Below are 115,343 nucleotides of genomic sequence, written 5' to 3'. Positions count from 1 at the left end.
AGCATCACCATGGGTCGCCAGTTCCTTTGCAGCCAGCTTTCACCCTGAGCTTCGGCTTTAACAACGCCAGCCTTTTGCTCCAGTTCATTCAGCTCACCGTTGAGCAGCATCTTGCTCAATTCCGCTCTGGCTTCCCTGGCTTTGTTCGCATCAGGAAAAAGCTTATCGATGACCTTTCCTATCACCGGGATGGCAGCCATCAGACTCACCGTTTGCCCCCCAGCAGTCCTTCCTGTCTGAGCCACTGGTGCACATCAAAGTTAGGACAGGTCTTCACCTTGCTAAAGTGATGATGACCATGAACGACAGCGTTTGGATAAATAGCTTGATGGCCAGCCACCAGAAGCTTCAGCATTCGCTTCTGATCCGGAGTGAAGTTATCTTCTGCCTCATTGTGTTCATTCAGGCCACCCACCAGACAGATGCCCACACTTTCATGGTTGTGGTATTTGACATGAGCACCCCAGTCTTCAATAGGACGACCCTGCTTTACGGAACCGTCCCGCTCAATCACCCAATGGTAACCAACATCCAGAAAGGCCCGTTCCATGGTGTGCCAGCGTTTTATGTCGTCAAAGGTAACGTGTTGGTTGGCTCGGGTGTCCGAGCAATGAACGACGATGTAATTGGTTTCCTTACGCTTGCCCATCACTCATCCCCTGAGTTTATGTTTTAAGAAAGTAAGCCAACAGGCCAATAGCAGCGGTCAGCACGATCCAACCGAAGCGCTCGATATAGCCCAACATCACACCCCGGCGACTGGCCTGAAACTCCAGTTTTCGGATGCGTTTCTCCTGCTCGTCCAGGCGTTCATCCTGACGGGAAAGATTGCTGGTCTGGTGAGTAATCCGCTCTTCGATCATGGCCAGGCGAGACACTGCGTCGCTCAGCTTGTCGAGCTTGGAATCAATCTGATCCAGTCGCCTTGAGAGTTCGTCCATCACGGTCTTCCTTGACCTGGGCAAAGGTCAGATTATTGGATTCAAGATAGGCTTCCTTGCCTGTGTACTCCTCCCATCGGCGCACAATGACATCCACGTATTTGGGGTCCAGTTCGGTGAGCCGGGCACTGCGGTGTGACTTTTCGCAGGCAATCAGTGTGGAGCCCGAACCGCCAAACAGATCCAGCACGATGTCGTGGGTCTTGGAAGAGTTGCGAACAGCACGCTCTACCAGCTCCACGGGTTTCATAGTGGGATGAAGGTCATTCCTGGCAGGCTTGCTGAAGAACCAGACGTCGCCCTGATCCCGAGCGCCACACCAGAAATGTTCATTGCCTTCCTTCCAGCCGTAGAGGATTGGCTCGTACTGCCGTTGATAATCCGAACGACCCAGGGTGAAAGTATTCTTGGCCCAGATGATAAACGTGGACCACTTGCCACCGGCTTCCCGGAAAGCTTTCTGGAGCGTATCCAGCTCAGACGACGACATGCAGATATAAATCGCCCCCTTGCAGACCCCTATCAGGTTGGTCATGGCTGCCAGCAGGAAAGCGTGGAACTCAGAGCCGAGATTGTCGTTTTTGATACGGCGATCTTTTTTGGCTTGGGTGTTTTTCCCAGGGTTAGCGTAGTCAACGTTGTAAGGTGGATCGGTGAACACCATATCCGCCAGCTGGCCTGCCATCAGGGTTTCCACATCGGCCTGTTCGGTAGCACTGCCGCACAGCACCCGATGGCTTCCCAAAATCCAGACATCACCCAGCTGGCTGACGGGATGCTCCTCCGGTTCAGGAATTTCATCATCATCGGTCTGCCCTTCTGGTTCGTCCACCAGCAGCAGACCTTCCAACTCCTCATCGGAAAAGCCCATCAGGTCCAAGTCAAAATCCAGGGCATCCAGTTCTGCCAGTTCCTGCTTGAGCAGTTCTTCGTCCCAGCCTGAGTTGGCCGTGATCTGGTTGTCAGCAATGATCAGCGCCCGGCGCTGGGTTTCACTCAAGTGCCCCAACACAATCACCGGCACGGTTTCCATGCCCAGCTGCTTCGCCGCCATCAAACGACCATGACCGGCTACGATGACATCGTCACTGCCCACCAGCACCGGATTCACAAACCCGAACTCCTCGATGGACCGGGCAATCTGGTCCACCTGCTCATCGGAGTGAGTCCGGGCATTGTTGGCGTAGGGCACCAGGGTGGCGACGGGGCGATGTTCTATGGCTTCGACAAGGATTCTGGACATGACTCTTCCGTGATTTCCAGATGTAAAAAAACCTCAGACCGGGGAGGTGTGAGGTTCAGGTGCACTTCGCTTCGAGCTTAGCGTTAATTCTTGTCAAATTTGGCGAAAGTGTCCAACCCTTGAAGAGGCCTCTATTTTGGATATACCCAGACAAAACCGGACACCACGAGTTACTTCGGGTTACTCCGGGTTACGTCCTCCGGCCAAATGGATGGCAATCCTGCTCATGGCTTTACACCAATGTGCGTATGGGGTTTTCCGGTTCACACCCAAATCTTCAGCAATCACTCGCCAGGGCAAACCCGATGCACGAAGCCAGATCAGCTTGCGCTCCTCCTCGCTGACCCATCGCAACCAACGCATGCACTTCACCATGCGATCCACTTCGTCTTCCGAGGGCTTGGGCAATCTCAGGATTTTGTTTTCCCCTTGATAAACTTCCCAGCGGTTGGGAATGATCTCTGGCCAGTAGGCTGAGTACCTGAGATTTATACCTGACGACACTCGTCGTTCCACCAGCCAGGCTTCCCGATAGCGATTGGCCAGTTCATTGATGTCCATTCGAGCTTCCTCCCTGAGTCGATTTCCAGCCGGAAATATCACGCATCAGTAAGGTTGGAAATTTAAGTTCCAACCTTACTTATATAAGTAAGGGGTTCTGGAAATTGGAAACGGTATATTTTTCAATGTGTTACACGTTTCCAGAGTCACACCATTTCCTGGAAATTGGAAATGCGACAAATGTCATTTAAATTTACATATTTCTTTATACTTTCAGACTGTTAGAGTATTTTTTTAAACCTTTCTCTATTTCCAAAACTCTGGAAATGTTCTGGAAATGCTGGAAATTGGAAACGCTCTGGAAACGCTCAATCAGTCATTTTTCAACCGATCTGCACCCTCTTCAATCCGGCCTTTTCCATCAGCAAATAGTCCCCAGGGAGAATCCAGCCACTTTTGTTCTTTTGATCCCAGAAGTGTGCCTTTAACTACTCTTGGCGGACGCTCATTCAACAATTCCTGAACCATATTTTCGAGCTTGTGTCGCGGCATATGATGGAAGGCTTCAGGAAGACGATGCCGGTGCTTGAAGACCCCATTCACTCCAGTATGAGTAAAAGGATGCCCACGACTGGCTGCCATTCTGATGCCGCCAGCGAGCACTCCCAGCAAATCATAGGTAGAAGGCTGTTGACCTTTTATCCTTGCCGTCAGGTCCTCCAACAATCCGATACTGTTGCGTTTATAAGTACGAATTGTCCGATCCGCCGGGCCATTGGATTTCACCACCGCTCCCTGGTAAAAACTTCTCGGCTCGGGGATCAGGTTCAGAGTCTGACAAGTTTGCTGCACGATCTGGTCCTGTGCAGGCCAGAGGGCATAAGCCATACGAACACCATCCACCAGCGCACTGCTGCCTCTAATGGCATCCCTGGCCTGCTCTGCGCTGTCGATGGGTTTCTGTCCTGGTGGTTTGCGCATATGGTGAACCACAATCACAGTGGCACCCGTTTCACTGGCCAGGTTCGCCAACAGCCCCGTCAGGTAACTACCCACTGCAGGGTCAGCGTTCACATCGGCATGAACAAAAGAGGATAAGGGATCGAAGACCACCAGCTTGAGATCTTCAATGGCCTGAAGCTGGCGGACTACCTGTGTAAACTCTGATGTCGTTCTTGGCCCTTCCGGAGTTTCCCTGACCATGGGGAATGGGCCACCTGCATTAGGTAATGGAATGATGAAGAGTTTCTCAGGAGATTTCAGTCGCAAGTCTGTCGGGTCTAGTTTTTGCAGACGACGATGTACTTCTGCCTGATCATCCTCAGAGGTGAAAACAACAGCTGTTCCATGTTGTAAGACCTTGCCACCAAACACCTCGACCGTCAGGTCTTCACCACAGGCAATTTCCAGTGCGAGCTTGAGTGTGAGCATTCCCTTACCTGTGTCTCCCATAGCCGCAAGGATTGAGACAACACCTAATGGAAAAGAGCCTTCAATCAGGTAGTGCTGCTCAGGGGCTACACCTTTGTAACGGAGCGCACTCCAGTCTGACAGTTGCAGGCCTGCCGATTTGATTGTCTTCCGCTCGGTTGTGGCCATCCAGTGATCAATATCAAAGCCTTCCTGAACGGCATCTGCGGAATCCCATTTCTCAGGTTTATCTGCCGGTGGTTTCAGAATCACCACAGACAAAGCTCCGACATCATCGATAGCTTTAGCCGCACTGAAAGCATATTCCAGCCCGGCGTCGTCATTATCAGGCCAGAGTATGACACGCTTGCCTGTGAGAGGTGACCAGTCCGTCTTATCCGTCGGGGCCTTGGCACCGTTCATTGCAGTGGTGGCACAATAGCCACTTTCAATCAAAGCCTGTGCTGCTTTCTCGCCTTCCACCAGCAGTACTTCGTCCGCTACCTTGATACCTGGCTGGTTGTAGAGTGGCCTGGGGTTGGGGGCTTTGGTTTTACGGGTCTTTACATCCCAAGGCCGAAACTCTTTACCCTCTGGCGTATCGTACCGGTAAACACAGGCGATCAGGTTGCCTTCAAGGTCATGGTAGTCCCACTTGCCTGTGTGATGACCCAAGTCTTCATATTCTTCCTGGTGACTAACCGTAGCTGGTGGCGTGAATGACGGCATACCCAGCCACTCCGCCATGAGTTCTATGATTTCTGGAAAGTCCCTTTGAGGATCAAGAGACTGATGCGCTGCGGTCAGACTGATAATGTCGCCACCTTCACCGCTTTCAAAGTCGTGCCAAAGTCCACTGCCCAGCTCCACTTCCAGACTCTTGCCTTTCTTGCCCTGGACATTGCCCAGCACAAACTTCTGACCTCGTTTTTTGCCATTGGGAAACAACCAGGTCAGGTACTCTGGCATTCGTTCCTGAATACGACGCTTAACGTCTTCTGCATCCAGTTTCTGTGTCGTGCCCTGCTCTTGGGCATCGTTAAAATCAAGCCATTTGTTTGTCATTGTCACAGTCCCTGTAGGGAAAAGCCCACCCGCAGGTGGGCGTTAGAGCCTTAATCCCACTGGTTGTTATAGCTTTCAGCCGGGTGAGGTGCTGAGTCCGGAGGACTGTAGAGCTGGGATTGCAGCTGAGCCTGGGGGTGGCCACCCTGCTGATTAGCGGGTGAACTTCCCTGAGGAGCAACCTGACCAAACATCAGCTGAGCATATTGCTTGTGCTCCGGTGTGATGGCCTGTTTGATGACATTTTTCGGTTCATCGTACTGATCCTTTTCAGTACTGATTTTGGCGACGAACTCAATACCATCCAGCTCTGACAACGATTTCAACTGTCGGGCTTTATAAGCCGGTGGACTGTTATCTTCGGCCTTGATATTACGAGCAGATTGCAAAACACCCCGGACAAAGGAACGGCCCATGTTTTCCCACTCCGGGCCTTTGGGGCTGTGCATACCGATCAGGGACCAAATCTTGCGCCTGGCGTACTGGCCTTCCAGCACCGTGAACTCGGCATTGAGGTAGATGGCTCCGGTATCGCCACAAGTGGCGTAACCACCGGTCCAGCCCATTTCGGGCTTGTCGTAGCCTCCCGGCTTAAGGGTCATACGTACCTTGACCAGAGTGCCTGAGGGAATAACATCGTAGCTGCCCTGATCGGTAGCATCGTTAAAGTCGTTCCAGCGTGTCATAGGTTTTTGCTGATTCATTGCTGTTGCTCCGTTCCTTGAGGTTGAGTTTCAAACTGGACAGGTTGCCTTGATCCACTGCGGATCTTGGTAAACAGCTGCCCGAGGTGAGGCGGTTCGTATACATCCAGACGACCGCTGCGATCCTTGGCCGGGTAGCCATAAGGGTTGAGGGTTTGGCAAACAAAGGTACGACGCAGGTTGCCCTCTTCATCGGGCAGACTACCCAGGGTGATCACTTGGTCAACGATGCCGGGAAGCTCCAGACCGGTTTTACTGCCTTCAATCTGCGGCTGGTGGAGCTTGCGGTTAAAGTCGTCCACCCGCTCCTCGAGGATGGCGACAAAGACCACATTCTTACCCCTTGCATGTTGCAGGTGAGTCAGTGCCGCTATCATCTCCTGACCGTGGAGGCCATAAGCGCCCCGAGTATCCGGCTTACCGGTTTTCTCGGAGAACGCCTGGGGCTGGCCTTTGCACCACTGGAAGCAGAGTCGGCCCAGCACTGTGATGGAATCTATGAAGTAGGTGTCGTACTTCTCCAGGGATTGAGGATCACCATACTTACGACATACCGCTTCATAGTGGGCTTTCGAGTACACCTGATCATCCCGAAGCGCAGGGTTGGGACCTGCCAGATAGACGGCAAAGTTTCGGAATTCTGGCCAGGTGGCTGGACGCAGTGTGTCGCCGGACCACTCTTGCACTGCGAGATCGCCTGCTTCCAGATCCACAAATAAAGTGGTGTCCGGATTGAGACTCAGCAGCTGGGTGGTTTTACCCACCCCACTGTTGCCCAGCAGCACGCACTTGATGCCCTTATGCTCCTCGCTGCGCTGGTCTGCATTGAGAATGGGTAGGCTCATTTCACACCTCCCACCAGCCGGTAAGTGCAACGACCCGGCTTCACTTGCAAGGCTGGCTCGAAGGATCGACGAATCTCTTGGGGCCAGAGATCAAACTTCCCCTGAGGCACTGAGTAATGAACATCCAGGAACTCAGATGGGTCTTCACCCTGTTCCTGAATGCGCTGGGCGATGGTCTTTAGTTTCTGCTGATCCCAGCTGACTTCCCTGGGCAAATCCACCAGCACTCCCACACCCTCATCTTCAAAGCTGATTTCACCAAATTCCTGCTGCAGCTTTGCCCGGATCTGGGAAGCCTTGAAAACGTACTTGTAGGCAATGACCGATTCCAACCAATCCTTTTGCACCTGGAGTTGTGCCAAGGCTTTATCAGTGTTTTTGACCAAAGTTGCTAACTCTTCTCCGGAACGGGCGGCCAGTTCAGCGACGCTCATACTCTGGATGTTTTCCTGCTCGCTGCTCATACCTCACCTCCCCGACAAGAGACTGGCTGCGATGTACCCGCATGGGTATGCGAAGCCTCGTGAGCTTCAATATCTAACAACCGGTAAACGACACGATTACCCAGCTTGATATAGCAGGGACCCAACCCACGCATACGCCATTTCTCGAGGGTATAGGGGCTGATCCGCCAGCGGTCGGCCAGTTCTTTCTGGCTCAGGTGTTGCACTTCCATTTCATGCTCCTTCTTGTTTTTTCCAAAGGCAGGATCAATCATGGGACAGTCGGAGTAGCTGGGAGGTAGCTGAGACGTAGCTGGGAAGTAGCTGGCGCATATTTATGAAAAAAATTAAAAAAGTGGCTTAAAAAACAGCATCAAAGCCCCACCTCATCACTTAGCGAGGATGTGCTCAGAAAGAATAAGTAAGTTTTGCGACAGGAAAAGCGTCAGAGTGGCGGGCAGGAAGCCCGCCACTAACAAAGGAGTTTACTTATCTCCCTTCTGTTGGTTAGGGTTCAGCTGCTTCCCCCTATTACCTTGATTTTTGGAATGAGTCTTATTTTGACCTGGAGTACCTTTATTTGCATTACCCATATCAGCAGGGTGGTTTGACTTCTTGGACATAAAAACCTCTCTGTAGACCGAGATAATCGGTCATAAATGGAAGAACACTGGGACTTTAATTTTCCCAGCGAAATTAGGATAGCCTAGAATCAAGCTGAAAGTTTCCGCCGAGTTAATCTTACCGCCCTGATACTCCAGAGTTTGTTTTCGTAGCAAATATAATCTTTCCACCGGTCATCATTGTAACAGTTGCCCGGATGAGTGACCCGAAAGCCCTCTTCATTCAATTGCTCTGTCGTAACGCCCCTGCTTCCCGCCAACCAGGCATCATAAATCAGTGTGGTCACCGTACAGCGTTTTTCACCACGAATATCCCAGGGTTCTCTATCATCCGCTTCAAACCGACCAACAAGACCTTGTACCGACCACTGTACCTCCAGTGATCCAGGGTCAAGCTCAAAGGTTTCTCGCAATACGTCTTTCAACTTTCGGACATTTATCTCACAAGGACCTTCAGAAGACAGCAACGACATAATCGACACAATCGGATACCCACCCGGCAAAGGAAGCAGATGATCAAACCGTTCGGATACCGTCAGAACCACACCGGGTGCTTTACCCTTCCAGCTTTCCAAGCTCTGATAAATGCTTTTAAAACCATTCATACTGGTCAGGTGTCTGGCAAGCAGAACCTGATAAGGCTGTCCATCGACCTGTATATTTCCCAGCCACTCGAGCAGTTCAGGAATCACCGTGACCTGTTCGCCTGACAACTTAAGGTGGCTATTAAGCACTTTGATTAGCCAATCTCTGTCGTACTTGTATTGCCGCTGCTGCTCTTCCGTAACCTCAACGAAGCCCTCGGAGACACAGTAACAGGTGTAGACACCCGGCTCGCGCTCCGGGTTTCTCTCAATCACCTCCAGCCAGAGCTCTCCGTCGTCGGTATCAATGGGGATGACGGAAGCCAAACCTCCTGGGGTCAAGGCTCCAGAGCTGACAATGTCAGAAGCTTCATTGGGTCTGTCCTTTTCCAGGCAAGCTTTCAGAACCGTTTCAGAATCGGTTTCATACAGTCCGGCCAGGTAGCGAAATGAACGCTGTTTCTTCGGTAATTCCAGTGTATCAGTCATGAGTCAGTCCCCACTCCTTGAGTTTTTTCCAGCTGAGATAACGTTCCCGTTCCGTCAAATCCTGTAAATTGGAAGTGCAGGGATCTTTCAGAATGATGATGGTGCTGTTGGCACGACTCTGTCCTTCCCTTTTCCTGAACTTCACAGCGATGGAAGCTTCAGCAATAGAGTAATGGTCATAATTCAGAAAGTGTTCCACCTCATCTTCTTTCATCACCTGGTAGACATCTTTCTCGTGGGCTTTATGGGCAGGGGATCGAGCGGTGTAAGTAGCATTGGTTCGGGTTGATTTGAATTTCAGATAGGAGACAGAGACCTTTTCAATCCCTTCTTCACGGGTAAATGGCAGGACTGGATTTGACTTCAGTACATCCAGCGTAAGTTGTCTTCTCTCCAGCTTTTCCGGGGCTTGTTCTATTCTCAGTGCTTTGCTGGTGAACAGCTGGGCCAGCTGCTCGCGCTCCTGTTTCTTACGAGTCACGACTTCCAGCTCACCCTTCTTCGGGTTCCAGAGGAAAGCATACTCCCTTGCTGGCCTGACCATGGTTTCCCGGAGTGCTTTCTTTTCCTTGGAAACTTCCTTGAGCAGGCTGGGCAGACCTTCCCGGTAAACCATCACCTGTTGCAAGGTTTCTGTGGTGCCATCGATGCTTGGGCGTTCACGTTTAAACAGCTCCACCAGCACTTCATCATCTCCGCCAAAGTGCTGGGTGAGATACTCTTTTAATCCTTTCAGATCCGGGAGCTGATTGACGTTGGATAATACCCTGAAGCTATCCCACTTTGCTGTGAGCCTTGCCTCATCCGCAAAGCGCTCATTTTCGGCCTGTTCAAAGAGGGTCTGTTCATGAAGAAGGGTCCAGGCGGCCTTATTATAAGGATCACATTGGGCAGTGTACCCGGCTTTATTTTTGACCAGCCTGGCCAGGAACTCCTGACCAACTTCATCCGTCATTTGGTCAATGCGCCGAGTCAGGTCTTCAAAAGTCTTCCGGTGTCTTTTATCGAGGTTGGCGTAGGTGTCTATCAGATTGACTGTGGTACTGATTTCAGGCTCTTGAGCAATAATCCTTTGCGCTTTCGTCACTCCGGTTAACTGCAGCAACTTACGACAATAATCATCCCGAACATATTTCAGGACTCGCTTTACATAGGGCATCCCGTCCTCCGTTTTTTTGATTTATTTACTGCTACATCCTGACCTCTACGAACTACTGTTTTTTTATACAGTGTCATCTTGTACCCGATTGCACGTCTTGTCAATCCTCTGGAAAGCACTAGATAGAACCAGTTACCTCGGTATGGATTCCAAACGCTGAAATGACAACACTGTCTATAAGAATTCGAAAAAACAATCCGGTTAATGTCATGGAAGAACTTTTATCAAAACTACAGGTGTCAACTAGAGAAGAGATAACTCAATTACTGGCCGCCGCCATTCTGAGAAGTTATTACCGACAACGCTCTCAATCAAACCCAAGTCTTGAAAAAGAACTGGTGCGACTGGATAAACCGGCTACCTCATGCCTGACTGTCAACACTGCTGAGAAAAACGACGGAGACTGATTATGACAGACAGGCAGGAAGAGCAGACGCTGGCAGCCAGGGTATTGGCGCTACAGAACATGAATGCTGAGCAACTACGACAAAAGTGGCTACAGCTCTACGGCAAACCCGCCCCGGAACTGGACAAGCGTATTCTGCGCCAGCGCCTTGCGGTCAGAATACAGGAGCTGGTATTGGGTGGTATGACGGATAAAGCCAAAGAGCGCCTTAAGGATGCGAACCGCCATAAGGAACATGAACAGAAAACTTTGAAAAGACGCATCGTTAAACCTCCCCCTGGAACAGTTCTTACCAAGGAGTACAACGGCGAGTCACACCGGGTTGTCGTAACGCCCGAAGGCTTTGAATACAGGGGGGAGACTTATTCCAGTCTATCGAAGATTGCCAACCTGATCACAGGATCTTACTGGTCTGGACCTCTGTTTTTTGGTTTGAGAGGGGATAAAAATGGCAAAGGATAAGCCCACTTCGGTTAAACAGCGCTGTGCTGTCTATACCCGAAAGTCTTCAGAAGAAGGACTGGAACAGGAATTCAACTCCCTTCATGCCCAGAGGGATGCGGCAGAAGCCTACATCCTCTCTCAAAAACACGAAGGCTGGGTTTTGATGCCGGACGATTACGATGATGGCGGTTATTCCGGAGGCAATGTCGAACGCCCCGCTCTTCAGCGGCTGCTGCGTGATGTAAAAGCCGGACTGCTGGATATCATCGTTGTCTATAAAGTGGATCGCCTCAGTCGATCACTGGCGGACTTTGCTCAGCTGGTGGATCTGTTTGACCAACATAAGGTTTCCTTCGTCTCTGTCACACAACAATTCAATACCACCAGCAGTATGGGCCGTCTGACCCTGAACATTCTGCTCTCTTTCGCTCAGTTTGAGCGCGAGGTAACCAGTGAACGTATTCGTGACAAATTCCTGCTCTCCAAAAAGAAAGGTATGTGGATGGGAGGAAACCCTCCTCTGGGCTATGAGGTTGTAAATCGAAAGCTGGTGGTTAACAGAAAAGAGTCCACTGTCGTTCGATTGATTTTCGAGCATTTTGCTGCCACCCGCTCGATCATAGCAACCTGTGAGATGCTCAATGCCAAGGGCTATACAACCAAACAGATTCTTTTAAAAAATGGAGGTATCCGTGGCGGCATTGCTTTTGCCAAAAACGCTGTGTACCGCATTCTAAGAAACCGGATCTACATCGGCGAAATTGGCAACAAGGGTGAATGGTTTCCAGGGGAACATACTTCGATCATTTCAAAGGACCTCTGGGCCAGAGTAGTGGCAGCCTTTGATATTGAGTCCATCCAGCGCTCGCGCCAGTCCCGATTGAGAAAGAACCCCTCCTTCCTGAAAGGCCTGCTATATGGACCCGATGGTCACTCCCTCTCAGCCACCAGCACACGAAAGAAAAATGGCAAATTGTTTCGTTATTACGTCAGTTACTCTGCCCAGTCCAAAGGCTACTCAAACAGCCCACTGCCGCCCCTGTCGGCCTCTGTGTTGGAAAAGCTGGTGCTGGAGAGCACCCAACGACAGCTGGCCAGCCCAGAGCTGTTGTTGCAGGTATGGCAAAAAGTGGAAAGGATCGAACCACAGATCAACATTGACAGGGTTCGCCAGGCCCTTAGTGACCTGTCAACTATCTGGGAGGAACTCTTTACCCAAGAAAAACGTCGTTTGATTGAGCTATTGATACACCGTATTGATCTGACAACAACGACACTGACCATTCTTTTCAAACCCGATGGGATTGATTCAGTCGTATCGGAACTATCCCCTCAATCACCGGAGATCCGAGACCATGGCTTACCTATTTAAAAATGGCGAAGAAAGCGTTGAGTTTCTGGAACAGGAAAACCTGATCAAAGTCACTCTGCTAATTCGGATGAATCAAAGGGGAGGCAAGACCACCATCGAAACCCCGGCTGGAGCTATCGACCCACCAGAAGTGAAGCAAATACAAATAGCTCTGATCCAGGGACACCGCTGGCTAAAGATGCTTACGCGGAGAAAGTTCACCAGTATTAAACAGCTGGCCAATGAGGAGAAAGTGGACAAGGCCAGAGTCTCAAAGTGCATCCGCCTGACCTGCCTGGCCCCGGATATCCAGGAAGATATTCTGTGTTATCAGGGCAAGTGGCAGTTATCGATGAAGGATTGCATGAAACCCTTCCCGATGCTCTGGTCTGAGCAGCGGGAACATTTCAATAAGTGCCCAGTCTAAACATAGTGGACAAGCAGCTTTCTATAGCCTCTACTTGTTTCATAACAATAATCTACTGAGGATGCAGTAAGGGGTAGAACACAATGAAAGATGATCATACATTGCTCATGGAAGCCATTCTTGGAAGCAATATTCCTCTTATTCAAAAACGTCTGGATTCCGGATGCGACATCAATTCAAGGGACGAGTATGGTGAGTCCGTTCTGCAGTCAGCTGTTTCTGCGCTGTATGACTACAAGCATAAAATTGCCATTCTTGAATTCCTTCTGGATCAAGGTGCCGATTTTACACTACTCGATAAAGACCGCACTGGCCCTCTTTCCGAAGCAGTCCTTAACATGGATACTGAATCTCTTAAGCTCCTGCTTGATCGGGGAGCTGATCCTAATGCAGAAGCCGGATTTACAAATAGAGAAACACTTTATGACGAAGCTGTAGATTGGTACACATACAAGCATTTCCGTCGTTTTTGCTTAGATGACGTTATTGAAGCCGATATTGATGACGAGCATGAACTCTACCTTGAAGGTCTGCAGAAGTATGCAAAAGACACTAACAATCCCACTCCTGATCATATTTGTCTGCTCAGGGCCTATGGAGCCAAGTTTTCATATGAAATTGAGGCATTAGAAAGAAAGCAGTTTCTTGACGAGCTCAATCCTGAGCTGGATGTGTTTACTATTCATGCCGATGAAGGTATCGGCGATTTTTTATGGCAGAAAGACGATGGGGATACATCTTCGCTTGTAGGCGGAGCTTTAATTTCTATAGGAGAAAAAGGCACATTCTGCCGTGAGATGTCTGATGAGCTGCTCAGTGATTGCTGTAATTGGATAGAAGGCTACATGAACGCTTGCATGCAAGATGAGTTGAAAGATTTCAATTGGAACCATTTTAATGAAGCTGGATTGAGTCTGGCACAACGTCTGAAAAATGAACTGGGAGACAGAGCCCGGGTCTTTTATTCAAAAGCATTTGAGGACCCCACTGATGATGGGGCATCCATTGAAATAGGCTCAGCTCGTTCGTGAACAGTTCCTTGTCCCTGCCGTAAAACCGTCCACAAACCCGCCAACGACCTCCAGCCCAAAAAAGAAACCAAAGTACTGTTTTAAAAAGGAAAACTAAAGTGGAGGGAGTGACACCCCAATTCCTCCAAAAAAACCGAGAAGAGAGAAAAACAGAGAGGAACAGGAGGAAAAACAGTGAAAAAGCCCGTTTTGCAAAACCGGCAAAAGTTGCAAAAACCCTTTAAACGTAGGGCTAAAACAGAAAAAACCTGTAGACGACAGCCTAGAGGTTTTTTGATATATGGCGGACCGGACGGGACTCGAACCCGCGACCTCCGGCGTGACAGGCCGGCATTCTAACCAACTGAACTACCGGTCCGCTGAACCCTACACATACCGCCCAAAGTAGCCAGTATGCGGTCACGCAACCCCTTTAGAGAAACTGGTGGGTGATGACGGGATCGAACCGCCGACCCTCTGCTTGTAAGGCAGATGCTCTCCCAGCTGAGCTAATCACCCGACTTCTCTCTCTGCGCGGTGCAGTGCGCTGAAGTGGAGCGAATGTTATGCAGATCAGATGAAAGTGTCAAGGAAAAAAACACGTAAAAAGAAGAACTTTTGTGTTCTAGCTGAGAGTTTTTCTGTGTTTTCAATATCAGCGATATGCTATCAATGAGTTTACAAAAACATGAGTCTATTTTTGACAACTCAAACTCTCCTTTAAAACCAAGAAGAAAGCACCAAAATTCAATCTTAAAGCTGTCGTTTATTCAGAGATACGAAAGCTTTTGATGGAGCCCCCGTATCTGCCAGAATCAATTTGCAAGATGCATATAGACTTTCACTCGACCCTCTTCTTTACCTCGATCGATTTTTATCTGCTGAATAGTCACTTCATAACGGGTATCCAATGCAACCATCCAAGCCAGAAGCTTCTGATAGGCCGCATCTTCTATCCAGACTCCCAAACCTTTACGATCAGGTTGAACACGACTTAATGTCAGTTCTGATTGTCTGGCACTGCCCGATACAATAGTAGAAAGGTCTTTTTTTGCACCTGCAGCCCTTTGTTTCCTTTGAGCTTGTTTTGCTTGATCAACATTATCTGCCATCCATTCATAAATGGATTGTTGGTGAGTGAACTCTTCCTGCTGCTTTTCACTCCATTCGGTTATAGGCTTCCAAACGAACAGATAGACTGAAGCCAACAAAAGGAGTGCTGTCAGAAGATGCAATGCTCTTCGATCTTTCTCCGGCATCAGCTCGTACTTAGCCCGAAGCTGGAGCCAGAGCGGACTTCTCTCGAGTAGATGAGTCAGTTTCATCAGCTTCACCTGCCTATCGTCATTCGAGCATTGACGCCCGTTTTTTCCTGGTTGGCACTATCCAGGCGTGCGCTTAGCCCGGATGATTTTACTGCCGCCAACAGCTTATCAACCCCTTCAAGATTGTCTGCTTTCAACTCCAGCACCAGTGCTCCTGTCGCTTCATTGAAATCCATGCTGACCGGCTTCAGCTTAAAATCTGACAAAGAAGATGACACAGCAGAAACCTGTTGCAGCAAAGGTAAAAAGGCTTCTCCAGTGGCACTTTGACCAACATTTTTCAATCGACTTTCCATACGCCCCTTCAGGTTAATGCTTCCAACTGAATGTGTCTGGGCCTCAAGCACCTGCTGATCCTGTGGAAAGACTTCCAAGTAGAGCTCTGCGCTATCCTGCCAGTACTCTTGGGCTTTCTGTTGATACAAAACTCCTTCCCCGACTTTTAAACCCAGCTCAAGCAGCAACCAGATGGAAGCCACCAGGGCCAGAGGCTTCCAGCGGCGCATCTTGCGGGTAGCTCTTTTAGGGCATTGATAAGGGCCATAACGAAGGTCAACTAAGTCGGCAGATCTTTTGGATGAAAAATACAACGCCGCCAGATACTCAAAAACAGTGCCAGTCAATGGTTCTTCTTCCACCAGCCAGCCGTTTTCTTCCAGCCATTGTTTCACCTGATCTCTCTTCTCAGTAGCCAATGACACCAGACCATCAGCAAATCTTATTCTGGCACTAACAAGAGCCTCAGCATCTTCAGCTATCAGCTCCTCATCCGTGTGAATAATATCTTCACTGACCTTTTCCCCCCAATGACCCAAAACAAACTTGAGAGCTTCGTAGTCGAGACAAACACTGGCTTGGTCGGGTGCAGAAAGAATAGAGGAATCATTTTCAAGAAGGAGGTTTAATTCTCGCGGAACGCCCTGCAAAAACTGTAGCTCAGCCATAACTTGCTGGGCGGAAACCCCCTGCTCGTCAAGACAGGCTAATAGAGATTGCATCTGCTCATGGGGAACAGCCGACACGTAAACTTGTTCACTTTTCCTGTTTAGATAACTGGCCAGGTGCATAGACTCGATGTCATCGGCTAGTTCCTCTTCAATCATAAAGGGCAGCGCGGTTGAAAGATGCTTTCGCTGACCACTGTTAATAGGTAGCCGCTTGTGCATGACCAGAGTCCCTGGCAAAAGCACTAACACCTGGTCCGGCATTTCATCTTCCAGAGTGGTCTCGTCCAGCTCTTTGTTATCAGGCTTATGGATAACAAACTGGACCCAGTCATTTTTGACTTGACCCAGCTCCGAGATATGGACATCTCCCAAGAGCTGTCCGTTACTGGCAAAAGCCCCCCACTGAACTCGAGTGTTCGTCTCAATCCGGGAAACCGGCGGTGGTATCCGAATCAACAGGATGTTTTTCATTATTAGACCTCAGGATTCCTTCTTGGCACTTACCCAGTAGTCGTTGGGTCCAATCTCACGACCGGCGATTTGAACCTGTCCCTCTGTATTACGATACATAAGGGTTTTTAAATAGAATGACGTATCTCGATACGTTGCCTTGATGTAAGCAGTAAAATATTGGCTGGCAACATCCAGAGGCACTTCTTTAAGAGCGGCAGTTTTATCTTTCAGGGCCGGCAGCCTGGCCAGATCTTCCAGTCTGACGAACCCTTCTGCACTCTGAGCATCAATAATAGTCTCTACATCACTTTCTGTGAGTTTATCAGACAGTGAACGCATTACTTCAGGCAGCACCGTATTGACGTTGATACTGGTAGTGTCTGGCAAAGCGGTTACCAGAGGAGCTAACAATTCAAACTCATCAATACCAACGCCCTTAATCAGTCTTAACTCGGATAATGAAACAAACGGAGCATCAGAAGTTCTTCTCGGCGGATCCATGGACAGATAATTATTATCTTCTCCACCGTCTTCTGAGGGTTCCTGGTCATGATCAATCCAGTCCTTGATGGCTGAGGCAATCTGTACATTCAGGCCCAGATTTTGCAGTATGATCTCGAACATTCCACGAAACTTTTGTCCGTCCAGTGCATCTGCGGCGAGCCAGTTCAGGTTAAACCGACTGGTTTCATCAACAATGACCAACTCGATATCCCCCTGATCAACGGCATAGCCTACTTCTTGTATATTCCAGCGTTCACTTTCGTGATCCATGATTTTTTTCTTTTTCTTGTCTTCTTCCGCATCCTGCTCTAGCAATAAAGCAACATAGTTTTCAGCCCCCAGAGCCAGATGTCTGGCCTGTATACGCTCCAGATAATGGGTATTTTTTTCAGTGTGGAGCCAGAGACTGGTCATCATCTGGGAAGCCATCAAGGTAATCATCGCGAAGATCAAGAGCACATAGATCAGGGCAATGCCACGCTGCCGGTTAACTGGCCTCATCGTTCTTCCTCTTTCTCATCACCTTCTTCATAGTCACTCTCATACAGCTCTGGTATGAAAGACATTCGCCCTGCTCTATTCTGATCTTTACCCTGTTCCTGATCCGGTTTTGTATGAGCATTCGGGGACTTGTAGTCTAGAGCAGGCAAAATCGTTACCAGTTTTCCAAAATTCCCGTGCTGCATCGTCAGCTCTATTGCGTGGGGCATCACCGGATCTTCTGTTTTCTTTGCTCCAGTTGCCGGTTTCGGTCTCCGGGATTTTTTTTCCGGTGGCCAGCTGTTCTTCCAGCGCTTCTTTTCGTCCATAAAACGGACTTTCAATGCCTGCACATTGTCGAGAATAACCTGCCTTATCAGAACCGGATCAGGAGCCCTGTCCAACATTAACCAGTAGTAACGAACCAGCTCATCGTCTTCCAGGTTATAAGCAACTCGTTGCAGGTTGCTCCTCAGCTCCATCAGCGGGTTACGCCAGCCAGCACGGGTAAATTCCAGAACAAAGCCATCAAGACTGGGAGACTTGACGGCTGGTAGAATCTCACCAAATTCATCCCGTACCGGTCTTGCCGCCAACTGGAACAGATCTTTCTCCAGAATCAGCTTCGCCCGCTGAATTTCATCCAAACTGTCCAGAATGCCATCGGTCACCTGCTGAGCCCGACTCACTGAATCGAACAACTTGTAGGCCGCCGTGCTGATCATGGCAAAGAGCATTATGGCTATCATCAGCTCAAGCAGTGTAAACCCCTTGCTTCCGTTCATTTTCTGGGCTTCCTCAGATAGGACTCCAGAGAGAATATCGGAATATCGTCACCATCAGGCTTCTGAACACCCACAAAGACATCCACAACAATTTTTCTGAAGTCTCTCTTGGTGGTATCCCTGACGGTTTGACGAACGTACCAGTCATACCCAACATAGTTTTCAACCTTTCCTCTGACCCCTTTATCAGGCCAGTTTTTTTCTGCCTGGATACGGCTCAGATACTGGTCAGCCAGCTGTGCAGCCAAAACCTTTTCCTGCATATAGCGGGTTTGGCGGATACTGTTACCGTCTGCCAGCATCAACATGGAAGCGGCTAAAGCAAAAATGACCACAGCCACCATCACCTCAATAAGGGTGAAACCAAAAATACTAGCGGACGACTTCGACATCGGACAAGCCATCGGTTATCAGCACCACCCTCTGCTTTTTGTTTTCACTGGGGATCACGAATAGAGAAAAAGGGGTCACCTGATAGTCTGAATAAAAAACAACATCAGGGCCGACATCTGTGGGTTCGAGAAAGGGTAGATCGTCCTCATCTGTATACAGATAAACATCCAGACTTTCCGGCATCCTGTAGGGCTGAAAAGGTGTCTCTGTAATCACAATCCATTCATTACTTTCCAGCGGCAATACCCACCAGTAGTAACGCCCATTCTCATCAATGGAAAAGCCGTATTCGGCATTATCCAGGAGCGCTTTGTCCCTGACCTGAGAGAACAAAATCTGTAATCTTGCCGCCTGCTCCTGAACTGTTTTTTGAACATTCCCAGTCATTGGGCTCAATAGAGTAATACCCAGCAATATACCTATAATCAGAATGACAACGAGCAATTCAACCAGAGTAAAACCCTGATTTTTGTTAATCACTGTCCTGCTTCCTTCCGATACCATACTGTTCATTGAGCCCCTTTAACTTTGGAAGTTTTAATCCGATATCAGAATTGAGTTCAAGACTCTTCCCAGTTGGTAATATCTGCATTAAGACCTTCACCACCCTCACGGCCATCAGCCCCCTGAGAATAGAGATCGTATTTTCCATGATTACCAGGCTGCAGATAAATGTAGGCATTCCCCCAAGGGTCAACCGGAGCTTTTTTCAAATAGCCCTCCGGATTCCAGTTTCTAGGCTCAGGAGCGATGGTAGGCTTCTTGATCAGGGCATCCAGACCCTGATCCGTCGAAGGATAAAAACCATTGTCCAGTCTGTATAATTCAAGCGCCTGGGAGAGCGTTTCAATATCCGACCTGGCCACTGTAATCTTGGCCTGATCAGGACGGCTGAGAATTTTTGGCGCCACCATGGCAGCCAGTATTCCCAGGATCACGACAACCACCATGATCTCTATGAGGGTAAAACCTCTTTGTACCTGTCTTGTCATCATTTTCACGACCTCATCAATGGATTCCGTACCGAGGAAATGGGATTGCTGCCCCCACTTCCAGAAATCTGTCAGTCAAGCGGCAGATTCTGTCGTGTACGTCCTGTTTCAACCTTTACGAACATTGCTTTAAAAGCCATGCTCACTGCATTCAGTTTAAAAGCTGGTTCATGTTAAGAATGGGCAGCAATATGGCTAACACAATCACCATGACTACACCGCCCATAACCACCAACATTAAGGGTTCAAAAAGCCCCAGCAAGAGGGATATCCTCCCATCCAGCTCCATCTGCTGATTCTGAGCCGTTCTGTCCAGCATTTCGTCCAGCTCACCAGTCGATTCACCACTGCCAATCATGTGAAGCATCAAAGGTGGGAAATAACCGGTTTCAGCCAAGGCTCGGTTCAGACTGGAACCTTCACTGACCCTTCTGGCAACATCTTTAACCGCATCACAAATTGCCCGGTTATCAATAACCTGTGCGGCAATAATCAGGGCTTCCACCAGCGAAACACCACTTCGGGTGAGTATGCTCAGGGTGCTGGCAAATCTTGCGGCACTTAATGTTCTACTAAAGCGGCCAAGAATGGGTAAGCGTAAAAAGAAACGATCCCATGACATCCGGAATGTCGGCTTCTTCAGCGCCTGCCTGAATGCGACAATTCCAAAGAAAATAATACCGAAAATAACGGGCCAGTAGGTCTGGAATCCTTCACTGGCAGCGATCAGTGCAACGGTAATGCCTGGCAAATCCTGACCCGTGTCGACGAAGACCTTTACGACATCGGGCACCACATAGCCCAGAAGAAAACTAACGATCCCCAGAGCCGCCATCAGCAGTATGATGGGGTACAAAAGAGCCTGTTGAATTTTCTGGGTGGATTTCATTCTGGCTTCTGTGTAGTCCGCCAACCGGTTCAGTACTTTGTCCAAATATCCGGCATGTTCACCGGCTGCCACCGTGGCCCGGAACATCTGGGGGAAAATATGAGGAAAATCTTCAAGGCTCTGGGCCAATGTGAAACCTTCAAGTACCTTGGAACGAATCGCCAGCAGTATATTTTTGAGCCTGCGCTTTTCCTGCTGGGAAGCGACACCATAAAGCGCTTCCTCTACAGGCATGGCCGCCTGAATGAGAGTGGCTAACTGACGAGTCAGAGTAGCGAGCTCAACAGCAGAAACACCACGTTGAAAGAGCGTGGACAAACCACCGGAGGCATTCTGTTTCTGCTCTGAGACCTGATTGACCGATAGGGGGGTCAACTCTTTATCACGAAGCATCTGCCGGACATGCCGGTTACTGTCGGCTTCCAGTGTTCCCTTATGCTGTTTGCCCTGCTGGTCGAGGGCGACGTATTCATATGCAGCCATGTCGTGCGGTGATCCGCCTCCGATACGGATTAATCTTTCTGGGTCACTCTGAGCACTTCTTCCAGTGTTGTCAGACCAGCCAATACTTTCTTGGCACCATCTTCCCTTATGCCAGGAGAGCTCTTTCTGACATAGTCAGTAATCACCTGCTCTCCCTCTCCTGCATGAATCATTCTTCTGACCTGCTCGTCGACCATGACCACTTCGTAGATGCCGGTCCGGCCCCGGTATCCACTGTGATTGCAATCTTTACAGCCTTTTGCGTGGTACAGTTCAGGCGCATTGGCTAACTCAACACCCAACTCCCTGCATTCAGCCTCATCAGGTTGGTAGGGCTGTTTACATTGATTACAGAGAACTCTGACCAGACGCTGAGCCATCACACCCAGCAAGCTGGAAGAGAGTAGAAAAGGTTCAATTCCCATATCCTGCAAGCGGGTCAATGCACCAATGGCAGTATTGGTATGAAGTGTCGATAACACGAGGTGACCGGTCAAACTGGCCTGCACGGCAATTTCAGCTGTTTCGGTATCGCGTATTTCCCCCACCATGACCACATCCGGGTCCTGACGTAGGATGGCTCTCAGCCCCCTTGCAAACGTCATATCAACCTTGGTATTCACCTGAGTCTGGCCAATACCTTCGAGGTTGTATTCGATGGGATCTTCTACGGTGAGAATATTTCGACATTTATCATTCAATGAGGTCAAGCAACCATAGAGAGAGGTGGTTTTACCAGAACCGGTAGGCCCCGTGACTAGAATAATGCCATAGGGTTTGGCCAGCAGGCTTGATACGCATTGGAGATCCTGATTTTCCATACCCAGATGCTTCAGTTCAAGACGACCGGCTGCCTTATCAAGAAGACGCAGTACCACTCTCTCACCATTACTGGAAGGTAGTGTTGAGACCCTGACATCCACCTCTTTACCCGCAACTTTCAGAGAGATACGGCCATCCTGGGGAATGCGTTTTTCAGCAATATCCAGACGAGCCATAACCTTGATCCTCGAAACAAGGAGTGCAGCCAGTGTTCGTTGCAGACTTAGAATCTCTCTCAGAACACCATCTACCCGCACCCTGACAACCAGAATATTTTCGAAAGTTTCGATATGGACATCCGATGCGCCTTCCTTGATCGCTTCCGTCAATAAAGCATTGATCAGGCGAATCACCGGGGCATCGTCACTCTGCTCAAGCAGGTCTTCTGTTACCGGTACTGCTTCAGCAAGACTACTCAGATCCAGATCATCACTAATACCGGCAGCATTCTGCAGAGCTTCGGAACTGTCATTGTGATAACACTCGGACAAGACTTCGGAGAGCCGGTCTGCTCCCACCTTGCGATAAACAGGAGACTGGCAGGAAATTCGTGTGACCTCAGAGAAGATATCAGCTGAAGGCACCGAGCGAAAATAGAGCACCGGCTGTTCCTGCTCCCAGACCAGCACCACCCCATGCCTTTTGGCAAAAGTAAATGGCAGACGATGCAAAATCAGTCCCTGATTTTGGGATGCCTGATCTTCTGGAAGGCTGGCTGTGTCAGTCAAGGCTAACTCCTTGGATAATTAATAATTCCAGAACTTCTATTGGGTTGATCGAGGACAACCAGAAACAATCCGATATTTTTTGCTCTGAACCCTGGAAATTGAATTATTCTTCAAGCACGTCACAGGAAGTGTGATCCAATATCCAAATTTTACAACTGAATTTTAAAAATGATTCAAACACAAACCCAACTTTTTTGATCCAGAAGATATTACTGATCAAAAATGATTAATTAAAAACTGTTTTTAGTGAAAGCATCAGCTTTTAAAAACAGCACTCTTATGCTTTATTTAGGTTAAGAATAGCCCATGACCCATAACGCTTTCCTTAATCAAGTACACATCAAATAGAGAAATTAGAGAACAGTATGAATTCAGAGGTCATAGCCACCTACTTAAAATGGGGCCATCGAAAAAATTGCATAGCACTGACCTGCCTTCTGGCGATCACCATGATTGTTTCATTAGGCGCTCAGTCATTTTTCTTTTATGAATCACTGGCGAAGGAAGATGCTTTTGATAATTATGAACAAGTGTACCAAAATCAACCAAAAGAAAAAATTCTTACTCCTAAAGACTTCGAATTACTCTTTGGTGCCAATCATCAGCCTGAAGTCGCGAAACAGTCCGCCGATATTCCTAAAACAAAGTTAAATCTGGTACTCAGAGGTACTCTTGGAGAACGTGACCAGAAGAATAAGTATTCAAGTGCTATTATCCAAGGCAACAATCAGGACAAGCTTTATGGCATCGAAGACAGACTGCCCGGTGGTGCCATACTCAGGGAAGTGCATTCAGATCATGTGGTTTTAAGTCGCAATGGCCAGCTTGAAATCCTTTATTTTCCGGATGCAGGTAAAGATGACAGGGCTTTGCAGGAATTCAAGAGCCCCTCAGACACTACGGATAAGAATACAGAACGCCCCGGCTTCACTCAGGAGCCGGATGGAAAATCACTTGAACAGCGCATGCAGGAGTTGAGAGATAAACTTCAGCAGGCTAATCAAGGGATTTGATACAAGAATTAAAACTTTTTCATATGGTTAAGTGATGAAAACTAAAGACTGTCCATTTGTATGCATGGCCTTCAGACCTCTGTTTGCTGCATTGCTTGCCCTTAGCCTTCAGAGCAATGTATCGGCGGCCCCTTCTGCTGAAACTGCTGTAGTCAATCTGGCTGCACCCCCTCCCACAAAAGCCCTCAAGGCTGAAACGGCCAGGGACAAAAAGTGGACTCTGAATCATCAGAACGCTGACATTCGTGAATTCATTGGCCAAATCGCCAAGATCACTGGTGAGACCTTTGTCATAGACCCCAGAATCAAGGGGGGTAACACTGTAACGGTTATTTCTTCCAAACCGTTGAGCAGCGACGAAGTTTACGATGTTTTCCTCGAAGTACTGTCAGCTAATGGCTACGCCGTAATACCCAAGGGCAATATCATCAATATAGTGCCCAGTACTACAGCAAAAACCAGCTCTCCCAGTGGAAATCAGAAGCCACGTAATGCTGTCATGACCACACGGGTTCTGGAACTTCACAGTGTATCGGCCATTGAACTGATACCCATTATTCGCCCTCTGATCGCCCAGTATGGGCACGCAGCCGCTTCCGCATCCAGTAACGCTGTTATAGTCAGTGACCTTGCAGACAACGTTGAGCGAATCACCAAGCTGGTGAGGGAGCTGGACAAGACAGGTAATAATGATTACGAAGTGCTTCAGTTGAAGCATGCCTGGGTGGGTGATGTTTCCAAAATCATTCAGGACACACTGATAGCTGCCAAGGGGCAAATGCCAAGCGGACTGCAAGTCATTGCTGATGAGCGCAGCAACCGACTGGTCATCAAAGGTAACTCCAGTAAGCGCCAGAGAGTCAGGAAACTGGTAGAAACGCTGGACAAGGAAGGTATTCGCAAGTCCACTACCAAGGTGATCTTCCTCAGCTATGGCGATGCCAAGAATATTTCAGAAATCCTTGCAGAAGCATCTACCACGATTCAGGAGAGTCAGGAAAAGAAATCCAATTCTTCGGCTTCATCACAACAGCCTGTTCCACCGCACCCCTCTGTTCCCAAGGTTCAGACCAAAGGTCAGCCTTCCGGAAAAAGCAGGGGTTCCGGAGCAGCACCGAACGTGTTCGTTAAAGCCGACGAATCCCAGAACGCCCTCATCATGATTGCTGATCCGGACACTCTGGCAGAGATGGAGCATATCGTTCGGCAGCTTGATGTACCAAGATCACAGGTACTTTTGGAAGCCGTCATCGTAGAAGTCTCTGGCGGTATAGATGATGCTCTGGGTGTCCAGTGGGGTATTGATGGCAAGGAAACCATTCGCGGCTCAACCGAGACAGACCCTTCTGGTAAATCAACCAAAACCGTTGTCGGCAGCAAGAGCAGCATAACAGGACACATTCTCGATAACGCGGCAATCACCCTGGGCTCTCTGGCTTTGAGAGCGGATAATTTTGGTGTGCTGGTATCTGCCTTGAGTTCAAAGTCTAACAACGACATTCTATCTACACCCAGTATGCTGACGCTGGACAACCAGGAAGCTGAATTCCTTGTAGGTCAGAATATTCCTATCAAGACAGGCTCTTATCAAACCTCAGCCGGTGGTGGTAGCAACAACCCGTTCACTACGACGGACCGGAAGGATGTCGGCATTAAGCTAAAGATCACCCCTCACCTCAGTGAAGGTAACGGCATCAGGCTAGAGCTGGAGCAGGAGGTTTCTTCTCTGGACACTCGTACTTCAGAATCCCTTTTAAAGAATGATGACCTGATCTTCAATAACAGAACTCTGAAAACCACCGTTCTGGTAGATGATGGCCAGACCATTGTCATTGGTGGCCTGATTGAAAACGTCAAGAGTCAGACCAAGAAGAAAGTCCCGCTTCTGGGTGATATTCCTATCATCGGAAACCTGTTCCGCTTCGAACAGGATAAGAACCAGAAGCGAAATCTCATGTTGTTTATAAGACCGACCATCATGAGAAACTCTGAAACACTGGCCAAAGCCACCAAAGATCGTTACACCAAGTTGAAAGTGATTCAGCACAACAAAAAGGCACCTGACATGCTACCGGAAGAGCCATCTACCCTGTTCGAACCAGAAGCCTTTGATCTGCGCAAGAAAGATAAAAAAGCCTGGCAAAGTAGTGACTGATACTGGATTCAAGTAATAGTTTCCAGTTAGAAAAAGCCAGATTATGAAGTCTGGCTTTTTCTGTTTTTCATAAAAGGCTTACTGCCTTAAAATTATTTGCAAACTTTTGACTTATAATTTTCACAAAACTGACAATAAAAAAGAAAAAAGTCGTCTATTTTGAAATCTATCCGTCGAAACTAAATTAATTCACCATTCTGATTTTTTTTTAACAAAGAGCCCTTCATCAGACGTTCATTCCCAAGAAGGTCTAAACACACTCAATATGAAGCAGATACCGAACACCAGAAAAAAACGTCCAGACAAAGGCGGCAATTTGTTTAGCTCGTAATCACCCGGCGAACATCTTAACAATTTAATCGGCTGCAAGATGAGTAATAACGAAAATATCAGGTAAACAGGTTTTATCAGCAAGTTGTTCAGGTAGAGGTAATAGCTGATCGGGTATACCGACAGCAACAATATAGCGTATAGTTTCTTACTTGTATCAAACCCTATTCTGACAGTCAGGGTTCTGATGTTGGAAGACTGATCTTCCAGATAATCTCGGATTTCATTCGACACCAGTAGAGCAGCTGTTAAAAGACTCACGGGTATAGAAACCCAAAGTAGCTTATTATTCCAGACACCAGAAACCGCATAGTAAGACCCGCTTACCATCAGTACCCCAGTCAGAATAAAAACGGCCGGAACTCCCAAACCGAGATGTTTATAGACGATAGGCTCTCCTGTATAGAAGTAACCAGCAGTTACACCGAAAAGCCCCATTAGAAACAAAGGCCAGCCCGTTTTCCAGACAAGCCAGAGTCCTATGACAGTTGCTACCAGAGCAAAAAGACCGGCAAAAGCAAAGTTCCTGCGAATCTGCTGAATCACCTGCTCTGCCAATTGGCCTGTCTTGCTGTTCCAGAAATGTAAGTCAGCATGATCATTGGCCAGATTACTGGCTGCCTGTAATAAAATACCCGCAATCATTACAGCCACGGCTCTGGCAATATCTCCCTCTCCCTTTGAGAAAGCTACGGCGACCCCTAATCCGCAAGTGATCAGTGCAACAGAGAAGGAAAAAGGCCTAAGCGCCCTCGCAAAACGGTATTTATCAGGATTGAGATTCGGTGTATCCACTAGAGGATTCCCTGAGGATGGAGATAAATACGGGACTATGTGCCATTAAGCGTCTTAAGCCTATAGCGATATTCCGAAACCCGGATAGCAATTAGGTAAACAGGAGAGAGATTAGCCACTCAGGAACTCAATAAAAAATCGACCCATCTCCTCTGAGATGAGCCGTATAATGAGTCAAAACTGATCAGATCGGACTCTTACCAGCCTGTTTTCTCTTTCAGAGCCTGACCGATTTCTGCCAGAGAGCGAACGGTTTTTACACCGGCTTCTTCCAGTGCAGCAAACTTCTCGTCAGCAGTCCCTTTACCACCAGAAATAATTGCACCCGCATGACCCATGCGCTTACCCGGAGGTGCAGTAACACCGGCAATATAGGAAACAACTGGCTTGGTTACGTTTTCTTTGATGTAAGCAGCCGCCTCTTCTTCAGCTGTACCACCGATTTCGCCGATCATAACGATCGCTTCAGTCTGTGGATCTTCTTGAAACAGCTTCAGGATGTCGATGAAGTTGGAGCCAGGAATCGGGTCACCACCGATACCAACACAGGTGGACTGACCAAAACCAAAATCAGTGGTCTGCTTAACCGCTTCATAAGTCAGGGTCCCGGAACGGGAAACAATTCCAACTTTGCCTGGTTTATGAATGTGGCCAGGCATAATGCCGATCTTACACTCGCCCGGAGTGATAACACCCGGGCAGTTGGGACCAATCAGAGTAACACCCAGCTCGTCGCAGCGGACCTTGCAGTCCAACATATCCAGAGTTGGAATACCTTCGGTAATGCAGACAATCAACTTTATACCGGCATTGGCAGCTTCGAGGATAGAATCCTTACAAAAAGCGGCAGGCACGTAAATTACAGAAGCATCAGCGCCGGTTGTAGCGACTGCCTCGGCAACCGTGTTGAATACAGGTAGACCCAGATGTTCCTGACCCCCCTTGCCCGGAGTAACACCACCAACCATACGAGTACCGTAAGCAATCGCCTGTTCGGAGTGGAAAGTTCCCTGAGAGCCAGTAAAGCCCTGGCAGATCACCTTGGTCTCTTTATTAATCAGGACACTCATTCTTATTTACCCTCCGCTGCTTTTACTACCTGGTCTGCAGCGTCGGAGAGACTGCTTGCAGCGATAATATCGAGTCCACTTTCAGCCAGTTTCTGAGCACCAAGCTCAGCGTTGTTGCCTTCCAGACGCACAACAACAGGTACTTCAACACCGACTTCTTTCACTGCACCGATGATGCCGTCAGCAATCAGGTCACAGCGAACGATGCCGCCGAAGATGTTAACCAGTACCGCTTTAACACTATCGTCAGACAGAATAATCTTGAAAGCTTCACTGACACGTTCTTTGGTAGCACCGCCACCCACGTCCAGGAAGTTTGCGGGAGCACCACCGGACAGCTTAACGATGTCCATGGTACCCATAGCCAGACCAGCGCCGTTTACCATGCAGCCGATGTTACCATCCAGGGCTACGTAGTTGAGTTCCCACTGAGCCGCGTGGGCTTCGCGTGCGTCTTCCTGAGAAGGATCGTGCATGGTCTTCAGACGAGGCTGACGGTAAAGGGCGTTGCTATCAATGTTCAGCTTGGCATCCAGACAGTGCAGATCGCCGGCTTCAGTGATAACCAATGGATTGATTTCCAGCAGAGCCAAATCCAGATCCTGGAACAGTTTCGCCAGACCCAGGAAGATCTTGGTAAACTGCTTAACCTGAGTAGCGTTCAGACCCAGTTTGAAAGCCAGTTCACGGCCCTGATAGGGTTGAGCACCGACCAGAGGGTCAATAGTTGCCTTCAGAATCTTTTCTGGCGTTTCTTCTGCCACCTTCTCGATTTCAACGCCACCCTCAGTGGAGGCCATGAAAACGATCCGACGGGTAGAACGGTCTACAACAGCACCCAGGTAAAGTTCCTGAGCGATGTCGGTGCAATTTTCTACCAGAATCTTGCTAACTGGCTGACCATTTTCGTCTGTCTGGTAAGTGACCAGATTCTTACCCAGCCACTTCTCGGCAAATTCACGAATTTGGTCCTTGGAGCTGACCAGCTTTACGCCCCCAGCCTTACCGCGTCCACCTGCATGAACCTGTGCTTTAACAACCCACTGATTTCCGCCAATTTGGTCTGCGGCTGCAGCTGCTTCTTCCGGTGTATCGCAGGCAATACCCTTGGATACCGGCAGGCCATACTCAGCAAATAGCTGCTTACCCTGATATTCATGGAGATTCATACTGACAATACCATTGTTGTTTTAATCAAATTCCTATCCACATCCGTGGATAAAAAGGTTTCTTTGTTTCGACCCCAACTCTTCAGGCATCGAAATTAAACTTTGGGTCCTGACGCCTGTCTAACTTGTACTTTCGATATGAAATTGTCTCAAGTCCTACAGGCTAAGATTCCCTCTGACACTTCTTCGAATCAGTTTATCCATTGAGAAAGCTTACTGATACAAGTAGGTCTTACACACATCAGTAAATGATTCCCGTAAGCTCAGCTAGCGACGTTTACGATTAGGAATATGAATCGCATGACCGTCTACAGCCAGAACTGCTTCGTGCAAAGCTTCACTCAATGTTGGGTGAGAGAATATAGTCAGAGCCAGGTCTTCAGTGCTGGCCGCAAACTCCATGGCAATAACTGCCTGCTGAACCAGTTCAGCAGCGCTTGGGCCTACTACGTGCACACCCAAGACACGGTCAGTTACCTTGTCAGCAATAACCTTAACCATTCCTTCCGTATCGTTAGCAGCCAGAGCACGACCACTGGCAACAAATGGGAAAGTACCTAATTTGTAATCAACACCTTCGGCTTTCAGTTCCTGCTCGGTCTTGCCTACCCATGCAATTTCAGGATGGGTATAGATCACAGAAGGAATCAAATCATAGTTCACATGACCTTTCTGGCCAGCGATGATTTCAGCAACCATGATGCCTTCTTCACTGCCCTTGTGCGCCAACATTGGACCACGAACCACATCACCAACAGCGTATACACCGGGCACGTCAGTAGCACAGTGATCATCAACAAAAATAAAGCCACGCTCATCCAGGTTCACACCACAATCTGCAGCCAGCAGGCTCTCTGTGTATGGACGACGGCCTACAGCAACAATCAGTTTGTCGAATACAACAACCTGTTCATTGCCATCAGAATCCGCATAGGTAACGTGTACTTCTTTATCCTTGATTTCAGATCCAGTGACACGGGCACCCAAGCAGATATCCAGTCCTTGCTTCTTGAAGATTTTCATGGATTCTTTGGAGATCTGCTCGTCGGCAGCTGCCAGGAAACGATCCATGGCTTCCAGAACAATGACTTCAGAGCCAAGACGACCCCAAACGCTACCCAGCTCGAGGCCGATAACACCAGCACCAATGACCCCCAGACGTTTGGGTATTTCCTGGAATTCAAGGGCTCCGGTGGAATCAACAATCAAATCACCATCAGTCGGTGCAGGGGGAATTTCTACCGGACGGGAGCCAGTAGCAATAACAACATTACCCGCTTCATAAACTTCAACAGTGCCATCAGCCTTGGTCAGCTCAACCTGCTTGTTCGCCAGAACTTTACCAGCACCTTCCAGCAGAGTTACACCATTTGCTTTAAACAGACCACCGACGCCGGTAGTGAGGGTTTTAACGATCTTGCTCTTGCGGGCGATCATTTGCGGCACGTCCATTTCCACACCAGAGTGATTGATACCGTGCAGCTTGAAGTCTTTTTGAGCTTCAACAAATTTGTGAGAACTGTCCAGCAGCGCCTTGGAGGGAATGCAACCTACGTTCAGACAGGTTCCGCCCAGAGCTGTTTTTCCTTTGTCATCAGTCCACTTTTCAATACAAGCAGTCTTAAGGCCCAGCTGCGCTGCACGAATTGCACAAACGTAACCTGCAGGACCTGCTCCGATGACAACAACGTCAAACTGATTCGCCATATCTTCTATTCCAAGAAAATGAGAATGGCGGCCTTGTGAGCCGCCGCATAACCCATGAAAACTTACAATTCCAACAGGATTCTGGCTGGATCTTCCAACAGCTCCTTGATGGTAACGAGGAAAGTGACTGCTTCCTTGCCATCTAGCAACCTGTGGTCATAGGACAAAGCCAGATTCATCATGGGCAGAATCTCCACCTGACCGTTGACGGCCATGGGGCGCTCCTGAATTTTGTGCATACCCAGAATAGCGGACTGAGGTGGATTCAGAATCGGTGTAGACAAGAGCGAACCAAACACACCGCCGTTGGAAATAGTAAAGGTTCCACCGGTCATGTCCTCAATATCCAGTTTGCCACCCTGGGCTTTTTTACCGTATTCACGGATTTTGGCCTCAACGTCGGCGAGGCTCATGTTTTCAGCGTTACGCAGAATAGGTACTACCAGACCACGATCGCTGGAGACAGCAACGCCAATATCCTGATAGCCGTGGTAAACGATATCATTACCATCAATGGAGGCATTAACTGCAGGATAACGACGCAGGGCTTCAGCACAGGCTTTGACAAAGAAGGACATGAACCCGAGACGAACACCGTGCCGCTTCTCGAACTGATCTTTATAACGGGCTCTCAGTTCCATAACCGGCTTCATATTGACCTCATTGAAGGTGGTCAGCATGGCGGCTGTCTGCTGTGCTTCTACCAGACGCTGGGCAACTCTAGCACGCAGACGTGTCATTGGTACACGTTTTTCCGTGCGCTCGCCAGCAAATACCGGAGTTGTAGCTTCTACCACAGGCGCAGAAGAAGCATGGACTGTTGGAGCAGGAGCAGCTACCTGAGCTGGCCGCTGCTCTGCATGACGAACGACATCTTCCTTGGTGACACGACCGCCCCTGCCAGTGCCAGAAATAGTCGTTGGGTCAATGCCTTTTTCATTAGCGATCTTACGAGCAGCGGGGCTCAATACTGGCTCTTCCGTACTAGGTGACACTTCACTGGTTGCCGACGCTGATTCAGCTGCTGGAACGGAGGCTGTGGATGCTGCACCGGCTTCAAAAACGGCAATAACCTCTTCGCTCAGGACCGTCTCGTCTTCATTCTTGAGAATCTCTTTCAGCACGCCATCCGCTGGAGCAACAACTTCCAGTACTACCTTATCGGTCTCTATATCGACCAGCAGCTCATCACGAGAGCAAGCTTCTCCGGGCTTCTTGTGCCAAGTGGCAACCACACCGTCAGCGACAGATTCCGGAAACGTTGGTGCTTTTATTTCAGTGGCCATTATGGATCCTTTCGGGGTTGCGACCGATCGCCCCGGAGCAACCGGGGCATCATCAATTAAACGTTAAAAGCGTCTTCTACCAGCTTTTCTTGCTCTTCTACATGCTTGGACATATAACCACATGCTGGTGCCGCTGAAGCATCACGACCTGAATAGGCCAGACGCAGGTTGTTAGAGTGATTATCGAGAGCACGGCGCATATGATGCTGGCTGCAGTACCAGGCGCCCTGGTTCATCGGCTCTTCCTGGCACCAGACAACATCCTTCAGGTTTGGATAGTGCGCAATCACCTCATCAAGGTCATCCTGAGGAAAAGGATACAGCTGCTCGATACGAATGATGGCTGAATTTTTCAGTTCATTTGCACGCTTATACTCAAGCAGATCGTAATAGACCTTACCGCTGCACATGACAAGACGGGTAATTTCCGCTGCTTCATGCACATCAACCTCTGGAATGATGGTCTGGAAGCTGCCTTCAGCCAGCTCTTCCAACGTGGAAACTGCCAGCTTGTGCCTAAGCAGGCTCTTGGGAGTAAAAGCGATTAATGGCTTTCGCAGCGGACGCAACACCTGACGACGCAGCATGTGAAACACCTGAGCCGGAGTGGTTGGCACACACACCTGGATATTGTGCTCTGCACACAGTTGCAGATAACGCTCAAGACGGGCTGAAGAGTGCTCCGGGCCCTGACCTTCATAACCATGAGGCAACAGCATGGTCAGGCCACAGAGACGCCCCCACTTGTGCTCACCACTGGTAATAAACTGGTCAATAACTACCTGACAGCCGTTAGCAAAGTCACCAAACTGGGCTTCCCAGATAACCAGTGCGCCCGGTGTCGTAGTCGCATAACCATATTCGAAAGCCAGCACAGCCTCTTCCGAGAGCAAAGAGTCCCAGATCTGGAAGTCAGGCTGTTTTTCGGAAATATTGGCCAGTGGTACATAGGTAGAACCGTCTTTCTGATTGTGCAGCACCGCATGACGGTGAGAGAAAGTGCCTCGACCAACATCCTGACCGGTAATACGTACCGGATGACCTTCCATAATCAGGGTACCGTATGCCAATGTTTCAGCGGCACCCCAGTTGATGGATTGTGCTCCCGCAGCCATTTTCAGTCGATCATCAATAATCTTGCTGACCTGACGCTGAACAACAAAACCTTCAGGTACCTTGCACAGTTTCTGCCCCAGGCCCTGCAGAGTAGCCAGGGCTACGCGGGTATCGTGACGCGCAGTCCATTCATGTCCTAGGTGAGGAGTCCAATCAACAAACAGTTCTTTGTTGGGTTCTTTTACCAGCGACTTAACAACATGACCGCCGTTGTCCAATGCATTACGGTAGCTGTCTACCAGCGCCTTGTCCTTCTCTGCATCCATGACGCCTGCTTCCATCAGTCTCTCTGCATAGAGATCACGGGTCGTCTTGTGACTCTTGATAATCTGGTACATCAGAGGCTGTGTACCGGAAGGTTCATCGGCTTCATTGTGACCACGGCGACGGTAGCAGACCATGTCAATAACAACATCGCGCTTGAATTCCATTCGGTAATCCAGCGCCATTTTGGTCGCAAAGTGGACGGCTTCAGGATCATCACCATTCACATGAAGGATAGGAGCACCGACAATCTTGGCTACATCCGTACAGTACTCTGTAGAACGGGCATCTTCCTGTTTACTGGTTGTAAAACCCACCTGGTTGTTGACGATAATATGCAGAGTACCACCGGTCTTATAAGCACGGGTCTGGGACATCTGCAGGGTTTCCATGACTACCCCCTGACCAGCAAATGCTGCATCACCGTGAATGGCAATCGGTATAACCTGACCACGGGCAGAATCGTTACGACGATCCTGACGAGCACGCACAGAGCCCTCTACTACAGGAGACACTATTTCCAGATGAGAAGGGTTGAATGCCAGTGCCAGGTGAACTTCACCACCCGGTGTCATGACGTTGGAGGAAAAGCCCTGGTGATACTTCACGTCACCAGAGCCGGTATCGGCCATTTTCTTACCCTCGAACTCGTCAAACAGTTCAGAAGGGTTCTTTCCGAGAATATTAACCAATACGTTGAGTCGACCACGGTGAGCCATGCCGATCACGATTTCCTTGGCGCCGTAAGAACCGGAGCGCTGGATAATTTCGTCCAGCATGGGAATCAATGATTCCCCTCCTTCCAAACCAAAACGTTTGGTGCCCGGGTACTTGGTTCCCAGGTATTTTTCCAGACCTTCTGCCGCAGTCAGGCGTTCCAGCAGATGCTGCCGACCTTCAAGGCCCAAATCCGGACGACCTCGAACACTTTCCATGCGGCTTTGGAACCAGCGACGTTCTTCAGTGTTGACAATGTGCATGTATTCAACACCAATGGAGCCGCAGTAGGTGGCCATGAGAGAGTCGATAATCTCGCGCAGCGTTGCCCGCTCTTTACCGATAAAAATGGTACTGGTCTGAAATTCAGTATCCAGATCTGCTTCGCTCAGCCCGTGATACTCAAGGCTCAGATCGGGAAACTGTTCACGCTGCATACAACCCAATGGGTCTATTCTGGCCTGCTGATGCCCGCGGATTCGGAAGGCACTGATCAAACGCAACACCTGAATCTGCTTGCGCTCATGATCGCTGGAAATGGTGCCGGCTTGGATTGGGCGGGTGCTCTGACGCTGACGCGCCATCAGGACAAAATTTTCCTGGATGGTGGAGTGAGGTACATCCGGACCACCACCATTGACCTGAGGAAGTTTTTCAAAATAATCACGCCACTCCTCAGAGACCGAATTCGGATCGCGAAGGAATTGTTCGTAAAGTTCTTCGACGTATGCAGCATTCCCCCCGGATATATGTGAGGTATCCCACATTTGCTGCATCACACCTTCTTGCATCATCACTACCCCGTGAATGAAGGGCTGTCTAATCATGAGAGTCGCACTGTGGTCTGCCTGTCTGTTGTCCTGACAGGCAGAGCGCTGAAAACCGGGGCTTTCGCCTCCCCCGCTTATTCAAACTCCACAGATAGACCGGTGATTGACCGGCCGTCCCGCTGATAAAACCTGCCTGACCTGCCCTTCATTGGTTTGGAGAGTCAGTAGTCAGTCAGGCTTAGAATAAACTACAGTTCCACTTAATTCGTGCGACAGTGGGACCATAGCCAGAAATTCTCTTTGGATCGTCAGCTCCTCCAGAATTCTGGCGTCAGCCTCAGACCCTTTATGTTGAAAATTAGTTTTGAAAACCAGTGTAGATACTGCTGATAGAAAAAACGTACGCTCACATAACATTCGCACATTTCATGTAATCGGACCACCCTCAAATTGATCTAAAATCGAGTTCTCCGACAACTTCCTCTTCCAGGGAGTCTCTTGTGCAGCAATAAAAGAGCCCCCCTGTTGTCTGCTTAATCGCTTAAGGCCGCCTTTTAGAGTAACCGATCAGGATGCACTATCAAACAGCATCTGTTTAATATGACCAATTGCCTTGGTTGGATTCAGGCCTTTTGGACACACAGCCACACAGTTCATGATACCACGGCAACGGAAAACGCTGAACGGATCATCCAGTTCCGCGAGTCGTTCCTGAGTCGCAGTATCACGGCTGTCAGCCAGAAAACGATAGGCCTGCAGCAGGCCGGATGGACCAACAAACTTGTCGGGATTCCACCAGAAAGATGGACAGGCTGTGGAGCAGCATGCACAGAGAATACACTCATACAGGCCATCCAGCTTCTCACGATCTTCAGGACTCTGCAGACGCTCTATGGCCGGTGCAGGCTCTTCATTGATCAAGAAGGGCTTGATCTTTTCGTACTGCTTATAGAAAAGACTCATGTCCACGATCAAGTCACGGATGACCGGCAGTCCAGGCAAGGGACGCAAAATCAACTTCTTCTTGCTACCCATGGCTTCCGACAAAGATGTTACGCAAGCCAGACCATTAGTACCATTAATGCTCATACCATCGGAACCGCAAACACCTTCACGACAGGAGCGACGATACACTAAGGTTTCGTCTTTTTCCTTGATCAGGTTTAAGACATCGAGCACCATCAGGTCTTTGCCTTCAGGAATATCCACCTCAATGTCTTTCATGTAAGGTTTGGAGTCAGTCTCCGGATTGTAGCGATAGACACTGACACTTAATGAACTACCCAACATATTCCTGCCTCCTCCTCAGTAGGTTCTGGCTTTCGGTGGAAAAGCGTCCATGGTTTTAGGAGCAAAGTTGACCTGACGCTTGCCGACCCGTTTTTCAGCCGGAAAATACACGGAATGTGCCAACCAGTTTTCATCATCACGCTCGGTAAAGTCGTTCCGGGCGTGAGCACCACGAGACTCCTTACGCTCTTCGGCAGAAACCGCAGTAGCATAAGCTACTTCATAGAGATTCTCGAGTTCAAGAGCTTCAATGCGGGCTGTATTAAATGCCTGACTCTTGTCTTCGAGGTGAGTATTTTTCAGACGCTCACCCAACTCATTCAGCTTCTTCAGACCTTCCTGCATACTATCGCCTTCACGGAATACACCGAAGTAGAGCTGCATAGTGTTTTGCAAATCCTTACGGACGTCGGCAACCTTTTCACCGCTACCGGACTTGTTCAGCCGATCCAGACGGGACATGGCCGCTTCAACATCACTGTCAGAAGCATCAACACCATCGAAACCCTCTCTCAGGTTTTTCTCGATCTGGATACCTGCTGCACGACCAAACACGACCAGATCCAGGAGAGAGTTACCACCCAGACGGTTAGCACCGTGAACAGATACACATGCAGCTTCACCGCAGGCATAGAGACCTTCTACAACTTTATCGTTACCTTCAGCATCCGGAAACAGAGCCTGCCCACCCACATTGGTAGGAATACCACCCATCATATAGTGACAGGTTGGAACGACCGGAACAGGCACTTTAACCGGATCAGCATGAGCGAAGGTCTTGGACAGTTCACAGATACCTGGCAGACGCAGATTCAGAGTTTCTTCACCCAGATGATCAAGCTTCAGCAGCACGTGGTCCTTATCCGGTCCACAGCCACGTCCTTCCAGAATTTCGAGAATCATGGAGCGAGCTACTACGTCACGGCCAGCCAGATCTTTGGCATTGGGCGCATAACGCTCCATAAAACGCTCACCTTCACTGTTGATCAGGTAACCACCTTCACCACGACAACCCTCAGTCACCAGAACCCCCGCACCGTGAATACCGGTTGGGTGGAACTGCCACATTTCCATATCCTGCATTGGGTAGCCAGCACGCAGAGCCATACCAATACCGTCACCGGTATTGATCAGGGCGTTAGTGGTGGAAGCATAGATACGTCCAGCACCGCCGGTAGCCATAACAGTTGCTTTGGATTTAACATAAACGGTTTCGCCTGTTTCCATGCAAATCGCAATAACACCGGCCACCTGACCATTCTGATTCTTCACCAGATCTACGGCGTACCATTCGTTCAGAAATGTAGTACCACCTTTCAGGTTGGCCTGATACAGAGTATGTAGAAGAGCGTGCCCTGTGCGGTCAGCAGCCGCACAGGTTCGAGCAGCCTGACCACCCTTACCGAATTCTTTGGATTGACCACCGAATGGTCGCTGGTAGATACGCCCTTCTTCAGTACGAGAAAAAGGCAACCCCATATGCTCCAGTTCAAACACAGCCTGGGGACCTACTGAACACATATACTCGATTGCATCCTGGTCACCGATATAGTCCGAACCTTTTACGGTATCGAACATATGCCAGCGCCAGTCATCCTGAGGATCTGCACTGGCAATAGCACAGGTAATACCACCCTGGGCAGATACAGTATGAGAGCGAGTTGGAAACACTTTGGTCACACAGGCCGTTTTAATACCGGCCTGAGTCAGTTGCAGTGCAGCGCGCATGCCAGCGCCACCGCCGCCGATTACGATGGCGTCGTAAGTCAGTGTGCGAAGAGCTGTCATAGATCAATTCCCCCAGAGAATTTGAATGCCCCAGACAATGTAACTGAATACTGCTACAAAACAGATCAGCTGGAAGGGGAAACGAATCAGAACAGACTTGTTCCCAAGTGCACGAGCATTCAGGTAGTCAGTGGCAATGGTCCACATACCCACCCAGGCGTGGGCAGCAATGGAAAGAATGGCGAGCAAGGTAAATACCTTCATCCAGGTCTGCTCGAACAGTCCGTTCCATTGCTGAAAATCCAGACCAGGATTTATAAGAACATAGCCGCCTAAAAACAACGTGTAAGCAGCCAGAATGATGGCAGACAACCTCTGCAGCATCCAGTCGTAGAGTCCACTTCGGGACAAGTTGGTAATATTTGTTACCACAACCACACCCCCGCGAGCACAATCAGTACAGCTGATAAAACAATGGTGACGATCGCACCAGCCTTACCTGACTCCTTACCTTCACCAATACCGATATCCATTAACAAATGCTTGACACCGGCAACAAAGTGGTAGATCAGCCCGGAAAGCAACACCCAGACAATAAATTTGACCAGGCCACCCGACATGAGCGCTTTCAGTTCGGCAAAGGACTGCTCTGAAGACAGCGACAGATCCAGTGCATAGAGCAGGAAACCCACCCCAACAAACAGCAATATTCCCGAAATCCTGTGCAGGATCGAGGTATACGCTGGCAGAGGTAGTTTAATTGTGGTTATGTCTAGATTGACAGGTCTTTTGCTATTCACGTTTTTTGTCCCAACGCCCGAGGCGTGCACAGCTGAATCAGCAACAATATCCAGAGACTACGACCCACTCGGGTTCATACCCTCTTTTTATCAGGCTTGCCTGAACAGGCTACCCTGAATGCAGGTTAAGAAGCCGCGTTAATTCATGTTAACGTTCTTTTCTCACCCCCCTCATGAAGTCCTCCACGACTTCGGCTGAGGAGTATAAACAGTTCGGTTTTCAATTACAATTGATTAACACTCTAGGCAAATTTACTATAGACCTCTGAACTTATTGCGCAGACTTTTTCACAGATACACAGGTTTGACAAACAAATTTCTGGCCCTATAGTGGTCGAACCGTAAAGGGCCCCAACCAAAAAAACTTATTCTGTACGCATAATAATTATGGGTCCGAGAAGACGATAACGACAGAATAAACGGCAAGACAGGAGCCTATGATGGCTGAAAAGAAAGCAACCCTCTCGATTGACGGCAAACAACTGGAACTTCCTGTACATACGGGGTCCCTGGGCCCAGATGTTGTTGATGTTCGCAGCCTGACTGCCAATGGTCTGTTCACATACGACCCTGGTTTTGTATCTACCGCTTCCTGCGAGTCAAAGATCACTTACATAGATGGTGAGAAGGGTGTGCTACTGCACCGTGGCTACCCGATTGAGCAGCTTGCTGAGCACTCTGACTACCTGGAAACCTGCTACCTGCTGATTTATGGCGAACTTCCTAACAGCAAAGAGAAGAAGCATTTTGAAGACACCATCATGCGTCATACCATGATACATGAACAAATGGTGGATCTATTCTCCGGTTTCCGTCGTGACGCTCACCCCATGGCCGTGATGTGCGGTGTAGTAGGCGCTCTCTCTGCCTTCTATCACGATTCACTGGACATCACCAACGAACGTCACCGTGAAATCTGCGCCTATCGCCTGATTTCCAAAATGCCTACGCTGGCAGCCATGACCTACAAATACTCCATCGGCCAGCCATTCGTTTACCCGCGCAATGACCTGGGTTACGGCGGCAATTTCCTGCACATGATGTTTGCTACTCCCTGTGAAGAGTACGAGGTTAATCCTGTACTGGCACGCGCCATGGACCGCATCTTCCTGCTGCATGCTGATCACGAACAGAACGCATCAACTTCGACTGTTCGTCTGGCAGGCTCCAGTGGTGCCAACCCATTCGCCTGTATTGCTGCTGGTATCGCAGCTCTCTGGGGACCGGCTCACGGTGGTGCCAACGAAGCAGTGCTGGTGATGCTGAACCAAATTGGTGATGAGAAACACATCGATGAATTCATTGATCGCGCCAAGGACAAGAATGATCCCTTCCGCCTGATGGGCTTTGGCCATCGAGTCTACAAAAACTTTGACCCACGTGCCAAGGTTATGAAGCAGACCTGTGACGAAGTTCTGAGTGAACTAGGCCTGGAAGACGATCCACTGTTCAAGATCGCCAAGCGCCTGGAAAAGATAGCCCTGGAAGACGAATACTTCGTCGAGAAAAAGTTGTACCCGAACGTAGACTTTTACTCCGGCATTATCCTGAAAGCCCTGGGCATTCCAACAGAGATGTTCACAGTAATCTTCGCAACCGGTCGTACTCCGGGCTGGATCGCTCACTGGCATGAAATGATCAGTGGTGAATACCGCATTGGTCGTCCGCGTCAGCTCTACACCGGCGAGACTTCCAGAGACTTTATCCCGGTTTCCGATCGCTAATCACTGCTATACCCGTTACCTGCTGAAAGCCGAAGTCTTATTGGCTTTCAGCCCTCCCTTCTGCCTCAGACTTTTTTGCCCACTTTCATCATCTTCGCAACGTGACCTGCATTTTCTCGAAAGCGGCCAAAAACAACGCCTCGAGCTGATTGCTTACAACACCGACAGAACAACCTTTCAGACTTCCGGGGGTCAAAACATTCTTCACAGCTATCAGCCTCGTCTATTTTTAACCGATATTATTAACGAGTAGCTCAGGGAAGAGCATCCCGGCAAGAACGGCTAATACGATAGAGCGAATACGATAGAAACAATGACTGAACTTTTTCTGACCCCGGAGCCCTGGATAGCTCTGGCAACACTGACCCTTCTGGAGATTATTCTGGGCATCGACAACATCATTTTTATTACGATCGTTGTCGACAAAATGCCTGCACACCAACGCAACAGCGCCCGCAGACTCGGGCTGTTACTGGCCATGTTCACAAGGATCGCCCTGCTGCTCTCCATTACCTGGATCATGAGTCTCACTGCCCCTCTATTCCATCTGTTCAATCATGCCCTATCCGGCCGCGACCTGATTCTTCTCGGAGGCGGGCTCTTCCTGCTGATTAAAGCCACTCACGAGATTCACGATTCTATTGAGCCCGGCGAAGATGAAGGATCTCACCTTAAACCACGAGGGTATGTTATAACCCTGATCCAGATTGCTCTCATCGATATTGTTTTCTCCCTGGATTCAGTCATTACAGCAGTGGGACTGGCAGAACACCTCTGGGTCATGATCACCGCCATTGTTATTTCGGTAGGCATCATGATGTTTGCTGCAGCCCCTATCGGAGAGTTTGTCAGCAATCATCCTACCTTCAAAATGCTGGCGCTCTCCTTTTTGATTCTGGTGGGAGTCTCCCTTATGGGAGAAGGTCTCGACTTTCATATTCCAAAAGGCTACATCTACTTTGCCATGGCCTTTTCTATGGCCGTCGAGATGCTCAACACCCGTTTGCGATCGAGACAGTCTGCGACAAACAAGTAGCATTGGAGTATTCTCAAACAATTGAGCAACACCCTCTTATCACCGGAGCTGTTATGTCCTGTCCGATTCTGTTTGATATGGGTGGCGTGATTGCCGACTCCTGGCAACCCTTCTTCTCTTTCTGGTCAGAAGTTCTGATCAAACTGGACGCAGAAGACCTGGCCACAGAAGAGCAAGTTCTCGCCCTTTTTGAAGGCAATTTTTTTAAAAAGCTAAGCCAGCAAGTCGCCGGAGACAAAGTGCAACACGCTCTTATGAATCATGCACGACTTGCCCACCTGGAGTTCATGAAAAACTGCCGCTCTATTCCTGATGTCAGTGAGAGCTTGCAGCACCTTGGCCAACACTTCCCTCTGTACCTGATCACCTCCAATTTTACCCAAGCTGCAGAGCATTTCCTGAATAATCAGAATATCCGGTGTTTCAGGGGAATAATGGGTATGGAACAGAGCTTTATCAAAACGGACAAAATCCGAACAGTGATGAAACAGCACCCGGATCAGCCCTGTTATTTCGTTAGCGACACCTCAGGAGACCTGCATGAAGCTCGAGAAGCTGGCGCTGTTCCCGTTGCAGTCAGCTGGGGGTGGCATAACCGTAAAACTCTTGAAGACGCGAAGCCCGCTTTCATACTTGACAATCCGTCTGAGCTGCTAGACTTCAGCTTTCACATTTAAAGCCCGGACAGACCCCTATGAGGCTCAACTGTTTCAGATATGGCTTCCCTGGCCACTTCTCACGGAATTTATTCGGGATTAAAAGCAGCCAGTCTCCGGGACCCTTGTGCCTGTTGGCCTGCCCCGGAGATTCTTCTACCCAGATACCTCAAAGGGCATCAATGACTAAAACGGGTGATATTAATGAATAGCGTGAAAGCAGAATTCATTAAGCTCAGATCCCATCTACTCACAGGCACCAGCCACATGATTCCCTTCGTGGTAGCTGGCGGAGTGCTCCTATCGGTGTCTGTCATGTTTCATGGCAAGGGAGCCCCGCCCGAATCCGGTTTTCTCAAAGATGTGTGGGAGATGGGAGTCGCTGGTTTTACCCTCTTCATCCCGGTTCTGGGAGGCTACATAGCCTGGTCTATTGCCAACCGCCCCGGCCTGGCACCTGGCATGATCGGAGCATGGCTGGCAGCTCAGTTTGGATGCGGTTTTCTGGGGGCTATGATTGTCGGGCTTATCGCGGGCTATATCGTCAATGCCCTCAAGAGAATCCCCTTCTCATCGAACATACAACCTGTTGCTACCATCTTTGTCTACCCTCTGGCAGGTACTTTTCTGACCTCCGCTCTGGTGATTTGGGTGATTGGACAACCCATCGCCAATATGATGAGTCACCTCAACGATTGGTTGCATAGTCTTCAGGGATTATCGAAGGTTTCATTGGGGGTCATTCTTGGAGGAATGACCGCTTTTGACATGGGCGGCCCAATTAATAAAGTCGCTACCCTGTTTGCTCAGACTCAGGTAAAGAACCACCCCTACCTTATGGGCGGTGTCGGCGTCGCCATATGCACCCCGCCACTGGGTATGTGGCTGGCCACTCTGCTGTCACCCGGCAAATACACTGCTGAAGAGCGAGAGGCTGGCAAGGCCGCTCTGGCCATGGGTATGATAGGTATATCAGAAGGGGCAATCCCCTTCGCTGTTGCTGACCCGATACGGGTCATACCCGCCATTGTTCTGGGAGGTATTACAGGCAATGTTATAGGTTTCATGGCCGAAGTTATCAACTACGCTCCCTGGGGAGGCTGGATCGTTCTACCGGTTGTCGACGGTCGCTCCTGGTACATTCTGGCCACTATCGCAGGCGCACTGGTAACAGCTCTGGCTGTCAACCTGTTAAAACCTGTAAAACCAGAACTTTAAGAACCTGTCGACGATAATTACCTTTACCCTGAATTAAAAATGCCTGAAGGTTAGATCAACATATGAAGAACTCGCATCCATTGGTTGAAGTCACGCCGCAAAGTCACGACCTTGTTCTCGAGATAGTCTACGCCACCGAGAACAACTTCACCGGTAAGCAGGTTTATAAAAAACCTCTCTGCCTGATGCACGAAGAAGCCGCCAACAAATTGCAAAACGTCATTGAAGTTCTTCAACCCATGGGGCTCAAATTAAAAATATGGGATGCCTTTCGCCCCCTGGAAGCCCAGCAAGAACTCTTTAACTGTGTACCAGACCCTGAATATGTATCTCACCCGAAAACCGGTTTGCGAACCCACTGCAGAGGAATAGCTATCGATCTCACGCTGGTTGATCGGTTTGGGCGGACACTGGAAATGGGTACCGAGTTTGACGACTTTCGTCCTCTGGCTCACCATGGCAATGACCAGATTTCCGAGCTCGCACAGAAAAACCGGTTAATACTGGCAGGTGCCATGAATGTCGCTGGATTCGACTCTTTACAAAACGAATGGTGGCATTATCAATTGCCTGATGCCGACCTGTATCCGATATTAGAAGAAAGTGAAATCGGCTCAGGTATTATTTAGTTCAGCTAAGGGTTCTACTTCACACTGTTCACGCTGAGCTTGTCGAAGTGCGGGTCGCTCTTCGACGAAAACTCAGAATGAATGAAGTGTGTGTCTATGCCAGTGCTGCCGCACTGGTGATCAATTTGCGAATCTCAGGAATACAGGAGCCACAGTTTGTTCCGGCTTTCAGAGACAGGCCCACCTGAGCAGGATCACTGAAGCCTTCCTCTTCAATCACACGACAAATGGTTTTCTCCCCCACACCAAAACAGGCACACACTACTTTGCCGGTATCTTCTCCCTGAGGTGGCATACCTGCCAGTAAACGCCAGCGCTCCGAAAAAGGAATATCCTCTTTTTCAAAGGCAGCCTGTAGCCATGCACGATCACAGTCTGACAATGACTCACCGATAATAAGAAGAGCCTGTAGCTGGCCGAGAGCAAACCAGGCGCTACGGGCGCTGCCTGTCTTCGGATCGGTGTAATCAATTCTTTCCCTCTCAGGGCCGATAGATTCCAGCATGGAAGAATCAATGCCCTGATCTGCCAGCTCATATCGGAATCCCTGCTGGAATTTCACCTCTGTCGCATAATCAAATGGCTCAAAATCCTGTTTTTTGCGACTCAGTAACACAGCCTGTTGTTTCAGAGATACAGCCTCAATCCTTGCAGGAGTGTGTTTACAGCCCGGTTGTTTTGACCAGGGGTCTACCGCAGGTTTCACCAGCACACCACAATGCCCGGTCTTGCTGTTCTGACGTGTCCAGTGCATGGGCATAAAAACATTACCCTTACCTACTGTAGATGTCACAACCACTCTGATCAAAATGGAATCAAAGGCTGTGGACAATCGGCACAATGCCTGATCAACCAGCCCATATTTTTGAGCATCTGCAGGATGAACTTCCAGGAAAGGCTCATCAATATGCTGACTCAACCTGGGAGAGAGTGCGGTGCGTGTCATAGTGTGCCAATGATCACGAACCCTGCCGGTATTCAGCAACAGCGGGTAATCAGCATTGGGCTGATGGTAGGAGACCTCAAACTTCGTCGAAACAATAGTTGCACGACCTGTTTCAGTGAAGAAACCACCCTCAGCAAACAATCTTGTATGTGGATGAGACGTCTGCCCTGAAACCAGTGGCCACTGAAATGGCTCAAGCGCTTCGTATTCTGCATCTGAGATAGCTGCCAGAGCACCAATATTAAAATCTCTTCTACGACCCTCAGAATTATTTTCAAAAGCTGAAAGAGCCGCATGCTCGCGGAAAATATCAGCAGCCCTCTGATAATCAAAGGCGTCACCAAAACCCATTTTCTCTGCCACTTTTGAAATAATCCACCAGTCAGGTTTAGAGTCTCCGGAAAGATCAAAAAGGGCCCTTTGTCTGGAAATTCTTCGCTCCGAGTTTGTGACCGTACCATCCTTTTCACTCCAGCCGGCCGCTGGCAGACGAATATGGGCAAACTCAGAGGTGTCTGTTTTCCCAATACAATCAGACACGACAACCGTCGGACACTTTTTCAGCGCACTGATAACCTTATTGGCATCAGGCATACTGACTACAGGATTGGTGCCCATAATCCAGACAAACTTAATGTCGCCCTTATCCATGGCATTAAACAAATCGACAGCTGTTTTACCCGGCACAGTGGCAATATTCGGCGCCTTCCAAAACCGTCTGACCCGATCTACATCGTCTGTGTTTGAAAAATCCATGTGGGCAGCCAGCTGATTGGCCAGACCTCCAACCTCTCGCCCTCCCATTGCGTTAGGCTGACCTGTAAGCGACAAGGGTCCAGATCCCGGCTTACCAATACGACCCGTAATCAGGTGACAGTTGATAATGGCATTGACTTTATCGGTGCCAGCAACCGACTGGTTCACACCCTGAGACCAGGCCGTGACAACTTTATCGGTCCCGGCAAACCACTCACAAAATTGCTTGAGTGCAGGTTTTTCAATCCCGCAAAGTTCAGCGACCTCTGAAAAGCTTCCTATTTTTCTGGCGGCTTTCAGAGCCTCATTAAAACCTTGGGTGTGCTGATCAATGTACGACTGATCCAGCTTATCGTGCTTATCGAGATAACTGAATAACTTATTAAAGAGAGCGGTGTCCGTGCCTGATTTCAGCGGAAGATGCAGGTCTGCAATATCACAGGTGTCAGTGGCACGGGGGTCAATAACAACCACCTTCATGTCCGGACGCTGCTCTTTTGCAGCTCTTATTCTCTGGAATAATACCGGGTGACACCAGGCCGTATTGGCTCCGACCAGAACAATCATATCGGCCAATTCAAGATCTTCGTAGCTGCCGGGAACCGTATCGGAACCCAGTGATCTCTTCTGACCTGCTACCGTAGAAGCCATGCAGAGGCGTGAGTTGGTGTCCATATTGCTGGAACCAATAAAACCCTTCATTAGTTTGTTGGCCACATAGTAATCTTCTGTCAGTAATTGACCAGAGCCGTATAAAGCCACCGCTTCAGGGCCGTACTCTTCTATTGTGGCTTTCAGTCGCTCAGCGACTTCATCCAGAGCAGAATCCCAGCTGACTCTCTGTTCACCTATAAAAGGCGTTAGCAGTCTATTTTCCAGAGAAACCGTTTCCCCAAGAGCGCTGCCTTTTGAACAAAGGCGCCCGAAATTAGCGGGGTGATCTTTGCGGCCTTCTATATCTACAAGATGCAAATCTTTATTGGTGACCGTCGCCTTGATACCACAGCCAACACCGCAATAGGCACACGTCGTATGGATGACTTGTTGCTGGTTATTGCAGATATCGATGCTGCCAGACATAGACATACTTCCTTTATTAATAGTTTCCTAGGAATTCAGATAACGTTTGCCGAAAACAAGTCGGTCGCGAATATCTGAAATATCCCGTCCTGTTTCCATCAATTCCTGATACCAGAGACCATCGGAAGCATCTCCAAAGAGCAAAGCACCCATCAACTTATTATCACGGATCACCAGTTTTCGGTAGATGCCAACCCCTGCAGCATCAATGATGATCTCTTCATCACTCTCTTGCGCAACAAACTGTCCACTGGAAAACAGATCAATACCGTCAACTTTCAGACTGGTAGGAATCGGAACCGGCTCAAACCGCTCTCCCGAGGTACCCAACAGGCGATGCACAGCCACTTGAGCGTGCCCATAAACCGGCGCCACAAGCCCAAACAGGTCACTATTCAACTGAACACACTCACCAATTGCCGTTACTGAAGGGTCAGAAGTTTGCATTCTGTCATTCACCAGAATACCTCTGTCACACTCCAGCCCGGTTTCCCTGATCAGTTCTATATTGGGCCGAACCCCTGCAGTGACGACCACCAGCGAAGCCTGCAACCACTCGCCATCTTTCAGCTGCACGCCAGTCACTTTACCATTTTTGCCCGTGTAGGAATCGAGCATGGCACTGCAACGAAACTCAATGCCCTTTTCTTCCAGTGCTCCTTGCAAAAGCTTACCGGCCTTTTCATCCAGTTGTCGGGCCATGGGAATGGACATGGTATCCACCACGGTGACTTTCATGCCCCGTCTGGCAAGACCACTGGCACATTCAAGCCCCAGAAGTCCGCCACCAATCACCACAGCCTTTGCCTCAGGACCGGATGAAGCGGTCAGCATCTGCTCAACATCATCGAGATTCCTGAAAGCCATAACGCCTTCCAGATCGGCCCCGGGTACGGGAATACGATTGGGTAGAGATCCCGTCGCCAGGACCAGATGATCGTAATCAAAACATTGACCACCCTCTGTCTCGACTCGCTTCAACTCAAGATTGAGATCACTAACCCGATAGTCACAGCCCGATAACAGATTGATATCCTGATCCTGATACCAGGACTCAGGCTGCAGCTGAATCCCCTGGAGATCGACGCTGCCTGCCAACAGTTTGGATAACTGGATTCGGTTATAGCCCGGGCAGGGTTCTTCAGATAGGACGGTGACCTGATATTGATGACCGCTCTGCTCAACCAGCTTTTCCAGAAAACGGACTGAGCCCATGCCATTTCCCACCACCAGCAGCTTCCGCTGCAATGGCGGCTGACGACTAACGTCAGCCGCCTTGAATACCGCTGTCATATCAGGCTGCCTCAATGGAAACCGATACCAGTGAGACCTGAACCCTCTGGTCCACCACTTCTACGGGATAAGCATTCAGCGCCACGCTCTCATCTTCCAGACACTGACCCGTAGTCAAATCAAAGTGCTGCTTGTAAATGGGCGATGCCACTACCAGACGCCCTTCCAGATCACCTACCAGACCACGAGAGATAACATTGGCCTGACTGAATGGATCATAATTATCCAATGCATATACTTGGTCGTCTACTTTAAACAACGCAACCTGCACACCATCCACCAGAGCACAAACACCCAGGTTAGGAATAAGATCACTTTCACTGCAAACGGTTGTCCAACCTTTATTGGCTGTACTGGCTGTGAGCACTTGAGTCATGATTAAAGTCTCCTGTTTTTCAGCGCTATAGGCACTTCGTTTACAGCTGTTTAAGGGCAATTTTTTCGTCACGGGTAGCCGGACGAATCTGATCTCGCTCGTTCACAAACACCACATTAGTGTCGCTTTCATCACTGTTAATAAAGTGATTGAAACGTTTGAGTTTCTCAGGATCTGAGAGGGTGGTTTTCCATTCACATTGATAGGTACCCACCAGGTAGGTCATCTCATCTTCAAGCTCCTGACAGATACCCAGGCTGTCCTCAATAATCACTTCGCGCAGGTAATCGAGACCACCCTCCAGATTTTCCATCCAGACAGAAGTACGCTGCAGACGATCTGCAGTGCGAATGTAGAACATCAGGAAACGATCGATGTATTTGACCAGCGTTTCATCATCCAGCTCGGTGGCAAACAGGTCGGCATGACGAGGCTTCATGCCACCATTACCGCAGAGGTAAAGGTTCCAGCCTTTTTCCGTGGCAATAACACCCACATCTTTACTCTGGGCTTCAGCACATTCACGGGTACATCCGGACACAGCCATTTTGATTTTGTGAGGAGAACGTACGCCCCTGTAACGATTTTCAACTGCAATCGCCATACTGACACTGTCCAGCACCCCATAACGACACCAGGTACTGCCGACGCAGGATTTCACGGTGCGCAGTGATTTACCGTAGGCATGACCGGTTTCAAAACCGGCATCGACAAGACGTTTCCAGATCTCTGGCAACTGTTCCACACGGGCACCAAAGAGATCGATACGCTGGCCACCGGTGATTTTTGTGTAGAGGTTAAAGTCCCGTCCTACTTCACCAATGGTGATCAGTTTATCGGGCGTAATTTCACCGCCCGGAACCCTTGGCACAATGGAATAAGTGCCGTCTTTTTGCATGTTTCCAAGAAAATAATCGTTGGTATCCTGCAGCTGAGCATGCTGATCTTTCAACACATATTCGTTCCAGCAGGAAGCCAGAACAGAGCCAATGGTAGGCTTACAGATATCGCAGCCACGCCCCTTGCCATGCTTTGCCAGAACTTCGTCGAAAGACTTTAATTCACCGACACGAACCAGGTGATAGAGTTCCTGCCTGGAGTGTGGAAAGTGCTCACAGATATCTTTTTTGACCTCAACACCCAACTCCGTCAGCTCATGATCCAGAACCTGTTTGACCAGAGCCGTACAGCCACCACAGCCGGTTCCGGCACTGGTTTCGGCTTTCAGTGACCCCATATCCATGCAGCCACCGGCTACCGCGTTGACCAGATCACCTTTACTGACGTCATAGCAGGAACAGATTTGAGCCGTTTCTGGCAGAGCAGCCACGCCCAAACCTGTCGCTGCAGAACCATCGGTCTGAGGCAGAATGAGTTCAGCAGGATTTTCCGGGGGACGCATGTCATTCAGCATCATCTGCAACAGGCTGCCGTACTCTTCAGCATCGCCTATCAATACAGCTCCCAGAACCTTTTTCTTATTTCTGGAAACCACCAGTTTTTTATAAACTTCTTTCTCTTCATCAATCAGCTGGTAGCTCAGGGAACCTTCGGTATTGCCATGGGCATCACCAATACTGGCAACATCAACACCCATCAGTTTCAGCTTGGTGCTCATATCGGCACCAGTAAACTGATTACCGTTCTTACCCGTCAACTGATCTACAACCACCTGCCCCATCTGGTAGCCCGGTGCCACCAGACCAAAGATACGGCCACTCCAGAGTGCACACTCACCAATGGCAAATATACGTTCATCAGATGTACGGCAGTCGTTATCTATAACGATACCGCCTCGCTCACCCAACTCCAGTCCGGAAGCTTTCGCCAGCTCATCTCTTGGGCGAATACCGGCTGAAAACAGTACGATATCGGTATTCAGTTGTTCGCCGTCAGCGAACTGCATCTGGTGAACAGCGCCTTCACCATCAACAATCTGTCGGGTATTTTTGGAGGTATGAATCGTGACCCCCAGACCCTCGATCTTGCGTCTGAGCATGGCACCACCGCTATCATCCACCTGAACAGCCATCAGACGGGGAGCAAATTCGACCACGTGGGTTTCCAGCCCAAGATCTTTCAGAGCTTTTGCTGCTTCAAGCCCCAACAGACCGCCACCCACAACGGCACCGATCTTACTGTTACGGGCAGCTTCTTTAATCGCTTCCAGATCTTCGATGGTACGATAGACAAAACAGTTTTCACGGTCATGCCCGGGTACGGGAGGAACAAATGGATAGGAGCCTGTAGCCAGTACCAGCTGATCGTACTTTTGAGTCATGCCACTGGCTGTCACTACTTCACAGGACTCACGATTTATTGATGTAATGGCTTCATTAAGAACAAGATTAATGCCTTCCTGCTCATAAAAGCCTTCAGAAACCATAGACAGGTCATCCGCTGAGCGACCTGTGAAAAATTCACTGAGATGAACCCGGTCATAGGCAGGACGGATCTCTTCTCCAAATACCACCACATCGAAGCGTTTCAGGCCGCCAGCATCTACCAGTTTCTCCAGAAAGCGGTGACCTACCATGCCGTTACCGACAACCACCAGGGTTTCTTTTCCGATCATCCCAGACATCCTCTTTAGTATCTAGCATTGGGCCGGAACAACTGCATCCTTTAGAGCCAGCCTCTTTTCTAATTCTTGTGCCTATGCAACTGCCGTGCCCACTTTCAAAACACGATAAAAACAGGAAATTCTTTCCTGAGACTTTAGCTACTCGCACAAAAATAATGCACGCAGAAATAATCAAACAGCTAAAGAGCACCATTTTGGTGAGCAGAATAAAAATACTCAGAAACTTCCCGCACTCAAATAAAGAACTTTCTTGCATAGAAGAGAAAATTCATTAAATACGCATAAAAATGCAAGTCAAATCGGTGCATTTATCATATTGGCCTGATGTTTGCTTTTGCTTGGGGAATTTCTTAAACAAGGAGGATGTATGAGCAACCCCGATTCATTTAACCTGTTTTCTTTTAGCGGGAAGACCAAGATTCTGCACCTTAGCTGGATTGCCTTCTTTATTAGCTTTGTGGTCTGGTTTAACCATGCGCCTCTGGCCCTGGCTATTTCCGAGTCTCTGGGCCTGACTCGTGAAGAACTGAAAACCCTGCTGATTCTGAACGTAGCCCTCACTATTCCGGCTCGAGTCATCATCGGTATGCTCACTGATGTTTATGGTCCCAGAAAAGTCTATTCCGGACTCCTGGCCATCTGCAGTATTCCTTGTTTTATGTATGCCATGGCAGATGACTTTACCCAGGCCGCCATAGCCCGCTTTATGCTGGGTACTATTGGTGCAGGCTTTGTGGTCGGCATTCGTCTGGTATCTGAGTGGTTCCCCGCTCGCCAATTGGGTACCGCAGAAGGTATTTACGGTGGCTGGGGCAACTTTGGCTCTGCTGCTGCTGCCATGTCTCTGCCCACCATTGCACTGCTCTTTGGTGGAGAAGATGGCTGGCGTTACGCCATTGGCCTGACCGGATTAATCTCCTTGCTGTTCAGTGTCGTCTTCTACATAAACGTCACAGATACCCCTAAAGGTGCTACCTACTTCCGCCCCAAGAACATTGGCGCCATGGAAGTCACCAGCAAAGGCGACTTTGCCTTGCTGCTGATCATGAAGATTCCCATGTATGCGGCATTGGCTCTGCTGACCTGGAAGCTTTCACCTAAGGGTGTTGCCATGCTGAGTGCCGGGATTTCAACGGCTATTTATGTCGGTCTGACTGCTATCTACCTGTTTGATGTCTGGAAAGTCTGGCAGGTCAACAAGCACATTTTCTCCGAGCCTGTGCCAGCTATTCACCAGTATCAGTTCAAGCAGGTGGCCGTTCTGAACGTTCTTTACTTCGCTACCTTCGGTTCTGAACTGGCCGTGGTGTCCATGCTACCTCTGTTTTTTGCAGATACCTTTGAACTGGATCCGGTCATGGCGGGTCTGGTCGCTTCCGCTTATGCCTTCATGAACCTGATGTCCCGTCCGGGCGGAGGATTACTCAGTGACAAGTTTGGCCGCAAGATCACTCTGCTGTTTCTCACTGCAGGCCTGGCCGGTGGTTACTACATGATGAGTATCATTGATTCCAGCTGGCCACTGGTTCTTGCTGTTGTTGCTGCCATGGCCTGCTCCTTCTTTGTGCAGGCCGGTGAAGGTGCGGTATTTGCGGCTGTACCCCTGATCAAGCGTCGACTCACAGGTCAAATTGCCGGTATGACAGGAGCCTATGGTAACGTGGGCGCTGTCTTCTACCTGACAGTATTGTCTCTGGTGGACTACTCCACCTTCTTCATGGTTATCGCAGGCACTGCAGTGTTGGGTTTCTTTACCCTCTTCCTGATGGAAGAACCCAAGGGTCAGATGGCCGAAGTGATGCCTGACGGCAGTGTCACCATGATTGATGTGACCTGATCATTCTGTTTCAGTGGTCCACAATGGGCCACTGAAACAAAACACAGTCACCGGATACTCTTCAGCCTGATCCTCTATTTCACAACCAACACGGCAGCGATACCCGCCAGAACATAGAGCCCCCCTGTAGAACGCTCAAATAACAACATACTTTTTTTTGTACTCAGCATAGGTTTCACAGATTTTGACAGTAGCCCATAGAGAAGCTTGCAAACCAAATCCACTACAACCCAAGTCATTACAATGATCAATATTTGTTGCACAAGATCCTGATCTCTATTAATAAACTGAGGCAAGAAAGCCATAAAGAAAATAATATCTTTTGGATTACTGGCTCCCAATAGAAAAGCTTTTTTAAACAGATTACTGAAGCCGGGAAACTGCAAAGAACAATCATTGAGACGTTTACTGGTAGTGTCAGCCATCGACTTCCTGATGGTATTAACCCCCAGATAAACCAGATAAAGAGCTCCCATCAGTTTCAGTATCAGAAACATGTTTTCCGAAGCCGTAAGAATGGCCCCAAGACCAGTGGCCGAAATAACCAGGTAAAGTGATGAAGCCAGCGTACCACCCAAAAATGCCGGATAGGATCTGATAACCCCATAGTTAATAGAATTGGACACCATGTACAGAGATAGAGGACCAGGAATGAGTATGACTACAAAGATTGAAACAACATACAGAAACCAAACTTCAATACTCATTATTCACTCCAAAAGCAGCGACTGTACCCTATAGCACTCCCTATAGCACTACCAGTTGCTATTTTTACCTCTCCTACAAAACACTTCCTTAAGATACATGGCCCGCACACATGCCTGCAAAAAACCGCTTTGATTCTGAATCCTCCTGACAGAGCAGGAGGCCATAGCGTCGATCTCTGGACGCTCCCGCCGCTTTGGTTTGAGTAGTTGTGCAATAAACGACATTGAACGCAAATAGAATATCAGGAAATTCAAACGCTGTCCCTCCCCCCCCCTACCCCTTTCATCAGTTCTTGATAGATCGAATCATTGAACAGAGGATATGAATCAAGCTATTGAGCTATACCGGAGAATTGTTTGCAGATTTCATGAGGAACCTGACGGAGTTCCGTACTAAACTGCATCTTGCGCTTTTTTCCCATTCTGAGCCTTTTGATCACGTCAGTGAAAGGGCAAGTATCGCCCCCCCTCTGGAGATCGTGTGGGTCAATCCTTCAGGTGTTGTCATGCCAAATCACGAAGTACCCAAATTAATTCATGTTAGTATTGTCAGCCCTATTGAAGGTTTGGAGTTTGCTTTTCTAAAAATATGGGCCGAGGTTAACCCGGATTATAAAATCAATGTCTGGGCCCCCGAACGTTTGATATACCAAAAAATTCTATATTCGCTGCTGTTTTCCGAGATAAGCAATAACGCTATCGAAAAAGATGACCCCGGTGATATTGCTCGGCTGAAAGAAAGCATCTGGCAAAAAATTGATAACTTTATGGGAGAAAGCAGTGAAATAGAAGAATTAAATATAATGGAATCTGATCTTCCAGACAGTGTAAAGAAGGAATTTGTCATCCAATGGAATAAAATCAATAATTCTTTAGATAAAATTAAAAATTTAATCAGCAACGCTACTGTTCATAAAAAGCTGAAAAACCTAGATCAAGGATATAAAAATTTTATCAGATACAGTTTAGGCTTTACTAACAGTTTAATCATCGAAAGATTTATCGGGCTGAGTCAAAAATTCGTACTAGGAGGGGTATATATTGATAAAGGACTACTACCGGAAATGGACAGTCACCCCTTTCTAAAAAGAAGCAGTTCCCTTGATCCTATATCGGGGACGGCAGTGACTTCTGAGAAGGAAAAGCAGCTCGAAAGTGCCAAGCTACATGCTCTTTTTAAAAAAATGTTTTCAGATGGAACTATTTCAGATCCCAGCCCTTATTTTGAGAGATACGGTACAACCCTGTCGAGAGAAGAAATCACTCGAATTCAAGGTATCGTAGCAGAAAGCAGTATTAGTGATTTATTCCATAGTCTGCCGAAATATGACTTAAAGGTGTATAGCCGTAATAAATTATTCTTCAGTAAGAAAGTAAATTTTGAATATGATACTCCCACTATAGCTCTTGATGATTCAATCCAGCCCCTGATGGTGGCCTCTCGCCAAGGACACCCAACAATCAAACTACTACTTGATGAAATCTGTTTACTTCATGAGACTGTAGAAAATTTAAAAAAATCATCACTAAGAAAAAAAGAAATCACATTAAAGATAAGGAAGGCTATTCATAAATTCTATATGGAAAGAAAAGTTATTATCTCTGATAATGACATCGATAAAATTGCAACCATATCAACTGATCTTCGGCATGATATCGACAAATTTAACTGCATCATTACTGCAAAATTAGGTTATGATGCTTTTGAAAGATTAATAAATCTTGAAAAACCAAAAGATATCAAAATCATTCCAATTAACTACTTCATAGCGAATAATCTCTTTTATAACAGAAGTTTTAGAAACCTTGGTTTTAACTCGTCACCAACAAGTGGTCAGAAATCATATGAAAGATTAATAATCGTTCATTATTCAGATAAAAACATAGAAGGCATAAGCGATTCTTTAATACATTGCTTTAAACTTTATAATAAGTACCGCACTGAAAAAAACAGCGTCTTATACAATGCTGTTGATTCAAATCAAATAGAAACAATAACACTTCAAAAAGTGTCAGGAGTAACGCTCAAAAATATTGGCGAAGACACTAAAGTCATCATGACTGGAAGCCTTCATTTCTATAATAGCGACTTGAATCTATATGATACTTTCTATTACAAGCGCTTAATGTTAAAGCTATCAGCGGTTTTGGGAACGTTGATCCCAAAAAATACCAGAGTACAAACCATAAAATTCTTTTTTGATAACTCTGCACAAGGCATTGAAGATTCTGAGGGTGTACTAAATACCAGCCAGAAAAATTATATTGTACCTGAAGTTTTAAGGAACTTGGCCAAACAAGGTATCTATGCAAACTCAGCTGTTGCGATTCGAGGATTCTTGTCAGCAGGTGATCCTCACGGGCCGTCAACCTCGAAAAATGCCCCCTATCCAGATCTCAACCGCATTGTTTTTACCCTTGACCGTAGCGGCGCCGTGACATACCGAGCCAAGTTCGGGTTGGCCTCCTTTGACCTCGAAAATGAGTTTATCGATAAGACAAGCAAAGAGGATCCGAACGATGACAAACTCACAAAAGAATTTACCGAAGCTCTACTCAAAGGAGAGTTTGCTGATGCCAAACTCAACGATGATTTGGTCAAAGTCGTAATCGAAGACAGGCCTACCTTTGCCGGACTCGAAGATGAGTTGTCTAAAGCCATAGGCGAAGATGAGCCTGGGGATCGAAGAAAAAATGCTGAAAATTACACATTTCACTTTGAGTTCAAAACCGCGATCTTTCATGGATTAAAGGAACACCCACAAACTGAAAAAGCCACTTTCGCCACTTTGGTTGCAGGAGAAACTATTCGTTTGGCAGACACACTTAGCCTTGCACTAAGTTCTCACACATACACTCAGTGGCTTGAGCGCTACGCACTGCGTTTCAGCGCGCCTGATCAGATAGATCAGCTTGAGCAGGCAATGGCCAATTTCCATAGCAACGAAGAAAAGACCAGAGCCTTCGAAACCCTCAAACGTCGGATACAGGTCAAGGCATTCGATATCTACACTCTCGATCCTAAATCGATACTGGGTGCCGCCGAACTTAACAAGGAATACAAAAATGATTTCGCCAACATCAAGCTTCTCACAGGCCGGCTACAGATGCCTTGTGACAGGCCTCGAAGATCAGCCGGTGCCGACAGCTGCAATGCTCAACGCAAAAATCTGGCGTATGCCCTCCGGTTACTTTCCGGCTTCAAAACCCAGCTCCATCTTAAAGCCGGCAGAGACAAAACGGATATCGCCCTGATCAAACCCGCCAACGAATTTGAGCGCTGGCTGCAAAATTTTTTCACCCGGTTTCGTCGCCTGGAAGGCAAGGACGCATTGGCTCACGCCCGGGGCATGCACTCGGTTATTGCCCTGAACGAAGACTCGTTTACCCGCGCTCAACAGCAGATAAAAGACGGCACCCTGAGTGGTCAGCCCCTGTTGCTGAAAGCTACCCCCGCTGCCGGTTATGTGCTGCTCACACCCGATGGCCGGGTTCAGTCGGCCATCGCCGGGGGAGACGGCAACCGCGTCACCGTTCTCGGTCGGCCAGCCAGACTGATTGCCCATGCTTTGACGACACTGGTCGACTTTACCCCGGACCGCTACATCGCCACCCTGACCGTCAGCGATCTTGCCAGCAGCAACCAGTCCCGCGGAATCACAGCCCTGAACGCCCTGAAAACCTTTATGACCCGCTCGCCCACCCATGGCAAACCCCTGGTCGGCAAGCTGATTGTCGAACCCAGAAGTGGCAGCCCCCAGGTTTTCAAACGACTGGTGAAAGATATCCAGCATCTGATGCCGAAGGACCGCCCGGCGATTGAAAGCCTTGTGCTGCGCTCCCCGGGCACCGGACAACCGGAGTACCGGTTGCTTCCCGGCGAAAAGACTGTGCTGAGGTCGCCCCGGCCATCGGATTCAAATCCCCCGCTCCGCTATTTGCCGCCCAGCCACCTTTCGGTTCCGGTGCCGCCCCGGACTGAAGACAGCCTCTCAGGTGTGGCCTCTGAACGAGCCGAATTCAGGCAGCGGCTGCTGGAGTTTGATACCGCCCTGGGGGACATTAAAGCCCGGCACTCACTCGCCGACAGCATGGCTCCCCAACTGGATACCCTTCGTCGGGATGGCCGTGGCTGGCGCATGGACTTTATGGAACCCGATACCCTGATCCGTAAGAACATCCGGTTTACCTCCGGTGCCTTTGATCGCTTCCGGGGCTTTCTCCAGGGGACGGGTCGTCAGGGATTCCGGGTCAAAGGAAAAAAATCTTCCACCAACGGACTGGAAAAGCTCAGGTCTTTTATAGGCCTTTACGACCTGATAGCAGGGCTTTCCCCTGTGGGACACCATTACAAAAATCCCCCGTCTCAGAATATGACGGACACCCAGCAGCAGATTTATACCGGGCGCCAGACGCTTTTTTATACGGCTGTGGCATTGCAAGGGATTGAGATCATCAATCTCGGGCGACAGGGGATCAAGACAATCATCCCGGCCATCCGGTCGTCATTGCCCCCCGGTCAGAAACCACCAAAGCTACCCGATATTTCCGGGTCGGGCAAGTTGCCCGGCGGTCTGAAAAAAGTCGGCAGGCTGGGTAAAAAAGTCGGTCGTTTTGTGCCCATACTGGGTCTCGCCGTGCCGGGAGCCAGTCTCACCCTGACCCTCATTGAGTACGAGAACGAAGAGGACCCGGAAGTCAAGAAACTCATGGAATCCATGGTGACCTTTGAGTGGGTGGATACCTATGTCTCCGTCATTTCAGAGTTCCTCGGGCCAGTCGGGGCATTTATTGACGGGATCATGCACTACGTCAGGGGTATTTTTCAGGAGAACTATAAAAGGAAGTTAAAAAAGCTGGCCTACAAAAAGTTGCAGGATGCTTCGGGTGAGGCTGCCAAATTCTTTGACCTGATCCACGCCCAGCTGGACCCCAAAAGCTTCCTGGCCAACAAGCAGACCCTCAATGCCTTGATGAGCGGGGATGGCAAAAGTCTCCTGCCCCTGAACATCCGGTCTATCAACCTGGTGAGACAGACCCTGACCTACGGTGGCGTCTATTCATTCAAGCCAACCTTAATCGCCGGGAAAAAAGACGACTGGAAACAGAAAAACTGTGAGAAGATACCCTATGTACCCAAGGCTCCTTTACGGCACTGCGCCAGCGACATCAACCGGATCGAATACTCCCCTGACACCTTTAACCTGATCGACGATGCCCTGGCGACATTGTGCCGGACGGAGTCGCGTTTAACCGGGTATCAATGCTCAGACGGGGTATTCCGCAACCTGGGGCAGATGAGCGATAAAAAGGTCATTTTAATGCCTTCTGTACCCCCGTGGGAGGTCAAGCTCCTCTACAGTCCCTTGGACCAGACCTCTCTGGGGAGTGCGCCAGACAGCAGTTCCCCCGGTGCGAAACTTCTGGATGCTGTCAGCGACAGCAAGCTGAAACGGTTATACCAGAAAAAAGTGAAAGACACCCGGTATACCGAGTGCGACGGGCATGGCTCATGTGATGACATCAGCTACGACTATAAATACCTTGGCCAGATGTTCACCCATACCGACAGTTTGAAATACCGTCGGTCAACCAGCAGACTGTATCTCGATAACAAGGATCACGTCGTCGTCTTTCGCGAGGTCTCATCGACATTCTCCCGACTTCTGAAGTATGACGTGTATAGTCCTGAAGGGGCCAACAAAACCTACGCCCTGATATCCAACGGTGAACACACTATCCACCTTCACCCCCAGGGGCAGACGGCCTCTACCTGGGTGTTGAACTACGACGGCAAGCTCCCCTATGCCTGCATTACTGAGCGGGATGACCAGGTACAAAACTGTCGGTCCTGGGTGAGCCTGTCCTATGAAGATAACCGGGACTTCAAGCTGGGTGAGACCCTTTTCCGATTTCCTGAACCAAGACCACACTCCTGGTATGAACAGGCTCCCTCGTATAAAGTCGTGGCCCGGGATCCCAACGCACAGTTTGAGTGGCGGCTGCTGGATCACAAAGTGATTCAACGCTTGTACGACAATGGAGGACTGAATGACGGGCCATCAAGGGCGTCGAAACTGAACAGAATCATGAGCCGTTACACTGCGGCCAGCCGGTTCCTGCCGCTGGAGCTGAAAGACTGCGACTTCTCACCTCAGATCCGTGCACGCTGTATGGCCGGAGCGCCGGACCGGTGGACCACAACCACATCCGGGTGGTCACCCAAAATACCGAACCGGTGGGCGATGAACGGTGCCCTTGACCCACTACCCAAGAGCAATAATCGGCAGAACCCAGCCTGGTTACAGCACCAGCGGGACTGTGACCGACAGGTTAATGAGTATCTCAAGAAACCCTACCGCTGCTTCCCTGGCAAGCTGGGACTGGCCGAAGCAGACTGGGATCAGTTGGGCCGGGTCCTGCTTTGGTACGATACCCTTAACCATCAGGAAATCCGGCTCATTGCTGCCAGCGCCGAGCTGCAACCGGTCCAGCTGCAACCGGTCCAGGGAAACCCGGCTACCGGCTACTATTTTTTTGACTCCGCCAACGGCCAGGTGTTATTTCAGAATAAAGAGGCACTGACCCGGGAAATCAGGCACTTCGATGAGTTGAGTGCCCGCTCGTTTGGCCACCATGTCTCAAAGATAGTGCCGAACAAAGATGAGTCACAATTGCTGGTATTTGATGCCCCCTATTATTACCTGTTGACGGCCAGCCCGTCCGGTCAGCTGGCTCACCAGGTGATTGCGGCAGAAACCCTGGATGGCCAGCTCAGTGTACCCCCTACCCCACCTGCAGTGGCATCTGACACAACGACATCCGACCATGGGCTGATTCCCTTGCAGGATGTCGATAGCTACGGCAGCCGCCGTCTTCTTAGAACCGGTTTTTATGACGACGCCACCCGAAACTATATTACCTTCCTGAGCAGCCTGCTGGATGGCGACATGCCAAACAATAGAAACGACGGAAGCCGTTTACGGACGATCAATGAGCGTGTCCGCAGGGCATTGCGTGAAGAGCACCTGCCGGTCCACAAGGTGGTGGTTCGGGGCCAGACTGTTTACTACATTTTGTTCAGTCGGCACTCCGGCAAACTGTATTACTTCAGCACCGACGTGAATCGCCCCGGTGGTATCCAGCGGCTGAACTCCGGTTTCCATTTGATCCGCCCTGCAGGCGAGAAGCGAGCGCTGGAAAAGGCAGAAGTAAAGGCAAAGATAGCCAGAGTCGGCGTCTTCAGGCATGTGCAGGCGCACTCCGGCAGCCTCCTGGCCGATACCAACGGTGGCTACCGGCTGTGGATACCGGACAAGGCCTGGGATAACACCCGGGTGGTCAGCGAAAACCTGTCGGTGGAGTCAGGACCTTTTAAGAACTGGCAGGTGGAAGCCACCGGGCAGATCGTCGCCAAGTCGAACGATACCCTGAGTGTGCACCAGTTCACCCCCCAGTCTGGCCTGATGGTGGACAGCCTGAACCTGGGCAAGGTAGTCAACCTGATCTTCGCCAAACTGACCATAGAACACCCCGGTACAACCTGGACCACCGCCAGTGCCCGTTTTTTCATCCGTGAGCTCAAGAGTCTGCTGCGAGACCGGCTGAAAGGGGCCCGGGAGGGGTTCTCGGCCAAGGTGGGGCTGGTGCCGCTGAGACCCATCACCGCAATCATCGACCACCCCCTGTTCAGCGCGATCAGGCAACTGGACGTCTGGTACTACCCGGACAGCGACACCCTGCTGGCAGCCAACACCGGTGACCAGTTTGAAGTCATGGTGAACGACGACGGCCAACTGCTCGCCCTGTCGGACACTCGCAAAGAGGAGGCTTTCGAGTTTTTCCGACAGCCTGATCAGGGCGCCAAAGGCCATCCCTTTTGTGGTGAGGCCGCCGCCGCTTCGCTGACCGGGATGCCCAGTGAGTTCGATGACCAAATCTCCGTTCCCTGCCGTTACATGGCTAAGCGTATCGACTTGAGGGGTAGCCACCACTGGGAACACGGTGCCCGGGCGTGGCGCATCCAGACACCGACGGCCCAATACCTGGCTAACCGGGAGCATCTGGCCCTGGTGGCGCTGGACCTCAGCCTGATGGGACCCAGAAACACCACCGGCAGCCTGGTCTACTGGACCCGGCAAGATTTTAACCAGGCCATGGGATCTCTGCCAGCGGGCATACGCCAGAAGGCTGACACCGAACTGATCGCCCTCACGCTGCGCCCTGGCTATTCCCCAACCCAGGTAGCCTGGATGGATTACCGGGGCCGGAGTCCCCGTAAACAAAGACTGTTGTTCGGTTTGCCTGGCAAGGAGCACGGCGTTCAGCAAGTGATTGGCAGCGTCCGGAAGTTCTCGCTCCCTCCGTCAACGAGCACGGTCGTTTATAACCGGAACAACCAGACGCTGTACCGGGTCACCCAAAAGGGTTACCAATCACTGGGCACCTTTGGCAGGGTCGCCGTGATGGCCGAGGGTCTGCTGCTGTCAGGAACCCCCGGAGCCGACAAGATCAAACTGGAAACGTTGCGGCTGGACACTTACTACCAAGAGCAAGAGCATCAGGTGGCCTTTGTCCGGAACGGTACCCGACAGCGGTTCGGGATCATGGTGGAGAGCCAGGGTGGGTCCGACGTGATTAAACTGGATGAGACAGACTTGTCATTTTTTGCCCGAATCCTCATCCATCCCGGCCTGGCTGAAGAAAGCATCACCAAGCACGACAGGGCACAAACCCGCATTGAACTGAATGTATCGGCCTTCCTCTTCCTTGCCTGGCGCCGGGGTCAGAACCTGGTGCTGTCCAACCGGTTTACCACCGGCGATGCCGAGATCGAGATTCAGCAGGTCTGGGCCAGACAGCACGACCAGTTCCTGCAACCCACAACGCTGGTGTTCAATGACCTTGAGCTGTCATTATCCGACCTTGCAGCACGGGTGACGGACTCAGGTCAGGGGGTCGTCCTGCCACTCACGGTGAGCAGCCTCGTCAGGAAGGAACGCCTCCGATTCATCAACGCCACAGCCAGCAACCCCCTGTACATCCAGCAGGACCAACCGGTAAAAATCGTCACCTACCAGGCGATGGACGGGATTAAACTGACACTGGAACCCCTGAACGCCACATACGTCAGACGTCAGGTGTTTATTACCGGCACAGGACAGTGGGGCTGGGAGCCGGGCAGTGTTCAGGTGAGCGGGCCGAAACCCGACAGCGGTTACCAGTCATGGCCGTTTCTGCCCTCCGTGATCAGCTCGTCCGCCGTCGGTAACAGGACAGCGAGACTCTGGGGCAATAGCCGCAGTAATATTCTGTACCTTGGCGCCGACGCCCGACAGTGGTCACTCCGTGGATGGGGCGGTCATGACCTGCTGCTGCTGGGAACCTCAGGCAACATCGCAGCACGGCCAGAAGTGCTGGCAAACCGGGGCGACCAGTGTGACAACCGGAGGCTGGATACGCCCGGCAACAGCAGCCTTTGGCAGGCCATTCTCGACTGGACCCGCCCGCTGGTCGGCGGTGTTGGCAATGACGTCTATGACCTGCGGGCGTGCAGGCCAGCCCGCACAATCGACAGCCGTGGCAAGCATTATGTTCTACTGTCGTCCGGGTCTAAGGCGGATTTACGACGTTTGTCGGGTGATAACAGCACCGCACTGTTCTTTACCGACCTGACCCCGGGACAGGTGGCGTTCAGCCAGTGTAACCCGCAGGTGCAGAGCAATCTCACCCGCAGCAGCAACTTTACCCGCAGCAGCGCTTCCCTGCCATTGGAGAGCCAAACCTTCAGGATCATCAATACCGGCACTAACCAGACACTGGCACTGGTGAAACCGGACGTGCTGGCCAGCCTGCACTTTAAAGGTGGACAAGTCAGCCTGAACCCTATGGCTATGATCAACAGAAATGACAGTACGTCAGCCGTGGACGACAGTGACGGGGGAGAGAATGAAGCCGTGACCTTTCTGAACAAAATCATTCGCAGAGGGCAACGGCTGGTGAATTACCTGTGCAGCCTGGCCGGAGGTGAGAAAAACAACATTGGATCGGAAAGTGAGCGGCCAGTAGGAACAAGCCTGAATAATACGGAACTTTACCAGCACTACCAGCGACTGGTTCAGGACCTCAGCGCCCTGTCAGGCAATTACAGTAGCGGGAGCCCATCGTTTGTGTCATCGGCAAGCCAGGGAATGAAACAAAATCTGACGACTCCGCAACCTTTAACTAGGATAGACGGGGGCTGAACAACCTGTTAGTTACGGAGAGCTTCCCGTATGCCTGCCAATCTGACCGATACCAATCCTCTCAATCCTTCTCCCAAAAGACAGTGGCTCAAGACCAGCAATGGCTGGTTCTACTCGGCCAGTGTTAATACTGATACTTTTGCCATCAAGCTGTCGACGGACCGGGCCCGACCGATGTCGGGCTTTGCCACGCCAGCACATATCAGTACTGTCAGGACAGCCATTGACCGAGCTTTCTGGCTAATCGAGCAGTCCGGTCTTTTTCCTCACTATATACATCGGAATATCAGTATTATCCTGTCTGACCGTGATTTGCCGGGGCAGAATATCTATTATGATGACGATGGCGTGACATTTTTAATCGGGCAATCGATCATCAATCCGTCATCATTGCCCCAGGCTTCAGGCCAACCCTCCAGTCTGGCCGATGCTCCCGGAACTGACCGGCTCGTTGCCAGGTTGCTAAACAATATGGCAATGGTCGTTTATGAGGCCTGTGATCCCAATAACTTCTGGTCAGAATTTCAGGCACGTCAGAATGGTTCCACAGAAAATGGTGGCGGTTTAATCCCGTCTCCCATCAGCCAGACTGATGACGTGGTTTCCGCTATAGCCACTCAAACACAGCTCGACTTTATCTCTGAAACCCTGGCTGCCAAATGGTTGAATCAGAAAGTATCACCGGTTTCACTCTATTGGCTGGAGTCTTTGCTTCCTGATCTGTTCAATGCCCCAAAAAATCCTGGGAAGCCGCCAACTCCTCTAAGTGCCCAACTGCAAGCCAGACACTGGCATTCTAAAAACGATCTTGGTCAAACACTTGCCTGGCTCAAAAGTGAGGAGATCCGTCCAACAGGCAATGTTACCAGACCAGTGCCTGACAGTTTTTCTCCTTTCACACCCGTCGCGCCTCTTTTGCGCATCGACGAGACAATAGCCTGTCCTGCTTTTGGCGATGGTTACCGCACCCGGGTTAACGGAACAGAAATAGGCATCAGGGTATACCCCCAGGGCGACGCCGCTCCGCCACTGCGACTGGCCGACATCACCCTTGATGTGGAAAGCTACCATTCACTCGGTTACAAGGATCCGGCACAAACGCTCCGGCGGCTGGTTTTTGACCTCAAGAAATTGGCAGGACTGTTTCTATACGGTGGTTTTAACCGGCAGTTGCTGACCTTTCTTCACGGACTGCAGATTGCCAGTGATCCGGGTGGCACGGATAACAAAGTCCCTCTTATCAAGGCAGAGTCCGACCGATTATTTATTGACAGTGACGCAACCTTCACAAACGACAGTCGGCCACTGATTCGTCTGGGAGCCGCCGATCTTTCCCGGCACTCTGACGAAGCTCTTGGGCACGGACTGTCGGCCCTGCTGATACCAACATGGAGAGAAACCCTGACCGACAATGCCCTGGCTGTGGCCGGTATTGAACAGCTGTGGGGGATCACTGGCAGCAGGCTGGAAGCACTAAAACCACATTATGGGCTTGATGAACGTTACCAGGCCCGGCAATGGCCACAAGAGTCCGGTGATCTCTACCGGCAACTGGTGTCAGGCCAACGCCATGATCTCAGGAAACGGGGTGGCACAGCGGAAGACTTTGTTGATGCCGTCCGGGAACTTTACCAGGCTGACGGGCTGGCGCCAGCACTTGCCAGCGTTATGGAAGACTGGCAGGCGTTGGAGACTAATCGCACAGCCGGAGAAATGGCGGATTTGCTCACTGCCATCGAAACCGTTTACAACGAACAACCGTTGCGCAGTGAACAATGGTTTTTCCGCAGGGCGCTTGATGGCAGTCTGGACTGGCTGACTGCCAGAGACCCCGACAGCCCAGTTTTGGCAAACCTTCAGCGACTGAAAAAAAATGATGAGGCACAACAAAGTGAATACGATGGCCTGTTGGAGCCGGAGCAGGCGCCGCTCTTAAACAATACCACCAGCAGCGTTCGGGGCAGATTCCTTACCCTCAAGGCTCTGGGTGACTGGATTGGGGTTTATCTGACACCGGACTATCTGGCCAGTTCCAGTCATCAGACCCTTGCCAGTGACCTGCGGCAACTGGTGGATGCCAGCGAGCTGTTCAGACACCGGTTGAACAATACTGACAAGTTACGGATGCTGTCGGGCAATGTAACGACCCCGATAAGACCTGATACCCTTGGTGACATACACGACCAAGGTTTAATGAAAGTCTCCCCCGATGACCACAACAGGACGATCCCCGGAGAGTATGCCAGTCTGATTATCCCCGGTCGCAATGGTGCATTTCCCGGCAGAGAGCCCGGCCCGCTGACCTACCTGCCCATGCGTCATAGTGCGGAAAATGACACCGTTCATGACCTTGCCCCGAATAACGGGACAGACCTTGCACCCATTAACCAGACAGTCAATAACGGCACCTTCACACTGATCCCTTTTGATCCGGATGAGGGGGATTTACCCTACGGTTCCGGGTGGCTTGCAGGCCATCTTTCGTTCTTTTACCAGCTGGGAGAAGCATTGCGACTGGCGCTCGGGCTGGCGCCAGAAGAAGATACCAATGCGGCCAAAAACCGGATTCGTACTGAACTTGGTTTGCCTCGACACTACTCTGGACAGGGCAACCCCGGACAGGACAGACTGCCGTTACCGGTAGTAAACCCCCGTCAGTTGATGCTCAAAGAGACCCTGCCCATACAGGTAAGGTTTAATCAAACGACAGCGAAAGACAGTAGGAAATCCGTACCTCTGGCCGTGACCGGATATGGCTCCCTGGGGCGTCATCTGGAACTGACAGCAGAGCCTTACGGGAATGGCAGCTATCGTCTGCAACTGGCTGCCGTTGGCACAATGACCGCCGATGACGGTCTTCTGTCTCCTTCCCTGTGGCGCCGCTATCCCGCACTTACCAGACCGGCGGCAGGGCAAAGGGTTCGCCGTTCCGATACTGAGCCTGTTGCAGGTTCAGACTTTGAATTAATGAATAAACTGATTCCTGACTCTGAGACGTTCCGTAAGGAGTTTGCACCGTTATTACACTATCAACGTTCTGTGAACGCAGACTTAAACACACGTTTTGAAAATCTGCTGAAGGCTTTTACTGAGCTTGATGGCTATCGTCGTGAGAGTTCTCCATCAACCTTTGCTTCAGTGACGGGAGTTTACGAAAAACTTACCGACCTGGTCGGGAATCCCCTGATCGAAATGGAAACCGCCAAAAAACTTATGAAACTGGCGACAAACTTCCATCGCTGGTTGGATGCCACCATTAAGCCAGTCCCTGAAAAACTGCATTTTGTCAGCATTGGCCCAACCGTCGGGGAGCTGAACCGTATCCGGTTATGGATTGCAGCCAATGCAAACTCTGGTTTGCAGATAACCCTCTGGTATGACCAACACGCAATGCTCACCAGTCTGCTTTCTGAAGCCCTCAAAAAAGCAGTGACCAGTCAATTAACCAGTGAATCTGGCGCCGGTGATCCGGCTAATTTTGAATCGGATTTAATAAAAGCATTCCTGAAGTTGCAAGATCAGGCCTGGAAATCCATAGAGTCAGATATGAAGCAGGGCCGGGGATTTGATCTGGCGGTGAAGAATTTTCTGGTAGGCCACCTCAACCATAAATCATCGACTATTGATGCGAAAAAAGCCCAAATGATGAAAGCCTACCGGCGATTCAAAAAGAAGATAGAGTCTTCTTATCCCGGGGTGAAGTTTTCCTATGGGGATATTAATAAGGTCTGGACCCCTGCTTATGGAAAAGACGGAGAGAAGGCTAAAAATTACTATCGCAGGGAACTGGGATTGCGCGGCCATCTGTCTGCAGCCTGTGCACTGGCGAAAACCAGAGTGATTGGCGCTCTCGGTGGCGTTTATTCTGATACGTCCCTTCCGCCTGCCATTAACGAGAATCTTTTCAAGGATATTGATTATTCAGACGTTAGCAGAACAGATCGGAACAGGGTGAACAGAGTACAAATTCAGCTTGTCATTCAAAAGTTCGGCAGGGAATTCCTTCCTGATGATCAGGATCCTGCCATAGAACAGAAGATTTCAGACGATCTCGCCTGGTTCGCTGAAAAATACCCCAGGTTGAAAAGCGATATTGAGCAGCTTCTGGCGAGTTCTGATTCCTCGCAACTATTTGAGCCCCTGGGAGAAGTTAAAGTCATTCCCAGTGAGATCTACCTGCCATCGAAACAAGTCCCCAGTGTCTTCTTTGCGGCATTAAAGGGCAGCCCGACCATGCAGATGGTCCAAAACAGTCTTTTATCCGCTTATCAGACGATTGATCAGTATCAGTTGTCCGGCGTGACAGATTGGAAAACGACCCAGGATAAAAAAACGTTTATCAGCACAAAAAAGACAGGTTCCCCGTTTTTGGCCTTTTATCGACTCGGGGCTATATCAAATTTTGCACAAAGCTATCCAATACTGAGTGGTGATGAAGCACTGGTAACAAGCAATAGTGAAATGGGATGGACTGGCAGCCATAGAGATTCGCTGGATGTTCTTCGATTGTCTGCCAGAGAACACTACATGGTTTCCAGCGAATCACTGGCTGTCTGGGACCACAAAATCGATCTCGCAATCAATACCAACACCGATCCAAAGAGCAGAAGTCAATACCGCCAGCAATGGGTTATCCAGATGGAGTCTGGCGATGATAGCCCCATTGCCAGGGCCTGCCGTTATCTGTTTCGCAAATACAACAATCTTCAACCGGCAGAAGGCAGTTATCGTTCAGTCCGTTGGCTGGTGATTGATAACGATGATTGGTCAGATGGAGAGACGGGCGCAAAGGTTAACAAGGTCGATATTGGCAAATTTCTGGACAGTGAAAGCGAAATTCATGCAGTAGGTCTGGGTGACTCCGGGAGCGGGAAATTTACCCTGAGCGGCCAAACCGCCTCAGAACTGGCAAAAAAAATCAATGAATTGACCGGCAATACGGCGGTTAAAACCATTAACCTGGTTGGCTCAGGCATTGACGACAACGGGCTTGTAAGCGACTACCTGAAAGAAACCCTGAGAGCCACAAAAGCCTCGGCAGTGACTGCCCGTGACGGTCTTTTGAGAGTCGATATCTGGGGGCGCCTGTGGGTTGGCCTGGTCTCTGACACAGATTCGGTCACCTGGTCACTGGCCGACAACTCTGACATGCTGAAAGCGCTTCGTAAGAGTGACGGTGAAATTACCGTCGAACGCTGGTCTGAAAAAGAAACATTGGCTGAAGGTGCCATTGGACTCCGGAAGCTGTCCTCTGTGTTATCACAGGAGAGCGGGTTGCTGAGTCCCGTCAATCCTGATGATGTAGTGCCGACTCTGGCGATGTTCAAGCGCCGTTTGAAGCCGGGTTTGCTGAGGGTTCTCGAATCGAATGATTTGGAATCGCTGGAGAATAAAATCGTACAATTTGACCGACTTCGCCCAGCAGGAAGTGCTCTTGAAAAATACATGCTTGTCTATCGCATGCAGAACAACCTGCCCAAAATTCTGAGTGGGGAACCAGCAGCCTCCCATCTGGCTGCGGCAATAAACCAGTACCTGCTGGATGCTTTGGTGGAGGTTCCTAAACAGCTTAACTTTATCTGGATTGGTCGTCTCAAAGAAGGGGTTAAAACCTATCTCAAGGTTTGGGCCAAGATGGTTCCCTCCTGGTCGCAAACGCTCTGGTACGATCCACAAGCGTTTCTGGCGCCTGTGCTTAGCCGGGAAATACGTAAGACTGTTGCGGCTGAGAAAATACCTGAATTATTGAAACATGAACAAGCCAGAGATGATTTTTTGACACGCTTGTATCATCTACAAGACCACGCCTACAGCACTATAAAAGAAGGCATCGCCCAGGGTAAAACCTTTGACGACATGGCCAAGACATTTTTAGTCAGGCACTTGGGTATGGATCAAGGAGAATTAGAACAAATTCAAAGGCAAACTCTGAATGAATTCACGGATCTCGCCAAAGAGCTAACCGGGCTCCGGGGCAACGCCGGATCCGGGGGATTCACGCTGGCAGATATCAATCAACTCTGGCAGTCAGGCAAAGAAGCCAGCCTGAAAAAATGGTACGAGAAAGAAGGTGGGCTGAGGGGGGTTTTAGCGGCAGCAGCTGATTTGGCAAGAGTGGGTATTCTTACTGAAAAAAAGGGAGGTGTCTATTTGGATGTCGACACACTGCCTCCTTTCAATGAGAAACTGTTTAAACACATTGAATTCCCGGATGAGATTTCATCGTCAGAAAGACAGGGTTATGTGATTAACTATATGATTATGGAATATTTGGGGGAGCCAGGGGAGGAACAACTGTTTTTTGACAGAATGGTTGAGACAGAAATACAGGAAGAATGTAGAAAACTAAAGGAAAAATACCCGGTTTTTTTTAAGCAGGTTAGAGAAGCCATCGTTAATCATAACAAAGAGCCTCTTTTTATTTTTCCAGACTCAATCAAGGCTATTCCCGGTTCGATGGAAATAACGTTGGAATTTGGAGATAAAATCCATCCCAATAATAACTTTATTGTTGCGCCGCCAGACAGTGAAGTTCTCAAGGCAGTTAAGCAAGAAATGATAAGGCGTCAGCAGTTGGTTGAGCGTCTGAATATAGACGACCCGGTAAAATTTGCTGATTCCGATAGCGAGCAACTGAGACAATCCATTGCAGATCAATTGGGAATCAGTGATAAAGCTACCGATTTTTTAGTTAACTATCGAAGCGATGGAATACTTTTTGGGTCTGTATCCACGTTGCAGCTATCCGGGCCGAGTTTGATGGCTAAAGTCATCAGGAAGCATCTCGCTTATTTTCTTGCAGAAGATAAACATTTGGATCACAAATCAAATTCCTATTTCACGCAAATTAACCCACTGGCAAGGATTGATTTAGTGAGTTTTTATACGGGTGAAAGGTCCAGTAGCTGGGTTGCCGGTGCTGATAAAACCCAGCGTTATACCCTGATTGCTGGGCAAGACAGCCGTTATATAAACCAGATCATTCTCCAGCTGGGTAACAGCATTAATGAAGCCAGTGCCAGCTTATACCTGGGCGATAAATACCGGCCTGATTTCAGCCAGCTTATACGACTGAAGTCTGATGGCACCCTGATTGATTCGAAGACAGGTGGTGCTATTGAACCCGGGATATTGCAAGCCAGTTTTCTTACAGACGACACACGTATTATTGTTGTTGGTCATGGTACTAAGGTTCAGGACAAAAAGACCGGTTTCAGCAAGTTTCTTCTGGGCGGAAAGACAGCCAGGGAACTGGCCGAAGTGCTTGGGCGCATAACCGGCAGGCGGTCTGTCAAGACTGTCAGTCTGGTGGGTTGTGGCGCTGATGCCAGCGGGGAACATTACCCTGTGGAACAATTCGCCAGGCAACTGATTGCTGAAATCAGGACAGAACGCATCACCGTCCGCAACGCTCTGGTGGCGGTGGATGATCTTGGGCGCAAATGGACCGGCGCTCTACCTGCTGAGGGTGATGTGCTGTGGTCACAGTCAGACCCTCGGGTCAAACTGGTGCTCGAGAAGGATAAACAGGGCCAGTTAATAACCCGTCAGCTCCGGGTTGCAGAAGGGCTGGTGAAAAAACTCCGGAATTTGCCCGCGTTGCCCCCCGGCAGGGATTATGCCTATCTGGGCAAGAATGACCGTCACTTCAACCAGGCCAGAGACCTACTGCTTACTACGATTATCGAAAACAATCGAGAACAGCCACAAAACAATCGAGGACAGCCACAAAACAATCGAGGACAGCCACTCTCCCGCCTGATTGAGGATTACAACCTTCGGCTGCAACAAGTCACCCGTGATAACTTTTCCCCTTACCGGTTGATGCCATTACCGGCTGCCGATGTCGAACTGCCTTTTGCGCAGGCAGGGGCACCAAGAGAGCTGCACCTGAGCGCCTTTGTCCGTGCAGACTCAATCGGTGACCCGTTTTCGGGGGTTGGCATGCTGGCCTATGGTAATCCTTTTGCGCAGGAGAATTTTTTCCGGACCCAACAAGCGGGATATCAGCTGGCCCGGCAAGTCGCAAGCCCACCATCCGAAGCCATGGCAGCACTGTTTACCCGCCTGCTGCTTGGGTCTTTGCAGGACATTGTCACACCCGCTGGCCATGACATAGATCCGTTCCGGGTCTCCAGCCCTGATCTGCTGGTTTCGGTATTGGGAAAAGATGACCTGTTTGCCCTGTATGCCCACAAGGAACGAAATGACTTTTCCGAATTGGCCAGGCAGTACGTCAAGGCTCTGAGAGAGTTATCGGGTGACTTTCTGGCCGACAAACGGGCGGAACAAAAAGTGCCGAGACTGAACGCCTGGAAAAGACGTGAACAGAGAAAGTCGTTCCAAAGCACCCTTTCGCTTGGGGTTAAAAAAAGGCTGATGCGCCAACCGGATGGTACGGTCAGTTTCACTGATCCTGTGTCTCTGCCTGATAGAGAGACTTTTGCTGGCAACAAACACGGCAAATACCTGCCCGTTGTCACCAACCTTTCGGGCGAAACTTATGTTCTGGTGAGCGTGCCAGAGATTAACAGCGCAGTTTTTCCGGATAATCTGCGCGATATCCTGTTTATGCTTCAGTCCTCAGGTCCGCTGGAGCAGCGTAATGCCCAGACGCTGATCAAGACCATTGAGTCTGCCTATTCCCATCGCTCACCCTCCCTGGCAGAACAGCGGCTCGATGAAAAAATGGCCCGACTGCCGCTGGCTGATGTGATCACACTGGCCAATGAAATCGATAACTTCGACACCGAGCACAGGGCTGCCCAGAGCCTGATGCGAAAGCTGTTGTTGCGGCTGGTGGACAGCGTAGTGAAGTCTCTGGAAAACGGTGACAAACCGAATCGCCAGCAGAAGCTTCTTATTGCTGAGTTGTCCAACCGGCTTCCCGAAGACAGCCGCAGTTTCAGGATCCCGCTGTCAGAAAACCGCGAACGCCTGGTTTACCTGGACCCTTTCCTGCCTTACAACGAAGATTACCATTCTTCCTCGAAGATTTTTCTGGGAGTGCGTTCGCCATTTTTCCTCTCGGCAATTGATCATAATGTTTATCGCTACCAGCTGCGTGAGCTGGCACAACTGAATGGATTGCCAAAAGAGCTGGACGCTGTGCTTCGCCATTTCAACAAACCGAATAAATTTATCGATAGCCTTCTAACCTGGCATAAATGGCAGACAGAGAATGGTTTGCAGACGATCACGCCACCCGTTGATATCCGGCTGGAACCCTACCTTTTGATCTCGGACAGTCAGGTGATTATCCGGCGGTGGCAAAAAAATCAGCCTGCTATCATCCAGGTCGGACTGTCGAGTAAACGACCAGAATCGTCTGACCTTCCCCTCGCCCGGATAATGACTCAATCCTATGGACTGGCTCTGCTCTTGCAACTGCAAGCAGAGCAGGCACCCGATTCTGTGATCACCAGGGCTATGGAAATTTGGGAAACGGATGATTCTCGCTCTCCTGCTGGCCGTTACGGTTTTACCAACGGTTTGAAACTGCGGCGACTGCCCGCCGACAGTGATCCCGTTTATCAGGTGCTGGTCGCTAACAGCGATGACCATGATCTTAAGTTTGCCCGTGGCACTGTGGATGATTGCCATAGGGCATTGGCGGTATTGTTCAGGGAAGAACGTCTTGCCCGTTCGGTCAGAGCCGTTATTAACTTCCTCAAAATCAAGCCGGAGAGCTCTGTCGATGCGTTTGTGCAAGGACTGGTAAATATCTACACAGATTACTGGCAACAGATGCAGGGTTCGCGGCTGCGTTCTGCGCTGGAGTTGCAGAACACGGATTACCGGATGTTGAAAGCACGAATTTCCAGCTCCGGTTTGTCCGCTGAAGACAAGAGCAGGTTATTGTCAGATATGGGTTTTATGCAAAACCCTCCAGACACAGGTCCGGACACTGACAGAACGTCTTCTTACTTCCATGGTCAGGAAATCAAAGCGGGCAGTCCCGGAATCCTCAGAGAACTTCCACTGGCTTTCTATGGCGACCAAGGCTCGCAGCCGCAAATCGCAATCTTGTTCTCTGCCCAATATATCAGGGATATTCTGAAAAACGATGCGCCTTCCAATGAGATGCATTCAGTACAGGATGCAATTATCAGAACGCTTCGAATATTCAAAAGAACCTTCAAATACGAGAATTTTTCCAAAACACTCAAGAAAACACGGAGCCAGAGCTTTGGCAACCTCAAGACTCTGGTGAATCAGGGGGTTATTGATGGTTCTGTCGGCAGAGGCTTCGAGCGGGTCAAAATACCTGACTCTGTCCGACTATTACTGGTCATCACGCCTCCCGGTTCATTGGCTACAACTCAGCCGGAACCGGTTCTGGTTGGTAATGCCGGTTGTGTCCTGAAAATTGATCCGAGCCAGTATGTCACCGAAGGCAAAATGCGGGTTGAACAATATCACATTTTATCAAGCCTGGTAGCCCGCTATATTGGTGCCGCAAATCGGTTGGAAGGTATCGACAGCAATTCTGAAACCCTTCGAAAAAACATTCTGCATGAAATTGGCATTGACGACATTGCGACATTACAAAGGGATGCAAAAGATCCAAAGATCCCTAGAGACAAGAAAAATGGACGAATCGGTCTTGAAATAGAGTTTGATGGCACAACCGTAGCTCTTGAATCGAGACAACCGCTTGCGTTTACTGAATATGTCTCCAGCAAGCTTTTGAACCCTGTCTACCCTGATCTGGTTGTATCCAGCGAAGAGAGTGAAGGTCGCTCTATCATTGAAATCATTACCGGACCCAAACCTCTCTCGGATTACATGGATGCATCCTCTGTTGTATTTCGTGCCACCAAAACCTTGGCCGATATTTTAGCCAATTTACCTGAGAGTGGTTATACCGTAGACGACATCACTCAAAAGTATAATGACAAGCTACTGGGCAATAATCCCACTGATGATTTAGAAAAATACCGGTTAGGCACTAATCGAAAGATGAATCCTGAAGTCTCATTGCCCGCCGAGCTAAAAGGAAAGCCATTATCTTATCATGTTCAGGTCAATATCGGGGTCGATCTCAGGGGGATTGGGGATATAACATCCTATGTTGCCACTCTTATTGTCCCAAGGAGAAGTGATTTATTAAGGCAAGTTTTTGAGTTGAGCCAATATCAGGCCTCTGTCATTTCAGAAAGACTGGGGCTGAATTCTGACTTGCTGAACTCCATGTTTACCGCTCATTTATTCAAGCAGGCATTAGACAGTTCGACCCAAAAATTTCACAGAAATAAAGGGGGTATTAAAGACTCACCGGTCACTCAACTTGAGGGATTATTAAGGCTGGGTACCGCCGATTTTTTAATGACGGTTATCTCTGATCTGGATGCAGAGCAACTTAAGTCAGCCATCGGGGATTACAGCTGGCAAGCCTTTGCTTCGTTGATGCAGGCAACGGTCGATAACCTGGCCGAAGTGGGATCTCTGGCTGAAGGAACTGGCAGGCAGTGGACAGCGCCCGAAAAACTACTGCAAGCCCGATTAGAATCGCTGTTTATCGACACCCTGGATTACCGTATCAAATATGGAAGGATGCCCTTACCCCCTTCTAAAGCAGATGCTATCGAATTACCGCAAGGCGAAGGCAAAGAATCGACGATTGTTTATATTGGTGCCACAGGCGCCTCAAGACAACACGTCACTCGTTATGACAATGGCAAGGGTGAAACCCATTACCTTGGTATAATCGAGGTGCGCGAACCCTGGCCTGCACTTAAAAAAATGGCTTTTTCCCCTCCCGGGACGGCCACGACTACGGTAATAAAGTCCGTTCAAAATCCAGAGTTACTGGGAGCGGACCCGGATGTTGACGGGATCTTTTTCAGAAGAGCCCAATCCCTGCTCACCACTGACATCATCTCGAGGCATTACCGGGACTGGATCAAGCAATCCATCCTCAACCGGCTGGGTCAACTCGATCAGGCAAGGCTTGAGCATGTAACCCGCTCCTTCTTCGACTATCAGCAGGCAGTAACGGACACATTCGGGCAGGACACACTGGGCCGGTTGCTGCTGACGGCCAATCTCAGGTCAATGACCGGTGGACGAACGGGATCATCCTGGGACACCCTGGCGCAGTTGCAAAAAATAGTGTCTGTGGATTTTAACCTTCAGCGGGTAACCAGCTGGGATCACCAGCTGCCTGCCACGACCACTGACAGCGAAGCCCTGCTTGTCGCCCGCTGGCAGCAGCTGGCAAGGTTCAATCTGCCTGCCACTGTCTACAGGCTTCTGGACTTGTTTTCCGGGCACGAAGATTTTATTAAAGCGGTTCTTGAATCGGGAAAGGCAGTTTCCGGGAACGGCATGTCACTGGGTCGTTTGTGTCGGGAAATAAACATTACCCTCAACCCTGAAAGGTACCTGTATCAGAGTTACCTCGATAGCAATCCACTGACCCTGACGGTGGGAATAAAAGACACCACTTTTGATAACCGTGAGGCTATCGCTGCAGGAAAGCTACTCGCAACAGCCCTGCTAAACCATCCCGACGTGGCGGCTATCGGCCAGACTCAAACGGAGTTGCGGGCAATCTGGGGATTATCAGCAATCACCACTGGCCGTAGCTATGGCCTGACCACAGAACTGGCGCTGGCTATTGTGCCAAACCAGAAAGACGACCTGTACACACAGTTTGTCGATGGCATCAGCCGCACCGATCACAACTGGCAGTTTGCTTCCGGGTCGGTCAGGGATTTCGCCCGGGTTCTGTACTGGTTTTCCGCCCAGCATGATGAGGACAGCCTTAAAAAGGCTTTTGAACGGGTGCGGAACTATCATCGTCAGCATCCCAAAGTATCCCTGGACACTTTTGCCTCGGCTCTGGTGAATACACACAGAAATCTGCCCGATGAACGGGCGGGTCTGGTTCTGCGTGAGGCTATCGGGAAAGAGGGATGCACTTATCTGCAACAGGCCCTGACGAAGAAAAAAGCCTCCGTAGTTGCCGGTCTGAAAACAATGATATTGGTCGGGACTATTGACCAGTTTTATGATGACCGTGATTCGTTCAATGGCATAACTGAGTTTGAGGTTTACAGGCACATATCGGTAAAAGTGAGCCGTGCTTACTTTCGTTATGGCGGAACGGAGTATCTTTCATTAGTCGATAGTCTTCAGGATTTCCTGGCAACGCCTCTGGGCGAAGATTACCTGAAGAGAACCAAGGTCGAAACCACACTTAAATATCAGACCCTGGTCGTTGATGCCCCTAAAGCTGTTGCTGGAAAGCAGCAAATTGTCGTCTGGTTACCACATACTGGCAAGCAAGTGGTGATTAATCCCGATGCCACAGCCAGTCAAAAAAACCGTTTTTCCAGCTTGATCCCGGTGTTTACTGCCCTGGTTAAATCTGGCTATGAACTAAACGGTGGCCGTCAGTCTGACCTCCCTGATGCGAAAAACATTGAACGAATGGTTCGCCAGCAAATGGGATTTGCCCCCCTGGTGAAGCTTGCCGACACAGGGACTGTAGAAAAGGACACCGCATCTGGACGGATAGTCCTTGAAAAAACCTATAGCATCCGCGAACTTGCCAAGTCAGAAAACCTGCAGGTCAAAAGCCCGAAAGAAATCAATGGTTTCCCTTTGATCACTCTGAAATGGCTTGATGCCGGAAACCCGCCGGGGTTGCAACTAATCACGGCCCCGCTTTCTCCCGATGAGCTGAACCAGCACCGGCCTTTCCTGGATGCCGCTTTTCAGGCTTTGGATAAAACGGTTTCGGCATTGTCTGGCCAGGTTAAAAACTGGGATTTAGTCCGAGCTTTTCACAGACAGCTTGCCAACACCGGGACGGTAAAAAAAGAGAGCAAACTGGGCCGGTTAATCTTTGAAAACGTAGCCTACGGAGTCCCCTACCTTGAGCCTGATGCTCTGCTCGAAAGCCCGACCATTATGATGAAATGGCTCACCGGAAAACAGCCGGGATTGCAACTCATAACAGTCCCGCTTTCCCCGAATGAGCTGGACGAGAAAAGGCTTAGGGTGGAACCAAATTTTTACGCGCTGGGTAAAGTGATCTCGGAACTGCCGCACCCGGCCACCCACTATGACTTAGCCACAAACTTTAATAATTATGCTGGTGACCTGTCAGATTTTATTGTTGTAAAACAGCCTTTTGACCAGACCACAATTTGGCAGACAGAAACGACCGGCGAGGCAGGCACCGGGATCACCCTGAAGTTTCCCTTTGAGGATCTGGGTAAGCCGTTGGTGGTGGCACTGTTTGCTGGCAGCCAAAGCCCCGGGGGTGAGCGGTTGATGGCCAGCTTCTGGGCCGCCAACCGTTTGGTAAAGGCTGTTACCCCGGCTTCAGGCCGCGATGGGGTAGCCACTGCCCAGTTAAGGTCGATGTTTACCCTGTTGTTGTTCCGACTGTCGGGGGACAACCCACAGGAGAGAGCCCTGTTTCCGGGGCTAAGGTTGGCAGACTGTATCCATACCTACCTTTCCGACACTGCCGTAACCAAACTCAGTCACTATATCAACCGCGATGGCCTGAAATCGGTGACTGATGAACTGAAAGCGATAATCGCTGACCTCCAACAGGTAACCGATGTTGCGGATGCGCAAGTGGATAAAAGGATTAAAGACCTGTTGGGGATAGCTCTGGATTACCGCCTTGCCAACGGAGCCGGGTTGTTGCCTGCGGTACTGTCGGATGCCTACTCGTTGCCCCTGGCCGATGACCAAAAATATCGGGAACTCTGGACTGGTATGGTGTCAGAGGGCGGCACACCGCAGCCTGTCTCCAGAAATGCTGATGGTCATTATCTTTTGAACCTGGTCCTGCCGGGTCAAAGCGGCAATGTGGAGCGCCTGTTTAGCCGCAAAGCAGCTGAGCCCGATAATCTTGCGGGCCATCTCAAGCTGGTGTTGAAACCGCAATGGCTGGGACGTGATCAGGAAGTTACCCGTGCGTTTATCAAGTTGGCGATGTCCAGGGTGGATAAAGCCGACTGGCCGTGGTTTTCAGAACACTTTTCCTCATTACCGGAATTGCAGCGTTTCAAGGTGGTGGAAGCGCTTGATCAATATCGCGTGCAGTATCCGGAGGCTGATAGCAAGCGGCTGGCCCTTGCCCTTACCGACCTCCAGCTCGCCGAAGTGAACAGCCAGATCAGTCAGGATGATCAGTCCGGGACACCCTCGGTGTTTCGCATCAGGAGTCTGGAATCGCTTAAAGACGGAAGCCATGGCTTGAAACTGGAGACCTACGGGGGAAGCCAGTTCGATCTGCAGGCAGGCTCTCTGGTGCCAGTGCTGACGGGTCAGGCCAAGGCACCACCGGTCAGGCCAGATCCACACCCGATGCTGCTGAGCGGGTCACACAGTAACCGGTTTCCCCCGTCGTTTCTTGATACGCGCCACAGCGAGAGACTGTACCGGCAATCCATGTTGGATGGTCAGCTGCTACCCAACAGTTACCGGAATGATGTCGAGCATTTTATTAAAATTTTCACTGACTTGAAGCCGGAAAGCCATCGCCAGCAACTCCAGAAGCAGGACTCACTTGACCTGAGTGCGGGTCGGCCTGTCCACTGGCGGTTAAACCCTCAGATTCTTTTGCGGGAGTCCCTGCTGCGGGTCCGGGATACGGCGGTCACGATTGAGCTTGGGATGAAGTACAACCTGTTACTGAAGCACAGGTTCCTGGACATAATGATCGGCCAGTTTTATGCCCTGGCTCTGGCCAAAAGTGTCGAGGCGGTGGATACCGCCCTGTTTCGGTCTGTCTGGTCAGAGGATGCTGAACAACTGGCGCGACTGGGCAACGCCGTTGGTTTTGACTCTGCCTACTACTGGGTTTCGACAACCGAGGCGCAGAATCGGGCCAGTCCTCTTTATAGCCTTCTGGCAGGCAACAACCGGGACACCCTTGCACATCATTTTGGCCCCATTGGGTCACCCGCCAGTCAGGAAGACTTTAAACAGGCGATGATATGGCTGTTCTCCAGGGAGCCTGAATTACTCTCATTGAGCCTGAACAAGGTTTCTGACTACATTCAGGCCCATCAGGATGACCCGGATATTGAAACCTTTGCCAAAGCCTTGCGCGAGTTTGACCAGAACCTCCCGGATGATGCCAGAACGCGGTTCAGGGGAGGGATTAGCCATCAACAAGTGGAATTACTGAAGAAGGTTCTGACCCGTCAGGTGCCTGATCAATGGGAACTGGTCAGCTATATAGGTGCACTTAAAAAAACACTCACCTCGCCAGCCCGGGTAACCGCTGCAACCGGGTTTGTAACATCGACGTACCAGCTGGTTGAGTCCGACAGCGGGGTGCAGGCTGGGCTGAAGGATCCGGATGCTTCAGACAAGGGACGTTGTCGGCGTGGGGTTGGCGGCTGTGGGACCCGGCTGTTACTGACGGGAGATTTGGCGGATCGCCCCTTTTTGAACATTGACAGTGCGGATATCAGTGACACCGGCAAACCTTATTACAAAGTTGAGTTCCTGACATACCAGGGGGAGTGGCAACGGGTGCTCAGTCGCTCAGGCACCGATATCACCGTCACCCCCCTGGGCGAAACTTCGGTTTATGACAGTATCCACGATACCGGCGGCTCCCGTTTTGAGCGTGTCATTCAGGCCGGGACGGAGACGGGTACGTTGGTAGCGGTCAAGCGTGCCAGCGGCCAGGTTTACCAGCTGATTTCGAAAGATGGCGGTCAATACCGCGCCGTCAGTCTGCAACCCGGCGACCGGCTGTTAGCGTTTTACGACAGCAGCGGGGAAACCCTGGTTCCGGTGCTGGAAAAAAACGACCATGGCCGAACGGTTTATGGCCTGAGGCTCGACAACGCAGCGTCAGATGCCAACCGGCTGTTTAAACTCAACCCGGTAGCATCGCTGGGGGATCAGCTGGCCGCTGCCCGCCGGGAAGATCACCTGCTGTTAGATGACAGTGCCGAGCTAAGAACCCTGGCGGGTACCGATGACCGGATAGCGGTGATCCTTCCTGGCGACTACCGCCCCGGCCAGCGACTGGCGAATCAGGCCCGGGGGCTCCTGTCCGAGCTGAGGGTCTTTATTGCCACCCCCGCCGGTCAGCGGCTGGTCAATGCCCTGGGATTCTCTGACCGTTTTAGCAGACCCATCAGTATGACTGAGCTGGACAGTCAGCTGTTGCCCGATATGGCGCCCCCCGCCCAGCTCAGGCTGGTGGTCAGGCTTGACAGTCAGGCTACTGCTGACCGGGTGATACCTTATCGTTCCAGGAGCATCGGGGACGTCAGTGGTCACCGGCTTGTGGTGCTGCAGGTTGACCCGGCGGTACTGGACGGGCAGCGCCACTCCACCAGTAATTACCTGGGGGCAGTGGCCTCTGTGCTGAAGGATTTATGTCGGGCAGCACTGGCCAGTACCGACCAGGCGGGCTCACCGGCCATCGCCATGACCTGGTTGCAGGGGAAAAAAATCACCGGGGACCGGACGCTGCTGCAACTGGAAAATCAACTTCGGAAGCAGTTCGGCCTGCTGCCTGTCCAGAGCACGGCTGCCGCCCGGGCTCCGGTTCAGGTAGTTACTGCAGCGGGCGGGATAACCACCGTGACAACAGGCCAGCGGGTCCGGATTGCCTATCAAGCCATGGCTGATCCTCTGTCCGGCTTTAGTCAGCTGGTGGGGGATCTGGAAACCCGTTTACTGTTCGAGCGGGTTCAGTATCGTTGCAACCAATGGGTTGACCGGTTATCCGGGGCTGACCGTTCGCAGGGCAACCTTCGCTCACTGTTGACACAGGTGGTCTGGAGTGAGCTGGTCAGCCGGGGCATGGTGACCGCGCAGCCCGGGCTGCTGGCTGACCCGGTGGATGTGGTGGTGTCCATGCTCAATGACACCGAGCTTAAGACTCTGGCCGATATCAATCATCTGGCCAGGCACCTTGGGGATGTGCTTACTGATGCCCTGAAAGACCGACAGGGCAGCGTCTTCACAGAGACAGAACGACAGGCGTTGTTGACCCGGTTCCGCCATGCCGAGGAGGCTCTGACGAAGGCACGGGCCCTGCGCAACGAATGGGGCGAACCCGGACAGCTCCCCCTTGGTGTGGATTCCCGCAGCAATGTGCCGGTCACCACTGGCAGCCGGAAAAACCTTGCCTTGATGACCCGCACCGAGCGGCAAAAGGTCACCCTGCTGGGTGACCGGCATCTTATTACCATTGAAAGCCAGAATGGCCCCCTGTCCGCTCCGGCAGGGGATGAACTGACCGGTTTGCTGGCGCTGTTAAGGCAGGAGTCTCCTGTTAGCCCGCAGGCTGCGGCTGCTTTGCGGACTCAGCTTCAGTGGCTCCCTGCGGCGGCTGACCCGGACTATTACCGGACTGCGATCGAGGGAATACTGTCACCTTTGTCCCAACAGCAGGCTGGCCAACTGGATAACACCCTTATTGGGTTGTTCGGGCAGCAAACCCCGTCCGGCGCTGAGCCGCTACTGGTGGAGTATTTTTTCCACAGGCGGCTTAAGAATCTGGAAACAACAGACCCCGCAGAGTTGCGGATGAATGCCCTGAAGGCGAATAAATGGCTTGATCTCCTGCAAAAAAATCAGCCAATACCGCCAGGAGCTGGCAGGAAGGCTCCGGTTTTCATCCCCGATATCGGGCTGGGCCGTCACCAGGCCGGGGTTCAGACCACCGATGGGCAAAAGATCTTCACGCTGGGTCGCCGCGATGACCTGGCTTTTTCCGGGCAGGGCCCTGGTTACTCCCTGATCCGCAGCGAAGGTGGCCGCAGGCAGGTCTTTAGCGTCGAGCTTCCCGATAACTGGCCAGACCGTCTTTTGTCGATCAGGCTGGTGGTCGATATGGAGCCTTATCGCGAGATGCAACGCGGGGGCAGTATTGGCAAACATCAGTTACAAAATGACATTCAATACATTGCCCGGGGGCTGGGGGAGTCCCGTTTATCGGAGCTTCTTCAGGCGTTTGTGAAGCCCGTCAGGGATGCAGGCATTCCCGATGGCAGCACTTATGAAGTGAGCATCAGCCCCAAACCTGTCTGGTCGTTTGTGGACAGCCGTGTCGAGGTGAGTGGAGAAAACAGCCGCCGTGCTCTGTTACTGCTGGGCACGAAGGACAGGAACCAGCCGTTTATTTTTCGGGAAACCCTGACCAGCCTGGTCGGTGCCGGTCTGTTAAAGGCCCTTGAGGGCGGTGGTGGGTCGCTGTCAGCATTGCGCCAGCAGGTGCGGGAGCTGTTCGGGATCAACAGCGAGACAGTGCCTGACGCTGAGTCGCGCCCCCTGGGACTGACCCGGCAATACGAACTCACTCTGGCTGCCACCCCTTCTGAAACAAGCCTCTATCGGCAACTGGTCGAAGGCTATCATAACCTGCTACTGGCTGAAGGTACGAAAGCTGATTACCTTAGGGCGCTGGAGTATTTAGAGATCCATAACATCGACAGGATTCTGGCAACAGCGGAACTCCTTGCAAAGGATGATGAAGGTAAGATCAGTGACAGCGATCTGTTCAACAGGGCCATCAACCAAAAACGCTCCCCGGTTGCCATAAAGTTAAGTCGGCCATTCGATCATTCAATCACCCAATACACCACCCTGCCCTCCGGCTCAGAGCAAGTCGACGTGGATTACCGGGCATTCTGGAGTGTCGGTTCCGGCATGGAATCTCTGCTCGACTCGAAACTGCTGGGGTTAAGTCGGGCGGCGGCGGAAAAGCTTCTGTCACAACGGAAAAAGGCCATTAACAAACACTTCGGGCTAAGGCCCGTTATCAGCGATTACCTGAAGTCGCTGGTGGTTCATTTTATCTACGGGAAGATGGAACAGGTACTGGGGAGCAACGGGCAGCCAACCAGCCAGATACACCTGGGGTTGACCGATGCGGTCACGGCCATACTGCCTGACAGCGATATCAATGCCATCAGAAATCTGACGTTGCTTCCGCGCAGAGGGGTGGTATCGGAGCCATCCATGGCCGCCTCATTGGCAAAAGCCTGTACTTATGTTGCCCGGGGGCTGGGCTGGGAGAGTTTTGACACTGGCCTGATGGCCAATATGAATGAGGATGTGCGCACCCTGTTCGAAGAGGCGGTAAGACTGCGAAAGAGCGTCAAAAAGCCCTTCCAGTTGCCTGTTAACCGGCAGCAGGACGCCCAAGGTAGAGAGCCACTGTTTGTGCAGAGTTTACCGGGACAGGATAAGACCATTAAAACCATCGCCAGCAGCCTTCGTCATGTGGTTATGGCAGACGGTGCCCGGCGTTATATAAAAATAACCCCGGCAGGCCCGGGCAATCCTTTCCCGCTTATGTCATCCCAGTCACAGGGAGCTCTGAAGAAGCTGTTACGCCAGCCTCTTGAGCCAGCTGAAAACGCTTCGGTCACAAAGGCTTATCTGTCACAGCTGGCGCGTCATTATAAGGCTTTTATTGAACTGGGGGACATTGATGTTAGCGACCAGGTCAAGGCGGTTATTGAAAATATGGACTCTGCTAACCGGCAGCGGTTTGCTGATGATTTCCTGAAATATGTCCGGCAGTCAGCCATCCCGGCAGGCCTGGCCGAAACCGTCGCCGGGAAGTTACTAGTGGCAGAGGTTAGCGCCTTGGGTTCCCTGCCTGAAAAGATTTCTTCCAGGTTTTACCAGCGGCTCAACGGGCTGCTGAACCTGGCCGGGAAAAAGGAATTTTCACTGACCTCTGGCAACCTGACGATTCGGGTGCTGACCGACCCCTCAATCACCGCCGATGCCTCCTACCTGATGCCTGGGCAACGGACTCTGGTGGTGGGCAACGGCGGTGATGCCAGTCCGCTGACCGCTGCCGCAGCAGTGGCTCTGCTGCAAGCCGCCCAGGCACAAAAACCGGAGGATCAGGCAAAAACATTCCTGGCCCTGCAACAGAAGCGGATCAGGCTGCCAAAGGACATAGACAGCCTGTCGCCAGAGTCACTGGTCAGTGAGTTCATTGTCAAGGAAGGCAAGCTGACGCTTTCCGGACTGGTGGACCGTCTGACCAGCTTTATCGGGCTGGCGAACAGGCTGAACCGCAAGGGCTCTTCCGAAGCCCGTCTTCTGGCCAGGGAGATTCACCAGAATATCGCCGACAGCGTTGTCGCACTCAGGGGCGGTATCGAGTTTGGCCAGCTGGCTGACATCGTTGATATGACCGACTCTGATTTCCGCAAGGCCCTGAAGAGACTGGACAAGGCGGGTTTGCCAGCCGGTCAGGCAACAAGGCTGCCCGCCCCAGACTGTGTGCTGTGCGACGGCTCCGGACCGGTCAAGACGGTGATGGCTCTGATGGACCGGGTCAGCGGGCACCTGGATGCTATTGAGTTCAGTGATCGCTTTAAAACTGTCAGGCAGGCTGCCGGAGACAAAGGGTTGCTGGCAGACGCCTTCCTGCTGATGCAACAGGAGCGTTTTGCCGCAGTGGCCACCGAGGACATTCTGGACAATCCGGAGTTCCGCAGGAAGCTGCTTGATCTATTCCGGAAAGCGCTGGCGGAACGGCAGGGACTGACGCCAGAGCAAATCATTGACCGGGTGGTCATTTTACTTAACGACTCGGGCTACAGTGCTGACGACACCCGCTATGTAAAAGATCAGCTGCTTGGCAACCCGGAATTCATGGAGCAGCTCAAGACCCACAAGAACAATCCCGGTAGTGCTGATCCCCAGAGTCCGGACGACACAGCGCCGGGAGGCAGGTCGAAGAAGTGGCTCAGGAAATTTAGCAAGGGTCTCGGGAAACTGGAGAGAAGTAAAACATACGGACGTACCAAAGCTGCTATCGGCGCAGGGCAATCCATAGCAGGCCTCGTCGGTGCTGTTCAGACCATTGGGAACCTGCAGAAATACGGCGACGCACTGTCTGATGAAGCCCGGGATCTGGCCTATGCCGGGGCCGGCCTGACGATCGGCAGTTCAGTTTATGGTCTGGCGATGACCAGCCACTGGCTGCTGAGTAAAAACAGCAAGCAAGTGGGCAAACAAGTGAGCAAAGGGGGAAGCCGTGCAGCGGGCTCTTCTGTCGAGGCTTTAGAAAACACCACCAAGGTTGCAAAAACCTCAAGGTTTGCGACCAGACTGGCGCCGGTAGCTGGCAATGTGCTTTCCATTACTACTGCCGCTACGTCCATAGCCGCTAATAAAATGGCCAGAGATGAGGCAAAAGCAGCTGGCAACGATGAACAGGTCACTTATTACGAAGTAATGATCGCCCTGGATGCGATTTCGATTGCCCTTGATGTTGTGGGCGCCGTTATGGACGTTTTATGTGGCAAGTGCGGAATTATTATCGACCTGATCGGCTACCTGCTCACTATCATACAGACCGCTATCGCGGCATCTATGCCGCCAAACAATGCCCGGCAGGAGTTCGATGCAGTGTTGAAAAGTGATGGCTTCGCTGAACACATTAACAACATGGCGGAGGACTTTGAAGAAAAAGGATTTTCAAGGTTTGAGTACCATGCCGATGCCGAGGCGTTCCTTCACCAGAGGATGTATGAGGATGACCTGGAGGAATTATGGGTATCCCGAACGAGATCACTGTCTGGTACCGAAAAAGGCCTTTCCTTTATCGACAGGATCAACCGGCGCCTCACAAAGGTGGGGACGAACCTGGAAGACTACATGCTTGGCAAGAAAGGCTACAAGATATTTTATGGTTTGGGTGGCAATGACACCCTGATCATCGACGAGGGGGAGCTGTACGGCGGATCAGACCATGACCGGTTGAAGCTTGAGAAAGGCATAGCGAAAGGGGGCAGCGGCAACGATATTATCCAGATCAGCCAGTCAGGGGAGGCTCATGGGGGCAGTGGTAACGATTTGCTCCATCTGCCCTATAGCGGTGGTGTTGGCTACGGCGGTCCGGGTAGAGACACCATTATTAACGGCAGGGTTCAGTACGGTGGCCCCGGTGATGATCATCTTATAGACGACCTTGGTTATATAAGGCAGTTTGGTGGTAAAGGAAATGACCGGCTTGAACCGGGTTTGGGCAAGGGGATTCTTTATGGAGGACCTGGCAATGATACCCTGATCTTGCCACGCAACGAGATCAATATTCCTTATTTTAGCTACTCTGGAGCCTTCTATGAACACAAGAGAAAGAATTACGATCGTCTTAATTGGACGAAATCTGACACATTATTTGAGGTTAACCTGGAAACCTGGCGCTGGGATAACCTTTTTCCCGAATATCTTAAAGACCATAGAATTGATCGCGATGCGCCGGATGGCGATGAAGGATGGAGTTCATCATACCTTTTAAGGCGCTTTGGCATGCGTGGGTCGCCATCAGGTTTTTATAGGAATCCAGTCAGACCAAGGCTCGACAAAAATGTGCGCCCATACAGAATGTACATTGCCACCCTGTCACAGATAAGAGCTGATTACGGACGTGCTGGGCGTGATAAAAAATTAATGCCCGAATATTATCTGATGGGGTATGACGCAAAGCATACGAAAGTAGAACGGATTTCTGATCATTACGGCCCTCAGGAATACTTTTACGTTGGGGAAGTCAGGTTCAGGGACGCCGAGCATGGTGATGGATCTTCAATAAAGGGCCATATGTATATTTCGAGACAGGGCGCTTACCTGTTGGATTCCAGCAGGCTTCTGTATTATTTCAGCAGGACTGGACTGAGAGAGCGCAGCGAAAGGCCCAGGCCCGATCAGGCCACTGTATTTTACGCAACGGTCATACAGCTACTGGATACCGGAGGGTCGATTGCCAATGTCGAAAATGTAGTAGGGTCGACGATGGGTGTGAATGTGATCGGGACTGCCCAGCCCAACAATATTTACTTATGGGGCAGTGGCAATGAGGTTCATACCGGAGACGGGAATGATTTTGTCGATGCCAGCAATGGCAACGGGATTAACTGGATAGCCCTGGGTTCGGGCGATGACCAGGCGTTGTTGGGGGATGGTGAGAACGGGGTCGATGGCGGTCCTGGCACGGACACCGTTTCTTACCTTGGCCGGAAAAAGGGTCTTAAGCTGGACCTTACCAGCGAGTATCGGTCCGGGTCACAGGAAGAATATCTGAAACAGGTGGAGATCATTCAGGGTTCCCCGGGCAATGACAGCCTCTGGGGAGACCACGGTAATAATGTTTTCATTGTCACCAATGGCACCAATACCGTCGATGTCCGGGGCGGCAATGACACGGTGGTTGCCATTGGCGGAAGCACTGCTATCCGGTTGCGCAGCGGTTTTAATACAGTGGTACTGGGTGAGGGCAAGGGTGAGGGTGAGAGTAGCCACGAGGTTTTCACGGGTACTCACGCGGACACCATTCTGTTGCGCCCCGGCAGCCATCTTGGTAACCACCGAATTCACGTCCATAAACGGCAGGAGCCTTCGACAGGAAAATGGCCACTGTTGGTTATCCAATGGGGATATTTTGGTGAAGTGTGCGGTGACGTTTTCTTCAAGTTAGCCAGCTTGACGATCAATACCTTTGACGAGAGCCTGAATCTGGTTTTTGACGATTTTGAACCCCATAAGAAGACAACCCTTGACTTTCACACTCCTGGTTTATCCAGTTTCGATACGCCATATGCCAATAGAAGTTTTTACTGGGAGGACGTGGCGGGCGAAAACTCTACCCTGTCAATGACCGAAGCCCTGACCAACCTGAGGAACACCACCCTCTCGACTTATCTTAATGCAGGCACAGAGCCTTGCCGGATCATAAAGAGAACAGACGACTATAGCTTTTCCACAGAGGAGATGTTGGCATTCTTGAATCGTTATCCTGAAAAACCCTTAAGTGAATTCCCCCGGGATCAATGGCGTAAAAAGACTGAGCTGAAGAGCCTTGCCAAAGAGGGAAAGACCCTGGGCGCTGGCCTGCACCGGATTGGCAGTCAGGGAAGTAGTCATACCAATCTGGTGATTGAGTTTGGTTTCGTCTCTGACCGTTGCTATCCACGTAGAGGTATTCTGCGCAAACTGACCTTGCAGCTTGGCCAGCAGCAGGTGCTTTTTGAAGGTGAAATCCCCCCCATTAAGAAGCACGGTGTTGTCTTTTTAAGACCATGGCACTCACTGGATTTAAAATTGGTTAAAACCGATGCGGACGGTGGCAGAAAACAACAAGGCCCCAAGGCATTATTTGCCATACCAACAAGTGTCATTAGACAAAAAATCAATAGACAAAATACGGCGAAATGGGCCAGCTCGAAACCATGGATCAAACTGTTCCACGGTCAGCTAATGGCGAAGACCCTGACCATGCTGGAGCTGGATTATAGATTTAATACTTATTTTCGTGACCAATGCAGCGCCTCTCCCTCATACCACAGTTCTGTGATTTTGCCGACGGTTCACCTTGACTTGTCTTCAGACTCTTACTCTGGCATCCCCATCATTTTCGGCGGCCCGGGTAATGATCAGCTGACGGGCAACCCGTCTACGGATAACGTATTAATTGGCATGGGAGGTCATGATCGTTTAAAGGATATGGGAGGCAATAACCAGTTTATTGTCGGCATGGGCAATACCAACGTTACTGCTGGCGGGGAAGGGTATAATCAGTTAATACACGACCAAAGTCGTTATGTTGTTTATGATACCCGGCTTCTGAACAAACACTCCAGGAGTCTTGGCGTCAAGGTCATCAGTTCAACCTATCAACTGGATGGGATAACCGTCAATGTGACGGAAGGGACCGTTCAGACCCGATGGCAGAATACGAATGGAACAGGCAGCTGGCGTTATCATCAGACGGTATTCAGTGGGATCAACCAGATTGCCGGGACTCCGGGTGATGATAGCTATTTTGGCAGCAATGGTACGGATATTTTCAACACCGGGGGTGGCCTGGACACAATAAGAATGGGGGACGGAGACGACCGGGTCATCATTGACGCCCCCTGGCAGAAGGGTACCTTGCTGGACGGCGGTAGCGGTGCCAATACACTGGTCTTTGATTTGCCTGTTCGTCGTGATGTGACTGTCGACCTGAAGGATGGTTTAACGGTCGAAAACTTTATCCTGGAAGACACCGGGAAGGGCAACATAAGATTTTCCGGCGATGATAAAGATAACGTTTATGTATCCAGAGGTTCCCTGCGCAGTTTTAATGGCCGGGGGGGAAATGACTACCTTTTTCTTCTGAAGCTGCCGCCCTATATCCATTTTAACGGTGGTCCGGGCAGGGACACACTGGACTTAAGCCAGGCAGCCCTTACCCCGGAATTTGTCCGGCTCGAACTGTCTGTGCAAACAAAACCAGTGAGTCTCTCCTGTGTAACCGATTCGCAACCCTGCTCTGCGGAAACAAACATCGAAAGTCGTCTGTTCCTTACGTTGAGGCTACCCGGATCTCAGGTCACCTATCAAACATGGGATTCTACTGTCAGAAATTTTGAGATTTTCAAGGGCCCGCGCAGCGACGATATTTTCGAAATCCCGGCCCTCACCGGCCTCGTTGTCGATGGAAACGCTGGTGATGACACTTTCAATATTTTCTCTACCCACATCAAGGGCAACAGTTCAATCACCACCACCATAGGGGGAACCGGATACAACCGGCATTATGGCAGCCCGAAAGCTGACCGGATGGTGGCAAACCTGGGGCCTGACCTGCTTTCCGGCGACCTGGGCCCGGATATTTACGTTATTTACCCACAGGCCAATGGTACCCGAATCATAGACCGGGACAACGGGAATACCCTGGTATTGCACGGGGTACAACCTGAAAATCTTGACTGGAAACTGACCGGAAATTATAGCCGTCTGGAAGTGAACAACGATGGACAAATATTTTTCAGCATCGATTTACGGCACGTTCCCCATTGTGCGCGCGAGGATGGCAGCCTGGCCACCGGGCACTTTATCAACAACCTGGAATGGCATTTCTGGCGCCTGACAACGATTGATCCGGCCAACAACGGAAGCAGGCTGCTTAGCGGCAAAAACCTTCGGGACTACTATCACTCCAGGCTGACAGTTGATAAACGGCTGGACAACACTTATCAGCTTGACAATGTTACGGCACCGGTACATGGCGGGCCAGGTGATGACGAGTTCTTCGTCTCGGGTGCTGTCAAGCCGGAGGCCGGACTGTTCGGCGATTCGGGAAATGATATTTTCCATCTCAAAAGCAGGGGTGTCAGTGTTCACCCCGGTTCCGGCAATAATCTTGTCAGTCTGGAGCTGGAGAATGCAGAAGAAAATGGTGTAGTAAAGCTATTCTTTGCTCCCTCTTCGTTTAACCGTGTTCGAATGACTGGCGTCAGCCTTGCGGATTTGCAGGCAGCAAGCTGGCGTTCGCTGGATCAACGCAATGCCACTGACAGCGGTGACCGGGCTGCTTGTCCAGCCGGTTTGTCACACCTGATGCCGCCTCCGGTCACCGGTGGCCGCTTTATGCTGGCGGCCTGGATCCGTAGACAAACAGGGGTCGACAAACTGATTCATTTTGCCGGGGCTGACGGCTCTGATGCCATCAGCCTGAGCCTGAAATCCGGGAGACTGGAGATCAGGCTAACGGATGGTTTCAGGGTCTTTCGTAGCAGAGTCAGGCAATTTTTTACCTCCTCCCGTCAGCACCTGGCCATGACAATAAATGACAGTGGTTTTCTAACCCTCTATCGGGATGGCCAGATGGTTTTGGCCAGGCAAGCCCTCAAGCCAGCCAGGAAAGTTCGGAAGCTGAACTGTTATGCCGCTGATAAACTCATCATCAACCAACGTCTGCCGTCGTCTGAAGGCATAAAAATGATGGTGTCTGGTGTCGACCCGCTGGTGAGAATAGGCACTCGGCAGGATCCTGACCGTATCTTCGCCAATGGCTGGCCAGACAGCCTGGAACTGGATGACGGCATTCTGGATAACAAGGAAATGATCGGTCAACGACTCGAGTCGGGTTATTCACTTTCAGAGCAAACCATCCCCGGACATCAGTATTTAATCGATGAAAAAAGCGCTACTTACCGTTTCTCTGGCGATGACACGGATAACAGCCAATGGCTTCTGGCAAACGCCACGGGCACGGCTGACCAGCTCGAAATTAATACCCATGACTGCCGGACATTGGACTATAAAAAGTCGGGCGGGGATCTTATCCTGACTATCTTGCCGAATGATAGCCTGCTGAAAAACAGTGAAACTAGCACAAAGCCGATCAATGCCACCCGAAGCCTTCGGGTGCAAAATTTTTTCAGCGAGGAAGCCGAGACCATTGAGCGCCTGATCGTCAATAACAGGGTGCTCAGCAGGAACGAGGTGCTTGCGAAAGTAGACACCCCACAGTCACGTGGCAGGCGCTCGCTGAGTGACAGCAGCGCAGAAGGTGCATTGGCCGCTGAGAGTGCAGGCAACGGAACCCTGACCTTTCTGAACAGGATCATTCGCAGTGGGCAACGGTTGTTGAATTACCTGAGCAGTCTGGCCGGAGGTGAGAAAGACGACGTTAATGCGGGTGAAGCCCTGAGTGAGCGCCCCCTGGTGGCGAGCCTGAATGACACAGAACTGAACCAAAACTACCAGCGCCTGGTTCAGGAACTCAACGCCCAGTCAGGCAATCGCAGTGGTGAGAACCCGTCGTTTATCCCATCGACAAGCCAGAGAATGGTACAGAATCTGACGACTCCGCAACCTTTAACTAGGATAGGGATGGGCTGAACAACCTGTTAGTTACGGAGAGGTTCCCGTATGCCTGCCAATCCGACTGATAATAATCCTCGCAATCCTGTTCCTAAAAGACAGTGGCTGAATACCAGCGATGGCTGGTTTTACTTCGCCATGGTTAATACCGGTACTTTTACCATCAGACTGTCAACGGATCAGGCCAGCCCGGGATCGGCCTTTGCCACGCCAGCGCACATTAGTACTGTTAGGACAGCTATTGACAGAGCCTTCTGGCTAATTGAGCAGTCAGGTTTTTTTCCCCACTATATACATCGGAATATCAGTATTATCCTGTCTGATTCTGACTTGCCGGGTCAGAATATCTATTATGACGACGATGGAGTTACATTTTTAATCGGACAATCAATCGGATCTGACCGGCTCGTCGCCACCTTGCTAAAGAATATGGCAATGGTCGTTTATGAGGCCTGTGACCCCAATAACTTCTGGTCAGAATTTCAGGTGCGCCAATATGGTTCTACAGCCACTCGAACACAGCTCGACTTTATCTCTGAAACCCTGGCCGCCAAGTGGTTGCATCAGAAAGTATCACCGGTTTCACTCTATTGGCTGGAGTCCTTGCTTCCTGATCTGTTCAATGCCCCACAGAACCTTGAGAAGCCGCCAACCCCTCTGAGTGCCGAATTGCAAGCCAGGCACTGGCATTCTAAAAACGACCTTGGTCAAACACTTGCCTGGCTCAAAAGCGAGGAGATCCCTTCATCAGGCAATGTTACCAGACCCGTGCCTGACAGTTATTCTACTTTCACGCCCGTCGCGCCGCTTTTGCGCATCGACGAGACAATAGCCTGTCCTGCCTTTGGCAAAGGTTATCGCACCCAGGTTAACGGAACGGAAATAGCGGTCAGGGTATATCCCCAGGGCGACGGTGCTCCGCCGCTGGAGCTGGTGGACATCACCCTTGATGCCCAAGACTACCGTTCCCTCGGTTACAAAGACCCGGCACAAACACTCCAGCGACTGGTTTTTGACCTTGAGAAACTGGCAGGACTGTTTCTATACGGTGGTTTTAACCGGCAGTTGCTGACCTTTCTTCACGGACTTCAGATTGCCAGTGATCCGGGTGGCACGGATAACAAAGTCCCTCTTATCAAGGCAGAGTCCGACCGATTATTTATTGACAGTGACGCAACCTTCACAAACGACAGTCGGCCACTGATTCGTCTGGGAGCCGCCGATCTTTCCCGGCACTCTGACGAAGCTCTTGGGCACGGACTGTCGGCCCTGCTGATACCAACATGGAGAGAAACCCTGACCGACAATGCCCTGGCTGTGGCCGGTATTGAACAGCTGTGGGGGATCACTGGCAGCAGGCTGGAAGCACTAAAACCACATTATGGGCTTGATGAACGTTACCAGGCCCGGCAATGGCCACAAGAGTCCGGTGATCTCTACCGGCAACTGGTGTCAGGCCAACGCCATGATCTCAGGAAACGGGGTGGCACAGCGGAAGACTTTGTTGATGCCGTCCGGGAACTTTACCAGGCTGACGGGCTGGCGCCAGCACTTGCCAGCGTTATGGAAGACTGGCAGGCGTTGGAGACTAATCGCACAGCCGGAGAAATGGCGGATTTGCTCACTGCCATCGAAACCGTTTACAACGAACAACCGTTGCGCAGTGAACAATGGTTTTTCCGCAGGGCGCTTGATGGCAGTCTGGACTGGCTGACTGCCAGAGACCCCGACAGCCCAGTTTTGGCAAACCTTCAGCGACTGAAAAAAAATGATGAGGCACAACAAAGTGAATACGATGGCCTGTTGGAGCCGGAGCAGGCGCCGCTCTTAAACAATACCACCAGCAGCGTTCGGGGCAGATTCCTTACCCTCAAGGCTCTGGGTGACTGGATTGGGGTTTACCTGACACCGGACTATCTGGCCAGTTCCGGTAATCAGACCCTCGCCAGTGACCTGCGGCAACTGGTGGATGCCAGCGACCTGTTCAGACACCGGTTGAACAATACCGAAGGGTTACGGATGCTGTCGGGCAACGTAACAACCCCGATAAGACCTGACACCCTTGGCGATATACACGACCAAGGTTTACTGAAAATACCCCCCGATGAGCGCAACAGGACGATCCCCGGAGAGTATGTCAGTTTAATTATCCCCGGTCGCAATGGTGCATTCCCCGACAGTCAGTCCGGCCCGCTGACCTACCTGCCAATCGAGCATGGTAGGAAAAATGACACGGCTTATGATCTTGTACCGGTTAACCAGACAGTTAATAACGGCACCTTCACGCTGATCCCTTTTGATCCGGATGAAGGGGATTTGCCCTATGGTTCCGGGTGGCTTGCAGGCCATCTTTCGTTCTTTTACCAGCTGGGAGAGGCATTGCAGCTGGCGCTCGGGCTGGCGCCAGAAGCAGATACCAATGCGGCCAAAAACCGGATTCGTACTGAACTGGGTTTGCCACGGCAGGACAACCCCGGACAGGACGAACTGTCGTTACCGGTAGTAAACCCCCGTCAGGTGATGATCAAAGAAACCCTGCCCGTACAGGTAAGGTTTAATCAAACGACAGCGACAGACAGTAAAAAATCCATAACTCTGGCAGTGACCGGATACGGGTCTCTGGGGCGTCATCTGCAACTGACAGCAGAGCCTGACGGGAAGGGTACCTATCGTCTGCAACTGGCTGCCATTGGCACAATAACTGCGCTTGACGACTCACCGCCTCTCCCCCTGTGGCGCTATAACGCAGTGACCAGACCAGTGGCAAAGCGCAGAGTTCGCCGTTCCGATACCGATCCTGATTCTGCTGAAGTTCAGGACCTGAAATTAATTGACAAACTGATTCCTGATTCCGATGCGTTCCTGGAAAAATTCGCACCGTTATTAGACTATCAGCGCGCCGCAAACGACCACTTGAACGCACGTGTTGAAGACCTGCTAGAAGCTTTTGTCAAGCTTGATGGCTCTCGCCATGAGCAGACTCCATCTACCTTCGCTTTGGTATTAGGGGTCTACGACCAACTCATTGAGCTGACCGAGAACCACCCGCTGGAAACCGGTGAAACATTTGCGAAACTGGCTACAGACATCCAGAGCTGGATTGAATCCAGCATGGTGCCAGTCCCTGAAAAGCTGCATTTTGTCAGCATTAGCCCAACAGCCGGGGAGCTAAACCGGGTCTGGTTATGGATTGCAGCCAATTCAAAGTCCGATTTACAAATAACCCTCTGGTACGACCCGGACGCAATGCTCACTACTCTGCTTACCAATGCCCTCAAAAAAGCAGTGATCAGTCAATTAACCAGTCAATCCGGTTCCAGTGATCCGTCTAATTTTGACTCGGATTTAATGGAAGGATTCATGAAGCTGCAAGATCAGGCCTGGAAATTCATAGAGTCAGACATGAAACAGGGACGGGGATTTGATCTGGCAGTGAAGAATTTTCTGGTACGCCACCTCAACCATAAATCATCGGATATTGATGAGCATAAAAACCAAATGGTGAAAGCCTACCAGCTATTTAAACAGAAGGTAGAGTCTTCTTATCCCGGCGCGAAGTTTTCCCGCGAGGATATTAAAACGGTCTGGACCGATGCTTACGGGGAAGACGGTGAGAAGGCCAGAAGTTACTATTTAAGAGAGCTGGGGTTGCGTGGTAATAAGCCAGCGGCCACTGCACTGGTGAAAAGCAGGGTGCTTGGCACTCTCGGTGGTGTTTATTCTGATACGTTCCTTTCGCCGTTCATTAATAAGGATCTTTTCAAGGGTATTGATTACTCCGGCGTCAGCATGACAGATTGGAGCTGGGTAAAGAGGGTACAGGTACAGCTTGTCATCCAACAGTTCAGCAAAGAATTCCTTCCTGGTGACCAGGACCCTGCCATTGCCCAGAAGGTTGCAGACGATCTCGCCTGGTTCGGTAAAAAATACCCCCGGTTAAAGAATGACCTCGAGCAGCGTTTGGCGAGTTCTGATCCCTCGCAACTGTTTGAACCTCTGGGAGAAGTTAAAATCATTCCCGGTACGATCGACCTGTCACTAAAAAACGCACAAAGTCGTTTTTTTTCAGTATCACAGGGCGACCCGACCATGAAGGAGGTCGAAAACCGCCTTTTATTAAATTACCAGACGATTGACCAATATAAATTGTCCAGCGTAACAGCTTGGAAATCTATCCAGGATACAAAAACGTTTTTCACCAAAAAAGAAAAGGGTCAACCGAAATTGGCTTATTATCGATTCGGGGGGGTGTGGGAATTTTCGGAAGGCTACCCATTACTTAACGGCGATGACGCGCTGACAGAAAGCAATAGTGCAGTAGGTTGGACAGAAAGCGATAAAGCTTTGCTTGATTCTCTGCTATTGCTTTCCGGGGAACGCTATACCATTTCCAGCGAAACAGAAGCTTTCTGGTACCACGAAAACGAGATCGCAAACTATATTAAGACGGATCCCCAGAGCACAAGCCAATACAGCCAACAACTGATTATCCAGATGGAACCTGCTGATAATAACCCGATTAGCAGGGCGAGCCGTTACCTGTATCGCAAATATAAAAATCACCAGAAAACTTATAACTCAATCCGTTTGCTGGTCATTGATAATGATGATTGGTCAGATGGAGAGACAGGTGCAAGAGTCAACAAGGCCGATATTAGCAGATTTCTCGACGGTAACAGTCGAATTCATGTAGTTGGACTTGGTAAGTCCGAGAACGGGAAATTTACCCTGAGCGGTCAAACCGCGTCAGAACTCTCAAAAAAAATCAATGAACTGACCGGTGGTACCCCGGTTAAAACCATTAACCTGATTGGCTCAGGCATTGACGACAACGGGCTTGTCAGCCAATGCCTGAAAGAAACCCTGCAAGCAACAAAAACCTCAGCAGTGACTGCCCGTGATGGTCTTTTGATCGTCGATATCTGGGGGCGTCTGTGGGTTGGCCTGCTCTCTGACTCGGGTCTGGTGACCTGGTCACTGGCCGACAGCTCTGACAAGCTGAAAGCGCTTCGCATGAGTAACGGTGAAATCACCGTCAAGCGCTTGTCGGCAAAAGAAACATTGGCTGAAGGTGCCATCAGAATACGTCAGCTGCCCTCTGTTTTGTCAGAGCACAGCGGGTTGCTGGGGCCCGCTAATCCCGATGATCTGGTGCCGACCCCGGCAATGTTCGAGCACAACCTGAAGCCGCATCTGCAGGGTGTTTTCGAGCCGAATGATTTAGCAGCGCTGGAGGAGAAAATTACCCAATTTGACCAACTTCGTCAGGAAGGAGCGGCTCTTGAAAAATACATGCTTGTCTATCGGATGCAGAAAAAACTGCCCAGAATTCTTCCTGGTGGCGCTGTGACCTCCCACCTGGCCGCGACAATAAACCAGTACCTGCTGGATGCTTTGGTGGAGGTCCCTGAAAAGCTTAACTTTATCTGGATTGGTCGTCTCAACGAAGGTGTTAAAGCTCATCTCAAGGTCTGGGCCAAGATGGTTTCCTCCTGGCCAATAACGCTCTGGTACGACCCGCAAGCGCTTCTGGCACCCGTGCTTGCCCGGGAAATACGTAACGCTGTTGCCGCTGAGAAAATACCCGCAACATTCCTGGCAGAAGAAAGGAGTAAACATGATTTTTTGGCACGTATTTTTCAGCTACAAGATTTGGCCTACAGCACTATAAAAAATGGCATTGCCCAGGGCAAAACCTTCGACGACATGGCAAAGGTTTTTTTAGTCAACCACTTGGGTATGGATCGAGCAGAATTAGCACAAATACAAAGGCAAAGCCTGAAGGAATTCACGGATTTTGCCAACGAACTGACCAGGCTTCGGGGCAACCCCGGATCCGGGGGATTCACACTGGCCGATATCAACCAGCTCTGGCAGGCAGGCAGTGACGCAAGCATAAAAAAGTGGTACGAGAAAGAGCTTATGCTGAGAGGGCTTTTAGCAGCAGCATCGGATCTGATACGAGTGGATCTGCTTATTAAAGATAAGAGTGAGGGAGGTGTCTATTTGGATGTCGACTCACTACCTCATTATAATCAACGCTTGTTTAAATATATTAACCCTCCGGAAAATATTTTAATTGAAGGCCAACTGAATAATTTAATTAATCATCTGATTATGGAGTATTTAAGTGAGCCAGGGCCGGAACAACTTTTCCCTAAAAGAAATCCTGATCCGGAAATACAGGAGAAATATAATCAATTAAAGGAAAAATACCCTGATTTTACCCAGGCTGTTAGAGAGGTCATAGCCAATCACAAAGAAGAGCCTCTTTTCGTTTTTCCAGAATCCATCAGGGCTATTCCTGGTTCAGCAGAAATAACCTTGGTTTTTTCAAAAATGGTTCAGCCCAGAAATAGTTTAATTATTGCGCCACGAGACAGCCAGATTCTCAAGGCGGTTAAGCAAGAAATGATAAAGCGGCAACAGTTGATTGAACGTTTAGATATAGACAATCCATCAAAACTTTATAGTTACGATCTCGCTGAAGTCAAGGCAGCCGTTATCAATGAATTGGGAATCGATCGAGTAGCCGCCGGTTTTTTTATTTCATATCGGACTGATGGAATAATGTATGGATCCGGCTCGATCTTGCAGCTATCAGGGCCAAGTGTGTTTCGTGATGTCATGAAGCAATATTTCAATGCTTATCTTTCAGGAGAGGATCTTCTTGATTACGAAAAAAAATCCTATTTCACGCAAATTAATCCATTGGCAAAGATTGATTTAGTGAGTTTGGAAACTGATGAACAGGCCAGTAGCTGGGTCACCACTGTTGATAAAACCGTGCGTTATGCCCTGAACGATGAGCAAGACAGCCATTATGGCAACCAGATTATTCTCCAGCTGGGTAACAGCGACAATGAAGTCAAAGCCAGCGTTTACCTGAGGAAAAAATACCAGCCCTATTTTAGCTGGCATATACGACTGGAGCCTGATGGTACCTTGATTAATCCAGTGACAGGCCGTGACATTGAGCTCAGGATATTGCGAGCCGGTTTTATTAAAGACGACACACGTATTATTGTTGTGGGTCATGGTAGTGAGGGTAACAAGGCTGGCTTGGGCCTGTTTCGCAAAAAGGCCGATTCCAGAGAGTTTCTCCTGGGCGGGAAGACGGTTAGCCAATTGGCCGAGGTGCTCAAGCGCATAACTGGCGGGCAATTTGTCAGCACCGTCAGTTTGGTGGGTTGTGGCGCTGCTGCCAGCGGGGAGCACTACCCTGTGGAAAAGTTCGCCAGGAAACTGTTTGGTAAAATCAGGACAAAACGAATCACTGTCCGTAATGCCCTGGTGGCGGTGGATATGCTCGGGCGCAAATGGACCGGCATTCTCCCTGCCGATGGCAATGTGCTGTGGTCACAATCAGACCCTCGCGTCAAGCTGGTGCTTGAAGAAGACGAACGGGGACAGTTAATGCCCCGCCAGCTCCCGGTTGCAGAAGGGCTGGTGAAAAAACTCCGGAATTTACCCGCTTTGCCCCTCGGCAGGAATTATGCCTATCTGGGCAAGAATGCCCCTCATTTCGATCAGGCCAGACGCTTACTGCTTGATACGATTATCGACAACAATCACCAAAACAATGGCAGGCAGAAACTCTCCGACCTGGTTGACCATTACAACCTTCGGCTGCAACAAGTCACCCGTGATAACTTTTCCCCTTACCGGTTGATGCCGTTGCCGACTGTCGACGCTGAACTGCCTTTTGTGCAGACAGGGGCACCAAGAAAGCTGCACCTCAGCGCCTTTGTTCGTGCAGACTCAATCGGTGACCCGTTTTCGGGTATTGGCTTGCTGGCCTATGGTAATCCTTTTGCGCAGGAGAACTTTTTCCAGACCCAGCAGGCGGGATATCAGCTGGCCCGGCAAGTCGCAAGCCCGCCATCTGACGCCATGGCAACACTGTTTACCCGCCTGCTGCTTGGGTCTTTACAGGACATTATTGCACCCGGTGGCCACGACATAGATCCGTTCCGGGTTTCTAGTCCTGATCTACTGGTTTCGGTATTGGGAAAAGATGACCTGCTTGCCCTGAATGCCCAAAAGCTACGAAATGACTTTTCTGAATTGGCCCAGCAGTACGTCAAGACTCTGAGAAGGTTATTGGGTGACTTTCTGGCCGACAAACGGGCGGAACAAAAAGCACCGAGACTGAACGCCTGGAAAAGGCATGAACAAAGAAAGTCGTTTCAAAATACCCTTTCGCGTGAGGTTAAAAAAAGGCTGAAGCACCAACCGGATGGTAAGGTCAGTTTCACGGATCCTGTGCCTCTGCCTGACAGAGAGTCTTTTGCTGGCGACAAACCTGGCAAATACCTGCCTGTTGTCGCCAACCCTGCGGGCGAAACTTATGTTCTGGTGAGCGTGCCAGAGTTTAACGGCGGGATTTTTCCGGACAATCTGCGCAATATCCTGTTTATGCTCCAGTCCTCAGGTCCGCTGGAGAAGCGTAATGCCCAAACGCTGATCAAGACCATTGAGTCAGCCTATTCCCATCGCTCATCCTCCCTGCCAGAACAGCGGCTCGATGAAAAAATAGCCCGACTGCCGCTGGCTGATGTGGTCACACTGGCCAATGAAGTTGATCACTTCGACACCGGGCACCGGGCAGTCCAGAGCCTGATGCAAAAACTCTTGTCGCGTCTGGTGGCCAGCGTAGTCACCACGCTGGAAAACGGTGACAAGCCCAATCGCCAGCAGAAGCTGCTGATCGCGGAGTTGTCCAGCCGACTTCCCGACGACAACAGCGGCTTCAGGGTTCCGCTTCCGGAAAACCCTGAACACCGGGCTTATCTGGACTTTTCTCTGCCCTACGACGAAGATCGCTATTCTTCCTCACAGACCGTTCTGGGGGCTCGTTCGCCCTTTTCTATCTCTGCCATTGATCATAATGCTTATCACTCCCAGCTGCGTGAGCTGGCGCAATGGGATGAACCACCAAAAGGACTGGAGGATGTGATTGGCTATTTCAATAAACCGAATAAATTCATCGATAGCCTTCTGCTCTGGCGCAAATGGCAGAAAGATAATGGTTTGGAGACGATCAGTCCGCTCGTTGATATCCGGCTGGAATCAGACCGCCTGACCTGGGACAGTCGGGTGATTATCCGGCAGTGGGAAAAAAATGAGCCTGTTATGATTCGGGTCGGACTTGCTGATGTACGGCCAGGTTTGTCTAACACCCGCCTTGCCCGGGTGATGACTCAATCCTACGGACTGGCTCTGCTCCTGCAACTGCAAGCAAAGCAGGTACCCCTCTCTGTTATCGTCAGGGCTATGGAAATATGGGAAACGGATTACCCTCTTTTTCTTGTTGGCCATTACGGTTATGACAATGGTCTGAAACTGCGGCGACTGCCCAATGACAGTGATCCGGTTTATCAGGTGCTGGTCACTCACAGTAAAGATCATGATCTTAAGTTTGCCCGGGGCACTGTGGATGATTTCCATTTGGCATTGGAGGGATTGTTCAGGGAAGAGCGTCTTGCCCATTCGGTCAGAACCGTTATTAATCACCTCGAAAAAAACCCGGAGACCTCTGTCGATACTTTTGTGCAGGGTCTGGTTGATATACACACAGATTATTGGAAAAAGATGCAGGTTTCGCGCCTGCGTTCTGCACTGGAGTTGCAGAACGCGGACTACCGGATGTTGGAAAAACGAATAACCAGCTCCGGTTTACCCCCTAAAGACAGGAACAAGTTGTTGTCAGATCTGGGTGCTATGCAAAAGCTGCCAGACAAAATTCCGTACGCTGGCAAAACGTTTTCTTCTTTCATGGACGTCTATGGTCATGAAATCAAGCCGGATAGCCCCGGATTTATTTCAGAAATCCTACCAGATACCTATGGTGGTAAAGGTTCGCAGCCGAAGATCGCGCTCTTGTTCTCTGGTCAATTTATCAAATATGTTCTGGTAAACGATATTCCTTTAAAACAGCTGTTTTTATTGCGGAATAACGTTATCGGATTTATTCAAATGCTTAAAGAAACCTCTAAATTCGAGGGTTTTTCCAATGCATTGAATGAAGGACGGAGCCAAGTCTTTGGAGATCTCCAGGCTCTGGTGAATCAGGGTGTTATAGATGCTTCTGCCGGTAAAAACTTTGACCAGGTCAAAATACCTGACTCTGTCCGGCTATTACTGGTGCCCACTCCCCCCGGTTCATCCGGCACACTGCCGCCTGAGCCGGTTCTGGTGGGTAATGCCGGCAGTGTCCTGAAATTTGATCCAACCCGTTACTCCATCGCAGGTAAAACGGCTGTTGAAACACATTACATTATGGCTGGCCTGATCAGTCAGTTTGTTGTTGCATCGTATAAGTTAAAAAAAACCGGCGGCGATTTCAGCAATTACTTGCGCATCAAAAAACAGATCCTGCGTGAGCTTGAACCCTCTGTTTCAGAGATTAAGGGAAAAATAAATGTCCCAGTAATAGAAAATCCCAGGCGAATCGGCATTGAGATGGAAGTGCACTACGTAGAGATACATACTCCAGATAAAATCCAATTTGCACGCTCAGCCGGGATTCCTGAGGGTGCAGTTGACAATTCCTACGCTTCACTGATGTTAACCACCGACAGAACGAGTGATTGGAGAGCTGCTGGGACTTTACTGGAAATCATTACCGGACCACAACCCCTTTCTTTTTATCGGGATAAGTCTTCAGGTTTTTATGATGCCATGGAAGCTCTAATAGCCACCGTGAATAGCGCACCTGAAAATGACAAAGGTGATTATACGACAAAAAATCTGGTTGATGATTACAATAGTGCATTGTCAAAGGTGCGATTGGAAAAAAAATACTCGCAAGAGTTTCTTCACCATTTTGCCGTGAGGTTTAACCCAAATGCAGAGAAGAAATTCTCACTGAAAACCTGGAATAAAAAAATGGGGGCCCATCATCGAAGACCACAAATTAATATTTCAATTGACCTTCGTGCATTCGGAGATATAACGTCTGTCATACCTGATCTTATGGCACCGCTAAAAAATGATTTCTTAAAAAAGGTTTTTCAGCAGTGTCAATACGGCGCCAACGAGCTTTTGCAAAAGCTGAATCTGGAGCATTCTCCTTTATTAGCATCAATGTTCACCCTGCACCTCTATAAACAGGTACTGGATAGCTCAACAGAAGAATTCAATCGCGGAAAGCTCGGCAACACGGCTGGTGGTCCTGTGACTAAACTCGGTGGATTACCAAGATTTGCTACCGCTGACCTTATTATGTCAGTCATTTCCAGCCTTGATGCTGAGCGTCTTTATGCCGCAATCAATTATGGCCCAGACTTTTTTTCGCTGATTGAAGAAACGATCAATGGGCTGGTCGAAAAGGGAGCGGAGGCAGAGGGGGCTGGCCGAAATTGGCACGTGCCTACAGAAAAACTAAGAGCCAGAGTAAGCTCGCTGTTTGTGAATTTACTGGATTATCGTATTAAACATGGGCGAATGCTGCTAAATAATGTTTATAAGGACTGTTTCAAACTTCCTCAAAGCGGAATAATATTTTTTCTTGATTCCGTTGAACCAAATTCAAGAGTAAAAATCGTCAGTCATGACAGTGGAGAGGGTGGAATCCATTACTTCTCCGCCATTGAGGTTCGCAAACCTTCGGCCAAGCTCGCCAATATTGCTGTAGCTCCTCCCGATCCCGAAACAACTGCATTAATAAAGTCAGTCCAGGATCCGGATCTGCTGGGAACAGACCCGGGCGTTGACCAAGTCTTTATTAAAAGAGCTCAATCCCTGCTCACCTCTGACACCGGAACCTGGCATTACCGGGACTGGGTAAAGGTGTCCATCCTCGACCGGCTGGGTCAACTTGACCGCGCAAAGCGGGAGCATGTGAACCGCTCCTTCGTCAGCCATCAGCGGGCGGCACCGGACGCAGCCGGGCAGGACGCACTGGGCCAGTTGCTACTTTTTGCCCATCTTAAGGCAATGACCGGCGGGCGATCAGAATCATCCTGGGACACCCTGGCGCAGTTGCAAAAAATAGTGTCCGTAGATTTTGACTTTCAGCGGGTGGCCGGGGCTTACCAGCTCAATAATGACCTTCCGTTGAAAACCATTGACAGCGACGCCCTGCTTGTTGCCCGCTGGCAGCGGCTGGTAAAACTCAATCTGCCCGCCACTCTCTACAGACTTTTGGACTCCGGAGACGAAGATTTTATTAAAGCCGTTCTTGAGTCGGCAAAGATCGTTTCCGGGAACGGAATGTCACTGGGTCGCTTGTTTCGGGAAATGACCATCATCCTTGAACCCGAATGGCGCTCGTATCAGAGTCATCTGAATAACCATCCGCTGACCCTGACGGTGGGAATAAAGGACATTACTTCTGATAGCCATAAGGCTATCGCTATAGGAAAGCTGTTCGCAATAGCCCTTTTAAACCATCCCGAATTGGTGGCACTCGGTCAGACTCAAAGGGAGTTGCAGGCGGTCTGGGGATTATCGGCCATCAGCACTGGCAGTAGCTATGGCCTGACCACAGAACGGGTACCGGTCGCTTTTCCAAAGCAGAAAGCCCCCCTGTATACACAGTTTTTGAATGGCATCGGCAGCATCAATCACAACTGGCAGTTTGCTTCCGGGTCGGTCGCGGATTTCGCCCGGGTTCTCTACCGGTTGTCCGCCCAGCATGATCAGGGCAGGCTGAAAGAGGCCTTTGAACGGGTTCGGAACTACCATCGTCAGCACCCCAAAGTATCCCTGGACACTTTTGTCTCGGCTCTGGTGAAAACACACGGGAACCTGCCCGATGAACTGGCGGGTCTGGTTCTGCGTCAGGCTATCGGGAAAGCGGGATGTACTTATCTGCAACAGGCCCTGACGGAGAAAAAACCATCATTAACCGCCGGGCTCAATACGATGATATGGGTTGGGGCTATTGACTCGTTTTATGATGACCGTGATTCGTTCGATGGCACTACCGCATTTAAGGTTGACCGCCACATCTCGGTAAAACTGAGCCGTGCTTACTTTCGTTATGGGGGCACAGAGTATCTTTTATTAGTCGATGGCCTTCAGGACTTCCTGACCACGCATCTGGGCAAAGATTACCTGAAGAGAATCAGGAACGATCCCGCAGCTTTATCTCAAGATCAGACCCTGACCGTTGATGCCCCGAAAGCCGTGGCCGGAAAGCAGCAAATCGTCGTTTGGTTATCACACACTGGCGAGAAAGTGGTGATTAACCCCGATGCCGCTGCCAGTCAAAAAAACCGTTTGTCCAGCTTGATTCCAGTGTTTACTGCCCTGGTTAAATCCGGCCATGAACTGAACGGTGGCCGTCAGCTTGCCCCTTCAGAGGTTGAAGGGATTGAAAGAAGGGTTCGCCAGCAAATGGGGCTGGCGCCCCTGGTGCAGCTTGCCGACACCGGGAATCTGAATCTGAAAGAGGACACCGCATCTGGCCGGATCGTCCTTGAAAAAACCTACACCATTGACAAACCTGCCATACTGGAAAGCCTGCTGGCCAGAAGCCCGACAGTCGTCAATGACTCACCTTTATTCACCCTTAAATGGCTGGCTGCCGACAGTCAACCGGGCCTGCAACTGATAACAGCCCCACTCTCCCTGGATGAGCTGAGCAGGCACCGGCCTTTGCTGGATGCCGCTTTTCAGGCACTGGGTAAAACGATCTCGACCCAGTCTGGCCCGGTTAAAAACCGGGATTTGGTCTGGACCTTTCACGAACGGCTTGCCAATACGGAGCCAGTAAAAAAAGACAACGCCCTGGGCCGGTTAATCTTTGAAAAAATAACTTACACGGTCCACCGACCCACCGGATCGCACACCCTGATGTATCAAAGCCCGATAAAAATCGGTGCTACACCTTTGACCACCCTGAAATGGCTTGGTCCGGGACTCTATCCGGGTTTGCAACTGGTAACGCCCCCCCTTTCACTGAGTCATCAGACCACCAACAGGGATAAGTTGGAAGCCACTTTTTACGCAGTGGACAAAATTATCTCGACGCAGCCTCAACCGCTCAGTGACCGACTCTTTCACTCAAAGTTTGACGGGTATTTCAGGCACCGGCTGCCTCCTTATGTTGATGAGCCGAAGACAATCTGGCAGACAAAAATCACCGGCAAGGCAGACACCGGAATCATCCTGAGGTTTCCCTCCGGGAACCTGGACAAGCCCCTGGCCCCTGTTCTGTTTGCTGTCACTGACGGTCCTGAGAGAGAGCGACTGCTGGCCAGCCTGCAGGCCGCCACCCGGTTTGTGAACACTGTTATCCCGGCTTCAGGCAACGAGGCAATCCATGCCCAGTTAAGGTCGCTGTTTACCCTGTTGTTGTTCCGACTGTCGAGCGACGACCTGCCCGGGCAAGCCCTGTTTCCGGGGGCAAGGCTGGCAGACTATATCCACACTTACCTCTCAGACGATGCCGTGACCACACTCAGTCACCACATCAACCGTGTTGGCCTGCAACAAGTCACTGACGATCTGGTCACTGATCTTGCACAACAGGCAGTCGGTACCCCGGACCCGCAAGCGGGTGACAGGATCAAGGACCTGCTGGGGACGGCCCTGGATTACCGCCTTGCCAACGGCACCGGACTCTTGCCCGGCACACTGCCTGACACCTACTCGCTGCCCCTCGCGGATGGCGGAAAATACCGGGAACTCTGGACCGGGCTGATGTCAGAGTACGGCACAACGCGACGGGTCTTCAAAGACGCCGATGGCCATTATCTGCTGGACGCAGCTCTGCCGCTCGAAAGCAGCAGTATGGAGCAGCTGTATCAGTCCGATAAGCTGACGGGCCCTCTCAAACTGGCGTTAAAACCGGACTCGCTGGGCCGCGATCAGGAGGTTACCCGTACCTTTCTTGAAATGGCAATGTCCAGGATGGATACCGACTGGCCGTGGTTTTCGAGACGCTTCTCCTCATTACCAAAATTGCAGCGTTTCACCCTGGTGGAAGCACTGGGTCAATATGGTTCCAACTATCCGGAGGCCGATGTCAGGCGGCTGGCCCGTGCCCTTACCAAAATCCAGCTTGGCGTTATCAATGAGCAGATCATTCAAGGTGATAATCCTGAGACACCGGCGATGTTTCGCATCAAGAGTCTGGAATCGCTCTCAGGCGAGAACACGCTGACCACCGAAGATGGCAGCAAGGTCTATTTTCATGCTGGCTCTCTGTTGCCGGTAACCCACAAAAAGGCCCCATCACCCGATCTTCAACAGATGCTGCTGAGGGGGTCACACAGTAGCCAGTTTCCCGGATCGTTTCTGGATAGGCGCCACAGCGGCAGACTGTACCGGCAAGCCCTGCAGGACGGCCAGATGGCACCCGACCGTTTCCGGGATGATGTCGGGCGGTTTATTGAAATTCTCAGTCACCAGGGGGAAAGCCATCGTCGAGAATTCCACAAGCAGCACCGGCTTGACCTGAGTGCGGGACGGCCTGTCCACTGGCGGTTAAACCCCCATATTTTACTGCAGGCGTCCAGCTTGCGGGTCACGGGTACGGCGGTCATCATTGAGCTTGGAATGAAGAAGAACCCTTCGCTGACCCTTGAGTCCTTCGGCACAGTCGTCGACCGGTTCTATGCCCTGAGTCTGGCCAAGAGTATAGAGGCTGTCGATGCCGCCCTGTTCCAGTCTGGCTGGCCAAAGGAGGCCGGACAACTGGCGCAACTGGGCAACGCCATTGGTTTTGACGCTGCCCAACAATGGGTTTCCCTGCCTGCGCTGAACCAGGCCAAGAATCTCTATACCCTTCTGGCAGACAACAATCGGGAGGCCATTGAGCGTCAGTTTGACCCCATTGGCTCACCCGCCGGTCAGAAAGACTTTAAACAGGCGATGACGTGGCTGTTCGCCTGGAAGCCTGAATTACTCACATTGAGCTTTGACAGGGTCTCTGACTACCTTCAGACGCACCGGGATGACCCGGATATTGGTACCTTCGCCAGGGCACTGTACGAGTTTGACCGGAAACTGTCGAATGATAACAGGGACCTGTTCAGGGGGATGCTCAGCCATCAGCAGGTCGAACAACTGAGCGACGTTCTGGCCTATCAGGCCCCTGAGCAGCGGGAACTGATCAGCTTCATAAACACGCTTAAAACAGCGGTCAACTCCCAAGCCCCGGCAACCGATGCAGCCGGGTTTGCTCCATCGACCTACCGGCTGGTTCGCTCTGAAAGCGGGTTGAAGGTTGTCGTCATCAAGGACCCGGATGCGTCAGACCAGAAGCGCTGCCGACGCGGGGTCGGCGGGTGCGGAACTCGCCTGCTCCTGACGGGAAATCTGGCGGACCACCCCCTTTTGGGCATTGACAGTACAGACATCAGTGACACCGATACCGGCAAACCCTATTACAAAGTTGAGTTCCTGACCTACCAAGGTAAGCTGCACAGAGTGCTTAGCCGTTCAGGTAACGATATCACAGCCACCCCTCTGGACGATGAAGTTTCGCTCCATGACAGTATTCACAATAGCGGCGGTTCCCCAGATGAGCGTGTGATTTCAGACGGAACATTGACCACGACGTCGGTGGCGGTCAAGCGTTCCGGTGGCGAGGTTTATCAGCTAATTTCGGAAGATGGCGATCACTACCGCGCAATCCGCCTGCAAACCGATGACAGGCTGTTAGCCGCCTACGACAGCAGCGGGAAAACCTTGATCCCGGTGCTGGAAAAGAACGACCATGGCCAGACAGTTTATGGCTTGAAACTGGACAATGCCGCGTCAGATACAAACGGGCTGTACAAACTCAACCCGGCGGAACCGCTGGAGGAGCAACTGACCGCTGCCCGCCGGGAAAATCATCGGCTGTCAGCCGTCAGTTCCGAGCTACGGACGCTGACGGGCACGGATGACAGGATAGCCGTGATCCTTACTGCCGACTATCGCCCCGGCCAGCCACTGGCAAACCAGGCCCAACGGCTGCTGTCAGAACTGAGAGTCTTTATTGCCAGCCCGGCAGGGCAGCGTCTGGTCAATGCCCTGGGATTCCCCGACAGCTTTATCCAACCCGCCACTATGACTGAGCTGGACAGTAAGCTGTTCCCCGGTATGGCGCCCCCCAACCCTCTGAGGCTGGTAATCAGGCTCGACAAACAGGCTCTCGCTGACCGGGTGATACCCTATCGCCGCGATGGCAACGGGGACCTGAGCGGCAACAGGCTGGTGCTGTTGCAGGTGGACCCGGCGGTGTTGGCCGGGCAACGTCACTCCACCAGTAATTACCTGGGGGCACTGGCCTCTGTCCTGAAAGATTTGTGTCGGGCAGCACTGGCCAGTACTGACCAGTCGGACTCACCGGCTATCGCCATGACCTGGTTGCAGGGGAAAAAAATCACCGGGGACCGGACGCTGCTGCAACTGGAAAATCAACTTCGCAAGCAGTTCGACCTGCAGACCGTCCAGACCAATGCTGCCGCCCCCGAGCCTGTTCAGGTGGTCACTGCAGCAGGCGGGATAACGACCGTGAAAACCCGCCAGCAGGTCCGCATTGCCTATAAAGCCATTGCCGAGCCCCTGTCCGGCTTTGACCAGTTGGTAGGAGATAGGGAAACCCGTCTACTGTTTCAGCGGGTTCAGTATTTTTGCAACCAACGGGTTGACCAGTTACCCGGCGCTGGTCGTTCGAGGCTGGGGAACCTCCGTTCACTGTTGACCCAGGTGGCCTGGAGTGGGCTGGTCAGCCAGGGTATGGTAACTTCGCAGCTTGCACTTCTGGCTGACCCGGCGGATGTGGTCACGGCTGTGCTCGACAAAGATGAGCTGAAAGCACTGGCCGGGATCGATGATCTTGCCGGGCACCTTGAGGGTGTGCTGAGCGATGCCCTGAAAGACCGACGGGGCAGCACCCTCACGGCGACCAAACGACAGTCGTTGTTGACCTGGTTAAGTCGTGCAGAGACGTTACTGGCAGATGCAAAGGCGGTGCGCGATAAATGGGCCGACCCCGGACAGCTTCCTCTCGGAGAGGATTCCTACGACAATGTGCCGGTCACCGCTGGTAGCCGGAAAAACCTTGTCCTGACCAGCACCGGGCGGCAAAAGGTCACCCGGTTGGGTAACCAGCATCTCATTGCCATTGAAAGCCAGAACAGCCCCCTGGCCGCTCCGGCAGGGGATGAGCTTAACGGTTTGCTGGCACTGTTGAGACAGCAGCCGCCTGCCGGGGCGGCACTGCAGGCCGAGCTTCAGCATGCCCCTGCCTCCGACCCGGACTATTACCGGGACGCGATCGAGCGTACCCTGTCACCGCTGTCCCGGCAGCAGACCGACAACCTGGACGACACCCTTGTTGATTTGCTCAAAAAACCGTCCCTGACCGGCGCTGAGCCGCTGCTGGCGGAGTATTTTTTTCAACGGCGGCTCAGAGGTTTGGAAACCACAGACCAGACCAGGTTGCGGACCAATGCCCTGAGGGCCAATAAATGGCTTGATCGCCTGCAAAAAAATCCGCCATTGCCTCCGGGCCCGGGCAGGAAGGCCCCGACTTTCATCACCGATACCGGGCTGGGCCGTCACCAGGCCCGGGTTCAAACCACAGCCGGCCAAAAGACGTTCACGCTGGGTCGCCGGGATGACCTGGCTTTTTCCGACCAAGGGCCTGGCTATACCCTGATCCGCAGCGAAGAGCACCGCAAGGTCTTTCGCGTCGAGCTTCCCGATCGCTGGCCAGACCGTCTTTTGCAGATCAGGCTGCTTGTCTTCATGGAGCCTTATCGCAGACTGCAACGGAAGGGCCGTATTGGCAAAGAGCAATTACAGAACGACCTTCAGCTCATTGCCCGGGGGATGGCTGAGTCACGTCTGTCGAACCTTCTTCAGGCGTTGGTGCAACCCATCAGGGACGCGGGCATTGCCGATGATAGCCCGTTTAAAATAAGAATCAGCCTCAAGCCTCTCTTGCCCTTGGTGGACAGTCGTGTCGAGGTGAGTGGGACAGGCAGCGGCATTGTCCTTTTAAGGCTGGGCACGAAGGACAGGAACAAGCCATTTATTTTCCGGGAAACCCTGGCGAGCCTGGTCGGTGCCAGTCTGTTGAAAGCTCTTGAGGGTGGTGGTGGGTCGCTGTCAGCCTTGCGCCAGCAAGTGCGGCGGCAGTTCGGGATCAACACCGGGACAGTGCCTGACGGTGAGTCGCGCACCCTGGGACTGACCCGTCAGTTCGAACTAACCCCGGTGGCTGACAATCCCTCAGGCACAGGCCTCTATCGGCAACTGGTCGCAGGCTATCATAACCTGCTGTTAGCTGAAGGTGGTACTGAGGCCGATTACCGCCGGGCACTGGCGTATTTGGAGCTGCATAATAGCGCCAGGATTCAGGCAATAAAGTACAGCCTTGCCAAAGGGGAAATTAAAGTCAGTGTCAGTGAGCGCACTCTTTTCAACAAGATCGTCAGTGAAAAACGATCTTCTGCTCCCTTGATCCCAGCTCCCCACTTTGATCATACCATCGCCCCCTATATTCCCCCGCCCCCCGGCTCTGAGCTGATCAACGCGGATTACCGGGCCTTCTGGAGTGTCGGTTCCGGCATGGAATCCCTGCTTGACGCCAGGCTGCTGGGGTTAAGTCGGGTGGCGGCAAAAAACTTTTTCGGGCCAAAAGTCTTTGCCAGCGCTTACCTGAAATCACTGCTGGTTCATTTTATCTACTGGAAGATGGAGCAGGTTCTGGGTAGCAACGGCCAGCCAGCCAGCCGGATACACCTGGGAGTCACCGATGCAGTAACGGCCATACTGCCTGACAGCGACATCAATGAAATCGCAAACCTGGAGAGAAATACGAGGACATCCACAAAGACATCCACAAAGACATCCACAAAGACATCCACAAAGACATCCACAAACGAGAATACGAGGACATCCATAAAGAATTCGGGGACATCCAAAAATTCGGGGACATCCAAAAATTCGGGGACATCCAAAAATTCGGGGACATCCACAGTCGCCGCATTGGAAAAAGCCTGCACTTTTGTTGCCCGGGGACTCGGCTGGGAGCGTTTTGACACCGGCCTGCTGGCCAATATGAAGCAAGATGTGGACACCGTATTCAAAGAGGCAGTAGAACTGCGACAGCGCGTCGGCAAGCCGTTCCAGTTGCCGGTTAACCAACAGCAGGACGCCCAGAGCAAAGAACCAACGTCTGTGCAAGCTTTAGTGGGGCAGGATACGACCATTGAAACCACCGCCAGCAGCCCTCGTCATATCGTTATGGCAGACGGTAAAAGGCGTTATCTGAAAATAACCCCGGCGGGCCCGGGCAATCCTTTCCCGCTTATGTCTCCCCAATCACAGGATGGTCTGAAGCAACTGTTACGGCGGCCCCTGAATCCGGGTAAAAGTGCTTCGGGCACCGAGGCTTACCTGTCACAGCTGGCACGCCATTATGAGACTTTTAGTGAACTGAAGGACATTGACATTACCGGCCAGGTCAATGCCATTATTGACAAGATGGACGATGTCACCCGCCAGCAGTTTGCAGAGGGTTTCCTGCAATATACCCGGCAGTCAGCCATCCCGGCCGGTCTGGCCGAAACCATCGCCGGGAAATTGCTTGCGGCAGAGGTCACCGCGCTGGGTTCCCTGCCTGAAAGGCTTGCCACCGGGCTTTATCAGCGGCTCAACGGGCTACTGAGCCTGACCGGGAAAAAGGCATTTTCGCTGACCTCCGGCAACCTGATGATTCGGGTGCTGACCGACCCTTCAATGACCGCCGATGCCTCCTACCTGATGCCTGCCCAACACACACTGGTGCTGGGCAATGGCGACGCTGACAGTCCGCTGACCGCCGCGGCAGCACTGGCTCTGCTGCAAGCCGCCCAAGCACAGAAACCAGAGGATCAGACAAAAACATTCCTGGCCCTGCAACAGAAGCGGGTCAGACTACCCGAGGGCATAGACAGCCTGTCGCCAGAGTCGCTGGTCGGCGAGTTCACGGTTAAGGAAGGCAAGCTGACCCTCTCCGGCTTGCTGGAACGTCTGACCAGCTTTATCGGGATGGCGGACAGGCTGAAGCGGGAAAGTTCCTCCGAAGCCCGCACTCTGGCCAGAGATATTCGCCAGAATGTGGCCGACAGCGTTGCCGCACTCAGAAGTGATATCGATTTTGGCCAGATGGCTGACATGGTTGATATGTCCGACCGTCATTTCCGGGAGGCCCTGCAGAAACTGGACCAGACAGGTTTGCCAGCCGGTCAGGCAACGAGGCTGCCCGATGCAGACTGCGTACTGTGCTACGGCTTCGGGCCGGTCAGAACCCTGATAGCTCTGATGGACCGGGTCAGCAGTCACCTGGATGCCATTGAGGTCAGTGGACGCTTCATTAATATCAGACAGACTGCTGGTGACAAGGGGTTGCTGGCAGACGCCTTCCTGCTGCTGGAACAGGGACGTTTTGCGGCGGTTACCACCGAGGACATTCTCGACAATCCGAGGTTTAGAAAGAATCTTCTTGATCTGTTACGGCAAGCGCTGGCGGAACGACAGGGACTGACGCCGGAGCAAGTCATTGACCGAATGGTCATTTTGCTCAATGACTCGGGCTACAGCGCCGACGACACCCGCTATGTCAAGGAACAGCTGCTTGCAAGCCCGGAATTCATGGCGCGCCTCCAGCCCCGAAAAGGCCATACCGGCGGCGATGGCTCTGAGCCCGGTGACACCACACCTGGAGGCGGGTCGAAAAGATGGCAAGGGAAATTCATGCGCACGCTGGACCGGCTGGACCGGAGTAAGAAATTCACCCGAGCCAGAGTGGGTTTCGGCGCAGGGAATGCCATCGCTGGTTTAGCCATGTCCACGATGACACTGATCAATCTGGAAAAGTACGGGTACGCGATGCCTGATGATGCCAGGGACATGGCCTATGCAGGGACGAGCCTGAACATCATCGGCTCAACCTACAGCCTCGCTATGAGCGGCAACTGGTTGCTGAGCAAAACCCTTGTCAAAACGAAAAATCCGGCAGGGACTATTGGCGTCGCTTTAAAACTGGGCCCGAAAGCGTCGCGAATGGTTGCCAGGGCTTTACCGGTTATTGGCAATGTCGTTGCTATTGTCTCTGGTTTTCTTTCGCTGAACGGTAATGTCGAAAACGCCGATGCGGCAAGCAAGGCTGGCAACCACAAACAGGCGACCCTTTTTGTGGCAATGATGAGCCTGGATTTGATGACGCTTGGCCTTGATGTGCTCAGTACGGCGCTGGACTTCCTCTGTCCACCGCTGGGTCTGCTAGTGGACCTGGTCAGCACACTGCTGGGCTTCGTGCAGACTGCCCTGGCGGCACTGATGCCGCCACCTAACGCCAGGCAGGATTTCGAGGCTTTATTGGCAGGCGACGAATTCAAGAAATACGTTGACGGCAAGGCCGATCAATTTGAGAAAGCGGGCTACAGGAAGTTTCAGCTCTTCCAGGACGCCAGCGATTTTCTTGATCAGGATAAGTATGAGGATAATCTCGAATCATTAAAGATATCCATTAGCCGACTTCTGGGTGGCAAAAGAGACAAGGGACTGGCCCTTGAAGATCGGCTCAACCTCAGGCGAGTACTGAGTGGGACGTCTGAGCAGGACTATATGTATGGCCAGAAAGGTTACAAGATATTTTATGGTCTGGGTGGCAATGACACCCTGATCGCTGACCGGGGGGAGCTTTATGGCGGAACAGGCCATGACCAGTTGATCCTTAAGAAAGGTAAAGCAGAAGGAGGCCGCGGCCACGATATTATCCGGATCGAAAAGTCAGGGACGGCGTTTGGGGGCCCCGGTAATGACAGGATCTGGATCGGCGATTCAGGGAGTGCCTATGGCAACAGAGGTAATGACGTCCTCTATCTGCAATATCGCGGGAAAGGCTTTGGCGGACCCGGTGATGACACTCTTTTTGACGGCGCGCTACAGTCCGGCGGCGCTGATAATGACCGGCTCGTAGATGGCCTTGGCGATATCGAACAGTATGGCGGTACTGGCAATGACGTGCTGCAACCGGGTT

The 115,343-nt window shown here is 50.8% G+C and carries 52 protein-coding genes and 2 tRNA genes (2 of these 54 running past the window's edge); 16 read left to right on the top strand and 38 right to left on the bottom strand.

Annotated elements, in window-relative coordinates; all coding sequences use genetic code 11:
* The 12 genes from ACOJUO_RS17755 to ACOJUO_RS17700 form a co-directional block, all read right to left on the bottom strand.
* Positions 1 to 200: the 5' portion of a 3TM-type holin gene (locus ACOJUO_RS17755; RefSeq protein ID WP_422137676.1), read on the bottom strand. Its footprint begins 160 nt before the window's first position; the window shows 200 of its 360 coding nt (coding positions 1-200); its start codon is at positions 198 to 200; its stop codon lies off the left edge, out of view.
* Positions 201 to 205: 5 nt separating this feature from the next.
* Entirely contained in the window at positions 206 to 649 is a 444-nt protein-coding gene (locus ACOJUO_RS17750; protein ID WP_422137675.1) for an N-acetylmuramoyl-L-alanine amidase, read from the bottom strand.
* 16 nt (positions 650 to 665) lie between these two features.
* Positions 666 to 941 (bottom strand): flagellin, encoded by a 276-nt coding sequence (locus ACOJUO_RS17745; protein WP_317144900.1) that lies wholly within the window; start codon positions 939 to 941, stop codon positions 666 to 668.
* Complete coding sequence (locus ACOJUO_RS17740; RefSeq protein WP_422137674.1) at positions 907 to 2,184, bottom strand: site-specific DNA-methyltransferase; 1,278 nt, start codon at positions 2,182 to 2,184, stop codon at positions 907 to 909. Before ACOJUO_RS17740 ends, ACOJUO_RS17745 begins: the two co-directional genes overlap by 35 nt.
* A 180-nt stretch (positions 2,185 to 2,364) precedes the next feature.
* A complete protein-coding gene (locus ACOJUO_RS17735) occupies positions 2,365 to 2,745 on the bottom strand; it encodes a DUF6362 family protein (protein ID WP_422137673.1) in 381 nt (126 codons plus the stop codon).
* A gap of 312 nt (positions 2,746 to 3,057) precedes the next feature.
* Complete coding sequence (locus tag ACOJUO_RS17730; protein ID WP_422137672.1) at positions 3,058 to 5,160, bottom strand: AAA family ATPase; 2,103 nt, start codon at positions 5,158 to 5,160, stop codon at positions 3,058 to 3,060.
* 50 nt (positions 5,161 to 5,210) lie between these two features.
* Positions 5,211 to 5,846 (bottom strand): hypothetical protein, encoded by a 636-nt coding sequence (locus tag ACOJUO_RS17725; protein ID WP_422137671.1) that lies wholly within the window; start codon positions 5,844 to 5,846, stop codon positions 5,211 to 5,213.
* A 14-nt stretch (positions 5,847 to 5,860) separates the two neighbouring features.
* Positions 5,861 to 6,709: an ATP-binding protein gene (locus ACOJUO_RS17720; RefSeq protein ID WP_422137670.1), complete on the bottom strand. Its 849-nt coding sequence runs from the start codon at positions 6,707 to 6,709 to the stop codon at positions 5,861 to 5,863.
* Positions 6,706 to 7,173 carry a hypothetical protein gene (locus tag ACOJUO_RS17715; protein WP_422137669.1) on the bottom strand — a complete coding sequence of 156 codons (468 nt, stop codon included), beginning with the start codon at positions 7,171 to 7,173 and terminating at the stop codon, positions 6,706 to 6,708. The genes ACOJUO_RS17720 and ACOJUO_RS17715 overlap by 4 nt, the downstream gene beginning before the upstream one ends.
* Complete coding sequence (locus ACOJUO_RS17710; RefSeq protein ID WP_422137668.1) at positions 7,170 to 7,385, bottom strand: helix-turn-helix transcriptional regulator; 216 nt, start codon at positions 7,383 to 7,385, stop codon at positions 7,170 to 7,172. Before ACOJUO_RS17710 ends, ACOJUO_RS17715 begins: the two co-directional genes overlap by 4 nt.
* A gap of 479 nt (positions 7,386 to 7,864) precedes the next feature.
* Positions 7,865 to 8,848: a hypothetical protein gene (locus ACOJUO_RS17705; RefSeq protein ID WP_422137667.1), complete on the bottom strand. Its 984-nt coding sequence runs from the start codon at positions 8,846 to 8,848 to the stop codon at positions 7,865 to 7,867.
* Positions 8,841 to 10,007 (bottom strand): hypothetical protein, encoded by a 1,167-nt coding sequence (locus tag ACOJUO_RS17700; protein ID WP_422137666.1) that lies wholly within the window; start codon positions 10,005 to 10,007, stop codon positions 8,841 to 8,843. The genes ACOJUO_RS17705 and ACOJUO_RS17700 overlap by 8 nt, the downstream gene beginning before the upstream one ends.
* Positions 10,008 to 10,168: 161 nt before the next feature.
* Here ACOJUO_RS17700 and ACOJUO_RS17695 point away from each other — a divergent pair, with 161 nt between their 5' ends.
* The 5 genes from ACOJUO_RS17695 to ACOJUO_RS17675 all read left to right on the top strand — a co-directional run bounded on the left by ACOJUO_RS17695 (position 10,169) and on the right by ACOJUO_RS17675 (position 13,666).
* Positions 10,169 to 10,414: a hypothetical protein gene (locus tag ACOJUO_RS17695; protein ID WP_422137665.1), complete on the top strand. Its 246-nt coding sequence runs from the start codon at positions 10,169 to 10,171 to the stop codon at positions 10,412 to 10,414.
* A 2-nt stretch (positions 10,415 to 10,416) separates the two neighbouring features.
* Positions 10,417 to 10,875, top strand: coding sequence for a DUF2924 domain-containing protein (locus ACOJUO_RS17690; RefSeq protein WP_422137664.1), 459 nt, complete (start codon positions 10,417 to 10,419; stop codon positions 10,873 to 10,875).
* Complete coding sequence (locus tag ACOJUO_RS17685; protein ID WP_422137663.1) at positions 10,862 to 12,229, top strand: recombinase family protein; 1,368 nt, start codon at positions 10,862 to 10,864, stop codon at positions 12,227 to 12,229. The genes ACOJUO_RS17690 and ACOJUO_RS17685 overlap by 14 nt, the downstream gene beginning before the upstream one ends.
* Entirely contained in the window at positions 12,213 to 12,635 is a 423-nt protein-coding gene (locus ACOJUO_RS17680; RefSeq protein WP_422137662.1) for a hypothetical protein, read from the top strand. Before ACOJUO_RS17685 ends, ACOJUO_RS17680 begins: the two co-directional genes overlap by 17 nt.
* Positions 12,636 to 12,718: 83 nt before the next feature.
* Positions 12,719 to 13,666: an ankyrin repeat domain-containing protein gene (locus ACOJUO_RS17675; RefSeq protein WP_422137661.1), complete on the top strand. Its 948-nt coding sequence runs from the start codon at positions 12,719 to 12,721 to the stop codon at positions 13,664 to 13,666.
* A gap of 281 nt (positions 13,667 to 13,947) precedes the next feature.
* On the opposite strand, the gene ACOJUO_RS17670 is transcribed toward ACOJUO_RS17675, so the two are convergent.
* The 11 genes from ACOJUO_RS17670 to gspE all read right to left on the bottom strand — a co-directional run bounded on the left by ACOJUO_RS17670 (position 13,948) and on the right by gspE (position 22,446).
* Positions 13,948 to 14,024 (bottom strand) — tRNA-Asp (locus ACOJUO_RS17670).
* A 64-nt stretch (positions 14,025 to 14,088) separates the two neighbouring features.
* Positions 14,089 to 14,164: transfer RNA gene (locus ACOJUO_RS17665), tRNA-Val, on the bottom strand.
* A 296-nt stretch (positions 14,165 to 14,460) separates the two neighbouring features.
* Complete coding sequence (gene gspM / locus ACOJUO_RS17660; protein ID WP_422133317.1) at positions 14,461 to 14,970, bottom strand: type II secretion system protein GspM; 510 nt, start codon at positions 14,968 to 14,970, stop codon at positions 14,461 to 14,463.
* Between the two features lie 5 nt (positions 14,971 to 14,975).
* Complete coding sequence (gene gspL, locus ACOJUO_RS17655) at positions 14,976 to 16,388, bottom strand: type II secretion system protein GspL (protein ID WP_422137660.1); 1,413 nt, start codon at positions 16,386 to 16,388, stop codon at positions 14,976 to 14,978.
* A gap of 9 nt (positions 16,389 to 16,397) precedes the next feature.
* Positions 16,398 to 17,375, bottom strand: a complete 978-nt coding sequence (gene gspK, locus ACOJUO_RS17650; RefSeq protein ID WP_422133315.1) for a type II secretion system minor pseudopilin GspK — start codon at positions 17,373 to 17,375, stop codon at positions 16,398 to 16,400.
* On the bottom strand, positions 17,372 to 18,139 hold the full coding sequence (gene gspJ, locus ACOJUO_RS17645) for a type II secretion system minor pseudopilin GspJ (protein WP_422133314.1): 768 nt from the start codon (positions 18,137 to 18,139) through the stop codon (positions 17,372 to 17,374). Before gspJ ends, gspK begins: the two co-directional genes overlap by 4 nt.
* On the bottom strand, positions 18,136 to 18,531 hold the full coding sequence (gene gspI, locus ACOJUO_RS17640) for a type II secretion system minor pseudopilin GspI (RefSeq protein WP_422133313.1): 396 nt from the start codon (positions 18,529 to 18,531) through the stop codon (positions 18,136 to 18,138). Before gspI ends, gspJ begins: the two co-directional genes overlap by 4 nt.
* Positions 18,512 to 19,012: a prepilin-type N-terminal cleavage/methylation domain-containing protein gene (locus ACOJUO_RS17635; RefSeq protein ID WP_422133312.1), complete on the bottom strand. Its 501-nt coding sequence runs from the start codon at positions 19,010 to 19,012 to the stop codon at positions 18,512 to 18,514. Before ACOJUO_RS17635 ends, gspI begins: the two co-directional genes overlap by 20 nt.
* A gap of 80 nt (positions 19,013 to 19,092) precedes the next feature.
* Positions 19,093 to 19,527, bottom strand: a complete 435-nt coding sequence (gspG, locus tag ACOJUO_RS17630) for a type II secretion system major pseudopilin GspG (RefSeq protein WP_422133311.1) — start codon at positions 19,525 to 19,527, stop codon at positions 19,093 to 19,095.
* Between the two features lie 148 nt (positions 19,528 to 19,675).
* Positions 19,676 to 20,896 carry a type II secretion system inner membrane protein GspF gene (gene gspF, locus ACOJUO_RS17625; RefSeq protein WP_422137659.1) on the bottom strand — a complete coding sequence of 407 codons (1,221 nt, stop codon included), beginning with the start codon at positions 20,894 to 20,896 and terminating at the stop codon, positions 19,676 to 19,678.
* A gap of 29 nt (positions 20,897 to 20,925) precedes the next feature.
* Positions 20,926 to 22,446 carry a type II secretion system ATPase GspE gene (gene gspE, locus ACOJUO_RS17620; protein WP_422133309.1) on the bottom strand — a complete coding sequence of 507 codons (1,521 nt, stop codon included), beginning with the start codon at positions 22,444 to 22,446 and terminating at the stop codon, positions 20,926 to 20,928.
* 365 nt (positions 22,447 to 22,811) lie between these two features.
* On the opposite strand from gspE, the gene ACOJUO_RS17615 reads away from it, so the two are divergent.
* Entirely contained in the window at positions 22,812 to 23,459 is a 648-nt protein-coding gene (locus ACOJUO_RS17615) for a type II secretion system protein N (protein WP_422133308.1), read from the top strand.
* Positions 23,460 to 23,493: 34 nt separating this feature from the next.
* Positions 23,494 to 25,614, top strand: a complete 2,121-nt coding sequence (gspD, locus tag ACOJUO_RS17610; RefSeq protein WP_422137658.1) for a type II secretion system secretin GspD — start codon at positions 23,494 to 23,496, stop codon at positions 25,612 to 25,614.
* A 234-nt stretch (positions 25,615 to 25,848) separates the two neighbouring features.
* Here gspD and ACOJUO_RS17605 read toward each other — a convergent pair whose 3' ends face one another.
* The 10 genes from ACOJUO_RS17605 to sdhC form a co-directional block, all read right to left on the bottom strand.
* A complete protein-coding gene (locus ACOJUO_RS17605; protein ID WP_422137657.1) occupies positions 25,849 to 26,739 on the bottom strand; it encodes a prenyltransferase in 891 nt (296 codons plus the stop codon).
* A gap of 197 nt (positions 26,740 to 26,936) precedes the next feature.
* Entirely contained in the window at positions 26,937 to 27,809 is an 873-nt protein-coding gene (gene sucD / locus ACOJUO_RS17600; RefSeq protein ID WP_422137656.1) for a succinate--CoA ligase subunit alpha, read from the bottom strand.
* 2 nt (positions 27,810 to 27,811) lie between these two features.
* Positions 27,812 to 28,978: an ADP-forming succinate--CoA ligase subunit beta gene (sucC, locus tag ACOJUO_RS17595; protein WP_422137655.1), complete on the bottom strand. Its 1,167-nt coding sequence runs from the start codon at positions 28,976 to 28,978 to the stop codon at positions 27,812 to 27,814.
* 267 nt (positions 28,979 to 29,245) lie between these two features.
* Positions 29,246 to 30,685, bottom strand: coding sequence for a dihydrolipoyl dehydrogenase (gene lpdA, locus ACOJUO_RS17590; protein WP_422133303.1), 1,440 nt, complete (start codon positions 30,683 to 30,685; stop codon positions 29,246 to 29,248).
* Positions 30,686 to 30,747: 62 nt separating this feature from the next.
* Positions 30,748 to 31,971, bottom strand: a complete 1,224-nt coding sequence (odhB, locus tag ACOJUO_RS17585) for a 2-oxoglutarate dehydrogenase complex dihydrolipoyllysine-residue succinyltransferase (RefSeq protein WP_422137654.1) — start codon at positions 31,969 to 31,971, stop codon at positions 30,748 to 30,750.
* A 56-nt stretch (positions 31,972 to 32,027) separates the two neighbouring features.
* A complete protein-coding gene (locus ACOJUO_RS17580) occupies positions 32,028 to 34,859 on the bottom strand; it encodes a 2-oxoglutarate dehydrogenase E1 component (RefSeq protein WP_422137093.1) in 2,832 nt (943 codons plus the stop codon).
* 546 nt (positions 34,860 to 35,405) lie between these two features.
* Positions 35,406 to 36,128 (bottom strand): succinate dehydrogenase iron-sulfur subunit, encoded by a 723-nt coding sequence (locus tag ACOJUO_RS17575; protein WP_422133301.1) that lies wholly within the window; start codon positions 36,126 to 36,128, stop codon positions 35,406 to 35,408.
* 15 nt (positions 36,129 to 36,143) lie between these two features.
* Positions 36,144 to 37,916, bottom strand: a complete 1,773-nt coding sequence (gene sdhA / locus ACOJUO_RS17570; protein WP_422133300.1) for a succinate dehydrogenase flavoprotein subunit — start codon at positions 37,914 to 37,916, stop codon at positions 36,144 to 36,146.
* 3 nt (positions 37,917 to 37,919) lie between these two features.
* Complete coding sequence (gene sdhD / locus ACOJUO_RS17565; RefSeq protein WP_422133299.1) at positions 37,920 to 38,288, bottom strand: succinate dehydrogenase, hydrophobic membrane anchor protein; 369 nt, start codon at positions 38,286 to 38,288, stop codon at positions 37,920 to 37,922.
* Entirely contained in the window at positions 38,282 to 38,656 is a 375-nt protein-coding gene (gene sdhC / locus ACOJUO_RS17560; RefSeq protein ID WP_422133298.1) for a succinate dehydrogenase, cytochrome b556 subunit, read from the bottom strand. The genes sdhD and sdhC overlap by 7 nt, the downstream gene beginning before the upstream one ends.
* Before the next feature lie 440 nt (positions 38,657 to 39,096).
* Between sdhC and gltA the strand changes: the two genes are divergently transcribed.
* The 5 genes from gltA to ddpX all read left to right on the top strand — a co-directional run bounded on the left by gltA (position 39,097) and on the right by ddpX (position 43,919).
* Entirely contained in the window at positions 39,097 to 40,380 is a 1,284-nt protein-coding gene (gltA, locus tag ACOJUO_RS17555; protein WP_422137092.1) for a citrate synthase, read from the top strand.
* 313 nt (positions 40,381 to 40,693) lie between these two features.
* Positions 40,694 to 41,416, top strand: coding sequence for a TerC family protein (locus ACOJUO_RS17550; RefSeq protein ID WP_422133297.1), 723 nt, complete (start codon positions 40,694 to 40,696; stop codon positions 41,414 to 41,416).
* A 53-nt stretch (positions 41,417 to 41,469) separates the two neighbouring features.
* A complete protein-coding gene (locus ACOJUO_RS17545; protein ID WP_422133296.1) occupies positions 41,470 to 42,093 on the top strand; it encodes an HAD family hydrolase in 624 nt (207 codons plus the stop codon).
* 183 nt (positions 42,094 to 42,276) lie between these two features.
* Positions 42,277 to 43,290: a PTS fructose transporter subunit EIIC gene (locus ACOJUO_RS17540; protein WP_422133295.1), complete on the top strand. Its 1,014-nt coding sequence runs from the start codon at positions 42,277 to 42,279 to the stop codon at positions 43,288 to 43,290.
* 62 nt (positions 43,291 to 43,352) lie between these two features.
* Positions 43,353 to 43,919, top strand: coding sequence for a D-alanyl-D-alanine dipeptidase (gene ddpX / locus ACOJUO_RS17535; protein ID WP_422133294.1), 567 nt, complete (start codon positions 43,353 to 43,355; stop codon positions 43,917 to 43,919).
* A 94-nt stretch (positions 43,920 to 44,013) separates the two neighbouring features.
* On the opposite strand, the gene ACOJUO_RS17530 is transcribed toward ddpX, so the two are convergent.
* From ACOJUO_RS17530 to nirB, 4 genes are read right to left on the bottom strand one after another with little or no spacing between them, the layout of a single operon-like run.
* Positions 44,014 to 46,701, bottom strand: a complete 2,688-nt coding sequence (locus tag ACOJUO_RS17530) for a molybdopterin-dependent oxidoreductase (RefSeq protein ID WP_422137653.1) — start codon at positions 46,699 to 46,701, stop codon at positions 44,014 to 44,016.
* 27 nt (positions 46,702 to 46,728) lie between these two features.
* Complete coding sequence (locus tag ACOJUO_RS17525; protein ID WP_422133292.1) at positions 46,729 to 47,994, bottom strand: NAD(P)/FAD-dependent oxidoreductase; 1,266 nt, start codon at positions 47,992 to 47,994, stop codon at positions 46,729 to 46,731.
* 1 nt (position 47,995) lies between these two features.
* The gene (nirD, locus tag ACOJUO_RS17520) at positions 47,996 to 48,370 is read right to left on the bottom strand and encodes a nitrite reductase small subunit NirD (RefSeq protein ID WP_422133291.1); all 375 of its coding nucleotides are present in this window, start codon (positions 48,368 to 48,370) and stop codon (positions 47,996 to 47,998) included.
* 40 nt (positions 48,371 to 48,410) lie between these two features.
* A complete protein-coding gene (gene nirB / locus ACOJUO_RS17515) occupies positions 48,411 to 50,945 on the bottom strand; it encodes a nitrite reductase large subunit NirB (RefSeq protein ID WP_422133290.1) in 2,535 nt (844 codons plus the stop codon).
* A 376-nt stretch (positions 50,946 to 51,321) separates the two neighbouring features.
* Between nirB and ACOJUO_RS17510 the strand changes: the two genes are divergently transcribed.
* Positions 51,322 to 52,791: a NarK family nitrate/nitrite MFS transporter gene (locus tag ACOJUO_RS17510; RefSeq protein WP_422137652.1), complete on the top strand. Its 1,470-nt coding sequence runs from the start codon at positions 51,322 to 51,324 to the stop codon at positions 52,789 to 52,791.
* A 74-nt stretch (positions 52,792 to 52,865) separates the two neighbouring features.
* Here ACOJUO_RS17510 and ACOJUO_RS17505 read toward each other — a convergent pair whose 3' ends face one another.
* Positions 52,866 to 53,498 carry a LysE family translocator gene (locus tag ACOJUO_RS17505; protein ID WP_422137651.1) on the bottom strand — a complete coding sequence of 211 codons (633 nt, stop codon included), beginning with the start codon at positions 53,496 to 53,498 and terminating at the stop codon, positions 52,866 to 52,868.
* A gap of 2,288 nt (positions 53,499 to 55,786) precedes the next feature.
* Here ACOJUO_RS17505 and ACOJUO_RS17500 point away from each other — a divergent pair.
* The 3 genes in view from ACOJUO_RS17500 to ACOJUO_RS17490 are tightly spaced (at most 30 nt apart) and all read left to right on the top strand, a layout consistent with a single transcriptional unit that may run on beyond the window.
* Positions 55,787 to 63,742: a hypothetical protein gene (locus tag ACOJUO_RS17500; protein ID WP_422137650.1), complete on the top strand. Its 7,956-nt coding sequence runs from the start codon at positions 55,787 to 55,789 to the stop codon at positions 63,740 to 63,742.
* A 30-nt stretch (positions 63,743 to 63,772) separates the two neighbouring features.
* On the top strand, positions 63,773 to 92,386 hold the full coding sequence (locus ACOJUO_RS17495) for a TcdA/TcdB catalytic glycosyltransferase domain-containing protein (protein WP_422137649.1): 28,614 nt from the start codon (positions 63,773 to 63,775) through the stop codon (positions 92,384 to 92,386).
* Positions 92,387 to 92,416: 30 nt separating this feature from the next.
* Positions 92,417 to 115,343, top strand: the 5' portion of a protein-coding gene (locus ACOJUO_RS17490; RefSeq protein ID WP_422137648.1) for a TcdA/TcdB catalytic glycosyltransferase domain-containing protein. 5,627 nt of this gene lie beyond the right edge of the window; the window shows 22,927 of its 28,554 coding nt (coding positions 1-22,927); its start codon is at positions 92,417 to 92,419; its stop codon lies off the right edge, out of view.

The sequence above is a fragment of the Endozoicomonas sp. ALC020 genome (genome assembly GCF_049275935.1).
Lineage (GTDB): Bacteria > Pseudomonadota > Gammaproteobacteria > Pseudomonadales > Endozoicomonadaceae > Endozoicomonas_A.
This window is presented reverse-complemented; position numbering and strand designations above follow the sequence as displayed.

Excerpts from the sequence above, each read along its gene's own strand:
- ACOJUO_RS17750 (WP_422137675.1), bottom strand. The coding sequence starts at position 649 with ATGGGCAAGCGTAAGGAAACCAATTACATCGTCGTTCATTGCTCGGAC.
- ACOJUO_RS17745 (WP_317144900.1), bottom strand. The coding sequence starts at position 941 with ATGGACGAACTCTCAAGGCGACTGGATCAGATTGATTCCAAGCTCGAC.
- ACOJUO_RS17740 (WP_422137674.1), bottom strand. The coding sequence starts at position 2,184 with ATGTCCAGAATCCTTGTCGAAGCCATAGAACATCGCCCCGTCGCCACC.
- ACOJUO_RS17735 (WP_422137673.1), bottom strand. The coding sequence starts at position 2,745 with ATGGACATCAATGAACTGGCCAATCGCTATCGGGAAGCCTGGCTGGTG.
- ACOJUO_RS17730 (WP_422137672.1), bottom strand. The coding sequence starts at position 5,160 with ATGACAAACAAATGGCTTGATTTTAACGATGCCCAAGAGCAGGGCACG.
- ACOJUO_RS17725 (WP_422137671.1), bottom strand. The coding sequence starts at position 5,846 with ATGACACGCTGGAACGACTTTAACGATGCTACCGATCAGGGCAGCTAC.
- ACOJUO_RS17720 (WP_422137670.1), bottom strand. The coding sequence starts at position 6,709 with ATGAGCCTACCCATTCTCAATGCAGACCAGCGCAGCGAGGAGCATAAG.
- ACOJUO_RS17715 (WP_422137669.1), bottom strand. The coding sequence starts at position 7,173 with ATGAGCAGCGAGCAGGAAAACATCCAGAGTATGAGCGTCGCTGAACTG.
- ACOJUO_RS17710 (WP_422137668.1), bottom strand. The coding sequence starts at position 7,385 with ATGGAAGTGCAACACCTGAGCCAGAAAGAACTGGCCGACCGCTGGCGG.
- ACOJUO_RS17705 (WP_422137667.1), bottom strand. The coding sequence starts at position 8,848 with ATGACTGATACACTGGAATTACCGAAGAAACAGCGTTCATTTCGCTAC.
- ACOJUO_RS17700 (WP_422137666.1), bottom strand. The coding sequence starts at position 10,007 with ATGCCCTATGTAAAGCGAGTCCTGAAATATGTTCGGGATGATTATTGT.
- ACOJUO_RS17695 (WP_422137665.1), top strand. The coding sequence starts at position 10,169 with ATGACAACACTGTCTATAAGAATTCGAAAAAACAATCCGGTTAATGTC.
- ACOJUO_RS17690 (WP_422137664.1), top strand. The coding sequence starts at position 10,417 with ATGACAGACAGGCAGGAAGAGCAGACGCTGGCAGCCAGGGTATTGGCG.
- ACOJUO_RS17685 (WP_422137663.1), top strand. The coding sequence starts at position 10,862 with ATGGCAAAGGATAAGCCCACTTCGGTTAAACAGCGCTGTGCTGTCTAT.
- ACOJUO_RS17680 (WP_422137662.1), top strand. The coding sequence starts at position 12,213 with ATGGCTTACCTATTTAAAAATGGCGAAGAAAGCGTTGAGTTTCTGGAA.
- ACOJUO_RS17675 (WP_422137661.1), top strand. The coding sequence starts at position 12,719 with ATGAAAGATGATCATACATTGCTCATGGAAGCCATTCTTGGAAGCAAT.
- gspM (WP_422133317.1), bottom strand. The coding sequence starts at position 14,970 with ATGAAACTGACTCATCTACTCGAGAGAAGTCCGCTCTGGCTCCAGCTT.
- gspL (WP_422137660.1), bottom strand. The coding sequence starts at position 16,388 with ATGAAAAACATCCTGTTGATTCGGATACCACCGCCGGTTTCCCGGATT.
- gspK (WP_422133315.1), bottom strand. The coding sequence starts at position 17,375 with ATGAGGCCAGTTAACCGGCAGCGTGGCATTGCCCTGATCTATGTGCTC.
- gspJ (WP_422133314.1), bottom strand. The coding sequence starts at position 18,139 with ATGAACGGAAGCAAGGGGTTTACACTGCTTGAGCTGATGATAGCCATA.
- gspI (WP_422133313.1), bottom strand. The coding sequence starts at position 18,531 with ATGTCGAAGTCGTCCGCTAGTATTTTTGGTTTCACCCTTATTGAGGTG.
- gspG (WP_422133311.1), bottom strand. The coding sequence starts at position 19,527 with ATGATGACAAGACAGGTACAAAGAGGTTTTACCCTCATAGAGATCATG.
- gspF (WP_422137659.1), bottom strand. The coding sequence starts at position 20,896 with ATGGCTGCATATGAATACGTCGCCCTCGACCAGCAGGGCAAACAGCAT.
- ACOJUO_RS17615 (WP_422133308.1), top strand. The coding sequence starts at position 22,812 with ATGAATTCAGAGGTCATAGCCACCTACTTAAAATGGGGCCATCGAAAA.
- gspD (WP_422137658.1), top strand. The coding sequence starts at position 23,494 with ATGAAAACTAAAGACTGTCCATTTGTATGCATGGCCTTCAGACCTCTG.
- sucD (WP_422137656.1), bottom strand. The coding sequence starts at position 27,809 with ATGAGTGTCCTGATTAATAAAGAGACCAAGGTGATCTGCCAGGGCTTT.
- sucC (WP_422137655.1), bottom strand. The coding sequence starts at position 28,978 with ATGAATCTCCATGAATATCAGGGTAAGCAGCTATTTGCTGAGTATGGC.
- lpdA (WP_422133303.1), bottom strand. The coding sequence starts at position 30,685 with ATGGCGAATCAGTTTGACGTTGTTGTCATCGGAGCAGGTCCTGCAGGT.
- odhB (WP_422137654.1), bottom strand. The coding sequence starts at position 31,971 with ATGGCCACTGAAATAAAAGCACCAACGTTTCCGGAATCTGTCGCTGAC.
- ACOJUO_RS17580 (WP_422137093.1), bottom strand. The coding sequence starts at position 34,859 with ATGCAAGAAGGTGTGATGCAGCAAATGTGGGATACCTCACATATATCC.
- ACOJUO_RS17575 (WP_422133301.1), bottom strand. The coding sequence starts at position 36,128 with ATGTTGGGTAGTTCATTAAGTGTCAGTGTCTATCGCTACAATCCGGAG.
- sdhA (WP_422133300.1), bottom strand. The coding sequence starts at position 37,916 with ATGACAGCTCTTCGCACACTGACTTACGACGCCATCGTAATCGGCGGC.
- gltA (WP_422137092.1), top strand. The coding sequence starts at position 39,097 with ATGGCTGAAAAGAAAGCAACCCTCTCGATTGACGGCAAACAACTGGAA.
- ACOJUO_RS17550 (WP_422133297.1), top strand. The coding sequence starts at position 40,694 with ATGACTGAACTTTTTCTGACCCCGGAGCCCTGGATAGCTCTGGCAACA.
- ACOJUO_RS17545 (WP_422133296.1), top strand. The coding sequence starts at position 41,470 with ATGTCCTGTCCGATTCTGTTTGATATGGGTGGCGTGATTGCCGACTCC.
- ACOJUO_RS17540 (WP_422133295.1), top strand. The coding sequence starts at position 42,277 with ATGAATAGCGTGAAAGCAGAATTCATTAAGCTCAGATCCCATCTACTC.
- ddpX (WP_422133294.1), top strand. The coding sequence starts at position 43,353 with ATGAAGAACTCGCATCCATTGGTTGAAGTCACGCCGCAAAGTCACGAC.
- ACOJUO_RS17530 (WP_422137653.1), bottom strand. The coding sequence starts at position 46,701 with ATGTCTGGCAGCATCGATATCTGCAATAACCAGCAACAAGTCATCCAT.
- ACOJUO_RS17525 (WP_422133292.1), bottom strand. The coding sequence starts at position 47,994 with ATGACAGCGGTATTCAAGGCGGCTGACGTTAGTCGTCAGCCGCCATTG.
- nirD (WP_422133291.1), bottom strand. The coding sequence starts at position 48,370 with ATGACTCAAGTGCTCACAGCCAGTACAGCCAATAAAGGTTGGACAACC.
- nirB (WP_422133290.1), bottom strand. The coding sequence starts at position 50,945 with ATGATCGGAAAAGAAACCCTGGTGGTTGTCGGTAACGGCATGGTAGGT.
- ACOJUO_RS17510 (WP_422137652.1), top strand. The coding sequence starts at position 51,322 with ATGAGCAACCCCGATTCATTTAACCTGTTTTCTTTTAGCGGGAAGACC.
- ACOJUO_RS17505 (WP_422137651.1), bottom strand. The coding sequence starts at position 53,498 with ATGAGTATTGAAGTTTGGTTTCTGTATGTTGTTTCAATCTTTGTAGTC.
- ACOJUO_RS17495 (WP_422137649.1), top strand. The coding sequence starts at position 63,773 with ATGCCTGCCAATCTGACCGATACCAATCCTCTCAATCCTTCTCCCAAA.